This is a genomic window from Acidihalobacter prosperus, assembly GCF_000754095.2.
GTDB lineage: Bacteria > Pseudomonadota > Gammaproteobacteria > DSM-5130 > Acidihalobacteraceae > Acidihalobacter > Acidihalobacter prosperus.
Genome location: NZ_JQSG02000002.1, coordinates 1 through 113,536 on the forward strand (window position 1 = coordinate 1; position 113,536 = coordinate 113,536).

The following is a 113,536-nucleotide window of genomic DNA, read 5'->3' on the forward strand; positions in this document are numbered from 1 at the left end:
CGCCGATTTCTTGGCGCGGGCAGGCTTTTTCTTCGCCGGCGCGGCCGGCACAGACGCCTCACTGTCTGTCGCTTTCGATTCGGCCACCTCGCCGCCTGCGGGCTGCTGATTCATATCCACGTTCTCGACCGACATTCAAATTCCCCTTATTAAACCATCGTGATGCAATAATACTAGAATATATTCTGCGCACCTTCCAACACAAGCATCGAAAAATCTTTTTTTTCGTCTCGATCCGGCGCAGGGTAAGCACCTTGACCCTCAACCCGTACAATCCGCTGCCATGACCGATTCAAAAACCCAGACTGAAGAGATGGCATTGAAACAAGACCATAGTATGGATATCCGCGTCGGCCTACCTCGCAGGCTGCTTTCAATCGTGTACGACTCGTTATTGATGTTTGCTCTGCTTATCGTGGCGAATGCGTTGTTGATCCCGTTTCAACACGGCAAACCCATCGCTCCCGGCAACCATCTTTACCAGCTCTATCTTCTATACGTCATTTATCTCTTCTTCGCCTGGTTCTGGATACATGGCGGACAAACGCTGGGCATGAAGGCATGGGGCATTCGCCTCGTATCGACGGATGGGAAACCTATCGGATGGAAACGCGCCACGGTGCGTTTCGCCGCGGCGTCGTTTTCCTGGATATTGCTCGGGAGTGGTTTTCTGTGGTCCTTGTTCGATCCCGACAAACGCGCATTACACGACATACTGAGTCACACGCGGCTTGTGCGAGTAAGATTCGCGTCAGCGAAGACGTCTGAGCGCAAACAGACTGATGAAAAGGAAAAGCCCGAGCGGCAACATGGCGCTTAACAACGGCGCCAAGCCGAAAACAAGCCCAACCTGGTTACTCAGACGATTGAGAAAATAGAAACCCACACCCACCACGATACCGATGAACAGGCGCTGACCCGCCCCGCCCGAGCGTTGCGAACCAAACACGAAGGGGATGGCCAGCATGAGCATGACCAATGCCGAAAGCGGCGTTGTGAAACGCTGCCAGAACGACAATTCATAGCGAGCGGCATCCAGGTGATTGTGTTTCAGGTAACCGACATATCGGGCAAGCGCCGGCAATGTCATTTCAGCGGGACGAGCATCCAGAAGGTCGAAAAGGCGCGGCGAAATCAGCGCCGGAATCCGCAGCTGAGAGAGCCTGTCGACAACGATCCGCTGCATATCCTCGAATTCGCTGCGTTGCACTTCTTGCAGCAGCCAGGCACCGTCCTTGTAGCTTGCGCTGGCCGCGTGCAAGGCCAGACGCATCTGGCCCACCGGTGAAATCGTGTAGATGCTGACACCTTCCAGGCGACGTCCCGGTAACGCATGGTCGATATGGATATAACGGTCGCCATCGCGCGCCCAGATATTGCTGCCTTCACGCACGACCTGCTGCCCGCTCTCTGCTGAAACCTTCAGGTCCTGCCCAGTGCGGGCGGCATCGGGAGCGACCCACTCTCCGAAAGGCAAGGCCACGACAATCATGAGCAATCCAGCCATCAGCGCGGAGCGAACAACGCCGGCAACCGAGACGCCCAATGCTCGAATGGCGATCAATTCGCTATGTGCCGCGAGGTTGCCGAGGCTTAATAAACTGCCGATGAGGACTGCGGTCGGGAACAGGGTGTACATGCGTTGCGGCTCGGTGTAGAGCGTGAACAACATGGCCTGAGCAAGGCCATAATGGCCACGTCCGACACTGTCGATTTCGGCAAGAAAAGCGAATACCCAATCAAGCAACGTGAGCAGCAGCAGGGCGACCAGACTGCCCCCGATCACCGTGCGCATGAGATAGGCGTTGATCCGCTTCAAGACAGCCGCCTCGATGCAAAAGGCAGCCGCCAGCCTGCCTGGCGCCACCAGAGCAGAGCCGCCAACAAGAGCATCAGCAAATGAGGCCACCACATGCCGATCGAGATCGGCACGATGCCCTTTTCCATCCAGGATTTCGCGATCAGGATCAAATTGGCATAAACAACATAGAGCAGCATTCCGAACACGAGCTGGCCGTACCGCCCCTGACGTGGGCGCACGTGACTCATCGGCACCGCCAGCAGAATCAGAATCAAGGCCGACAACGGAATCGCGAGCCGCCATTCCAACTCGGCCAGGTCGGCGGCACCGCCCTGACGCCACAACGAAAGCGTGGACATGGAGATGCGGCGAGGCGCGCCATTTTCGCTTACCGCCGCCAACGGCATGGCCGCCTGATAGCGTTCGAAGCGCAAGATACGGTAATCGGCCACGCCGGCCTTGCCGTCGTAGCGCGTGCCCTGCTCCAGCTTCAGCACGCGCAGCCCCTTCCCTCGATCGATTTCGAGCATGCCGGTACGCGCGCTGAGCACGATCGGACTGCCCTCGTCCACTGCGTGCACGAAAATATCCTGCAGACGCTTTCCGCGATCGCCGAGACTCGCCACGAAGGCCACGATCCTGCCGCCGTCGAGCGCCATGAAACGCCCGGACTCGACCGCAGCGAAATCCATTCTCTGCTGCCCTTCGCGCTGTATGACGACGCTTTTCTGCGATGCCCAAGGATAGGCGACCAGCATCAGATACAAAGACATCAAGGCCATCGGCAGACCCAGCAGCATCAAGCCGCCATACAATCTTCGCGGACTCACCCCGGCTGCCTGCATCGCCGTCATCTCGCTATCGCGATACAAGCGTCCCAGCGTCAGCATGATTGCGAGAAAGAGCGCGACCGGCAGCAAAAGCATCATGGCCTTGAGGCTTTCGACGGCCACCAGCGAGGCCAGCAGTTCGACAGGCAGAGCACCGCTGGCCGACAGACCAAGCAAACGCACGAAGGTGCTGCCGACAATCACCAGTCCAAGCACGAAACCTACTGCGAGCAGGGACAAGAGGACTTCGATGGCCAGGTATCGTGCGAGAATGCGCATGCGGACACGGGAGGATTTTTAGACCGCGCAAGTTTGCCATAGAATAGCCCGGGTACCGTAACGGCATTCGAATGCCGCCCCGCCAATGGACACGGAGCCCGCCCATGGAATTCTCCCCCGCCACACTCGCCGTACAGGAAACCAAGACTCCCTGCCTCGTACTGGGCATTTTCAAGGGCAGCAGCCGCCCCAGCGGGCTGATCAAACAGATTGACGACGCCACCGGCGGCTGGCTGCAAAAGCAGCTCAAGCGCGGTGATTTCGGCGGCGCCAAGGGGCAGACTCAGTATCTGTACGACCCGCCCGGGCTGCTGGCCGAGCGCCTGCTGCTGGTCGGCTGCGGGGACAGCGCCGAATTTGGCGAGCGCGCCTATCTCGAAGCCTGCCAAACGGCGGCCAAGACGCTCAACGAGGGAGGCGCCAAACAAGCCGTGTCCTGCCTGCCCGCACTCAAGGTCGGCCGCCGCGATCTGGCCTGGAAGATACAGCAAGCCGCCTACAATACGGGGATTGCGCTATACACCTTCGACGAATTCAAAAGCAAGGCGGAAAAAACCAAGGCGCCGCTGCGTCGACTGGATCTGTGGATCGGCGCAGACGAGGATACCGCCCTGGCGGCAGCATCGATACGCGTCGGCGAGGCGCTGATTGCAGGCGTCACCCTGGCCCGAGACCTGGCGAACCGGCCAGGCAATGTCTGCACACCGACCCATCTCGCCAAGCAGGCCAAGGCGCTGAAAAAGCAACATGCCCGCATGAGTCTAGAGGTGCTGGAAGAGGCCGACATGGAAAAACTCGGCATGGGTGCGTTTCTTTCGGTATCCCGCGGCAGCGAGGAACCCGGCAAACTGATCGTGCTGCACTATCAGGGCGGTGAAAAAAATGCGCGCCCCCTGGTGCTTGTCGGAAAAGGCATCACCTTCGACACCGGCGGTATCTCTCTCAAGCCGGGCGCACAGATGGATGAAATGAAGTACGACATGGGCGGCGCCGCCAGCGTGCTGGGCACGCTGGACGCCTGCGCACGGCTGGAGCTGCCACTGAACGTCGTCGGCATCATCGCGGCCGCGGAAAACATGCCCGACGGACGCGCCAGCAAACCTGGCGACATTGTCAAAACCCTGTCCGGGCAAACGGTCGAAATCCTCAACACCGACGCAGAAGGCCGACTCGTCCTCTGCGACGCACTGAGTTATGCCGAACGCTTCGATCCGGACTCGGTCGTGGACATGGCCACCCTGACTGGGGCCTGCATCATCGCCCTCGGCCATCAGGTGAGCGCGGTACTGGGCAATCACCCGCCTCTGATCCAGGAGCTCATCCAGGCTGGACAGACGAGCTTCGACCGTGCCTGGGAGCTGCCCCTGCTCGATGAATACCAGGAACAGCTCAAGAGCAATTTCGCAGACATGGCCAACATCGGCGGACGGGCCGCCGGCACCATCACCGCCGCCAGTTTCCTCTCACGCTTCGCCAAGGCCTATCACTGGGCGCACCTGGACATCGCCGGCACTGCCTGGATCAGCGGCGACAAGAAGGGCGCCACGGGGCGCCCCGTGGGCCTGTTACTGCAGTGGCTGCTCGACCGCGCGGCCGGCGGCCGCTGATCATGGGGCCGCGATGACACGCGTGGATTTCTATCTCCTGCCCACTCACGAAGCCTCCGCCCGCCTGAGATTCGTCTGCAAGCTGGCGGGCAAGGCCGTCGCCAGCGGCAAGCGCCTGCATATCCTCGCGGCCAGCGCCGATGAGTGTCATGCGCTCGACCTAATGCTGTGGACACAAGAGGACACGAGCTTTCTGCCGCATGCATTGACGCATGCGGCGGATGCCGATTACCCGATCACGCTGGGGCACACGTCCGAATCGCTGGCGGATGGTGTCGCGCTGGTCAATCTTTCCGACGCCATGCCGGCACGCTTCACACAGTTCGAACAAGTGGCGGAAATCGTCGACGAGGACCCGGCACGCAAGGCGCGCGCGCGCGCGCATTATCGTCTATACCGGGAGCAAGGCTGCGAGTTGCAGCACCACCCACTGGGACAAGCCACGTGAGGCGACCCGATCCACGCGACATACCCACGCTGGACGATCTCGTCTTCCCCGGCGAAGCCCTCGAGGGCGGCGTTCCGGGCGCCACCGGTGCGGACAGTCCATCCGCGGGAACCGTCAGGGAACGTCTCGAACCGCATTTCCAGCATGGCACCCGCGACGCGGCCCCGCATGACCGCGGCCTCGAACCCTGGGTCCCGCAACGCGGGGAACTCGATCCGGCATCTTTCGACCTTGGCTCGCCGGACGGGCAAGAAGCCGTTCCGGCAACCCGATTGACGCCCACGCCCGAAAGCGACGATCGGCCCCCGGCATCGCCCCTCGATTCCGACGCACCGCTGTTCACGGACCCGCTCACGCCGGCGCTTCTGGAAGACCCCGACATCCCAACCGACGTCACCGGACCCTCTGCCCCGCGACTGGCGCCGATCGTACGACTGGAATCCCTGGCCGCGCTGGCCCGACAGGAACCCACGTTCGGCCCGCGCCCCGCTCCCCCGCACAGGCCCGCGCAGGACGGCGAGGCCCACAACATGGACTGGCCGGATCACGAGGATCCGTGGGCATTGCCTGCACGGCCGTCATCCCAGACGGAAGCCCCGCCGCCGCCGCGAGATGCTCCTGAGGCGTACGTTACGCCTGCGGCGGATGGCGAAGAGTCATCTCCCGCCCACGAACTCGCGCCGACGGATGCCGCGCTCACGGCACTCAGATCGATCGGCATCGCCAGCGATTCCAAAGACGACATTCACCGGCAGGACACGGACACGCCCGAAGCCCGTATCGAAGCCGCGATCGAACGCGCGCTCGCAGCCGAGATACCCACGCTGACACAACGCGTCGTCGAAGCCGTACTCGAGGAATTGCGTCGGCCACGGCACTGATCGGCCCCGCCACGCTCGGCAGCCCGCGCCAGCGCCGTTATAATCCCCCGCTTCGCAACGCCCACCGGACACCGCCTCATGGATAAGAGTTACGACCCGCACGCGATCGAACAACGCTGGTATGCGCACTGGGAGGCGCAGGGTTATTTCGCCCCCCAGGGTGAGGGTCGGCCCTATTGCATCATGATCCCGCCGCCGAACGTCACCGGCACCCTGCACATGGGGCATGCCTTCCAGGACACGCTGATGGATGCGCTGATCCGCTACCACCGGATGCGCGGTGACGACACCTTATGGCAGGCCGGCAGCGATCATGCGGGCATAGCCACGCAGATGGTTGTCGAACGTCAGCTCAACGCCGAGGGCAAAACCCGCCACGATCTAGGCCGCGAGGCCTTCATCGACCGCGTATGGCAGTGGAAGGGCGAATCAGGCGGCAACATCACCCGTCAGCTGCGCCGCATGGGCGCTTCTCTCGACTGGAGCCGCGAGCGCTTCACCATGGACGAAGGTCTGTCGAAGGCCGTTCAGGAGGTGTTCGTCCGACTCTATGACGAAGGCCTGATCTATCGCGGCAAGCGTCTGGTCAACTGGGATCCCGCCCTGCATACCGCGATTTCCGATCTCGAGGTGGTTTCGGAAGAGGAGCAAGGCTATCTCTGGCACTTCCGTTATCCGCTCGCCGAAGGCGACGGCCATCTGGTGGTGGCCACCACCCGTCCGGAAACCATGCTCGGCGACACGGCGGTCGCCGTCCATCCTGCCGACGCGCGCTATCAGGGCATGATCGGCCGCAGCATCCGGCTACCGCTCACCGACCGCCTGATCCCGATCATCGCGGATGAATACGTCGATCCCGAATTCGGCACCGGCTGCGTCAAGATCACCCCGGCCCACGATTTCAACGACTATGCGGTCGGCCAGCGCCACGACCTTCCGCTGATCAACATCTTCACGCCCGATGCCCGCATCAACGGCGAAGCGCCGGAAGCCTTCCAGGGGCTCGACCGCTTCGACGCGCGCAAGCGGGTGGTCGCCGCCATGAAAGCGCTGGGCTTGCTGGAAAAAGTCGACGACCACAAACTGATGGTGCCGCGCGGCGACCGCTCCGGCGAAGTGATCGAGCCGTACCTGACCGACCAATGGTACGTCAAGGCCGCACCGCTTGCGGCGCCGGCGATCCAGGCCGTGGAGGACGGGCGCATCCGCTTCATCCCGGAAAACTGGAGCAAGACCTATTTCGAATGGATGCGCAACATCGAGGACTGGTGCATCTCGCGCCAGCTCTGGTGGGGCCACCGCATCCCCGCCTGGTACGACGATGACGGTAATATCTACGTGGCGCGCTCGGAGGCCGAGGCGCGCAGCAGGCATGGTCTTGCCGACGACGTCGCACTGCGTCAGGACGGCGACGTGCTCGACACCTGGTTCTCTTCCGCACTGTGGCCCTTTTCCACCCTCGGCTGGCCGGACAAGACCCCCGAGCTCGAACGCTACTACCCCACCAGCGTGCTGGTCACCGGCTTCGATATCATCTTTTTCTGGGTCGCGCGCATGGTGATGATGGGCCTGAAGTTCATGGGTGACGTGCCCTTTCACGAGGTCTACGTACACGGCCTGGTACGCGATGCCGAGGGCCGCAAGATGTCCAAGTCCAAAGGCAACGTGCTCGACCCTCTGGATCTGATCGACGGCATCAGCCTCGACGCGTTGCTCGACAAGCGCACCCGCGGACTGATGCAGCCGCGCATGGCCGAACGCATCGACGCCGCCACGCGCAAGGAGTTTCCGGACGGCATCCCGGCCTTCGGCACCGATGCGCTGCGCTTTACCTTCGCCGCGCTCGCGACCACCGGCCGCGATATCCGTTTCGACCTCGGGCGCATCGAGGGCAATCGCAATTTCTGCAACAAGCTCTGGAATGCGGCGCGCTACGTGCTGATGAATACCGAAGACCGCGATACCGGCCTGGGCGACGGTCCCGTCGAGCTGTCGCTCGCCGACCGCTGGGTGACCTCGCGCCTGCAGCGCCTCGAACAGGAAGCCGCGGAGCACATTGGCGCCTACCGCTTCGACCTGCTGGCGCGGGCACTCTACGACTTTACCTGGCATACCTACTGCGACTGGTATCTCGAACTCGCCAAGACCGTGCTCACGGACGAACAGGCGAGCGAGGCACTTCAACGCGGCACCCGCCGCACCCTGGTGCGCGCGCTCGAAGCCGTACTGTGTCTGCTCCACCCCATCATGCCCTATATCACCGAGGAGATATGGCAACAGATCGCGCCGTTGGCCGGCGAACGGGGCGCAACCATCCTGCTTCGCCCTTATCCGGCAGGCGATGCCGCCCAGATCGACGAAGCGGCGGAAAACGAAATGGCCTGGGTGCAGCAGTTCATCCTCGCCATTCGTCGCATCCGCGCGGAAATGGACATCGCGCCAGGCAAGCAGGTGCCGCTGATGGTCCAGGGATACGACGCCGGAGAACGCGAGCGTTATGCGGCGCATCGCGGCTTCATCGACGCGCTCGCGCGACTCTCCGAGGTACGCTGGCTGGGCAATGATGAAACCGCCCCGGAGGCGGCCACGGCCCTGCTCGGCGAAACTCGACTGCTGATCCCACTTGCCGGCCTGATCGACAAGGAAGCCGAACTGAGCCGTCTCGACAAGGAAATCGCCAAGCTCGAAAACGGTCTGTCACAGGCTCGCGGCAAGCTTGCCAACGAGAATTTCGTGGCGCGCGCGCCGGTGTCGGTGGTTGAACAGGAACGCGGTCGCGTACGCGACATGGAAACGGCCATCGCCCAGTTGCGCGAACAGGCCGCGCGCATCCAGGCACTGTGATCATCGACGCACGGCCGGAGGTGGAACGATGAGCAAGCTGCCGGATCAGCATGAACAGATCATCCAGACCCATGCCGCCCTCATCGTCAACGTGGTGCGCGCCGCACAAAACCCGGCGTTGCGACCGCCGCTGGAGGACGTCCTACGGGTCAGCGTCGAGAACGGCTGGGGCGATCTGGTCAGGGTGATCCGCAAGATCCTTGATGGTTCGCGCGATCTCGGCCTGCTTGCCGGTCTCGATGAGGAGGACGGCGTCATTGCGGAAGCCATACTGCGTGGCCTGCAAAATCCCACCACGTTGCCCGATCCCAACGTCAAGCCCGACCCTATACTGGCCGCGCCGGGACTTGCCGCCATGATTCATGCCTGCAGGCGCGGCGACGTGCAAGCCCTTCAGCTGCTCTCCGGCATGGCCGAACAGATGACGCGCGTCGGCGGCGACATGGGGCGCATGGGCGGCATCATCCGTCGCCTGGTCGACGGCGAACGCGATCCGGAGATGCTTTCCAAGGGCATGACCGCCCAGGGCGAATCGCTGTTGTTGGCCGTACTCGACGAGCTTGGCAAGCTCGACGCCCATTGACCCAGCGGAAAATCCGGTCTGCGACGAACTGCCGCTCAGCCGTAACGCGCCAACGTCAGCCCTTCGCTGTCGATGTCCGGCTCACGCCCGGACATGATATCCGCGAGCAGGCGCGCCGAACCGCAGCTCAGGGTCCAACCCAGCGTGCCGTGACCGTTGTTCAGGAACAGATTGCCGTAGCCCGTCGGCCCGACGACCGGCGGACCGTCCGGCGTCATCGGGCGCAGGCCGCACCAATATTCCGCCCGTGAAAGATCCGCCGCATCGGGGAACCAGTCGCGCGCGACACGCTCGATCACGCCGTAACGCGCCTCGGACAGCGACAGATCGTAGCCCGCCAGCTCGGCGATGCCGGCCACGCGCAGCCGATCGCCCAAACGGGTAATGGCGACCTTGCGCGCTTCGTCGATCATGGTCGAGACGGGGGCAGCCTCGGACGTCACGATGGGCGCGGTCAGCGAGTAACCCTTGACCGGGAACACCGGCAGCCGAATACCGAGCGGCGCGAGCAGGCTCGGCGCATAGCTGCCGGCAGCGATGACATAGGCATCCGCGGATAGCGGCCCATGATCCGTGTCCACGCGCTCGATACTGTCGCCGGAGGCGTGTGCCGCCTGCACGCCAACACCGTAGCGGAACTCGACGCCGGCGGCACGGCAATGGCCGGCCAGCGCCTCCGTGAACTTGCGGCAGTCGCCGATCTCGTCGCCGGGAAACGATAGCGCGCCGGCCAGCCGATCGCGCACGCGTGCCAGTCCCGGCTCGACGGTCAGGCACTCGTCGGGCGTCAGCAGGCGTGCAGGGATGCCGGAGTCTTCCAGCAGCGCCAGTTCCCTGTCGAGTCCCTCAAGTTGCGCGGGATATCGGAACAGTTCCAAGGTGCCGCCCGTTCCCTCGTCGTAGCGCAGGCCGAGGGCCTCGCGCAGCTCGACCAGGGCGCCATGACTGTAACGGCCCAGGCGCAGCAGGCGGGATTTATTGAGTGCGTAGCGGTCTGCGGAGCAATTGCGCAACATCTCGGCGACGAAACGCCATTGAGCGGGGTCGCGCCGCCAGCGCATCACCAGAGGTGCATCGGCATCGAACAGCCAGCGCAGGGCCTTGAGCGGCACACCGGGCGCGGCCCATGGCGTCGCATAGCCCCATGACACCATGCCGCCGTTGGCAAAGCTGGTTTCGAGCGCAGGCTCCGCCTGACGCTCCACCACGGTCACCTCATATCCGGCGCGCTGCAGATACCATGCGCTGGTCACGCCGATCACACCGGCGCCCACGATCAGGACTTTCATGCCGCCTCCCTCACGTCATCGAACGACCGCCCGGCGCGGGCATGCGCCGGACGTCAGGGACGGCCTCCACTGCCCGCCCCCCGGAAGGCGCCGGATTCTACCCGAAACGGCCGGTGATGTAGTCCTCGGTTTCCTTGCTGCCCGGATTGGTGAAAATGGTGTTGGTGTCGTTGAATTCCACCAGCTTGCCGAGATACATGAAGGCGGTGTAGTCGGAAACACGCGCCGCCTGCTGCATGTTGTGGGTCACGATGGCGATGGTGTAATCGTTCTTGAGTTCGTAGATCAACTCCTCGATCTTAAGCGTCGAGATCGGGTCCAGGGCCGAGGCGGGCTCGTCGAGCAACAGCACCTCCGGCTTGACCGCGATCGCGCGCGCGATGCAAAGACGCTGCTGCTGACCGCCGGAGAGCTGGGTGCCGTTCTGCTTGAGCTTGTCCTTGACCTCGTCCCAGATCGCCGCCTTGTTGAGCGCCCATTCCACGCGGTCATCCATTTCGGCGCGCGCCAGCCGCTCGTAAAGCTTCACGCCGAAAGCGATGTTGTCGTAGATGGACATCGGAAACGGGGTCGGCTTCTGAAACACCATGCCGACCTTCGCGCGCAGCAGGTTCAGATCCTCGCCGGGACCCAGGATATTGCGTCCGTCGAGCAGGATCTCGCCTTCCGCCCGCTGATCGGGGTAAAGATTGTAGATACGGTTGAAGCTGCGCAGCAGGGTCGATTTGCCGCAACCGGAAGGCCCGATGAAGGCCGTGACCTGACGTTCCGGAATCTGCAGGCTGATATCGTGCAGCGCATGATATTTACCGTAAAAGAAATTGAGATCGTTCACCACCAGTTTGGGGTTCGACACCTCATGCAGGCCTATGTGCCGCGCGTCTTCGCGCGGCCGGGCGGCGCCACCGGTGTCGCTCGCATCGATGGCATGCTGCTGTTTGACGGACGTCTGTTTCATGGGGTCACTCCGTTTTTCAATCAGTATTACGCGGGCGCAGCACGACGCGCGCCGCGATATTCATGACAAGCACCGAGAGCGTGATCAGCAACGCGCCGGCCCAGGCCAAGTGCTGCCAGCGCTCATAGGGACTCATCGCGAAGTTGAATATCACCAGCGGCAACGCGGGCATCGGCTTGTTCATGTCCAGGTTCCAGAACTGATTGCCGAGCGACGTGAACAGCAACGGCGCGGTTTCGCCCACGATTTGAGCCGTCGCGAGTACGATACCGGTTACCAGTCCGCTCATGGCCGAGCGGTAGACGATCCACACGGTCACCCGCCAGCGCGGCGCACCCAGCGCCACGGCGGCCTCGCGCATGGTATCCGGCACCAGACCCAGCATGTTGTCGGTGGTACGCACCACTACGGGGATGACGATCAGGGCGAGCGCCATGGCGCCGGCCCAACCGCTGAACTGCCCCATGTGCACGACCACCGCCTCGTAAACGAATACGCCGAGGACGATGGAGGGTGCGCTCAGCAACACATCGTTGATGAACCGCACCACCGGCGTGACCCAGGAGCGTCGCCCGAACTCGCACAGATAGGTACCTGCTAGCATGCCGATCGGCGCACCGAAGAGCACGCCGAAGACGGTCAGCAGCAAGGTGCCCGTGATCGCATTGGCCAAGCCACCACCCGTACTGCCGGGCCCCGGAGTATTCTCGGTGAACACCCGCCAGTCGAGATGGACCGCGCCTTCAGCAATCAGCGTCCACATCAGCCAACCCATGAAAAACAGGCCAAACAGGGTCGCGGCCACCGACATGCCCTGATTGAAATAATTGACGAAACGACGGCGTGTGTATCGATTCATGGCGGATTCTCAGGCCTTGCGTCCGCCCTGCGTGCGCTCCAGCCGCATCAGCAGCAGACGCGCGAAGGACAAAACGATGACGGTGATCACGAAGAGCAGAAAACCAAGAGCAATCAGCGACGAGGTATACAGCTTGCCGTCGGCCTCGGTGAATTCGTTGGCCAGGGTGGACGAAATGGTGTTGCCCGGCATGAACAGCGACAGATGCAGGTCGTGCGCATTGCCGATCACGAAGGTAACGGCCATGGTCTCGCCCAGCGCGCGACCCAGACCCAGCATGATGCCGCCGATGACGCCGACCTTGGTGTAGGGCAGCACCACTCGCCAGATCACCTCCCAGCGAGTCGAGCCCATCGCATAGGCCGATTCCTTCAAGGTGCGAGGCACGATCTCGAATACGTCGCGCATGATCGCCGCGATGAAGGGGATCACCATGATGGCCAGAATGAAGCCGGCGCTGAACACGCTGATGCCGATCGGCGGCCCCTGAAACATCGGGCCGATCAACGGCAGCACGCCCAGGGTGTCGGTCATCAGGGGCTGGATATGGTCGGTGAAATACGGCGCGAAAACGAACAGGCCCCACATGCCGTAGATGATCGAGGGGATCGCGGCCAGCAGCTCGATCGCGGTGCCCACCGGACGCTTCAACCAGTCCGGCGCCATTTCGGTGATGAACAGGGCGATGCCGAAGCTGATGGGGATGCCGAACAACATGGCGATCAGCGAAGTCACGAGGGTCCCCACCATCGGCGATAGCGCCCCGAATTTCAGCGTGACCGGATTCCACTCGCTGCTGACCAGGAAATGCCAGCCGAAGTGCTCGAAGGCCGGCCAGGCAGACCAGGCCAGCGTCAGCAGGATGGCCGCCAGAACGCCGAGCACGAACAACGCGAAGAATAGCGTCGTCCATTGGAACAGGCGGTCGCCCCATCTCTGGGGATGCGCGTTGGCCACGACGCCCGCCGGTCTCTCATTCTGCACGCTATCGGCCCCTGCGGAGGTTATCGGATACATGATCGGACTCGGAGGGTGAAATTTACAGGCTTAGCAGGCCCGAGACAAAACAAAAGCAGGGAATCGGTTCTGCGAACCGATTCCCTGCCCCCGACCGCGCCGGGCAAGCCCGGCGCGGTCGCATCGGTCTCGCGTTACTCGGCGTCGCTGGACGTCCAGACCGCGGCACCATCGCTACCCTTGATGTCCGCCGCCCAGGTCGCCTCGACCATCTTCACGACCTTCTCGGGCATCGGCACGTAATCCAGCTTCTCCGCCATCGCCTGGCCATGGTGGTAGGACCAGTCGAAGAACTTGAGCACCGCCTTGGTCACCGCCGGCTTCTCGGCCTGCTTGTAGACCAGGATGAAGCTGGCGCCGGTGATCGGCCAGCTCTTGGCGCCGGGCTGGTCGGTCAGCACCATGTAGTAACCAGGCGCATGCCGCCAGTCGGCACCGGCGGCGGCGGCCTGGAAGTTCTCGGCCGTCGGAGAAACGTATTCGCCGTCGCGATTCTTCAGGCGCACGTAGTTCATCTTGTTCTGCAGCGCGTAGGCGTACTCGACGTAACCGATCGAACCATTGATGCGATTGACGTAGTTGGCCACGCCCTGATTGCCCTTGCCGCCCACGCCGGCCGGCCAGTCCACGGACTTGTTGTTGCCGACCTTGTCGGCCCAGGACTTGCTGACCTTGGTCAGGTAGTTGGTGAAGATGAAGGTCGTGCCGGAACCGTCGGAACGATGCACCACGGTGATCGCACGGTGCGGCAATTCGAGACCCGGATTCATGGCCTTGATGCGGGCGTCGTCCCAGTGCTTGATCTTGCCCATGAAGATATCGGCGAGCAGTTCGCCATCGAGGCGCAGGTGGCCCACGTGCAGACCCTTGATATTGACCACCGGCACCACGCCGCCCATGATCATCGGGAACTGCATCAGACCGTGCTTTTCCAGCTCTTCGGCCTTCAGGGGCGCGTCGGAGGCGCCGAAATCGACCGTCTTGGCCTTGATCTGCTTGATGCCGCCGCCGGAACCGATGGCCTGATAGTTGAACTCAACGCCCGTGGCCTTGTGATAGGCATCCGCCCACTGGGAGTACACCGGATAAGGGAAGGTCGCGCCGGCGCCATTGATCTGCTTGACTTCGGCCTGGGCAAGGCCGGCACCCATTAGGGCGACGCCGACGACCAGGCCCTTGCTGAAAGACTTGAGCATGTCTATTACCTCGATTTTGGTTGCGAATGAAGCCAGAATCGGGGTCCCCCCCCTCGCTAACTGGCTACGCGCAGTCTAGGGAGCCTCTATGACAGCATCGTGACACGCGGCTTGATGCGAAACGCAGCCTGAGGCGGACCGCCATGCTAGGATCACGCCGCCTCGTCCACTACCGCGCCGGCTGGCCTGGCGCGACTTCCACACGGTGATTCGACAACACCCATGTCATTGATCAAATTGATCAAAAGAGCCGCCATCCTCGCCTGCGCCAGCCTAATGCTGGCCTCGGGCACCGCCGGCGCCAAACCGGAAAATTTCGATGCCGGCGGGCTGCGCCAGGCTCAGCAGTCGATTTCCGACATCGAAAAGGCACTCAAGCAGGACATCGCCGATGTCACACAACTGCAACAATGGCTGGCCGAGGTCGACGGTGACCGTCAACTGGCGCAAAGCTGCGTCCAGTCGCAGGAGACCAAGGCCAAGGCGCTCAAATCGGAAGTCGATGCACTCGGCCCCCTGATCAAGGGCGAGTCCTGGCAAATCACCTCCAAGCGCTACGCCCTCGAGCGCGAACAGGCCCAGACCGCCCAGAACCTCGCCAACTGCCGCCTGTTGCTGGTCAACAGCAACGCGCTATACAAGACACTGCAAACGCGACGCAGCGAACAGCTCGCCAGCCAGCTGATGATTCGCGGACGCGGCACCTTGTCCCTGATGGCCGCATTCGCCGCCTCGCCGCCGCCTTACGCGGACTGGGTGCACTGGCCCGATCTGCGCGATCATCTCGGCCAGCTCAGCCCGCTCGACAGCGGATTGCTCGCGTTGATGAGTGCGTTCGGCCTGATCGCCGGCCTGCTGGGGCGGCGTCGGCTGCAATCGCGCCTGCGTCCGGTCGACGCTGCGCGCGATCGCGGGCGCGCGATCGCGCTGGCTCTGGTCGTCAGCCTGAATCGCTACCGCCCCGGCCTTGCGATCACCGGCATGTGGTCGCTGTTCTGGCTCATCGCCGGGCAGCAGGACGATCAGTGGCCTCTGCTGGCGGCCCTGAGCTACGTGCTGTTCGTCTATCACCTGGCGCTGGTGCTGATACGCGGCATGCTCGATCCGCCGCCACCGGCCACCCACCATCTGCACTTTGCGCCCGAACTGAGTCATCACTTCGCGCGCATCCTGCGCTGGTTGACGTTCAATGCGCTGATCGGCCTGATCCTGTTCGCCACGCCGTTGACCGGAGCGATGAATGAATCGGTCATACTGCTCGCCCGTTCGCTATGGGGCACGCTGTTCGTCGCCAATCTGATCGCGACCATCTGGCTGATTCGAAGATTGCGCGACAAGTCGGGCATCGGCCCCATCCGTCTTGCCTTTGCGCTGGCACTGGTCGCCGGCCTCGTGGCCGAGTGGGCCGGCTACCGCAATCTCAGCCAGTTCATCGTCGGCGGCGTCGTCTACACCCTCATCGTTCTATTGTTGACCTGGCTGCTGGTCACGCTGGTCAACGACCTGTTCAACAGCCTGGAAGAAGGTCGGCATCCCTGGGAACAACGCCTGCGCAGCCGGCTGGCCTTGCGCGAGGATGGTTTCATTCCCGGCCTTTTCTGGCTACGCATGCTGCTGAACACCGCGGTCTGGGGCATTGCCGCCTTCGCCCTGTTGCGCATCTGGGGCCTGTCCGTCGCCGGCCAGACGTTGCTTCTCCATTATCTGACGCACGGCTTCACGCTCGGCAAGATCAGCATCGTGCCCTCGCGCATCGCCGTCGCGCTGCTGGTACTCGCCCTGTTGCTCTCGCTCGGCTCCTGGGCCCGCTCCGCGCTCGACCAGCGGCTCAGCCATGCGCGCATGGAGCGCGGCGCACGCGAAGCGGCGGTTGCCATCACGGGCTATCTCGCCGCCATCGCCGCAGGTCTCATTGCCCTATCGGTCGCCGGCTTCAATTTCCAGAATCTGGCACTGATCGCCGGCGCGCTGTCGGTGGGCATCGGCTTCGGCCTTCAGAACATCGTCAACAATTTCGTCTCCGGCCTGATCCTGCTGTTCGAACGCCCCATCCGCACCGGCGACTGGATCACCGTGGGTCAGATCGAGGGCCACGTGCGGCGCATCAGCATCCGCTCGACGCAGATACAGACCTTCGACCGCGCCGACGTGGTGGTGCCCAATTCCGACCTGATTTCCGGCCCGGTCACCAACTGGATGCTGCGCGACACCTTCGGCCGCGTGCGCGTACCCGTCGGCGTGGCCTACGGCACCGACACCCAACTGGTCAAGGAAACGCTGCTTGCGCTTGCCCACGAGCACCCGCAGGTCATCTTCGACGACAGTGCCATCCCCAACCCCTATGTACTGTTCATGTCCTTCGGCGACAGCTCGCTCAATTTCGAGCTGCGCGTCTACATTCGCGACGTGAGCAACCGCCTGTCCGTGCTGAGCGACCTCAATTTCGCCATCGACGCAGCCTTCCGCAAGGCCGGGATCGCGATTCCCTTCCCGCAGCGCGATATCCATATCATCCGCACCCCGCAGGACACCGCGGTTGTCGATGCGGACGACAACGTCCGCCCGATGCCGCAGTCGCCCGCAGCTGAACCTCCAGCGCCGCCCACGCCGTCCGGGCAGACGCCGCCGGGATGACTACCGCGACCTCGTCATCGCCGCGCTGCCTGGGCTGGCGCGAATGGGTTGCCCTGCCCCAGCTGGGCATCGACCGCATCAAATGCAAGGTCGACACCGGCGCGCGCACCTCGGCCCTGCATGCCTTTTACAGCGAGCCTTATCATGACGCCGACGGGCGCCCGCGCGTCCGTTTCCGCCTGCACCCAGACCAGGACGACACCGCGCGCGTGGTTGAGTGCGATGCCCCCGTCATCGACGCGCGCGTGGTCAGCGATTCGGGCGGCCATCGCGAGCGACGCCTGGTCATCCAGACTCCGGTGGTGATCGGCGCCTGGGTCATGCCTATTGAACTGACCCTGACCAATCGCGATACCATGCGCTTTCGCATGCTGCTCGGACGCACGGCGATGCATCACCGCTTCCTGGTCGACCCGACGCGCTCCTTCCTGGCGGCCAATCCGTCCATCACCCCGGAATCACTCCCATGAGGATCGCGATCCTATCGCGCAACCGCAGGCTCTACTCCACGCGCCGCCTGATCGAAGCGGCGGAGGCGCGCGAGCACGAAGTCATCGTCCTCGATCCCCTGCGCTGCTATATGAACATCACTTCGCTCAAGCCCTCGATCCATTACAAGGGCGAGCCGATCGAGGATGTGGACGCGGTGATCCCGCGCATCGGCGCCTCGATCACCTTCTACGGCACCGCCGTGCTGCGCCAGTTCGAGATGATGGGCGTGTTCCCGGTCAACGAATCCGTGGCCATCAGCCGCGCGCGCGACAAGCTGCGTTCACTGCAGCTGCTTTCGCGCAAGGGTATCGGTCTGCCGGTGACCGGTTTCGCCCATTCGCCGGACGACATCGACGACCTGCTCGACCTGGTCGGAGGCACGCCGATGGTGCTCAAGCTGATCGAGGGCACCCAGGGCGTCGGCGTGGTGCTGGCCGAAACCCGGCAGGCCGCCGCCAGCGTCATCCAGGCTTTCATGGGACTCAAGACCAACATCCTGGCACAGGAATTCATCAAGGAGGCCGGCGGTGCCGACATCCGCTGCTTCGTGATCGGCGGCAAGGTCATCGCGGCGATGAAACGGCAGGCCAAGGAAGGCGAGTTCCGCTCCAATCTGCATCGCGGCGGCAAGGGTCTGCCCATTCGCCTGACACCGCAGGAACGCGCCACGGCGGTCAGCGCCGCCAAGATCATGGGCCTCAACGTCTGCGGGGTCGACATTCTGCGTTCGAACCATGGCCCGGTGGTGATGGAGGTGAATTCCTCGCCCGGACTCGAAGGCATCGAGAACACCACCGGCAAGGACATCGCCGGCGACATCGTCCGCTTCATCGAACAGAACGCCCGGCCCAATCGGACGCGTACCCGCGGCAAGGGCTAGGCGGCATGCGAGAAGGCTTCGAGATACTGGGCCGCCATATCGCCCCCGGCACGCGTTGCGCGATCGAGCTGCCGTTGCCGCCGCTCTACACCCATACCCCGCTGACCATGCGTCTGCACGTCGTGCATGGACGCCGGCCGGGACCGCGCCTGCTGGTCTGCGCGGCGGTGCACGGCGACGAGATCAACGGCGTCGAGATCATCCGTCGTCTGCTCGCGCACCGGCAGCTCGACCGCCTGCGCGGCACGCTGATCGCCGTTCCGGTAGTCAATGTCTACGGGCTGGTCGCCCAGTCGCGCTATCTGCCGGACCGCCGCGACCTCAACCGCAGTTTTCCCGGCTCCGACCATGGCAGCCTGGCGGCGCGCATCGCCAACGCCTTCCTGAACGAGGTCGTGGCACGATGCAGCCACGGCATCGACCTGCACACCGGTGCGGTCCATCGCACCAACCTGCCGCAGATCCGCGCCAACCTCGACGATACCGAAATCAACCGCCTGGCACGCGCCTTCGGCGTCAGCGTGCTGCTCAACGGCGAACTGCCGGAAGGCTCGTTGCGCCAGGCGGCGGATGCGGTCGGCGTGCCCATTCTGCTCTACGAGGCCGGCGAGGCCCTGCGCTTCGACGACCTAAGCGTGCGCCTCGGCGTCTCCGGCATCCTCAACGTCATGCGCGCGCTCGACATGCTGCCGCCCACACGCAAACCCCGGCGCGGCGACGCACGGCCCTTCGTGGCGCATGGCTCGAGCTGGGTCCGGGCGCCCGCCAGCGGCATTCTGCGCAGCTACGCCGCCCTCGGCGCCTACGTCGATCGCGATGCTTTGCTCGGCATCGTGGCCGACCCCTTCGGCGACAACGAGAGCGAGGTGCGTGCACCGGCGGCCGGCGTGGTCATAGGACGTACGCAGATACCGCTGATCCACGAGGGCGAGGCGCTCTATCATCTCGCGCGCTTCAAGGCCCCGGAGGCGGTCGCCAGCAGCCTGGAAATATTCCAGGGCGAGCCGTCGCTGGGTGCGGACTTTCAGCCGCCCGGGGCCGAGCCCGACGTCTGAATCGTAGCCGCGGCTTCTGGACAGAACGGGCGCGGACGGCGAAGATGCTCCCGTCGCAAGCCCACCGACATCGCATGCCAACGACAAGGAATTCTGATGCAATTCAGCGCCAAACGCCTTTTCGACCGGGTGACCGGCCTCGTCTTCGCGGTCATGCTGCTGTTTCTGACCATCGGCATCATCATGGGTACGGGACACCTCTTCACCCTACTGTTCGAGATGGCCAGAAGCGGTGAAATCGCGCGCGGCTACCTCGACATCATCTCGGAAGTACTGTCGCTGTTCGTACTGATCGAATTGTCGCGCTCGCTGGCCGAATACTTCCGCGTCAACCGCCTGCGCCTGACCTTCATCGTCGACGCCGCGATCGTCTTCGTGCTGCGCGAAATCATGATCGAGCTGTTCGAGCACAAGCTCGTCGTTGACCGCACCTATGCCCTGAGCACGCTGCTGTTCGTGCTCGGCGCGCTACGCATCGGCTCGGTGCTGGTGTACCAGCGCGGCCTGTCGATCGGCAACCGCGATGCGGACGGCGCCTGAGGCGCGTACCGCTTCTGCTAGGATAGTCTGCCGTCGCTGCGCTCAACCCGCCCCAGGAGACCGCCCATGACCACCAAGGACACCGTCACACTCACCGACAACGCCACCGGCAAGCAGATCGAGCTGCCGGTTCTGCGGGGTGAAGACGGCCCGGCCGCGATCGACGTGCGCGACCTCTACCGGGAGCTGGGCTATTTCACCTACGACCCAGGCTTCCTGGCCACGGCCAGCTGCCAGAGCGCGCTGACCTATATCGACGGCAACGAAGGCATCCTGCGCTATCGCGGCTACCCGATCGAACAACTGGCGCAGCACAGCAGCTATATCGAGGTCTGCTATCTGCTGCTCTACGGCGAACTCCCGGTGTCTGCGGAGCTGGAGACCTTTACCCGCCACATCACCCGCCACACCATGCTGCACGAGGCGATGCGCCGTTTCATGAGCGCCTTCCGCCACGACGCCCACCCGATGGCCACCATGGTCGGCGTGGTCGGCGCGCTGTCGGCCTTCTACAGCGATTCCACGGACGTGCACAATGCCCGCCAGCGCGAAATCTCCGCGCACAGGCTGATCGCCAAGATGCCGACCATCGCCGCCTGGAGTTACAAGCACTCCATCGGCGAACCCTTCGTCTACCCCGACAACGAACTGGGTTTCACCGAAAATTTCCTACGCATGATGTTTGCGGTGCCCACGGAAGCCTTCGAACCCGATCCGCGCTTCGTACGCGCGCTCGACCTGATCCTCATCCTGCACGCCGATCACGAGCAGAACGCCTCGACCTCGACCGTGCGCCTGACCGGCAGCTCGGAAGCCAACCCCTTCGCGGCCATCTCGGCGGGCATCGCCTCGCTGTGGGGACCGGCGCACGGCGGCGCCAACGAGGCGGTCATCCGCATGCTCGACGAGATCGTCGCCGAAGGCAGGCCCGTTCAGCACTACGTCGATCGCGCCAAGGACAAGAACGACCGCTTCCGACTCATGGGCTTCGGACACCGCGTCTACAAGAATTACGACCCGCGCGCGCGCATCATCCGCAAGGTCTGCCACGAGCTGCTGATCAGCCTGGAACCCGGCAACCCCAACCAGGCGCTGTTCGACGTGGCCATGGAGCTCGAACGCATCGCCCTGCAGGACGAATACTTCCAGGAACGCAATCTCTACCCGAACGTCGATTTCTATTCGGGCATCATCCTCAGCGCCATGGGCATTCCGCTCAACATGTTCACGGTCATTTTCGCCATGGCCAGGACCGTCGGCTGGGTCGCGCACTGGATGGAAATGATGTCCGACCCCAAGGCCCGGATCGGCCGCCCCCGGCAACTCTATGTCGGCTACGGCGCCCGCGACTACGTCCCCCTGAAGGCACGCCGGGAACGACCGGCTTGACCCGCAAGACCACAAACATTAGATTTTACTAATATTACTAACCGTTCAGGAGCACTCGATCATGTCCATCACGCGTATCGTCATGGCCACCGCCGGCACCTTCATCCTGGTCAGCCTGCTGCTGGCGCATTTCGTCAATCCCAACTGGCTGTGGTTCACCGCCTTCGTCGGCGCCAACCTGCTGCAGTCCGCATTCACCGGCTTCTGCCCGCTGGTAACCATCCTCAAGAAGCTCGGCGTACGGCCCGCAGACGCCTTCTGAGCGAAAACGCGACTCAGCCCCACGGGCGGCACGGCGTTCAGACGAGCGCCGTGCCGTGCTCACGGGTTTCGTGGAAGCTCACCTCGGGCCAGCGTTCCTGCGCCATCTGCAGATTCACCCGCGTCGGCGCGATATAGACCAGATCGCCGGCGTGATCCAGCGCCAGATTGGCTTCCGCCTTCTCGCGGAATTCCCGCATCACGCGCTCGTCGGCGCTGACCCAGCGCGCCGTGGTCACGTTCACCGGCTCGAACAGGCAGTCCACCCCGTACTCGTCGCGCAGACGGTGCGCCACCACGTCGAACTGGAGCACGCCGACCGCGCCCAGGATCAGGTCGTTGTTGCGCAGCGGATGATAGAGCTGCGTCGCCCCCTCCTCGCAGAGCTGGGTCAAACCTTTCTGCAGCGCCTTCATGCGCATGGGATCGCGCAGCTGCGCGCGGCGGAACAGCTCCGGCGCGAAGTTGGGAATCCCGGTGAACTGCAGCGACTCGCCCTGGGTGAAGGTGTCGCCGATGCGGATGGTGCCATGGTTGTGGATGCCGATGATGTCGCCGGCATAGGCATGTTCGACATGCTCGCGGTCGGAAGCCATGAAGGTCAGCGCATCGCTGATCTTGACGTCCTTGCCGAGGCGCACGTGACGTAGTTTCATGCCTTTCTCGAACTGCCCGGAGCACACGCGCATGAAGGCGATGCGATCACGGTGCTGGGGATCCATGTTCGCCTGGATCTTGAACACGAACCCGGTCAGCGCGGGCTCCAACGGATCCACGTCGCGGTTCGCGGTCGGGCGCGGCTGCGGCGGGGGCGCGAACTCGGCGAAGGCGTCCAGCAGCGAGGCCACGCCGAAATTGTTGATCGCGGAACCGAAAAACACTGGCGTCTGCCGGCCGCGCCGGTAGGCCTCCTCGTCGAAGGCATGGCTCGCCCCCTTGACCAGTTCGATCTCCTCGCGCAGTTCGGCTGCCTGATCGCCGAGCACGCGGTCCAGATCCGGGTTATCCAGTCCGTCGATCGACTCGCCGACCTGCGTTCGGCTGCCCTGGCCGGCCGCATAGAGATGGATGCGATCCTTGAGCAGGTGGTAGACGCCCTTGAAGCGTTTGCCCATGCCGATCGGCCAGGTCACTGGCGCGCACTCGATCTTGAGCACGTCCTCGACCTCATCGAGCAACTCGATCGGCTCGCGACCCTCGCGGTCGAGCTTGTTGATGAAGGTAATGATCGGCGTGTCGCGCAGCCGGCAGACCTCCATCAGCTTGATGGTGCGCTCCTCTACGCCCTTGGCGGCATCGATTACCATCAGCGCCGAGTCGACGGCCGTGAGGGTGCGGTAGGTATCCTCGGAGAAATCCTCGTGACCGGGCGTGTCCAACAGATTGATGATCTGTCCCTTGTACGGGAACTGCATCACCGACGAGGTCACCGAAATGCCGCGTTGCTTCTCCAGCTCCATCCAGTCTGAGGTGGCGTGGCGCGCGGCCTTGCGGCCCTTGACCGTACCGGCGAGCTGAATCGCGCCACCGAACAACAGCAGCTTCTCGGTGATGGTGGTCTTGCCCGCATCGGGATGCGAAATGATGGCGAAGGTGCGCCGCCGCGCCACCTCCCGGCTGAAATCGGACATGGGTGTCTACCGCTAAACCTGCGAAAAGCGGGCGATTATAACGCCGCGCGGCGGCCGCGTCGCGGCTGCCGCGCGATCTAAAGATTCCGGGCCATCACCAGCGCATCCTCTCGCCCGCGTGCCGCAGGATAATAGCCCTTGCGCAAACCGACCTCGTTGAAACCTTCGGACAAGTACAGATTCAACGCGGTACGGTTGGAAGGGCGCACCTCAAGAAAGGCCGTTTCGGCGCCCTGCCCCTTTGCCCAGTTCACCAGCGCACGCAGCAAGAAGCGCCCGTAACCGCGCCCCTGAGACTCAGGACGCACCGTGAGATTGAGAATATGGTATTCGCCCACCGCGAGCGAGGTGATGGCGTAACCGGTCAATTCGCCTTGCTGATCCATCGCCCAGCAGGTATAGCCCGCCCGCAGGCAGTCGCGGAAAATGGCCTCGGTCCAGGGGTGCGAATAGGCCCTCCGCTCGATGCCCATCAGCGCATCCAGATCCAGCACCTCCAGCGGGCGCATCCGCGGGACCGCCTCGCGAGGCCGGCTGCTCACCCGTCACCCGCTATCTGCGCGCGCGCGAGGCGCAAATCGTCCCAGGCACGCGCCTTCTGCTCGGGACTGCGCAGCAGATAGGCCGGATGATAGGTCACGATCAGCGGGATCGTACCGGCATAGCGGTGGACACGCCCGCGCAGTTGCCCGACCGGTGTATCGGTTTGCAGCAGGCTTTGCGCCGCGAAGCGTCCCAGCGCCAGTATCAGCCGCGGCTGCACCAGGGCGATCTGGCGGTCGAGATAGGCCCCGCAGGCACTCACCTCCTCGGGTTGCGGATCCCGGTTGCCGGGCGGACGGCACTTGACCACATTGGCGATATACACGGCCTCGCGGCGCAGGCCGATGGCGACGAACATGTTGTCCAGCAATCGTCCGGCACGACCGACGAAGGGTTCGCCGCGGCGGTCTTCCTCGGCCCCCGGCCCCTCGCCGACGACCATCCAGTCCGCCGTTCGCTCGCCGACGCCGAAAACCGTTTGCGTCCGCCCTTCGGCCAACGCACAGCGGCGGCAGGCCGCCACCGCGGCCTCCAGCCGCGGCCAATCCATCTCCGCCACGTCCGCCCTCGCGCCTGCCGTGACATGGCCTGCCGCCACGGGCGCCGGCGCCATATTCGCCAACGCGATCTCCTCGGCCGCGGCATCCGCAGCCACGGGCGAGCACTGACCCGACACTCGCGGCGCGGCGCGCAGTGCCCAAGGCTGTATGCCCATCGCCGAAAGATAATGCGCGTTTCTCGTGCTCACTCCGGCTTCCCGTTGCTTGTTTGGCGGAATGCTAGCGTCCACATCGAATTGTAGCGCCGCACGGCGAACGCGCGGCCGGCTAGACGTCGCCGAGCTGAGGGTGCGCGCGCTGCACCACCGAGGCCAGCTTGTCCAGGGCGTTCAGATAGGCTTTGGCCGAGGCGATCACGATATCGGTATCCGCGCCCTGGCCGTTGACGATGCGTCCGCTGCGCTCCATGCGTACCGTCACCTCGCCTTGCGCATCGGTACCGCTGGTGATGTTGTTCACCGAATAGAGCTGCAGCTGCGCCTTGCTGTCGACGATCGATTCGATGGCGCGGAAGGTGGCGTCCACCGGGCCACTGCCCGCAGCCTCGGCCGAGCGTTCCTCGCCGTATACGCTCAGGGTGACCTTGGCGAGCGGCACCTCGCCGGTCTCGGAACAGACGCGCATCGACACCAGCACATGCTGCCCGGTTTCGGAGGCCACCGTCTCGGACACCAGCGCCTGCAGGTCCTCGTCGAAGATCTCGTGCTTCTTGTCCGCCAGCACCTTGAAGCGGGTGAAGGCGTCGTTGAGTTCCTCCTCGGAGGCGAACTCGATGCCCAGTTCCTTGAGCCGGGTACGCAGCGCGTTGCGTCCGGAATGCTTGCCGAGCACGATGCGGTTGGCGCTCCAGCCCACATCCTCGGCGCGCATGATCTCGTAGGTCTCGCGCGACTTGAGCACGCCGTCCTGGTGGATGCCGGATTCGTGCGCGAAGGCGTTGGCGCCGACGATGGCCTTGTTCGGCTGCACCGGGAAGCCGGTGATGGTCGACACCAGTCGCGAGGCCGGCACGATCTGGGTGGTGTCGATGCCGGTATCGCAGGCGAACATGTCGCGTCGCGTGCGCACCGTCATCACGATCTCTTCCAACGCGGCGTTGCCGGCACGCTCGCCGAGCCCGTTGATGGTGCACTCCACCTGACGCGCGCCGGCCTGCACCGCCGACAGCGAGTTGGCCACGGCAAGACCCAGATCGTTGTGGCAATGCACCGAAAACACGGCCTTGTCGGCATTCGGAATCCGGTTCAGCAGGGCTTCGATCAACGTGCCGAACTGTCCCGGCAGGTTGTAGCCGACCGTATCCGGGATGTTGATCGTGCGCGCACCCGCCTCGATCGCCGCCTCGATGATCCGACAGAGAAAATCGACCTCGGAACGGCCGGCATCCTCGGCGGAAAATTCGACATCGTCGGTGTAGCGACGCGCGTGGTGCACCGCCTTGACGGCCTGCTCGACGACCTGGTCGGGCTCCATGCGCAACTTGTGCGCCATGTGGATGGGCGAGGTCGCGATGAAGGTATGGATGCGGCCCGCCTTGGCCGGTTTGATCGCCTCGCCGGCGCGGTCGATGTCGCGCTCCAGCGCCCGGGCCAGCCCGCAGACCACGCTGTCGGTGACGGCGCGTGCCACCGCGCTCACGCCCTCGAAATCGTCGGGACTGGCGATCGGGAAGCCCGCCTCGATCACGTCGACCCGCATGCGCTCGAGCACCTTGGCGATACGCACCTTCTCGTCGCGCGTCATCGATGCGCCCGGACTCTGCTCGCCGTCGCGCAGGGTGGTATCGAAAATGATCAGACGATCGTTGGACATGGCTGCTCCCGCTAACCCGGCGACCGGGGCCGGATGTTCGTTTAGAGTATGGGTCGGAAAACCGCTTCGCGCCGGCCGACGGGCGCGATCAGACGAACGATCGGTTCGTCGGATGCGGCGCGCCGCCGCTTGCGCGACCCTCTCGCAGGGCGCTGCCACGGCGCGTGACGAGCGTGTTCGGACCATGATAGCCAAGCCCCGATGCACTGCCAAGCCTGGCAGCGGGGCCCCGGCACGGGGTTTCGTTCGTCGGCGCGACACGATACATTGCACCTCACTCCCCATGACAATCGGACCGGATGAGCGTATCCGACGGCGCGAACAGGCCATCCCTGGCCGCGCGCCGACGGCAGGCGCCGAAAGCCCGAGGAACAACACCCATGAGCGATACACCCCGACACCGAAAATCCGCGACGACCAAGCCGCTCTCGCCCGAGCGCCGCGACTTTCTGCGCGCCAGCGGCGTGCTCGGCCTAGGCCTCGCCAGCAGCGGTCTGGCATTGCATCCGGGCAGCGCCCGGGCCGCCGAGCCGCCCAAACGCGGCGGCACCCTGCGCGTCGCGGTCCCGGCCGCCAAGTCCATCGACCCGCTGAAGATCGACAGCGCCGGCGCCATCGCCATCGTACAGCAGGTCGGCGAGTATCTCGTCTGGGCCGAGCCCGACCTCAGCCTGCGTCCGGTGCTCGCCACCGCATGGCACACCCCGGACGGCGGCAAAACCTGGATTTTCGAGCTGCGCCGGGGCGTCAGGTTTCACGATGGCCGCGAGATGACGGCCGACGACGTGGTCGCCACCTTCGAACGGCTGGTCGACCCCAAGCAGGCCTCGGTGGCGCGGGCACAGATCCCGTTCCTCAAGCCCGGCGACACCACGAAGGTCGATCGCCATACGGTCAAGTTCGCGCTTGATCGGCCAGTGGGCGAGTTCCCCTATTACACCCAGATATATAACGCGATCATCCTGCCGCACGACTACGCCGGCGATTTCGCCAAGCATCCGGTCGGCACCGGCCCGTTCCGCATGGTCGACTACAAACCGCAGCAACATGCGCGCTTCGAACGCAATCCGGATTACTGGGATGCCGGCAAACCCTATCTGGATGCCGTGCACCTTGGCCTGTACGGCTCGCCCCAGCCGATGATTCTCGCGCTGCAGGGCGGCGGCGCCGACATGATGCTCGGCATTTCCTCGATCGACGCCAAGCCGCTGCTGGACAAGCCGGACATCCGTATCGCCCGCGCCCATTCTTCCGCCACCCGCCTGCTCGCCATGCGCGTCGACCGCAAACCCTTCGACGACCGCCGCGTGCGCGAGGCGGTGGCACTGTGCCTGAATCGCGAAGCCATGCTCGAGGTGCTGCTCGGCGGCGCGGGCGAACTTGGCAACGATCATCCCGTCGCCCCCATTTTCGGCGATCACATCCGGCTCAAGCAACGCCGTCGGGATATCGCCCACGCCAAGCAGCTGCTGGCGCAGGCAGGCCATCCCACGGGTTTCGACATCGACCTCTACACCGGCGACTATCTGGAACTGCCTCAATACGCCATCCTCGCGCAACAGATGCTGGCGCCCGCCGGCATTCGCGTGAAACTGCACGTGGAGCCGCTCAACACCTATTACGACCACTGGACCGAGGTCGATTTCGGCCTCACCGACTGGACCGGCCGCACCACACCCTCGCAGATACTGTCCGCCGCCTTCGGCGGCCACTCCGAATGGAACGCCGCCCACTGGAAACACCCCGGTTTCGACAAGCTGGTGGCGGAGCTGGAGGCCACGGTCGATCCAAGGCAACGCGACCGTCTCGCCAATCGGGCCGCCGCGATGCTGCATGACGACGTGCCCGCCGCCATCGCCTACTTCATCGACCTGCTGCGGCCGATGCGGCGCAATGTCAGAGGCGTCGAGGCCAATATGTCGCAATATCTCGATCTCACCCGCGCCTGGCTGGCCTGAGACACCCGACAAGCGCATGGCGGTCTACATCGTTCGCCGCTTGCTGCTGCTATGCGTCACGCTGGCCGCGGCCTCGGCGCTGATTTTCGCACTCACCGGCGTGCTGCCCGGCAGCATCGGCCGCATCATGCTCGGCCCCTTCGCCTCCCAGCACGCGGTCGATGTACTCAATCGCCAGCTCGGCGCCAGCCTCCCCTTGTGGGAGCGTTACCTGCACTGGCTGGACGGCCTGGCGCATGGCGACTGGGGACGTTCGCTGGTTTACGACACCCCCGTCCTGCCGCTGGTTCTGGACCGCCTGAAGCACTCACTCGTGCTCGCCGCGGCAGGCCTGGCCCTGCTGCTGCCGAGCGCCATCGCCAGCGGCGTCTATGCCGCCCTGCGCGAAGGGCACGCCTTCGACCGCATCGTGTCCGTGCTCAGCCTGTCCTTCGGTGCGATTCCCGAATTCGTCACCGGCGTGGTGCTGATCGTCGTCTTCGGCATCACCCTGCACTGGCTGCCGATCCAGGCCATGCCGGCAGCCGGTGCCGGCACGCTCGACTGGCTGCGCCATCTGATCATGCCGGCGGTCGCCCTGGCGCTGACACTGTTTTCATATGTCTTCCGCATGGCACGCAGCGGCATGATCGAAGCGCTCGCGGCCGATTACACACGAACCGCGATACTCAAGGGTCTACCCCGCCGCGTGGTGCTGTGGCGGCACGTGCTGCGCAACGCCCTGCTGCCGACGATCACCGTCGTCGGCGCGCAGATCGGCTGGATGGTCGGCGGCCTGGTGGTGGTCGAAACCCTGTTCCGCTATCCCGGCATCGGCAGCCTCACCTACAGCGCCGCCACCAACAAGGACATTCCGTTGCTGGTCGGCTGCAGCCTGATGATCACCCTGGTCTTCGCCCTGTCGAATTTCCTGGCCGATTTGATCCACGCCCTGCTCGACCCCCGTGCACGCCATGCCATCGCCCGCCCCGTCTGACCACAGGCGCCCGCCGCTGACCCTGCTGCTGGGCCTGAGCCTGATCGCCCTCTGGGTCGTCTGCGCGCTGGCCGCACCTTGGATCGCACCCTACTCTCCGACCGCGGTGGATTTCGGCGCCCTGTCGCAGCCGCCTTCCTGGCAGCATTGGTTCGGCACCGACCGCTTTGGCCGCGACATCCTCAGCCGGGTGATCTACGGCGCCGCTCAGGTACTCATGGTCGCTCCCGCCGCCACCCTCCTGGGCCTGCTGCTGGGCACGCTCATCGGCCTGATCACGGCCTATTACGGACGCTGGATCGACGAAGCCATCATGCGCATGCTCGATGCCGTCATGGCGCTGCCGCTGATCGTGCTGGCCATGCTCGCGCTCACCCTACTCGGCCCCTCCAAGCTCAACGTCGTCCTGGTCATCGGACTGGTATTCGCGCCGCTGGTGGCACGCACGGTCAGGGCGCGCGCGATGATCGAGGTTCGTCGGGAATACCTCCTCGCCGCACGCATGCGGGGCGAGGGCACGGCCTATCAGCTGTTACGGGAAATCCTGCCCAATGTCGGCGGGCCGCTCGTCGTGGAGGGTACGATTCGTCTTGGCTACGCCGTGTTCACCTCGGCCACGCTGGGCTTCCTCGGCCTCGGCGCGCAACCGCCCAGTCCCGACTGGGGCCTGATGGTCAGCCAGAACCAGACCCAGCTCACCAGCGCCCCGTGGACCGTGCTGTTCCCCGTTCTCGCCATCGTGCTGGTGGTGATCGGTATCGGCCTGACCGCCGACGGCCTGCGGACCCGGCTCGACGCATGAGCGAAGCGCTGCTGCACATCGAGGATCTCGCAATCAGTTACCGTCGCGGCGGCCATTGGCTGCGCGCGATCCGCGAGCTGAGCCTCGACATCCGCCCCGGCGAGGCCTACGGCCTGGTCGGCGAATCCGGCTGCGGCAAGAGCACCTTGGCCATGAGCGTCATGCGCTACCTGCCCGCCACCGCACACCAGGAACGCGGGCGGATCGTCTTCGCCGGGCAGGACCTCGGCAAGCTCGACGAGCGCGGCCTGCGGCGGCTGCGCGGCGGCCGCATCGGCATGGTCTACCAGCACCCGGGCAGCGCGCTCAATCCCTCGCTGCCGGTCGGCCGCCAGATCGCCGAGCTGTACACGCTGCATGCCGGGCTGGATCATGCCCAGGCCGACACCGCCGCGCTCGACATGCTGGCCAGTGTACGGATCGCCCGCCCGGCAACGGTCGCCCATCTCTATCCCTATCAATTGTCCGGTGGTATGCAACAGCGCATCGTGATCGCCATGGCGCTGGCCACCGATCCGGAATTGCTGATCCTCGACGAGCCCACCACCGCGCTCGACACGACGGTACAGGCGGAGATGCTACGGCTGTTCGAGGAGTTGCGCCGCGACTACCGCGCCGCCCTGCTGTTCATCAGCCACAACCTGGGCGTGGTCCGCCAGCTGTGCGAGCGGGTCGGCGTGATGTATGCCGGCCGATTGGTCGAGGAAGGCGACTCCGCAGCGGTCTTCACCCGACCGCGACACCCCTACACCGGCGCCCTCGTCGCTTGCCTGCCGACGCGAGACAGCCGTCGCGACCGGCGCCCCCTGCAACCGATCCCCGGCAGCGTGCCGGATGCCCACGCGCCGGAAACCGGCTGCCCGTTCGCACCACGTTGCGGGCGGGCGCAAACGGCCTGCACGGAAGCCATGCCGCCTGCCGACAGGCACAACGGACATCTCAGCCGCTGCCTGTTCGCCGACGATGTTCCGCCTCCAGCGACCGGCATCATCGCGCCCTCGCAGGGAACGAGCGACCTGCGGGTGCGTGTGCCGGAACGGCCGCTGATCGAAATTGAAGGGCTGGAAGTCGGCCACGGCGGCACGCCTATCCTGCGCGATCTGAATCTGCACATAGATCCGGGCGAAACCTTCGGCCTGGTCGGTGAGTCAGGTAGCGGCAAGACCACGCTGGCGCACGCGATCGCCGGGTTGACACCGCCGACACGAGGCCGCATTCATCTGGACGGCAGGCGTCTGGCCGCACGCATTGCCCGTCGGCGGCAGGCCCAGCGCCGCGACATCCAGATGGTTTTCCAGTCGCCGGACACCACGCTCAATCCTCGTCGCCGCGTGGGGCACGCCCTGGGTCGCGCCATCCGCAAACTCTCGCGGATCAAGGCTCCGCTGCGCGAGCGACTCGCCCGGCTGTTGCGCGAAGTGGCGCTCGAAACCGAGCATGCCCGCGCGCTGCCGGGCCAGCTTTCCGGCGGCCAGCGCCAGCGCGTGGCCATTGCCCGCGCATTCACCGGCGAGCCGCGGCTGGTGATTTTAGACGAACCCACTTCCGCGCTGGACGTCTCGGTGCAAGCCGCGATACTGCGCCTGCTGGTGGAGTTGCAGGCACGTCATGCCGTGGCCTATCTGTTCATCTCGCACGACTTGGCCGTGGTGCGCTATCTCGCCGACCGGATCGGCGTACTCTACCGGGGAACGCTGGTCGAGATCGGGCCGACCGAGGTGATTTTCGAAGGCCCCAATCACCCCTATACGCAGGCGCTGATGGCAGCCATGCCAACCCTGGACATGCGCGCGGACGGCGCCTCGCAGCCCGGCCCAAGCGACCACGCGGCCGCACCGCCCTCGCAGGACATGCGGGAAGATGCCGGCTGCATCTACGCGGATGAGTGTCCGAAAGTCATGCAGCGGTGCCGGACGGAACCACCCCCGTGGCGTGGCGGACGCGCCGGACAGCGCATCCGCTGCTGGCTTTCCGGGGAAGGCGTATCGGCACCGGGCGGCGACTGATCCGCCTGTACCCTATTCGGGCTGCGCGCGCCGCTGCCGCAGCTTGCGCCAGCGGCGCCAGGCGAAATGCAGCGGGCCGGAAAGCGTGTACAGCACGAACAGCGAATACAGCACGATCGAGGGCCACAGCGCGATCAGCACGAACAAGCTGAGTACCGCGATCACGCTGACGAACGGCACCCGCTTGCGCAGATCGATGTCCTTGAAGCTGTAATAGGAAAATCCCGAAACCATCAGGCCGCCGCTGACGAGCGTGATCACCAGCGCGGGGATCATCAGCGTCCGGCCGTCGACCGAAAACTGCTCCCACATCCACACCGTGCCCATCATCACGGCCGCCGCCGACGGGCTCGGCAATCCCTGGAAGAAGCGTTTGTCCTGGGTACCGACCTGAGTGTTGAAACGCGCCAGACGTAGCGCCGCGGACGCCGTATAGATGAAGGCGGCCAGCCAGCCGGCCTTGGCCCAGAACCAGCCCAGGTCGTGCAGATGCACCAGCGCCCACTGATACATCACCAGGGCCGGCGCAAGCCCGAAGGACACCATGTCGGAAAGGCTGTCGTATTCCGCGCCGAAGGCGCTCTGCGTGTTGGTCATGCGCGCCACGCGGCCATCCAGCCCATCGAGCACCATGGCGATGAATACCGCGATGGCCGCCGCCGTGAAGCGACCGTTCATGGCCGCGACAATGGCGTAGAAACCGCCGAACATCGCGCCGGTGGTCAGCAGGTTGGGCAGCAGATAGACCCCCCGTGGATGTCTCACACCCGCGACCAGCCCACGATTCTCATTGCCCATGCGTTTCCTCATCACTTGTCGCCCCCGGCCGCTCCGCGGCTCACGGGCGCAACAGCTTGCCGATGACCTGCCCCGCTCGCAGCCGTGCGCCGGCTTCGACTTCGACGCGCGAGGCCTCTGGCAGGTACAGCTCGACGATCCTGCCGAAGCCTGCAAAACCGCAACGGCTGCCATGGCCGACCCGTTCGCCCGCATGCGCGCGGCAGCGCAGATAACCCGGCAGGCGAGAACGGTGTACGGCCACGACGATATCATCCAGTTCGTCGGTCTGCACCCAAAGCGCGGCCTGATGCTCTTTCGCCGCTGGCGAACCATGCCAGACCTTGAGCAGCTTGCCCTCGATGGGGGCATACAGCCCGTAGGGGCCGGCCGCATCCTGGACTACGCGGACGCACTGCGACGAACGCTCCCGATAGGGGTCGCGGCAGGATTCGACGGACAGTACGCGCCCGTCCACGGGACTGAGCACGGCCAGCGGCGAGGCGGGCGCACGGCGGGGCAATTCGCGGAAAACGAACGCGAGCACGAAGGTGCCGATCCAGAGTGGTGCCGCGATCAGCACATTCTCGGTCGCCGTCAGCGCCAGGGCCAATGCCAACAGGCCGAAAACCGGCACGCGTCCCTCACGCACGATCGGCATCATCGACGAATCCCTTCTGTTGGGCAGGGGTTGCGGCGCGGAAGCCGGCGGGACGGCTGTGACGCCGTCCCGCTGCGACTTAGTTGCGGGTCTTGTCGACGATCTTGTTCGCCGCGATCCAGGGCATCATGCTGCGCAGACGCTCGCCCACCGCCTCGATGGGGTGCTCCATGCCCAAGCGGCGCTTGGCCTTTAGCGTGGCCGCGCCGGCCTGGTTCTCGAGAATGAACTCGCGCGCGAACTCGCCGCGCTGGATTTCCTGCAGGATGCGGCGCATCTCGGCCTTGGTCTCATCAGTGACGATACGCGGGCCGCGGGTCAGATCGCCATATTCCGCCGTGTTCGAGATCGAATAGCGCATGTTGGCGATGCCACCTTCGTACATCAGGTCGACGATCAGCTTGAGTTCATGCAGGCATTCGAAGTAGGCCATCTCGGGTGCGTAGCCCGCTTCGACCAGGGTCTCGAAGCCGGCCTGCACCAGCGCGCTGGCGCCGCCGCACAGCACGGCCTGCTCGCCGAACAAATCGGTCTCGGTTTCTTCGCGGAAGCTGGTCTCGATCACGCCGGCGCGGCCGCCGCCGATGGCCGAGGCATACGACAGCGCGACGTCGCGCGCCCGGCCGCTGGCATCGTGGCTGATGGCGATCAGGCAGGGGACGCCGCCGCCCTGGGTGTAGGTGGAACGGACCAGGTGACCCGGACCCTTGGGCGCGATCATCACCACGTCGAGGTCGGCGCGCGGCACGATCTGCTCGAAATGGATGTTGAAGCCGTGGGCGAAGGCCAGCGTCGCACCGGACTTGAGGTTCGGCGCGATCTCGTCGCGATACAGCGCGGCCTGGTGCTCGTCGGGCGTCAGGATCATGATCAGATCGGCGGCCTTGACCGCATCGGCGATCGGCTGCACGGTGAGGCCGGCGGCCTCGGCCTTGGCGGCGGAGGACGAACCGGCACGCAGACCGACCACGACCTCGACGCCCGATTCCTTGAGGTTGTTGGCGTGGGCATGACCCTGGGAGCCATAGCCGATGATCGCCACGCGCATGCCCTGGATCAGGGAAAGGTCTGCGTCCTTATCGTAGAAAATGTTCATATCGTCCTCTTGCCTAGTGTCGTTTTCGTTGCATTGGATGTTTTGGGTTCAGGCCCGGAGCACGCGATCGCCGCGGGCGATGCCCATGGCGCCGGAACGCACCACCTCCAGGATATGGCGTTCACCCACCGCCTCCATGAAGGCGTCGAGCTTTTCGCCGGTGCCGGTCAGTTCGATGGTATAGACCTCGGGCGTGACGTCGATGATGCGGCCGCGGAAGATATCGGATAGCCGCTTGATTTCCTCGCGTCCGGCATCGGCCGCGTGCACCTTGATCAGCATCATCTCGCGCTCGATGTAGCGATATTCGTTCAGCTCCATCAGCTTGACCACGTCGATGAGCTTGTTGAGCTGCTTGACGATCTGCTCGACGATCTGCTCATTGCCAGTGGTCACCAGGGTCATGCGCGACAGCGTCGGATCGTTGGTCGGCGCCACGGTCAGGGATTCGATGTTGTAGCCGCGCGCGGAAAACAGCCCGGCCACGCGCGACAGCGCTCCGGCTTCGTTCTCCATGAGAATGGATATGATGTGGCGCATGCGTACTCCCGTCAGACCAGAATCATTTCGTTTTGACCGGCGCCGGCCGGGATCATCGGATAAACGTTCTCGCTATCGTCGGTCACGAAGTCCATGAACACCAGCCGGTCCTTGATGGCCAGGGCTTCCTGCAAGGCGCCCTCCACGTCGCCGGGCCGCTCGATGCGCATGCCGACGTGGCCGTAGGATTCGGCCAGCTTGACGAAATCCGGCAGCGCGTCCATGTAGGACATCGCGTAACGGCCCTGATAGAAGAACTCCTGCCACTGCCGCACCATGCCCATGTAGCGGTTGTTGAGGGTGATGACCTTGATCGGCAAGTGGTACTGCAAACAGGTCGAAAGCTCCTGGATGCACATCTGGATGCTGGCCTCGCCGGTCACGCAGACCACCGTCTCGTCGGGATACGCAAGCTGCGCGCCGATGGCGAACGGCAGGCCGACGCCCATCGTGCCAAGACCTCCGGAGTTGATCCAGCGATTGGGTTTGTCGAACTTGTAGAACTGCGCGGCCCACATCTGATGCTGACCGACGTCGGAGGTCACGTAGGCGTCGCCGCGGGTCAGCTCGTAGAGCTTTTCGAGCACGAACTGGGGCTTGATCAGCTCGCTGCCGCGGTCGTACTTGAGACAGTCCATCGCCCGCCATTCCTCGATCTGCTTCCACCAAGCCTTGAGCGGCGCGGCCTTGGGCTTCTTGCCGCCCGACTTGATCACCTCGATCAGATCCGCGAGCACGTCGCCGACCTGGCCGACGATCGGGATGTCCACGCGCACCGTCTTGGAAATGGAGGCGGGGTCGACGTCGATGTGCACGATCTTCGCGTGCGGACAGAACTTGTCCACGTTGCCGGTCACGCGGTCGTCGAAGCGCGCGCCGATGGCGATCACCACGTCGGCCTGATGCATCGCCATGTTCGCCTCGTAGGTCCCGTGCATGCCGAGCATGCCAAGGCACTGACGATCGGACGCGGGATAGCCGCCGAGCCCCATCAGGGTGTTGGTGATGGGGTAATCGAGCATGCGCGTGAATTCGGTCAGCGCATCGGACGCCTGGCCGAGAATGACGCCGCCGCCGGCATAGATGATCGGCTTTTCGGCCTGCAGGATCAGCTCGGCGGCACGCTTGATCTGCCCCGGATGCCCCTTGACCGTGGGATTGTAGGAGCGCATGCGGATCGACTTCGGGTACTTGAAGCCCGCCTTGGCGGCGGTGATGTCCTTGGGAATGTCCACCACCACCGGACCGGGGCGACCGCTCGCGGCGAGATAGAACGCCTTCTTGATCGTCTCGGCGATGTCCTCGACGCGCTTGATCAGGAAATTGTGCTTGACGATGGGTCGCGTGATGCCCACCGAATCCGTTTCCTGAAACGCGTCGCTACCGATCGCATGGGTGGGTACCTGGCCGGTGAATACGACCAGGGGCACTGAGTCCATGTAGGCATCGGCGATGCCGGTGACCGCATTGGTCGCGCCCGGCCCGGAGGTCACCAGCGCCACGCCCACACGGCCCGTCGACTTGGCATAGCCCTCGGCCGCATGCACCGCTCCCTGCTCGTGGCGGGTGAGGATGTGGCTGATATCCTTCTGTTTGTACAGCGCGTCGTAGATGTGGAGTACCGCACCGCCGGGATAGCCAAAAATCAGATCAACGCCTTCCGCCTTCAGGCAACGCACAAATATTTCGGCACCGGTCAGTTCCACCACGTCTTCTCCGCCTCGCAATGCGCGACGGCGCCACCTCGGGCGCCGTCGGCAGATTCTCGATCACATGGCGCGTATCGCTCGCGCCTCGACTGGAACATTGCATAGTAATATGTCGTCACAAAAAAATCATCGCCCGGCGCCAGAGGATCCTCGCGCATGAGGACGGTTCGCCCCTATAGTCCTGTCGACGAATTGCCGTGGCTGCGCGCGGGGATGCCTGCGGACCCACCCGCCCCTGGCACGAAGGATTGCGGACGCGCCCTGGTCGAGGCCGAAACGATTGCGTTTTACCGGCGCCGGCGCTATTCGACCGCTGCGTTGATGTTACTGGGGCGGCGACCCATCGCTGACGCCGAGCGGGCATGACATGACAACGGCAAATCCCGATCCACGGGACACCCACCACGGAGCAACGAATGAAAACCATCGGCCTCATCGGCGGCATGAGCTGGGAGTCCACCGTGCCCTATTACCGGCACATCAACACCCGGGTGAAACAGCGCCTCGGCGGTCTGCATTCGGCCCGGCTGCTGCTCTACAGCGTCGACTTCCAGGACATCGAGACCCTGCAGCAGGCCGGTCGCTGGGAAGACGCGGCCGATCTACTGAGCGAAGTCGCCCGCATGCTGGAACGGGCCGGCGCCGACTGCGTGGTGCTGTGCACGAACACCATGCACAAGGTCGCCCCCGAGATCGAAGCCGCCGTCGCCGTCCCGCTGCTGCATATCGCCGACGCGACCGCCACCGCGATCCGCAAACAGGGCATCCGGCGCGTCGGGCTGCTCGGCACGCGATTCACCATGGAGGAGGACTTCTACCGTGCCCGGATCGAGGCGCACGGCATCGAAACCCTGGTGCCGGAAACGGCGGACCGCGAAATGATCCACGCGGTGATCTACGAGGAACTCTGCCTCGGCGTGGTCGAGAACACATCTCACCAGCGCTATCGAGAAGCAATCGACCGGCTGGTCGAGCGCGGCGCCGAAGGCATCATCCTCGGCTGTACCGAGATCGCCATGCTGGTCTCGCCCAGCGACGCCACGGTACCGCTCTTCGACACCGCCACCTTGCATGCCGAGGCGGCGGCGGATTTCGCACTCGAAGACGCATAAGCCGGCATACGCTGGCCAACGGACGATCGCAGGGCGTCCGTTCCGGCGGCGGCCCGCCCCGAGGGTAGCCGCCACACACCGGGAGGCCGAGCCGCGGGCCTCCGCCGTCCGCTCTCGATCGCCGAATGCACCGGCGCATCGTCTGGATACGGGCAATCATCGCAAACACTCGACGAAGTGCTGACGCGCATGAGGCTGCGGCGATACGCAGAGGAGGCATCTTCGCTTATCCCTCTCCCGTTTATCAAACCGTTACACAGCGCCGCTAACATGACAGCGCGGCATGCGGTATACGGTCGGAAATTCCCGGCACGCATATCGCAGTCCATCGTGGAAAAGAACAACACAAATAAACGCCAAACAGGAGAGAGCGCATGACCGACGCCCCGGCAACCCCCGAAACCCAAGCGACCGCCAGCACGGCCGGTACCGCGAAAATCATCTACATCCTCTATCTCGTCGGCCTGCTGTTCGGCATCACGGGTCTCGTAGGCGTGGTGATGGCCTACGTCAACCGCGGCGACGCACCTGAATGGCTGGGGGAACATTATCGTTTCCAGATCCGCACCTTCTGGATCGGCGGGCTGTACCTGTTCGTCGGTGGGCTGCTCAGCCTCGTCGTCATCGGCTATTTCATCCTGCTGTTCTGGGCTATCTGGCTGATCGTGCGCTGCGTCAAGGGACTCAAGGCACTCGATCAGCAACAACCGCCCGCCAACGTCGCCAGCTGGTTTTTCTGAGCTGGCCGGTGTGCGCATCGTCGCTGTTGGCGGCGATGCGCACACGAGAATGCGATTCCCGGCAAAATAGACGCGCGGCAGACAGCCGCGTATCGGGAGTCGGACATGCCAGCACGGATTTGGGTCGATGCGGACGCCTGTCCGGGAGTCATCAAGGAAGTCATCTTTCGCGCCGCCACGCGAACCGGCACGCAAGCGACCCTGGTCGCCAATCACGCCATGCGCGTGCCCGCCTCGCCCTTCATTCGCTTCCTGCAGGTCGCTTCCGGGTTCGACGTGGCGGACAACGAGATCGTGCGGCGTGCGGAAGCTGGCGATCTGGTGATCACCAGCGACATCCCGCTGGCGGCCGAAGCGATCGACAAGGGGGCCGAGGCTCTGAGCCCCCGCGGCGAGCTGTACGCCGAGGGCAACATCCGCGACCGGCTCAACATGCGCGATTTCATGGAAACGCTGCGCGCGAGCGGTGTGCAGACCGGCGGACCCTCCGCCCTCAGCCAAAGCGACCGAAAAGCCTTCGCCGACCAGCTCGACCGCTGGCTGACACGACGCGCCGCGACATCCAACGCTCGATAACGCTTCGTCCGGACGCCAACGGCACACTAGGCGGAACGTTCGCCCCCGCCGCCGGTCCACCCCACATCAAGCGCACATCATGGAGACGACACCATGTCCCAGGTTCTGATCGTGACCGGCGGCAGCCGCGGCATCGGTGCCGCTGTGGCCCGCCTCGGTGCCCGGGCGGGCTACGCCGTATGCGTGAACTACCGGCGCGACCGTGCCGCAGCCGAAGCCGTGGTCGCCGACATCGAGGCCACGGGCGGTCGTGCGATCGCGCTCGCGGCCGACATCGCCGTCGAGGACGAGGTAGTGAGTTTGTTCCGGCAGGTCGACGAAGCGTTGGGGCGGGTAACGGCGCTGGTCAACAACGCCGGCATCCTCGAACGCCATGCGCGCGTCGAGGACATGGACGCGGCACGGCTGGCACGCGTGTTCGCGGCCAACGTGACCGGCAGTTTTCTGTGTGCCCGCGAGGCGGTGCGGCGCATGTCCACCCGCCGTGGCGGCCCGGGCGGGGCCATCGTCAATGTCTCCTCGCGCGCCGCACGCCTGGGCAGTCCCGGCGAGTACGTGGACTACGCCGCCTCCAAGGCAGCGGTCGATACGCTGACCATCGGCCTCGCCCGGGAGGTCGCCGACGCCGGCATCCGGGTCAATGCCGTGAGTCCCGGCGTGATCTATACCGACATCCACGCCAGCGGCGGCGAGCCGGGGCGCGTCGACCGGGTCAAGGACGCAGTGCCGATGAAGCGCGGCGGACAGCCCGAGGAAGTCGCGCGCGCGATCCTGTGGCTGCTTTCCGACGAGGCGAGTTACGTGACCGGCGCCAACCTCGACGTCTCAGGCGGCCGCTAGCCGGCACAGCAGGAGAGCTGGGAAACGTCGCGCGAGAAGGTCTGCGCGCAGAGCTTGAGCCCCTCGACCATGGTCAGATAGGGGAACAGGCGCCCGGCCAGATCGTCGACCGTCATGCCGGCGGCCAGCGCCAGCGCGGCGCTCTGGATCATTTCGCCTGCCTCCGCAGCCAGTATCTGCGCGCCGAGCAGGCGGCCGCTACCGCGCTCGGCCACCAGCTTGACGAAACCGCGGGTGTCGAAATTCGCCAGGGCGCGGGGCACGTTGTCCAGACTCAGCGTGCGGCTCTCGGCCTCCAGCCCGTGCGCCTTCGCCTGCCGCTCGCTCAGGCCGACGGTGGCGACCTGCGGGTCGGTGAACACCACCGCCGGCATCGCCGCGAGGTCGAGGCTGGCATCGCCGCCGGTCATGTTGATCGCCGCGCGCGTGCCGGCCGCCGCGGCGACGTACACGTATTGCGGCAACGCGGTGCAGTCGCCGGCGGCATGGATCCAGTCGATCCCCGTGCGCAGATGCGCATCGACCGCGATGCGTCCCTCTGCATCGGTCTCGAGACCGACCGTCTGCAGTCCCAGTTCGGCGGTATTCGCGCGTCGGCCCGTCGCCACCAGCAAGGCCTCGCTTTCGAGCATGCCGTCGGCCAGCGTCAGGCGGAAACGCCCGCCGACATGCGCTACCCGCTGAGGCACGCTGTGCAGGCGCAGGTCGAGACCCTCCGCACGCAGGATCTCCGCGAGCCCCTCGCCCAGCGCGGCATCCTCCCGCGAGAGCAGCGTGCTGCGCGCGAACAGCGTCACCCGACTGCCGAGGCGCGCAAAGGCCTGCGCCAATTCAAGCGCCACCACGGAACCGCCGATCACGGCGAGACGTTGCGGGATCGTCTCTGCGGTCAGCGCCTCTGTCGAGGTCCAGTAGGGCGTTCCGGCGAGGCCCGGAATCGAAGGGATAGCGGCCGAGGCGCCGGTGGCGATCAGCACCCGGTCGGCCAGCAGACGCGTCGAGGTGCCGTCCGCGTGCATAACCTCGACGCGATGCTCGCCGGCGAGACGACCGCTGCCGCGCAACAGCTGCAGCGAGGGATTGGTCGCGAGGATGTCTTCGTACTTGGCCTTGCGCAGCGCATCGACGCGACCCTGCTGCTGCGCGGCTAACGCAGCGCGGTCGACCGCGGGGACGTGCCGCTCCAGCCCGTCGAAGGGGTGGTGTCCAGCCTGATGGGCCATCAGCGCGGCGCGGATCATGATCTTCGACGGCACGCAGCCGATGTTGACGCAGGTACCGCCCAGGGTACCCCGCTCGATCAGCGTCACCTGAGCACCGGCCTCGGCGGCGCGGATGGCGCCGGCAAAGGCCGCAGAACCCGAGCCGATCACCACGACCCGCAGCCCCGGCCCGGGCATCTCGCCCTGCCCGTCCCCATCCAGCGGGTAGGCGTCGTACCCCGCAGCCCGCACCAGCCGGACCCAGTCGTCCGCGCACCCGCCCTCGACGCGGGCGACCCCCTCTTCGTAGGACACCCGCGCGCGTACGCCTTCGAGCTTGTCGAGCGCCCGCCCCACGGCGACGGCACAGTGTTCGCAGGTCATGCCGGTGATGCGTAATGTGGTGCTCATGCCCTTATCCTTCGTGCTTTAGTCGCTTGAGCGCGCCCGCGCGGGCACGCCGGCCCGCCCTGCATCATTTCAGCGGCCGAGAGGGGTAGCCCGCATCCGCCGTCGCGGCCGTCAAGGCCGCCACGCTGGCCTTGTGCGGATCGTAGGTGACGCTCACCGTCTTGCGATCGAGGTCGGGGCGCACCTGGGTCACGCCCGGCACCTTGTCCAGGGCCGCGCGAATGGTGACGGGGCACAGGCCGCAGGTCATATTGGGTACCGACAGGGTGATATGACGCAACGCGTGCGCATCCCCATGCGCCGCCGGCGCGGGCGTCGCCGCCCAGACAGCCGGCGTCATCGCCAGAAAACAGGCAACGATCAAGGTCTTGCTCATGATCCGATCCTCCGTAATCTTCAGTAGCCCAGCAGGTAGGGCGCAATATCCGGCAGCGCCAGCACCACCAGCAGAATGACGCCGACCGACCAAAAGATGAAGCGCTGCCGGCGCCGCACTTCGGGTATCGCGCAGGCTTGCCCGTCGTCGCACGTTTTTTCGTTTCGGTATAGCCGTCGGAAGGCGAGCAACAGAAACATCGCCACCAGGGCAATGAACAGCGGTCGGTAGGGTTCCAGCGCCGTCAGGCTGGCGATCCAGGTGCCGCTGATGCCAAGACCCAGCAGAATCAGCGGACCGAAGCAGCAGGCGGACGCGCCGACGCCCGCCACGATCGCGCCGGCGAGATTCCAGCGCCCGCGATCCTTTTGCGTCATGATGTCGTCTCCCGTGATGGGGGAGCACACGATAACGCCGTACCCAGGTACGGACTCAAGTCGTCCATCCCGGCGGACGCGTTTTGCCAAGTCGTCGTGAAACGGCTACCCTCACGCATAAAACAGCACATCGAACAGGGCAATTATGGCGAGCCTGGACCCCCATTCGCAGCAGCCCGGCAGAGGCGACGTCGGCGCGCCCGAAACGGACGGCAGCTGCGATCTTTTCGACCTCGCCCCGGCCGGACTCGCCGTGATCGTCGATGGCCGACTCGCGCGCGTCAACGCGATCGCGCAGCAGATACTCGAAGCCGACACGCCCGACCAGCTGATCGGGCGTGGACTGATGGATTTCGTGCACCCGATGGATGTCGTGCAGACCGGCAATCGCCTGCGTCGCCTCGAATCCGGCGGCATCCCCAATCCCGCGACCGAGGTCCGGCTGATCAGCCTGCGCGACAATCTGCGCGTGGTGGCGGCCAGCAGCCGCCTGTGCCGCCACGAGGGGCGCCCCGCGCTGCTCGTGGTCGCGCTCGACATGACGCGGCGGCATCTGATGGAAGCGCAACGGCAGGACAACGAGCAGAACCTGCGCCGGCTGTTCGAAAGCATGCAGGACGTGTATTACCGCACCGACGCGCAGGGCATCGTACAGATGGTCGGCCCGGGCGTACGCCGCGTGCTCGGCTACGAACCGCGGGAGATCATCGGACGCGCGGCCGAGGACTACTACCCCAATCCGGACGACCGCGACGCCTTCAAGCAGGCCATCCGCGAATACGGCGAGGTCGCCGACTTCCCCGGCCAGATGGTGCGCAGCGACGGGCAGGTCATCGACATCTCGATCAGCAGCCACGCCCTCTACGACGAGGACGGACAGTTCGCCGGCGTCGAGGGCATCTACCGAGACGTGACCGAGCGCAAGATGCTCGAACGCAAACTGCGCCTGCTCGCGACCACCGACCCGCTGACCGGCATCGCCAATCGACGCGATTTCCTCGAACGCGCCGGCGACCGTCTGCGCCACCACCGTCGCTACGGGCCGGGCCTGACCCTGATCATCCTCGACCTCGACCACTTCAAGGCCGTTAACGACCGTTTCGGCCATGTCGCCGGCGACCGGGTGCTCACGCGTTTCGTCGAGGAAGCTTGCGCGGAACTGCGCGAAACCGATCTTTTCGGCCGTCTCGGCGGCGAGGAATTCTGCCTGATCCTGGAGCAAGCCAACGCCGCGCAGGCCCTGCAGGTGGTCGAACGCATCCAACTGCGCATGCGCCAGACCACTTTCGAGGACGACGGCGAACGCTACCGGGTCACGGTCAGCGCCGGCGCGACCGAAAGCAACGCCGACGACCACCTCATCGAACGGCTGCTAGAACGCGCCGACAAGGCGCTGTATCAGGCCAAACGCGACGGCCGCGACCGCGTCGTCTGGTATCGCGACTGAACTGACCCTAGTTGCGATACGCGGGCCCGGTCACCGGCACGCCGTTGCTCATGTAGCTCAGGAAATAGGCCAGATCGCGGTAGCGCACGCTCTGCGGCTTGAACGGCCGCGCGCGGATCTTCTTGTTGCAGCCGATGAAGCGGCGGTCGAGCGTCCCAAGCCCACCCCATTTGGCGCGGTACACTGGGAAACCCGCGGGCATGCCCAGCGCGGGGCTGATCAGCTGCGCCCGCAGCCGCTGCCCGGAATGCAGCATGTGGCAATCCGCGCAGGAAAGATTGAGCCGCCCGATGGGCGCGTAGAAGAAGGTCTTGCCACGTGCATAGGCGGCCAGCGCGGCCGGCGTATTCGGCGTGGCGACGTGCATCGCCCGCCCCGCCGAGGTGCTCGCCAGGTAGGCGAGGATTTCGGCCAGCGGGCCGCGCTCCCAGGCCAGCGGCTTGAGGCCGTTTTCAAGCCGGCAGCGGTTGACCGCCAAGGCCAGCGTCTCCACCTGTCCGGTCTTCGCGTCGAAGCGCGGATAGTCCTGGCGAATCCCGATGCCGCCATGCGGGAAGCAGTCGGCATAGCGGTGCCCGTTGGGAAACGGCGTGTCGAACAGCCGCTTGCCCGCCGCCACCGCCAGCGCCTGCGGTGGGAACTGCATCACGCTGCGATACTGCGCCAGCGCGTCCGCACTCGCGATTCCCGGTATCCATTCCCCCTGGGCGTAGGCCTTGAGCGGCACGCCCGGGAAACGCGTCTGGAAATAATTCCGGAACGCCGCCAGATCCCGTGCCGGCGAAGGCTGGGCGGCGCTGCTGGCGCTGCCGAATGCCAGCAGCGCCAGCAGCGGCAACCAAAAGCTGCGCGATAGTTTCATCGAGGATCGTCCATCGGTGTGTCGGGATATCGCCCGTCATTTGAGCGAATACAGAAAATCCATTATCTGGTGAATCTGCCTGCGCGTCAGCAGCTGATTGGCGCCGTAGGGCGGCATGATCGTGTTGCTGCCGTAGTTCTGGCGCGCGTCCCATATCTGCGCGAACAGTCGCTGGCGGTCGGGAAACGGCGGCTGCAGCGGCTGCGCGATGTCTCCCGCCATCACCGCGCCCTTGATCTGGTGGCATGCGATGCAGTTGCCGCCCTTGCGGCTGAACGCGAGTTGCCGACCTGCGGCGATATCCGCTGCGGATGCGGGCGCGGGCTGTGCCGCCGGTTGCCGTGCGGCCAACGCGATCACGCCCAGCAACGCAGCCACGGACAGGCCCGCGCACAAGGTCGGAAATCCGCGACAGGGATTCATTTTCATGACGACTCCGGGACGATGGGCGTGTCCGCGAAGGCTTTCGCCGGCCAGCGCCAAATGCACCAATGCGGTGCATCTTACCCCGATTGCCGTCGGCAATCGATAATGCTGAACTGCCGATCGAATTTGATTATCACTCTCCCCCCGCTGGCGCCCCGGCGTCCGATTCCCGATAATGACCGCCCGTCATCCATACCCGAACAACCATCCCCTATGGCGCAATACATCTACACCATGAGCGGCGTCGGCAAGATCGTGCCGCCCAAGAAACAAATCCTCCGCGACATCTCGCTGAATTTCTTCCCCGGCGCCAAGATCGGCGTGCTCGGCTACAACGGCGCCGGCAAGTCCACGCTGCTGCGCATCATGGCCGGCGTCGACACCGACATCGTCGGCGAGGCGCGCCCGCAGCCCGGCATCAACATCGGCTACCTGCCCCAGGAGCCGGCGCTGAACCCGGACAAGGACGTGCGCGGCAACGTCGAGGAAGGCCTCGGCGAAATCAAGGAAGCGCAGGCCAAGCTCGACGCCGTCTATGCCGCCTACGCCGAACCCGACGCCGACTTCGACGCGCTGGCCGCCGAGCAGGCGCGCCTGGAGAACATCATCCAGGCCGCCGACGCGCATAATCTCGACCACAAGCTGGAGGTCGCCGCCGAGGCGCTGCGCCTGCCGCCGTGGGACGCCGACGTCACCAAGCTCTCCGGCGGCGAACGCCGCCGCGTGGCGCTGTGCCGCCTGCTGCTGTCGGCACCCGACATGCTGATCCTCGACGAGCCCACCAACCACCTCGACGCCGAGTCGGTGGCCTGGCTCGAACGCTTCCTGCAGGAATTCCCCGGCACCGTGGTCGCGGTCACCCATGACCGCTACTTCCTCGACAACGTGGCCGGCTGGATACTCGAACTCGACCGCGGCCACGGCATCCCCTGGGAGGGCAACTACTCTTCCTGGCTGGAGCAGAAGGAACGCCGCCTGGCGCAGGAAGAAAAGAGCGAGGGCGCGCGCGTCAAGGCCATGGAGGCCGAGCTGGAATGGGTGCGCGCCAATCCCAAGGGCCGCCAGGCCAAGTCCAAGGCCCGCCTCAAGCGCTTCGAGGAATTGAGCGCCAGCGACTACCAGAAACGCTCGGAGACCAAGGAAATCTACATTCCGCCCGGCCCGCGCCTGGGCGACAAGGTGATCGAGGTCGAGAACCTCAGCAAGTCCTTCGGCGACCGCGTGCTCTACCAAGGGCTGTCGTTCAGCCTGCCGCGAGGCGGCATCGTCGGCGTGATCGGCCCCAACGGCGCGGGCAAGACCACGCTGTTCCGCATGCTCACCGGCGCCGAGCAGCCCGACGAGGGCACCATCACCGTCGGCGAGACCGTGCAGATCGCCTACGTCGACCAGAGCCGCGACGCTCTCGGCGGCGACAAGTCCGTGTGGGAAGAACTCTCAGACGGCCAGGACATCATCACTGTCGGCAACTACGAGGTGAACTCGCGCGCCTATGCCAGCCGCTTCAACTTCAAGGGCACCGACCAGCAGAAGCGGGTCAAGGATCTGTCCGGCGGCGAACGCAACCGCGTGCATCTGGCCAAGCTGCTCAAGAGCGGCGGCAACCTGCTGCTGCTCGACGAACCGACCAACGACCTCGACGTGGAAACCCTGCGTGCGCTGGAAGAGGCCCTGCTCGACTTCCCCGGCAGCGCCGTGGTCATCTCGCATGACCGCTGGTTCCTCGACCGCATCGCCACCCACATCCTCGCCTTCGAGGACGACGGCACCGTGACCTGGTTCGAGGGCAACTACACGGACTACGAAGCCGACCGCCACGCGCGTCTCGGCACCGCCGCCGACCAGCCCCATCGCATGAAGTACCGACGCCTCAGCGCCTGACCGCTCTTGCTCATCCACCCGCCAACAGGCGGGTGGATGAGGGCAAGCGTAATCCGCAGTTTCGGACCACATCGGCAAACCGCATATCGATAAGACGCCGTCGGCCAAGTCCAACAACAATCGTCCTACTTAACAATCAGCTCCGCCGCAGGCGTCTGCCGGAATCTCCTTGTTGGTTCATTTCACAGGGGTATTCCATGCCCCCGTATCATTAAACCTCTCTCCACTCAATTTGAACCCCATCCTTGCGTAAAACTTCACTGCCAAGTCTGAAGGAAGAGTTACAGTAGCTTCGTGGAATTGATGAAGCGTTTCAGCAAGGAGTCGGCAACCGATTCCACGACTCTGAAATTCCTTTCGAACAAAAGGCAGGGAAAGGAAATTGGTTGATTTAAAAGCAACGTGTCCAACGATTACGCCATTCATCACCGCACAAAATTCACGCCTTCCCCTGCCATGCAGCCCGCGAGCTCCTTAGGACTACTAAGCGTATTCCAATGCGTCAACTTCCTCTCGAAATCCAACCGTCATCTGTGAAAATTCGGTTGACGACCGAATGCGATCACTGATCGAGAGCGCATCAGCGATTTCAGTGCGTCTAATTTCCATGCGCATTTGGCATCTTAGATGCTTTCACGAGGCCACCCAAATTCGAATCACACATTTTTCGCATCTGCTTAGGACGGCTTGTTAATCTTCGACTAGAGTTCGATTCTTGCGCGCCATGACAACAGGACCGATAAGCAGCCCAACCCCGTCGAGAATCCCATGCACGATGATACAAGCCCAGAGATTTTGGGTGAGCACGAAGGTCAATGTAATGGCGAATGTAGCCAGGAAGATCGGGATAAGATGTGCCAGTCCCCAAGCCAAGTGCGCTAGCATGAATGCAACAATCGAAAGAATGCACGCCAGCCAAACGCTACCAAGGAGGTACTGGCCTATACCGATAGCGTAACCACGATACAAAATCTCCTCGGTGAAAGCAGCCGTGGTCACAACAAAGAGCCGACGCCAGAGCGGCATCTCAAAAAGGGTTTTTTGAAGCTCCAGTTGCTTCTGAGAAACATCAAAAAATTTGTACTTATCCAAAAAGTGCTGATAAACACCAAAAATGAAAAACAGAACAGCGGAAGCAATGACAGCCATCCCCAACATTTGCCATGTAGGCCATACCAAGCCAATAAGCCTACGCCATGTATCAATGCCTGTAGCAGCGATAACAAGCTCAATCGCAGCCACCACCCATAACGATATACGTGGAGCCAGTGATAATTGATCGATACGCAGCCGCTTAAAGTAGGCCAACGAGAGTGGTGACAAGGTGAGCGCAAAAAAGAGGCCAAGATATAAGAGAAAAAGCATCATAGATAGTCGTATCCTGAGGGCAAATGATCACGCTGAATGAAAGGCAACGTTCGTCCTCGCGCATTGTCAGGAATTTTATTCATTCCCCAAACGAAACCGTGAGCACATCGTTAACCGGACTGAACTCGACAAGGCCAATCTCAGATACGGTGCAAGCAAGTGGCAACCTGAAAGATTGACAGGCATCCAAGGCCAGACCAAGTTGCGTTGCAGACAGCCCCATCGCCAACGTGCAATGCGGCATCCAAGTGGCGGGTACGTAGTGCTGCCAAACGCCATCGGCGACGTTAGAAAACCGCTCGAAAAAACGTTCGTGCAATCCCAGAAGTTTGGAGGTGACTTTCGGAGCGAGTAATAACACGTGTTCGCTGGCGGTGAACCACCCCAACGTCGCCAGTGTCAGCTCGAATGGCTGGAGAGATTGGGCGAAATCGCTCAGCAGCTGCCGAGTCGCCGGCAAGTCAACTGAATCGGCGACAGCGAGGGAAATGTGCGGGCGAGCATTGCCGTTTCGCATCGTGGTTGCGCCGAACCGAACGAAGTCATCCCATACCGAGAGCAGCCGCGACTCGCCGACCCCGTCGAAGAACATCTCAATCGCGTAGCCCATCGGAACAGAACCTGAAGCGCCATCTGCACTCTAGATATTGTGGAGACGTACTTAGTTCCCTCCCAATGTGGCAGTTATGTATTCGCTAGCAGATGGCCCAATCACGAAAGTGGCATAAGTATCACTGTGCGCAGTGGCTTTGGTTGCTCAAAACATATATCCAAGCAGATCGATCGGCCCATCCACCCAGCCTTTTTCCCCAATCTGCTTGACCATGATTTCGTTGGCAATCCTTTCAACCGCTGCGCCGTAGTTCTTGTGGTCGTTGATACGCAACCATAAACAAAGCGCGTCCAAGCCCTGAAAACCGTTGCGCTCGTAAAGTCGAGCGCGGTTTACGATGGCGAAAAGAAAATCGATGCGCGAACGCCTCGCCAGTTCGGACAGCTTGTCAAGCAATTCGGACGCGATCCCCCGATCGCGGAATTGCGGGTCGACACACAAATCCACGATCCCGAAAATGGTACGTGGTTGGTCGTCGACCGCGATTACACGGTGATCCACACCCATATGCGCAATCAGGGAGGTATCGTCGTAAACCAGAAAGCGAAAGTGCGGGAGTTGCTTGTAGTACGACCAGGGCTTCTGATGATCGGGAAAGCAGCGGTTCTTCAGATCGATGATCTTTGCGTGAGCGGCCGGCGAAATCTCGTATTCCTGAATCAGTTCAATTTTCATCGGTGGATTTGAAATCCTCGTTGAGCCAACTTTGTCAGTTGTTAGGTGACACATCACACGGATATCTATCGGTACGCCACGACAAAATACGCACCCACCTCCCTTTCAAGGCTTTCCAGAACTTCCGTCGAGCGCGCCGCTTCAAGGTACTCGTTGCGAAGGGCTTCGATTCGGATCGCATCGTCTGCAGCAATTCCAAACAACGGACTCTTCAAGGCCGATGCCAGCACGTCGTTCAAATGCTCCGCCGAAAGATAATTCGAGGTAGGCTCAACGATCACGTCCGATCTTGAGTAACCCGTTTCCGCCAGCAAAGCGTGGCAACGCTCAGGCGTACCCGTATCGTGCCCGACCGGCGATACATAAATACCCTGCGTCCCAGCGAGGGAGCGCAACAAATGGCCGGTCGCATGGGAATTTCCCGCCCAACAGTTGAACACCAGTCTGCCCCCTGGCCTCAGCAGCGCATGCCAGCGGCGAAGCGCCGCCGAAACATCGGCCATGTACGGCAACGCATTGCAGCAGGTGACGAGGTCGAAACTTGCTGCAGGAAAATCCAAGTCTTCGGCATCGGCCAGACGCAGATCCAGATTGTCCAGGCCGGACTCGGCCAGCGCAGCGGCAGCCTGAGCCAGCATGCCCTCCGAAATATCCACGCCAACGACCTGCCCGCCATCGCCAACGAGGCGTGCCGCGGGTATGGCTACGAAGCCGGTCCCGGTAGCAATGTCGAGGACACGCTCGCCCGGCTGCGGTGCAGCGAGATCGAGAAAGCGCTCGGCCATGCGCGCATGCAGTTCGCTGCGCCCGTATCCGGAGCGCGCATCGAAAAACTCGGCCACGCGCGCCTTATAGGGTACGTGCATCCTGGTACCCGGCATTGTCGCCCTCTTCCACCTGGTTGATTGGGTGTACACGCATAAGGCGCCGCCGAACCATCGCAGCAGGTCGGCGTCTAAGCGCATTGTCTTTCGACCGCCCAACCGGGAATACGTGCGTTTAACCCATCACAAACCATTGGGGCATGCACCCGCGTCCTCGCGTAAAATCCGCATCACCGTTCATTGACCCGTGGCGCGGACAGCGGCTGCCGCGCACTGGAAAAGGATCTGCTCATGTCAAACCCAGAGACAGGAAGACCACCCGTACAAAACAGCGATTTCTGGAACCAGCGCTATGCGGCCCAGGCGTTCGTCTGGACCGCCAACGCGAACCGCTTCGTGGCGGAAGAAGTCGCTGATCTGCCGCCTGGCAGGGCCCTGGATCTCGCTGCCGGCGAGGGCCGCAACGCGGTCTGGCTCGCCGAACAGGGCTGGCAGGCGCACGCGGTCGATTTTTCCGATGTCGCCATGAAAAAGTGCCGCCGTCTGGCGGCAGAGCGCCAGGTTGCCGAACGCGTGACCTGCGAGGTGGCCGATCTGCACGATTATGTGCCCACACCCGACGCCTACGACCTCGTCTTGTTGATCTACCTGCAGATTCCGCAGGCCGAGCTGACCCCGGTCATCGCAAGAGCGGCCGAGGCGGTGGCGCCGGGCGGCACCTTCCTGCTGGTCGCGCATGACTCGGCCAATCTGAAGGACGGCTACGGCGGCCCGCAGAATCCCGATGTACTCTACACCGCGAACGAGGTGCTCGCGGCGCTGGACGACCGGCTGGAAGTCGAGAAGGCCGGCGTGGTCGAGCGCCCAGTGGAAACCGATGCCGGCACCCGCGTCGCCCTCGACTGCCTCGTGCGCGCACGACGCCCCTGCTAATCCGTCGCCGCGTCGTGCCTCGATTCCAGCGGCGCACGACGCGTTAACATGCAAGCCCATCTTCCAAGACCCGAACCCCAATGACCGACATCGACCGCCTGTTCAGCCGCCTGGACGCCTTGCTCGACCGCCTCGAACCCCTGCTGCCCGCCGCCACTCCGGAAACGGACTGGGACGCTGTGGCCTTCCGCTGGCGCCGACCCGGTTACCTGCAGCCGGTACGCCACCCGCAACTGATCGAGCCCGACGCCCTGCTCGGCATCGAGCGCCAGAAGTCCTTGCTGGCGCGCAACACGGCGCAGTTCGTGCGCGGCCTGCCGGCCAACAATGCCCTGCTGTGGGGTTCGCGCGGCACCGGCAAGTCCTCGCTCATCCGCGCCATGCTGGAGCAGTTCGCCGGCGAGGGCCTGCGCCTGATCGAGGTCGAACGGCGCGATCTGGCCGACCTGCCCGAGATCGTCGAGCCGTTGTACGAACGCCCCGAACGCTTCGTGATCTTCTCCGACGATCTTTCCTTCGAGGCCGACGACCCGAGCTACAAGGCGCTCAAGGCAACGCTGGACGGTTCGGTTGCCGCCGCCCCGGACAACGTTCTCATCTACGCGACTTCCAATCGCCGTCACCTGCTGCCCGAATACCAGCGCGACAACCTGGACACGCGCGTGGCCGACGGCGAGATTCACCACGGCGAGGCGGTTGAAGAGAAGATTTCCCTGTCCGAACGCTTCGGCCTGTGGATCGGTTTTCACGCCTTCCGCCAGGAAGACTACCTCGGCATCGTCTACCACACATTGCAACGCATGCAGGTCGCCTTCGACGAGGAAACGGTACGCCCCGAAGCCCTGCGTTTCGCGCTGGAACGCGGCTCGCGCAGCGGCCGAGTAGCCGCCCAATTCGCGCGCGACTGGGCCGGGCGCAACGCGCTTTAGTCGCGCGCGGAGCGCGTCCTGGGCACGCCCCGCCAACTCGCTTGCCCGCTCATCGGGCTGACTGGGCCGGCGCGGGCGGATGCGCTAGGCTTGAACGACCCGTCGCCATCCGGGCATACGCCACATGGCCAAGCCGCATCCCGACAGCGAATTCGTCGCCTATGTACTCGAACTCATGCAGCCGCTGGGGCCGGTTCGGGCCAGGCGCATGTTCGGCGGACACGGGCTGTTTCTGGACGACCGCATGTTCGCCCTGATCGTGCACGGCACGTTGTACCTCAAGACCGACGACCAAAACCGCAAAGCCTTCGAACGACACGGCCTGCCGCCCTTCAGCTACACCGCCCGCAACCGCGTCGTGTCGATCGCCTACCATCAGGCGCCCGAGGACTCGCTGGAGGATGCGGATGCCATGCGCGCCTGGGCGCAGTCTGCCCGCGCGGCCTCGTTGCGCGCCGCCCGATAGGGGATCCCGAGCTGGGCGACAGGAACTTTCGCATCCCGCCCGCGGTCATTGCAGCAGGTTTCGCAGGCGCCAGACCATGCTGTACACCGAACCGCACTCGGGGCCCGCCCCGGTCATCCAGGTCATCCAGGCGGCACATCGTCAGGTCGCGATCGACGCGTACGAGCTTGACGATCCCGCCATGCTCCACGCCATCCGCATCGCAAGCCATCGCGGCGTGACCGTGCAGGTCATCATCGCCCCTCACCCGCACGGCCGGCCGCCGGGCTGGGCGCGCGCGGAGTTTCATCGACTGGCAGCCGCCGGCGCCGAAGTACGCTGGAGTCCTTACCGTTTCAGCCATCGCTATGCGATCGACCATGCGCACATCGTGATCGACGATCAGGGAAAGGGGCCGGGCATCGTCGACTCGGAAAACCTGACGCATCGTGCATTTTTCAGGATTCGAGGCGACCTCTGGCTGAGCCGCGATCCGACCGTGACCCACGCGCTCGCCCAGGTCTTCGACGCGGATTGGCTACGCCGACACGCCGGCGGCGCGCCCCGTCGCGTGCTGCTGGTATCTCCAGGCAAATCGCGGCCGCTGGCCCGCCTGCTGGCACAACCCGGCCCGGTCGACCTGGAGGCGCGCAACTTCGGCTACCTGCCGCGCATCATCCATGCGCTGGAGCGCAAGGGGCGGGACGCGCGCGTGATCCTGCCGGCCTCCATCAGCGCGTACGATCACGACAATCTCAAATCCGTGCTGCGCGCCGGCGTCTCGGTACGCTATCTGCGCCACCTCAACCGCCAGGGCACGCTGATCGCGGGCCGCACGCAGGGCTTCGTCGGCTCGCAGAACCTGTCGTGGAGCGTGCTGCATTCGAGCCGCGACGTGGGCATCGTCCTGCACGGCCGCAGTGTCGCCGCCCTGAGGGCCGCCTTCGACCGCGACTGGCGCCAAGCCAGCCCGGCGGCCTAGCCGACCTCGCCGCGGCGGCCGCTATTGCAGGGGCCGATACGACGGCCGGTCAGCGCTTCGTTGAGATACAGCCTGATCGGACGCGAGGTATGCAGCAAGCCGCGCCCGCCGGCGATCAGCAGATGCGCGCGGCCGCTCAGGCTTTTGCCGCGATAGTGGATGGTGGCCTGCCCGTTCGCCGGCATGGCGCCGCGCGGTGTGCAATGCAAGCGCCAGCGCACCGTGCCGCGCGCATCGCTCAGGCGGCGCCGCCGGCAGTCGCGCTCGCCGACGCCCGGGAAGGGATGCGACGCCGACAGGCAGATATCGCGGTGACGCGGCATGAAGGGCAGTGACGCGCCGGCGATCTGTTGTCGGGTTTCGATGCGCCAGCGCCCGGCTGCGAGCGGCAATGTCTTGGGAGATGCGCCGGCCATCGCGCCACACGGCAAGGCCGCACACAGCGCGAGGGGAAACGGCAGGAGGAATCGGCGTAGGAACACCGAAACGCATGATGGGATCTCAGGCTGCGCGCGCACAGGCGTGTGGGATCAGCTCGCCTCGCTCGACTCATAGTCGCCGCGCGTGAAATTCTCGATCGCCTGCCGGGCCTCTTCGACCTGATCGAGAATGCGGCGGGCATGTTCGAGCATGACGAGACCGGCCTCGGTTGGCGTCACCCCGCGATGATGACGGGTGAACAGCGCCACGCCGAGCTCCCGTTCGAGCTTGCACAATTGCTGAGACAAGGCCGGTTGGGAGATATGCACGCGTTGCGTGGCCCGGCCGACATGTCCGACCTCTGCAATTGCCAGCAAATATCTGAGTTGTCTCAATTCCACAACTGAATGGACACGCGAATGATTCGAAAAGTTGCACATAAATAGCCCAAAAACAGCGGATTATTGATCGTTTTTGCTTATTGTCGCCTTCCGTCGTCGCATTTGGCTGATAATATTCACTCAAATTAATTATGGTTTTTATGCCCACAGACAACGCCACACGGGATCTGACACCTCGCCTCACCCGTGAACTGCCATCACAAGCGGCACGCGGAACACCCATGCATCTGACGCCCGCCCAACGAGCGTGGACTCCTCTGCTAGGATGCCCGTCGCGACCGGCACGACGTGTCGCCATTTCACTAATAACTCCAAACGACAAAGGATTGCCAAATGAAGCAATATCAATCGCTTGCCGCCTTCTCCCTGTTCAGTGTCGCTCTTGTCGTCCCGCACTTGGCCCAGGCGGCGCCGGTCCCCGCCGCCATCGTGCGCAACGACAACATCGGCTCGATCGGCTACGTCAATCTACATCAGGACTACGCGGAAACCGGCACCAATATTGCCGCCAACGGCAACGTGCTCAGCGGCACCCTGGACAAGGAAACCGGCAACCTCAACGGTATCGAATTCGACGCCTCATCTCAGTGGCGTCACATCGGCATCCGCACGCATCTCCTGTATGCCGCCGGCAACACGCAATACGACGGCCACTACCTGTCGAACAACGCACCGGCCACCGGTACCACACAGAACAAGTTCTTCGACGCGAGTTTCGGCATCCACTACGGCTTCGCACTCTCCGCGCTGCCCCGCCTCGCCTTCATGCCGGGTTTCGAGGTCGGCTACGACATCTGGAACCGCGACCTTGGCAGCTACAGCGAGGTTTATCTGAACGGCTACTGGATGGGCAAGCTGGGCCTGCAATACGCCGTGACGCCGCAATTGATCCTCGACGGCGGCTACGGCGCCGGACGGACGGTGTCGCCGCGCGTCGATTCCGGGCTTACCAGCCAGACCTACACACTCGGCGCGGCGGGCATTTCCAGGGCCTGGGTGGGCGTGGACTTCGTGCTCGACAGTCATCTCAAGCTGTATGCTAAATACAGCGCCACTGCGTACCGGTATCTTGCCAGCGCGGCGGATGCCAACGGCTATTACGAACCCGACAGCAAGACGACGCATGACACGGTCAGCGCCGGCATCGGTCTGCGTTTCTAATGCCGCAAGACGGCCCGGTGCACGGCTCAATGCCGCGCCGGGCCGCCCTTGGCGTAACCGGTCAGCTCCAGATAACCGTCGCCGCGCAGTGCGCGCCCGGACTGCGTCCCCGCCACCGCCACCGCCCCCTCCCAGTAACGCACGGCAAACGGCAGCAGCTGGTCGTCCAGGCGCGCACGCACGCGCAGCGCCAGATCCAGCGAAGGCACGCTCAGGCGCCAGGCCACCGGATAGCGCGCGCCGCCCGGCGCGCGCCACCACGCGGTCGGCGTCGCCGCGACGGCATCGGCGGGCAGATGCACCACGCGGCCGTCGGGCGCCACCCAGGTGCCAGCGCTGAAGCGATCCTTGCGCCCGTCGCGGTCGCGCAGACGGTAAAACATCAGGCTCGAGCCATCGTCGAGGCGCAGGCCGAACCAGTCCCAGCCCACCTGATCCGGCGCCAGTGCGCTGGTGCTCCACTCGTGATCCATCCACACGTCGCCGGTCACCGCATAGGCATGACCGCCCAGCCGCAGTTCGCCGCTGGCCGACAGCCGAGGCATCGAGTAATAGAAAGACGCATCGCCCGGCGCCGGCCCCTTGCGGCTGAGACCCGCATCGCCGTTGAGCACCACACCGGGCGAGGATGAGGACTTCAGCGACAGGCTCAGCCCCACATCCCCGCGGTGCGCGCGCAAACGCCACGGAAATCCCTGTCCCTGTGAGGCCACCGACCAGTCGTCGACCCAGACGCGGAAGGGAACGGCTTGGGCGCCGGCCAGCCCCAGCGCGCCGCGCGACAGGCGCTGGTAGGCGTGGAAGCGATGCCCCTCGATATCGCTGACCGCGAAATCGGCCATGTAGACCTGATTGGCGCGCCAGGGCGAATCGCCTGCGGGGCGCTGCGGCGTCAACGCGAAACGGAACACGGTCAGCTCGAAGCCGAAGGGCCGGCCTGCGGCATCGCGCAGATTGCCGGTGTAGTACCACCATTCGGTGCGAAATCGCGGATGCGGGCCGTGATCCGCCGGGAACCGCAGCGGCCGCGGCGCCAGCGCGCGGGCGAATCCCGGCACGGCTGCCCGCGAGCCAAGCAGGGCCTGCAATGACGTGGATGCCGGCTGCTGGGCATGGTCCGCAGGCAGCCGGCAGGCCAACAGCGTCAGTGCGCCGCAGATCAGCCCGGCGTACGCTGCGACCCGCTTCATTCCGCCCTCAGCGCGCGTGCCGGCGCGGCGCGCGCCATGCGCCAGCCCGGGTAAAGCCCGGCCAGCAGCGCGGCCGTCAGCGCCACCGCCACCCCCTGGGCCAGAAACGCCGGATCGATATTCAACGGCAGGGTCCAGCCAAAGGCGCGGCGATTGATCACCGCCGTCAGCACCCACGACAGCCCCACGCCCAGCGGCAGGGCCGCAAGCCCGGCCGCCAAACCCAAAACCGCGGTCTGCGCCGTGACCACGCCGAGCATTTCCAGCGGCGTCATGCCCAGCGCACGCAACACCGCGTGCTCACGCTGGCGTTCGAGCGCCAGCGCCATCAGGCTTGCCAGCACGCCGACAAAGGCCACGCCGAGCAACAGCAGGCGCAGGACGCGCGTGATCGCGAAGGTCTGGTCGAAGATGTGCAGCGACTGGTTCACGATGGCGGCATTGGCGCGCACGCGGGCGCCGCCGGGTATGGCCAGACGGCGCAACGCGGAGAGAACCGCCGGGCGGTCGGCGCCCGGGCGCAGATACACGGCCAGCGAGCTCGTCTCCTGCTCGTGCCACACCTGCGCATACAGCGCGCGGGGCATCAGAATCAGCCCGCGCCCGCCACCGTAGTCGCGGATCACCGCGGCGATCGGGAAGGCACGCGGCCCCGACGGCGTGTCCAGCGTCAGCCGGCCGCCCGGCTGCAGGCCCAGGCGGTAGGCCATCGGCTCGGACACGAAGATCGCGCGTCCGGCTTCAAAAGCCCGCCAGGCATCGGGCAGCGCGGACTTGATCGAGGCGGCCGGATGCGTGCCGGGCGGCGCGCCCAGGGCCAGGATCATGAAACGCCCATCCGGCCCACGCACTAGGACGCGCAGCCCGGTGGTCACGCGCGCCACGCCGGGCAGGCGCGCCACCGCATCCGCCAGCCCCGTCGGCAGGCGCGCCGGCCCGCCGTCGAGGCCGGCGGACACGTAATAGTCGCCGCGCAGCGTCTGGTGCAACCAGTCGACCACCGCGACACGGAAGCTCGATACCATCACGCCCACGCCAATGGCGGCCGCCAGCGCGACCGCCAGCGCCGCGACGGCCAGTCCGGTACGCCCCACCGAGCGGCGCACGCCGGTCAGCGCCAGACGCGTGCGCACGCCGGCCCGCTCGCCCAAGCGGGCGAGCAGCGCGGCGAAGACACGCAGCCATGCGGGCATCCACAGACTGGCGCCCAGCAGTATCGCGAACAGCCCCGCGAAGGCCGAGAGCAGACTGCGCGTGGTCAGCAGCAACAAGGCTGCGCCCGCGCCGGCCAGCAGCAGCCCCGCCGCCAGGCGCCAGGGCTCGCGGCGGCGGCCGCGCGCCTCCTTCGACATCGGCTCGCTGCACCCGCGCGGCGCCAGACCGGTCGCCTCCAGAGCGGGCGGCAAGGCTGCGACCAAGGCCACCACTACCGCCAGCGCCAGCCCGGCAAGCAGCAGCCATGGATCGAGATAGACACGGCTGACCGTCAGCGTGAAATACAGATCGTCGATGGTCCGCGTGACCAGATGCACCAGCCCATGGCCGAGAAGCACTCCCAGCGCAAGCCCCGCCAGGGCACCCATCGCGGCAAGCACGGCGGCCTCGGCCAGCACGCCGCGCAATACCTCGGCGCGGGTCACGCCCTGAGCACGCAGCAGGGCGATCAGCGGCCCGCGCCGAAGCACCGAAAACACCAGCGCGTTGTATACCAGATAGGCGCCGATCAGCATCGCAAGCAGGCTCATCGCGGTCAAGTTGAGGCGAAACGCCCGCGTCATGCGTGCCGCCGCGGCGATAATCTCGTCCGTCGGCTGCAAATGCAGCGCGGGCGGCAGGACGGCGCGCAGACGGGCCAGCTGCGCCGGCGCGAGATGCAGCTCGATGCGGTTCAGCGCATGCGTCTGCCCGAGCAGATGCTGCGCAGTGGCGATGTCGGCCACCACCACGCCCTGCAGAATGGCGGCCTGCCCGCCCCCAAGATACCCCAGCAGCGTCAGCGTCCGCGTGCGCCCGCCGACGCGGGCGGCGAACCGCGCGCCGACCGTCACGTCCAGCCCAGCGGCCGTGGCGCGCGACATCATCACGCCCGTGGGCGCGGTCATCAGCGCCAAACCGCCGCCGGACAACGCCGCGGCCAGCTTCGGCGCGAGCGCGGCCTCGGCCAGCGGCGCGATGCCGAGCAATTGCAGATTGCGGCCGCGCACGCGCAGCGTACCTTCGACGCGCGGCGCCGCGCGCTCGATGCCCAGCGACACGCGCAGCTGCGTGTACCACGCCTGCGGCACCCCCGATGGCCCGCCGACCAGACGGTAGTTGGCGCCGCCGCCGAGCGCCTCGGTGGACAAGCGGAATCCCTTGAGCGCGCTCTCGTTGGCCAGCTGCACGGCAACCACCACCGCGACCCCGAGCGCGATGCTGAGCAGGGCCAGCGCCAGCTGGGCCGGGCTTTTCAGCCAGTAGCGCAGGCCCGCACGGGCGAGCAGTCGGCTCACGCCGGCACCAGCTTTCCATCCGTCAGCCGCAGACGTCTTTGCGCCGCCTCCGCCACGGATTCGCTGTGCGTCACCATCAGCAGGGTGGTGCCGTCGCTGCGCACGGCGTCGAGCAGCAGGCCCAGCACCTCGGCGCCGGTGGCGGCGTCGAGACTGCCGGTCGGCTCGTCGGCCAGGATCAGCGCCGGACGATGGGCCAGCGCGCGGGCGATCGCGACGCGCTGCTGCTCCCCTCCTGAAACCTGTTCGGGATAGGCTCCCGCCCTGTCGTCCAACCCCACCCGCCGCAGCAGATCGAGCGCCAGCTGGCGCGCCTCGCGCGGGCGGGCGCCATTGAGCTCGCGCGGCAGGCGCACGTTTTCGAGCAGGGTCAGATTCGGGATCAGATTGAAGAACTGGTAGATGAAACCAATGTGCCGGCGCCGGAATAGCGTGCGCTCGCGCTCGCCAAGCCGGCTCAGCTCGACGCCGGCGACCCAGACCTGCCCGGCCACGGGCGGCTCGATGCCCGCGATCAGGTTGAGCAGGGTCGACTTGCCACTGCCGCTGGCGCCGAGCAGCGCCACCGATTCGGCACGGTCGAAACGCACGTCGACGCCGTCGAGCACGACATGGCGACGCTCGCCGTCCTGGTACTGATGGCGCAGCCTCTGCAACCGAACCTGGGGCGCGCCTTCAGCCACCCAGCACCGTGACGATCACGCGCCGCCGCTGGCCGTGGCTGCGGTGCTCCCACAGGTACACTCCCTGCCAGGTGCCCAGCGCCAGCCGTCCGGCACGGACCGGCACGGTCAGCTCGCTGCCGGTGAGCACGCTGCGCGCGTGTGCCGGCATGTCGTCGGGGCCTTCGTTGCGATGCACGAACATCGGGTCGCCGTCCGGGATCATCCGCGACATCAAGGTTTCGAGGTCGCGACGCACGTCCGGATCGGCGTTCTCGCAGAGCATCAGCGAGGCGCTGGTATGACAGACGAACACGTGACACAGGCCGGTATCCACCGCGCACGCGGCAAGGCGCTCGGCCAGCATGGCGGTAAGATCGTAGGTTCCCCGGTCTCGGGTATCGACGGTGAACTCGAATTGCTGCGTGGACATGCCGCGACTCCTTCTCTCGCCGCCGGCGGCCATGCCGGGAACGACGCGTATCGTTATCGGGTCACAAGAATGCGAGGGCTGCCAGTTTAACAGGATTGACACCACAGCCCCGTAGCATGCCCGACATGCGTGTGCCTAATGCCGCCTGAAGGCCAATCCATGAATATCCTGATGTTGAGCGATGTTTATTTTCCCCGCGTGAACGGGGTCTCGACGTCGATCGCGACCTTTCGCCGGGAACTCGAGACGCTCGGCCATCAGGTGCATCTGCTTGCGCCGGCTTATCCCACGGCAGGCGCGTCCGAGGCCGGCATCACCCGGATACCCGCACGCTATCTCTTTGCCGACCCGGAAGATCGCATGATGCGCCGCGGCGCACTGCTCGACCTCACCGCGGAGCTGGCCGAACGAGACATCGACATCCTGCATATCCAGACCCCCTTCGTGGCGCATCACGCCGGCGTGCGACTGGCCCGCCGCCTCGGCGTACCCCGGGTCGAAACCTACCACACCTTCTTCGAGGAATACCTTTATCACTACCTGCCGTGGATGCCGCCCGCGCTGACGCGCTTTGCGGCGCGCCGCTTCTCGGCCATGCAGTGCAACGATCTCGACGGCTTGGTCGTGCCCTCCTCGGCGATGGCCGAACGCCTGCGCCTGTACGGTGTGCGCACGCCGACCCGCATCATCCCAACGGGTATCGACCCCGAGCATCTGCAGGGCGGCGACGGCGCGGCATTCCGCCGACGGTTGGGCATCGCGCCCGAGCGCCCGACCCTGGTCCATGTCGGGCGCATCGCCTACGAAAAGAACATCGACTTCCTGCTGCATATGCTGGACCGGGTCCGCAAGGCGCTGCCCGATGTACTGCTGATCATCGCCGGCGAGGGTCCGGCACTGCATCATCTCAAGCGCCTCGGCCGCCAGCTCGGGCTCGACGACCACCTGCGCTTCGTCGGCTACCTCGACCGCGAGCAGGCCTTGCTCGACTGCTATCGGGCGGGTGATGCCTTCGTTTTCGCCTCGCGCACGGAGACCCAGGGGCTGGTGCTGCTGGAAGCCCTCGCACTCGGCGTGCCGGTGGTTTCGACCGCCGTCATGGGTACGCGCGACATCCTCGCCCGCGAGCACGGTGGGGCACTGATCGCCGAAGACGACACGCAGGATTTCGCAGACAAGGTGCTGCACCTGCTGCGCGATGCCGAACTGCGCGCGCGGCTTGCCCGTGAAGCGCCGATCCATGCCGCGCAATGGAATGCCGCGCACCAGGCCCGTCGTCTGGAAACGTTCTACCGCGACATCATCCATCACGACGCCGTCGCCAACGCCTCGCACGCGTCCATCGGCAACGCACCGCACTGAAACGGCCGCCATCGGGTCCGGCGCACGGTGGCACAATAGGCGCAGGTCATCGACAACGCGCCACATGCCCTTCCGCCCAGCCGCCATCCGCCGACACCTGGTCGCCCTGCCTCTGACCATGGGCCTGTCCGCCGCGATACGCGGCACGCTGGCGACCGGAATACCGCTGCTCGGACTGGCCGCGTTGCACCATCCCGTGCCGGCCCTGATCGCCGCGCTCGGCGCATTGCAAACCTCCATCGCCGATGTCGGCGGCCCTTATCGCGATCGCGCCATCACCCTCGGCCTCGCCTGCCTGTTGTTGCCTCTGGCTGCCTTGAGCGGGCAGTGGCTCGCGCACTGGTGGTGGGCCGCCACCCTGGGCGCGGCCATGCTCGCGGTCGGCATCGGCCTGGCCCGGGCATTCGGACAGCTAGGCAGCTCGCTGGGCTTTGCCACCGGCGTGGCTTTCTTGATCGGCATGGTCACGCCTGCCGCCGTCGCACCGCCGGCACTTCTCGGGGGCAGCCTGCTGTTCGGTGCCGGCTGCACCCTCGGCATCGCACTGATCTTCTGGAAACTGCGACCCTACAAACGCGTCGAATACGAGGTGGCCGAATGCTTTTCGGCCACGACGGCGGTGGTCGATGCCGCCGTGCGCGCCCTGCGCCGCGATACGCCGCTGACGGATGGCGGCGCACTCTCGCATGCGCATCATGACTTGCGGCTGCGGGTCGAACAGGCACGCGCCACGCTCGACCAGCTTCGCCGCGACAGCGACGGCCGCAACCTCACGCTGCCGCGTCTGCTGGTGCTGATCCGCTCCGCCGCCCGCATCGGTGCCAACACCCTTGCCGCGGGCGACACCGAGACCGGTCGTCACGCCTGCGCCCTGCACGCGCAGGCAGCCCTTGTCCGTACTCTTGAGCAGCTTGCACGCATCTGCCGCGTCATCGCGCGCGATCTCGCCTTCGGGCGCGGGCAGCTGGATACCCGCCCCTACGAAACCGAACTCGGCCATCTGGCCCGCGCCCTCGAACGGTTGCGCCGCCTGCCGGACTGCCCACCTGCATTGTGGCTCGAATTCGAGCATGCCCTTAGGGCCCTGGACCGCAACCGCGCCCATCTGCGGAACGCCGTCGAGGTGCTCGACCAGCTGTTCGGCGACGAACATGCCGCCGGCAGCCGGCTGCTGCCGCGGCTGTACGCCCGCGAACTGCTGCGCCGCGGCCTCAACAATCTGCGCGCGAACCTCAGCCCGCGCGCAAGCCTTTTTCGCCATGCCCTGCGGCTGTCGCTGGCCGTCGCCTCGGGCACCGCGCTCTACAGCGGATTCGCGCTCCCGCACGGCATCTGGATACCCTTGACCGTGCTGGTCGTGTTGCAACCCGACATCGGCGGCACCCGCGCACGCGCCTTCCAGCGCACGGCGGGCACCGTGGCCGGAGTCGCGCTCGCGGGCCTGCTGGTCACCCAGGTGCGTGATCCCGGCCTGATCAACCTCCTGCTGCTGGGGTTGACCTTCTTCACGCTGTTGTTCCTGCGCCGACGCTATGCGCTGGCCGTGACCCTGCTGACGCCGCTGATCATCCTGCTGCTCGAACGCCTGGCCCCCAGCGGTCTGGCGCTGGTCTTCGAACGCGTGGCCTACACCCTGGCCGGCGCCGTGCTGGCGCTGGCCGCCGGCTACTGGCTGTGGCCGAACTGGCAACGCCGCCACCTGCCGGCGCAACTGGCAACCGCGTTGACCTCGACCGCGCGCTATGCGGCTGCGGCCCTCGATCATTTGCGCAGCGGTACCGGCGTCGACACCGTGACGATCGAATTGCGCCGGGCCGCCGAAACCGACGCCGCCAACGCCGACGCCGCCTACCAACGGATGCTGGCCGAGCCGCGTCGACAGCGGGAAAGCACACGCGCCTATCTCGCCCTGGTGAGTTACAACGAACGCCTGACGCGCCACATCACCGACCTCGACGAATTCCTCGGTACCGGAGAGCACGCGCCGCTGCCGCCATACCTCGAGGACTGGATCGCGGCGGTACAGGACACGCTGGCGCGGGTCGCTCGCACGACGGCGGACGATGCCGCGCCGCTCGGCGATCTTGACGCGCTCGAAGCCTCTAACGCGCGCATGAGTCCGGCCATCGGTCGCTGGGATACGCTCGACCGGCAACATCCCTACCCGGTGCTGCGCCAGGCGTTGCTGGAAAAGATCGCCACCGACGTCTCCGCACTCTATGCGGCGGCGTGGCGTCTGCGCCATGGCGAAGGCCCGGATGCGCATGACAGGCTATAGTCACCCCTCGGGCAACCCCGACATGACCCCATCCCGCCACACGCGAGCATCCAGCACATGACCCTGACCGAGCTTCGCTATGTCGTCGCGCTGGCCCGCGAACGCCATTTCGGGCGCGCGGCCGCCACCTGCTACGTCAGTCAGCCGACGCTGAGCGTGGCCGTCAAGAAACTTGAGGACGAGCTCGGCACCGCACTGTTCGAACGGGGAGGCGCCGAGGTCACGCCCACACTGCTCGGCGAACAGGTGGTCGTCTACGCGCAGGCCATCCTCGAACAGGTCGAAGGCATCCGCAATCTCGCCCGAGGACATGCCGACCCCCTGCAGGGCGTGCTGAGGCTCGGCGCCATCTACACCGTCGGCCCTTATCTGCTGCCCCAGCTCATCCCCAATCTGCACGAAACCGCTCCGCAGATGCCGTTGATGATCGAAGAGGGCTTCACCGCGGACCTGCGCCGGCGACTCAAGCAGAACGACCTCGACGCCATCATTGTTTCCCTGCCCTTCGAGGAGCCCGGCGTGACGGTCCGGCCGCTGTACGAGGAACCCTTCGTCGCGCTGCTGCCTTCGGCACACCCGCTGAGCGGCCAGCCGGCACTGCCGCTGGAGTCGCTCGCGGGTGAGGATTTACTGCTGCTGGGGCCGGGGCATTGTCTGCGCGACCAGATCCTGCAGGCCTGCCCGGCCTGCGCCGCCGCCGAAGGCAGCGCCCAGGGCGCGGACGCGCCGCTTGCGGGCAGCTCGCTGGAAACCTTGCGCCACATGGTGGCCTCGGGCCTCGGCGTTACCATCCTCCCATGTACGGCGGCCGGCGCCGAACGCTATGCCGACCGGCTGATCGCCGTGCGCCGTCTGGCCGAGCCGGTGCCCCATCGCCGCGTGGCGCTGGCCTGGCGCAACGGCTTTCCGCGGCCCGAGGCCATCGAGGTGCTGGCGCGCGCGATCCTCGACGCCCCGATGAGCTGCGTGGAACCCTGCTGAAACAAGCGGCCGGACCGCATCGGTCCGGCCGCATCTTATGCCGCTTGCGCCCCGCGCGCCGCAATCCAGCCGGCTAACGCCTCGGAATCGCCGAGATACGCGCCGTTTACGAATATCTGCGGCACCGTGTCGCGGCCCGTGGCCGCACGCACGCCGCGAACGCCGATGCCCTCGCCTACCCGAATCTCCTCGTACGGCACACCGTACTCGGACAGCAAGCCTTTCGCGCGCAGGCAGTAGGGGCAGCCCGGTCGAGTGAACACCAGGACGTCGTCCGGCTTGCGCGCCGAAGGGTCGAGATAGGCGAGCAGCGTATCGGCATCCGAAACCTCGAAGGGATCGCCCTCGACCGCCGGTTCGACGAACATCTTTTCGATCAAGCCGTCGCGCACCAGCATCGAATACCGCCATGAGCGGCGACCGAAGCCGAGCGAACGCTTGTCGACCATCATGCCCATGGCCTCGGTGAATTCGCCGTTGCCGTCCGGCAAAAAGGTCAGCGCGTGCGCCGCCTGATCCTCGCGCCATTGATTCATGACGAAGGCATCGTTGACCGATATGCATACGATCTCGTCGATGCCGCAGGCGCGGAACACCGGTGCCAGCTCGTCATAGCGCGGCACATGGCTCGACGAGCACGTGGGCGTGAAGGCGCCCGGCAGCGAAAACACCACGACATCGCGGCCGGCGAAGATATCACGGCTGTTCACGTCCACCCATTCGTTGTCGCGTCGCGTCTTGAATACCACCTCGGGGACACGCTGCCCCTCTCGATTCTCGAACATATGACCTCCCTGAATCCGGTTTGGGGTCGGGGCGCATGCCCATGCATAGCCCACGACGACAGGATACGAAAGGCGGATAAATTAACAAAATGGATTGTTTTTATTTTAGTGATAGCGAATTACTATCAATGATCGTCCGACGAGAACAGGTCGAACTGGTCGCCCGCGCGCGCCGGTACTCGGAAGCGGCTGCAGTCCAATGGCGGCAGGCCTCGATCCAGGCCCTCGCGTCGAGCGGCCACGCGAAAACGCTGCGCCACCAGTTCGGCATAGGCCCCCCGCCCCCGCATGCGCACGCCGAAATCGGCGGCATACTCGCGTCCGCCGTGCATTTGTCGCAGCAGGCTGAATACGTGCGCCGCGCGCCCCGGCACGTGCGTCTCCAGCCATTCCGCAAACAGGGGCTTGACCTCGCCCGGCAGTCGCAGCATCACGTAGCCGGCAGCGCTGGCACCCGCCTCGCGGGCCCGCGCCAGCACACGTTCCAGCTCGTGATCGTTGAGCGCAGGGATCACCGGCGCGAACAACACCCCGCAGGGCACACCGGCCTCGCTCAACCGCGCCAGCGTCTCCAGGCGTCTGAGCGGCGTCGCGGCGCGCGGCTCCAGCGCACGCGCCAACGCAGGGTCGAGGGTGGTGATCGACAGAAATACCTGCGCGAGGCCCTCGGCCGCCATCGCCGACAGCAGGTCGAGATCGCGTTCGACGAGTGCGGACTTGGTGACGATCGACACCGGGTGGCGATATGCCCGAAGCACTTCGATGAGTCTGCGCGTCAGTCCGCTACGACGCTCCACCGGCTGGTAGGCATCGGTGTTGATGCCCAGGGCGATCGGCGCGCACGCATAGCGTGGCGCGCGCAGCTCCTCGGCAAGACGCGCCGGCGCATCCGGCTTGTGAAACAAACGGGTTTCGAAATCAAGGCCCGGCGACAGCCCCAGATAAGCGTGCGAAGGTCGCGCAAAGCAGTAGCTGCACCCATGCTCGCAGCCGCGGTAGGGATTGACCGAGCGATCGAAGGCCACGTCGGGAGAATCGTTGTAGGCGATCACGCTACGCGCCGTGTCGATACCCAGGGTGGTACGCAGCGGCGGCGGCACCTCGTCGTCGCCTGGCCAGTCGTCCGCGACCCGCTCGTGGCGATGGGACTCGTATCGACCATCGGGATTGGAAACGGCACCCCGGCCCTTGCGCGGTCCCGCCAGAATGTCGCAGTCTCGACGTTCGCTCATCGACAGCGTCCTGTCTCTCGCATAGGCACCCCGCAAAACCTGAATTGTTCGGCATGTGCGGCGTCTATACAAGCGACCGCCCACCCCGCCACAAGGAGGATCACATGACCCGTGACGCCGGCTATCGGCTCCACACCCTCGCCCTCGGCCCAATGGAAAATTTCATCTATCTGATTCATGACCAGGCCAGCGGCCGCGCCGCCGTGGTCGATCCCGCATGGGATGTGCCAGCCATACGGGCATGTGCCGAGGCCGAAGGCATGCGCATCACGGACATCCTGCTGACCCACAGCCATCACGATCACATCAACGGCGTCGATGAACTGCTGCGTGAACACGACGCCGAGATACACCTGCTCAAGCCGGAAGCCGCATTCTGGGGCCATCCCCTTGCCCGCCCGAACCTGCATCACGGCGGCGACAGCTTCCAACTCGGCGACACCCGTATCGAGGTGCTGCACACCCCCGGACACACGCCCGGCTCGGCCTGCTACCGCCTGGGCGAGGACCTGATCACCGGCGACACCCTGTTCGTGTTCGGCTGCGGACGCTGCGATATGAAGGGAGGCGACCCGGAAGCCATGTTTCACACCCTGCGCCACCTGCGCGAAGCGCTGCCGTCGAACACCCGCATCCGACCTGGCCACGACTATGCAGAGAAATCCACCACCACACTGGAGGAACAGGCACGCTGCAACCCCTTCATGCATTTCACCGACGTGGATCGCTTCGTCCACTACCGCCAACACGAGCACGACCGCATCCGCAGTACGCCTTACCCGCCGGAATGCCGCGATTGATGTCGACATATTGACACACGACAACTATGGTATGGATATCCACGTCAATCGACTGACAAACTTATTGCCGAAACACACAAAAACGCCACAAGCACATGATTTATATGGCAAGAGATCACGAACATCACTTATGGCACAGAATTCGCATAACTAATCGCAAACTCATGCGATCCCGAGACCATGGCGATATTCCGATTCCCAAGAGCACAAGGCCAGGCTGCGCACTCCACGGGAGGCGACACGCCCTCGCCCGGCGTTTTCGATGCCTTGCTACGGCTGCAGGCGACACTGGACATAGAGGAACTTCTGGCCCACTTCACCTCGCTGATCTCCGGCGAGCTGGCCATTGACGGATATAGCTACACGGGGCCGCAGGACTCGGCAATTCGTTGCCAGTCCGGACACACCAACCGGCACGCGCTTGCCTACCAGTTGGTCGTGGATGCGGAACAGCTCGGCGAACTGCTGGTCTACAGGGCCCGTCCTTTCACCGAGCACGAGAGCATGGGCCTCGAAGACATGCTTTGCCTGCTGGTCTACCCGCTGCGCAATGCGCTCCGCTACCAGGAAGCGCTGCGTACGTCGTTCACCGACCCGCTGACGGGGCTGGGCAACCGCTCCAACATGTATCCCCAGATCCAGCGCGAAATCAGCCTGAGCCATCGCGAATCCCGGCAGGCGAGCCTGCTGATGATCGATATCGACCACTTCAAGTGCATCAACGACAGCCACGGCCACCAGAGCGGCGATCAGGTCATCATCTGTATCGCGAACATCATCCGCAGCACCGTGCGCGACTTCGACCTGGTATTCCGCTATGGCGGCGAGGAATTCGCGGTCCTGCTGGTCAACACGGATGCCACGAGGGCAGGCCATGTGGCGGAACGGTTACGCCACAATGTGGATCAGCACAGCTGCCGCATGAGCGACGGGCGCGACATATCGCCTACGATCAGCATCGGTCTGAGCGCGCTGCACGACCACGACACCCCCCAGTCCCTCATCGAGAGGGCCGACCGTGCGCTGTATCGGGCCAAGGCAGACGGACGCAATTGCGTGAGGGAATACGTTTCGTGATGGCCGGACCCACCCGCCCATGATTTTCGGCTAAGATGGCGTGAACGCGTTTCCAGAATGCACACTTATGCGCACAGCCAAGCTCGAGCCTTCGTTGTTCGAAAATCACTACGAAATCATCACCCATCCGCCGCGCATCTCACGCCTGTTGCGGGAGATTCACGAGGATCGCGCGATGGTAACCCTCATACCCGACGAGGGTGAGCAGGCCTTCAGCACGGCCATACTCGAAGATAGCGAAGGCAGTGGCAGCGGCCTTTTCATGCTTGATGAATTTGTACCACGCGAAGGCAACGATAGTATCATGCCGAACACCAGGATCTGGCTGCTCGGGCAGCTCAAGGGCGTCAAGTTCGCCTTCGAATCCGAGATACTCGAATCCGGAAGCGAGAACGGCATCCCCTTCCATCGCGCGCGCCTGCCGAAAGCGATCCGCTACGAACAGCGCCGCACCAGCTATCGGGTGAATGTCGCGCTCGGCATCAAAGCCAGCGTGCGCCTCGGTTCGCCCGAAGCCGTCAACCCTCTGGCCGGGCAACTGCGCGACCTCTCGGTGGGCGGCGTATCCGCGATATTGCCGGCCCTCATCCGACAGGGCATTCAACCCGGCACGGTCGTGCCGCAATGCGAAGTCGAGCTGCCCGGCGAAGGCACTATCGTGGCCGACACCGAGATCCGCCACGTGCGCGCCTCTGCCGACAACAGTAATACCCAGGTGGGACTCGCGTTCCGCAACCTGACTGCGGACGCCCAGCGCCAAGTGCAACGCAGCGTCAGCTATCTTGAACGGGAGCAGTTGCGCAAGCAGTTCGACAATGACTGATCTCGACCGTATACGACGGCACAGGGGAAGCTGCGGACATGGCTGAGGAGAAGCTGGGGCAGGCCGAGTACGATACCTTCCGCAAATTCCTCTCGGACGCCTGCGGCATCGTCCTCGGCGACAACAAGCACTACCTCGTGGTCAGCCGTCTCAACCGCATGGCACGCGAGGCTGGCCTGCCTTCCATCAGCGCGTTGCTGGCACGGCTGCCGCATGACCGCGAGCTTGCCCGGCAAGCCGTCGAGGCCATGACGACGAACGAAACCTCCTGGTTTCGCGATCAGCACCCATACAACAGCCTGCGCGATCAGATTCTGCCGGAACTCGCGCGCAAGGGCAGCCCGATCCGCATCTGGTCGGCCGCCTGCTCCTCGGGGCAGGAACCCTATTCGCTAAGCATGACGGTCGACGAAAGCCTGCGCACGCACCCTGGCCTGCCATTGTCCAACGTCCAGATCATCGCAACGGACGTTTCCAAGCAGATACTCGATGAAGCGAAGGTCGGCAGCTACGACAGCTTCAGCATGATGCGGGGGTTGACGGACGACCAGCGACAACGTTACTTCGTGAACAAGGGCGAACGCTGGGAAATCGCCCCGAAGGTTCGCGCACGTGTCAGTTTCCGCGAATACAACCTGATGCAAAGCTACGCGACGCTGGGGCGATTCGACGTGATTTTCTGCCGCAATGTATTGATCTATTTCTCCGCGACCGCGAAGGAAGACATCCTGAGAAGACTGGGGCAAGCCCTGAACCCTGGCGGATACCTGTTCCTTGGCGCCGCAGAAACCGCGAGCAGTGCAAGCGACCTGCTTGAACTCGTGCGTTTCAGCCCGGGAAGCGCGTACCGGCGTCGCTGAGCGGCGCCGCGCCTCAAGCCTTGGCCAGCGGCTGGCCGCCACCAACCCCGGGATCGCCCTTTCGACCGTATGTCGGCGGCTCGACAGGCTCGCCGCGCAACACCCTGATCAGCCGCAACACTTGCCGCTGGCCGCTCTGATTGAGCGCGCCGTTGCGACGATTGAGGGATTCGCAGCGCCCCGTTTCCGCCACCAGCGCCTGCCAGGCCGTCGCAATGGGCGCGGGCGCATTCGCCATGAAAAGCTTCAGGCTTGGCGGATCGCTGGCGCAACCGATACGGACAAGCAACTCCGCACGTCGGGCGCCGAGCCGTTCCAGCGCCTGGACCAGCCCTGCCTTGGTTTCCACCATTTGCAGCAGTGCATCGGCTTGCAACCCCTGCAGCGCCTCGGCCTCGGCCTCAAGCAACGCGCGCAAGCGCTCCATCTCCGAGACTTCCTCGGAGAGCAGCGACAACAACATGGATTCGTCTTTGTTCACGGCACCGCCATCCGTTCGAGGCTGCCCGAGCCGTCACGCATGGATCAGGAGCGCTGCTTGGCCTGCCCTTCGAAACCCAGCAACTTGTCCGCCACCTGGCCCGGGTTGACATGGTACTGACCGCTTTGGATGGCTTGCCGCAGCTCGGCCACGCGTTGCTTGTCGACAACCGGCTGTTGCGCTAATCCAGCCTGCAGCTGCGCCAGCTGCTGGCCGCCACGCGTCAGACTGACCGAATCGCCGGAAGCGGCGGGGGCTCCCGAGGATTGAGCGGCTCCGGCCGACTCCCTCGGCGCGCCCTGCTGCACCGCCGTACGAGATGACGGGCCAGCCGTCTCTCCCGCACCCTTGGTACCGCCTTGCTGCGGGACGTTCTTGAGATCGATGTTCATGCAATCACCCGTTGCCTTTGCCAACACGCATGGCGTCAAACGCCTCGCGTGCGGCAATCGCCTCTGCCGATGCCAGTCTTATCGACCAAGCCTGACGAAACTTTAGCCCTATTCATCCGCCACGACCAGCATGGAAGCCGCTAGCCATCGATTCTGATGCGCCCGGGACCGCTGACCACGCCCTGCACGATCCGCTGCGATTCGCTGTTCCGCACCTTGACCAGCTGGCCACGCGAACCGGAAGCCAGCGCCACCCCCTGGGATGTCACCTCGATCCCGGCTGCGGCGGAGACGATGGTCACGGTCTGTCCTCGGTGCACCAACAGCGGCTGCGCCAGCATCCCCGGCTGTACCACCTGTCCCGCCGACACGCTGCGCGTCAGCATGCGCCCCACCGCCTGCGACTTGGCGGTCAAGTAGCCATAGGCCAGCCCGCTCAGATCGTGCTCCGCCAAGCCCAGCTCCGAGGCGCTCAGTTGAGCGCCTCTGCTCAACGGCCTTGTCGCCACCACCACCGCAAGTCGCGCCGAAATCCGGACAGGCACGTATAGCGTCCATGGATGTGGTCCGTCACAACGTATGCCGACCACGGCGTTGCCGATCATGCGCCCACCACTGGGCTTGAATGCATTGAGCCCCTGCACGCAGGCCGGCAAGGTCAGCCTGCTATCGATCGGCGAGGCCGATACCTGAATCTTGGCACCCGTCAGTGAAAGCTTAGCCTCAGCCAGCGCATAGGATTTGGCTGCCGCCAGTATGCGCGCATGCGGCTCGACCCTGCTCGCAGCCGAAACGGAAACCGCCAGCAGGGACAGCCCTGCACCCAACAGGAACCCGATAAATCGACAGCTTCCCGACACTCGCAGCCCCCTCCGATCCCCAATACGTCATGATTTTGACGAAATACCGCGCGCCCCTCGGACACCGGCACCGATCTGTATACTGTTTAGCAATATGCGGGCCATCGCCCGACAAGAGAGATTCAACGCCAGGTTGCTCATGAGCTTCTAAACTCCTATGGGTTGCTGCCGACAATATCGGTATAAGGACAACTAGCCGAATCAAGGGGCCGTATGACCGACATCCTCACCGCCGTAGACAAACGCACCCGACTCGCGGGACAGAACCGGCTCGAACTCCTGCTGTTCCGACTGGATCGGCAGCAGATATTCGCCATCAACGTCTTCAAGGTCAGGGAAATCATCCCGCTGCCAAAACTCAAGGGCGTGCCGCAGGCTCACCCTTACGTACTCGGGATCGCCAATATTCGTGGCCGCCCGACCTCGATCATCGAGGTCGCCCGCCCCCTGGGGCGACGCGGCGTGGCCGCGGGCGAGGAAAGCTTCGTCATCGTCACCGAGTTCAACCGCAGCGTTCAGGGTTTCCGTGTCGCCTCGGTGGAGCGCATCATCAACATCAGCTGGGAATCCGTGCTGCCGCCACCCAAGGGCAGCCGCTCGGGTCACTACATGACCGCCGTAACCCAATACGAAGACCAGTTGATCGAAATCCTGGACGTCGAGCGCATCCTGGCCGATGTACAGGGCGTCAACACCGACCTCTCGGATGATATCCGCGAAAAGGAAACGGGCAATGACGACACCGCGCCCTCTGTGCTGGTGGCCGACGATTCGTCGGTCGCCCGGCTTCAGGTACGGAGGACACTCGAGCAGCTCGGCATGCAGGTCACGCTCGCCAACGATGGTCGAGAGGCGCTGGACAAGCTTGAAGCCATCGCAGCGTCCGGCGGCACGGAACGCGGGTTCGACATGATCGTGTCCGATATCGAGATGCCGCGCATGGACGGCTACACCCTGTGCAGCCGCATCCGCGCCGACAAGCGGATGGCGGACATGCCCGTCATCCTGCACACATCCCTGAGCGGATCCTTCAATCAGGCCATGGTGGATCGTGTCGGCGCGACGGCCTTTCTGCCGAAATTCCAGCCCAATGAGTTCGCCGAGACCATCCTCAAGGTACTTCACGAACACACCACGCAGGGGAGATAATCACGGCCGGGGGCATATGGCCCCCGCCTGATCCCACACCCGCCACGAGCGCGCCGCCGATTAGCCAATCCATGCCCAATCCGGACGTATCCATCGAACAGCTCAGCCGCCTGGCGCCTCTCAGCCGGCTCAGCGAAGCCGCCCATCAAAACCTGCTGGCGGCGTCGCGCGTCGACACCCTCGACGCCGGCAAGCGCCTGCCTGCACGCAACCGCGAACGATGGGTCAGCTTCGTGCTCGAAGGCAGCATGCAACTGATCCGCGGCGACGATGTAATCGAGACCATCGACCCCGAAGTGGATGCCGCACGGCTGCAGCAGCCGTTGTTTGCCGATGGCGATGATGTGGACTATGCAACCACTCTCAAATCCACCCGACTGCTGAGCATCGCACGTAAGGCTGTGGAAGAGGCCGTCGCGGCCGAAGGCGACGGCGGCGCCTACGATGTCGGCGAGCAAAGCATTTCCACGGTCGAAAGCGATCTGCTCGAACGCTTCTACAAGGCACTTAGCGATGGGCGCATGCAACTGCCGAGCATGCCCGAAATCGCCATACGCATCCGCGAACTCGCCGCCGATGCGGAGACCAGTCTCAATGACCTTGCCAAGGTCATACAGGTCGACCCGTCGCTCACCGCCCGCCTGTTGCAGGCCGCCAACAGCGCTGCCTACCGTGGCACGCGCGCGGTCGGCTCGGTGCGCGAAGCCATCACTCGACTCGGTCTCAAGCGCACCGCCAGCCTGGCGATCAGCATCACAATGCACAATGTGTTCAAGGCCCGTTCGCCACAGACCGCCCGGCAAATGCAGATGTTGTGGGAAACCAGCGTGGAAGTCTCCGCAACCGCCTACATCGTCGCCCGCCATTCCCGCGTGCTAGACCCCGACCATGCCCTGCTCGCGGGCCTCATGCATCGCGTAGGCGCGGTACCCATCCTGCTGTTTTCGGAAAGCCTGGAAACCAGCGGTGACGAACTCAAGCTCGCCATCGCACGGCTTTCACCGATGGTCGGCGGCGTGCTGCTCAAGGAATGGGGATTCGAGCACGATGTGGTGATCGCCGTCGAAGAAGGCGAGCAATGGATGCGTAACCCCGACCTGCCGACCGACCTGTGCGACATCATCATCGCCGCCCGGCTGTACGCCGATCTGCGCAACGATCGGCCGCTGCCGGCATCCTCGCTGACCGAGATCCCGGCCTTCCGGAAACTGGGGCTCGCGGACCCCGAATCCGATCGCTCGCTGCAGGTACTGGAAGATGCCGCCGAGGAAATTGCCAGCATTCGCGAATTTCTGAGCTGAGGCCCTGACGGACCGGATCGCTCGCCGATGATGCGGGCATGACCGCTCCGCCCCCAAGGCTCGCCCACGCAGGGAGGCAGACAGCCTTGGAATTCGGCATACGCGTCGACAACCAGCAGCTCACCCAAAGCAGCGCCGCACCCCGGGCACAGCTTGCCGCATGGCGCGTGGGGCAGGTGCTGAGCGCGCTCGTGATCGAAGGCACGCCAGCACAGGCCGGCGGCGGGCCGGCACGTTTGCAGGTGGGCAACCTGCAGATCCCGGTCAGATCGCAAACCCCGTTGCAGACCGGCGAATCACTGCGCCTTAACGTTCAGCGCGCCGGCAAGGAAATCATCCTGACACGAGCGCCGACAACAAGCGCTCCCGTCACGGCGCCGACCACCACCGTCGCCCAAACCCTGAGGAATCTCCTGCCTGCTCAGCAGGCACTCGATGTCGCCTTGCGCGGCCTATCGAAGCTGCTGCCGCAATTGCCGACGACCGCCGCCGCGCCTGCACGGGAACTGCTCGGCAGCCTCCCCACGCCGGCACAACTCACCACCGGCAGCGGGCTCAAACAAGCCATCCTCAGCTCCGGAACGTTGCTCGAATCCCGTCTGGCAGCAGGAACGCCGCCAGCGCCCCAGGACATCAAGGCTGCGGCCGCACGTCTGCTCTCGGCCCTGCCCGTCCAAGGCAGTGCGGCCGGCGCACCGCGCCAGCTCGCCGAAGGCCTCATGGGCCGCATCGGACTCAATCAGCTGCAAAGCCAGTCGCCCAGCGGCAATACGGTGTACTGGTCGCTCGAACTACCCGTACGTACCCATGCCGACGGTTTCCATACCGTTCAGCTCGAGGTGGAAACCGAGGAAAAGGGCAGCACCGATGCCGAATCAGGGCCGAACTGGAACGTGCGTCTGCACCTGGATTTGCCGCGTACCGGCCCTTTGGATGCCTATGTCACCAGCCGGCACAATACGCTCTCCGCACATTTTTGGTCGACTGACGCCGCTACCGCGGCGCGCATCGCCAAAGCGCTGCCGGATCTTGCCAGGGCATGGTCGGCCCACGGACTCGCCACCGGCGTGCTGCAAAGCCATCGTGGCGAAGCGCCGCGAAGCGGTCACGGGAAAAGCCCTCTGAACGGCCTGGTGGATACGCGCGCATGACACGCAAGCCGCTGCCACCCACCACGCTGCATCGCCTGGCCGTCGCTCTTCGGTACGATGGCGAAGGCGCACCGAAAATCACCGCTAAAGGACGCGGCGAGATCGGCAAGCGCATCATCGAACTCGCGCAAGCCCACCAAGTGCCGTTACGCCAGGATGCGGAGTTGTGCCAGGTACTCGCGCAAGTACCGCTGGGCGAGGAAATTCCAGAAGCGCTTTATGTTGCGGTCGCCGAAGTACTGGCCTTTGCCTATCGTCTCAGCGGTCAGGATCTGCCGTTGCGGACAGAGACTGCCGAAGAGGATATGACTGGCGATCAGCCCGAATCGGGCGGTTGAGCGCGTCCGGCGCCGGCGGCATGCAGTGCCTGCAGCAGGTCCACCTCTCCACGCGACAGTCCGCACACCGTCATCAACTCGTCCGCGGACATACCTCGCTCGAGCAGCTTGAGCGCCTGCACATGCGCGCCGCCCGTCGCCTGCGCCCGCAGTTCCTGGCTGTCGACACGCTCGCGCAAGCGGCTGTAGAGCGTGTCGAAGCGTTCTTCAAGCTCGGTATCGCGTTGGCGCGTCTCCTGAATCGACTGACGCAGCGAGTCGAGTTCGGACTGAATGATCGCCAATCGCGTTCGCCCGGCCTCGCGCTCGCCGCGAAGCTTGAGCACCTGCCAGGCTGCCCAAATCGCCACGACCGGGAAATAAATCAAATCGAGCGCAACCAGCACGCTCAGCCAATCGATATGCATGCACCACGCTCAGACATATTCATCAATGTGACCCGGTTCCGGCGGCGGACGATTCTCCCTGGCGGGAGGGGACGGTGGCGAATGGCGCGGTTTGCGGCGGCGCTCCGGTGGCGTCGCCGGGCGCCTGCGGGTATCGGCAGGCACCGAGGGATGCAGGGGTTCGATTTCGTCCGCCACGCCATCATACCGCTTACATCGCGGCCAGCTCGGCCCATTCTTCCTCGTTGAGCAGCTTTTCCACATCGACCACGATGATCAACTCCTTGTCACGCGACGCGACGCCCTGGATGTAGCGGGCAGCCTCCTCGTTGCCGACGCTCGGGCTGGGGTCGATCTCGTCCTGGCGGATGCGCACGACCTCGGCCACGCCGTCGACCAGAATGCCCACATCCTGTCCGGCCGCCTCCAGCACGATGATCCGGCTGGACTCGCCCGGCTCGGTAAATTCCAGCCCCAAACGCTGACGCGCATCGATCACCGTCACCACGTTGCCGCGCAGATTGATGATCCCAAGCACATACTCCGGCGCGCCCGGTACCGGCGAAATCTCCCCGACGCGCAGCACTTCCTGCACGCGCATGACGTCAAGGGCATAAACCTCGCCGCTCAGGAAAAAGGTCACGCATTGCAACTCGTCCACCTTGTGGACCTCGTTTTTATCGGTCATCGTCCAATCCTCACCCGTCGTGCGTGTTTTCGCACCCCAATTCGTTATCCTTACCCGCCGCGGACAATATCGAGCGCCAGGGCCTCGATATCCAGCAGGGCGCACATCTGGCTGGTCACGGTACCCGCCAACCAGCGCCTGGCAGTCTTTTCCGTCCGCCAGTGCACCGAATCCGCCTGCAGCGACACCACCGTATCCACTCGGTCGCAGCACAGCCCCCAGCGCCCTTCTTCAACCATCAGAATACGACTATAGGCCTCATCCTCGCTGCCGTCCCGTATGCGCTGCTCCCGCTGCGACAGGCGATCGCGCGGAAACACCAGCTTGGCGGTATCGATAATGCCGGCCTGACGCCCGTCGAAGGGCATCAAACCCATGAACCAAGGCGGCCGCCCCGGAGTTTGCGTGACATGTTCGCCCCAGGGAATGATGCGCGTCAGTTTCACCAGGGGCACGGCGAGCTTGAGTCCGCCGACGAAGAACAGCAGGCATTCGAATCCGCCTTCCGCCCACTCGGGGATCGTACGTGTATCGGCGGCCGGCGTTGCCGGCGCCGCCTGGGCCTCGAAGGCGGGCACCAGCGCCATGCCGGGCTTGACGGCCGGTGCGGTCGGCAGCGGCGTTGCCGGAGACGACGGCAGCTGCACGACCTCCGCCACGGGCGCCGCAACAGCGGCCGGCGCGACTTCCGGCTCTGGCACCTTCAGCAATCCATCCAGGTAGGCGCTCAGGGCCAGCTCCTGATTGAACAGCGCCCCTTTCTGCGTCAATTTATCCACGGCTCGCCTCGCGCAGCGGTGCCGCCTTACCGCCAAGCGGCGTCTGCGCCAACAACCATTCCAACAGCTGCGCGTAGGCCTTGCTGCCCCGCGCCGACGGCTTCATCGTCGTCAACGGCTGACCGGCCCTGCTGGCCTCCCTGAATTGCGTGTCCACTGGGATTACGCCCGGCCAGATCTCATCAGGATGGTCTCCCCGCAGCTGCCGCAAGGTCTCGATCGATGCGCGGGTACGCCGGTCGAACAACGTGGGTACCAGCGTGACGTCCAAAGGACGCGTACGCGAACGCTGCACCATACCGACCGTGCGCAGCATCCTCTCCAGCCCCTTGAGCGCCAGAAATTCCGTCTGCACCGGCACCAGCAGATGCTGGCAGGCCGCCAGGGCATTCACCATCAACACGCCAAGCATCGGCGGGCAATCCATCAGCACCCATGAATAGCGGGACCGCAGCATGGCCAGGGATTCGGCAACGACCAGACCCATGCCCTCGCGACCACCCAACTGCCGATCCAAGGTCGCCATGGCGGTGCTGGCGCAGAGCAGCGACACACCCTCGACCGAGGTGTCGACGGCCAGCTCGGCGGGATTGAGCGCCTGCCCCTGTGCACGGCGCTGAAATAAGGTATACAGGCCGTTTTCCGAGCCCTCCGGGTTGTAACCGAAATAGCTGGTCAACGAGCCGTGCGGATCGAGGTCGAGCAGCAGCACGGGCTCGCCGGCCCTCGCGAGCAAGCCGCCCAGACTGACCGTGGTGGTCGTCTTGCCCACTCCGCCCTTCTGATTGGCCACTGCCACGATATTCATTTCGCATTTTCCTTCACGGCGCCGTTTTGCGCGCCACGGCCAGGTCTTTGGAAGAGCGCGGGAGATCCGGCAGCTCCCGCCTGCTCCAGTGTTTTGCCGGAAGCCAGCACCACCAGATCCACGCGGCGATTCTGACTGCGACCGGCGGCCGTCGCATTGCTTGCAACGGGTCGGTACTGCCCATAGCCCACCGCAGCCATTCGTTGCGGTGCGACGCCGAACTCCGCCATCAGACGCACCACCGACGCTGCGCGGGCGGCCGACAGTTCCCAGTTCGACGGAAACTCGAGGCTGTGTATAGGTATATCGTCCGTAAAACCCTCAACCTGAATACGATTCGGCAACGGCGCCAGCGCCCTCGCCACTTCCTTGATGATACTGGTCGCGGACGACGGCATCTGGATGCTGCCGCTGGAGAACAGGAAATCCGTGTTGATCTTGATGTCGATCCAGAGCCGGTGGATGTTCACCGACACGAGTTTCTGATCAATGAGATTGCCCAGACGCCGTTGGATTTCCTTACCCATGGCCCGTATCGCCGCCTCGGTATTCGCCAGCTGCTCGTCCGGCGCCTGCGCCGAACGCAAGGCGGCCGCCTGGCGTGGCGGCAACACCGGGGCCGGCATCATGGTCTGAGGCAAACCCTTCATTTCCATGGGCGCAGGAAAATTTTGCATCGGCGTGGTGGCCGGCGGTCCGGTGGCAGCCACCTTGCCGACCTGAATCGGATCCAACGAGTGAGGCACATTGTGGAACGCTGCCACCAAGGATTCCGACAGCACGCGGTACTTGCCCACATTCACCGATGAAATCGCGTACATGACCACGAAAAATGCGAACAGCAGCGTGATGAAATCCGCATAGGAAACAAGCCAGCGCTCCAGATTTTCGTGTTCCGCCGCTTTTTTGCGCGATCGCCTGGCCATCGCGCTATCCCTCGGCCATCCCACTCATTGCACATACCCCTGCAGTTTCGCCTCGATGGCTCGCGGATTTTCGCCCTCGGCGATGGCGGCGAGCCCTTCGATGGTCATTTCACGCACCTGGCTTTGTCGATGGATAATGGATTTGAGCTTGTTGGCTATCGGCAGCAAGAACAGATTGGCGGCCCCGACACCGTAGATCGTCGCCACGAAGGCGACGGCGATGCCCGCACCCAGCTTGGACGGGTCCGCGAGATTTTCCATCACGTGGATCAGGCCCATCACCGCACCCAGGATGCCGACCGTGGGCGCATATCCGCCAGCCGCCTCGTAGACCTTGGCCGCATGCATCAATTGCTCCTCCGCCGCATCGAGTTCGACTTCCAGCGCGCTGCGAATGGCCTCGGGCTCGCGTCCGTCGACCAGCATCTGCAGGCCCTTGCGCGCGAATGGCTCCTCCAGTTCATCCGAAACGCCTTCCAGCCCGAGCAGACCTTCGCGGCGCGCGACCTGGCACCATTCCACGATGGATTCGATCTGGCGCTCCGGCTCGATCGACGGTGGCTTGAAAACCCACAATCCCATGCGTACCGCGCGCCAGAAAACCGGCAGCGGACTCTGCAACAACACCGCGCCGAGGGTGCCCCCCACCACGATGATGAAAGCGGTCAACTGCAGGAGGGAGTCGATATGCCCTCCCTCGATAAAATTGCCGCCTATCACGGCACCCAGCGCAATCAGGATGCCCAGCAGGCTCAGTACGTCCATCAATCATCGACTCCATCGGAGCGAGTGCCGTGAGCCACGGCGGAAGCCCCACTCGGCGGCTCCCGCCCCCGCAACGGTACGTCCACGCCGGTACCGGCATGCACATCGCGGTGCGCCGCCTGGCCCTTCCCGGTCGTCAGAATGCGTCGACCAACGCTCTGCCGCATTCGTCCAGGCTCAGCACCCGATCCGTCAGACCGGCCTCGGCCACCGCGGCAGGCATGCCGTAGACGGTCGAACTGGCCTGGTCCTGGGACCATACGGTCGAACCGTTCTGTTTCATCAGCCGTGCACCTTCCCGTCCATCCGCCCCCATCCCCGTCAGAACGATGCCGAGATTACTGCCCGGGTTGGCGCGCTCGGCGGTGGAGAAGGTGACATCCACGCTGGGCCGGTAATGCAGCTCGGGAGGGCTCTGGCTGATACGCACACGCAACGCACCGGGGCTGCCTTCCACGCTCATCTGCAGGCCGCCCGGCGCCAGCAGCGCCACGCCTGGACGCAAGGCCGTCTGATCCTTGGCCTCGCGTACCTCTATCTTGCACAACCCGTTGAGACGTTCGGCGAATGCCGGCGTAAACGCGGCCGGCATATGCTGGATCAACAGCAGTGGCCGGCTGAAATCGGCCGGCAGGGCCGTGAGTACTTTCTGCAGCGCCACGGGGCCGCCGGTCGACGTGCCGATCAGCACCAGCCGGCATTGCGTCAGTTTGCCGATCCGGCCGTGCGGCGCCGGCGTTCGCACCGGCGCACGAACAGGCCGCGCGCCGGCCGTCCCGAGCGGGGGTGGCGCCGGCCGACGTCGCGCCAGCGTCTTGACGCGCTGGCAGAGCACGCGACCCACCTCCGTCCGATCCCGCGCGATTTCCTCGAACTGTTTGGGCAGGAAATCGGCCGCGCCGGCATCCAGCGCGTCCAGCGTCGCCTTCGCGCCTTCGTGCGTCAGCGAGGAAAACATCAGAATCGGCCGCGGATGACTGGCCATGATCTGTCGCGCGGCGGAAATGCCGTCCATCACAGGCATCTCGATATCCATGGTCACGATGTCGGGCTTGTGCTCGGCCACGCTGGCCACCGCCTCTCGGCCATTGGTGGCGACCGCGACCACTTCGATTTCCGGATCGGATTCCAACATGCCACGCACGGCGCGCCGGAAGAAGGCGGAGTCGTCGACCACCAAAACACGTACTTTCATTCTCAATCCTTGCAATCAGAGATGCCGATGCCGGGCATGGGGTTCAGGCCACCATTCCGCGTGAACGCATGAGTCCCGGCAAATCCAATATCAGGGCCAGATGGCCGTCGCCTGTAATCGTCGCGCCGGCGTATCCGGGTACGTTGCGCAGCCCCGGCCCCAGCGGCTTGATGACGACCTCCTCCTGCCCCAGCAATTCGTCGACCACATAACCCACGCGTCGATTGTCGACATAGGCGACCACCACGTGCCCAAGCGGGTCGACGCCAGCGGCGCCCCGCCCGCCCTTGAGTCCCAGCCATTCGCCGAGGCGCACCAGCGGAAGCGCCTTGCCGCGCACCAGCACGACCTCGCGATTGTCGACGATCTTGGTCTGGGTAAGGTCCAGATCCAGAATTTCGCCGATCGAGCTGAGGGGAATGGCGAACGGACGCTGCCGGATCTTGACCATCAAGGTCGGCACGATCGCCAGCGTCAACGGCAGGCGAATGCGAATGAGCGTGCCTCTGCCTAGCACCGAATCGATTTCGATGGCGCCATTGAGTCCGGCAATCCGCGTCTTGACCACATCCATGCCGACCCCGCGCCCGGAAACGTCGGAGACCTGTTCCTTGGTGGAGAACCCGGGCCGGAAAATCAGATCGAAGGATTCAGTGTCGGTCATCCGCTGCGCGAGGGTTTCGTCTATGAGCCCTTTCTCGATCGCCTTGGCACGCAGGACCGACGCATCCATGCCCTTGCCGTCGTCTTCGATCACCAGGAGAATATGGTCGCCCTGCTGCGCGGCCGACAGCACCAGGCGCCCCTTGGGCGGCTTGCCCTGGGCACGGCGGTCTTCCGGCATTTCGATGCCATGGTCGACGGAATTCCGCACCAGGTGGACCAGTGGATCGGCCAACGCCTCCACGAGATTCTTGTCGAGCTCGGTCTCCTCGCCACGCAGTTCGAGATCCACTTCCTTCTTCAGGCTCTTGGCCAGGTCGCGCACCACGCGGGGGAAACGGCCAAACACCTTTTTGATCGGCTGCATGCGCGTGTGCATGACCGCCACCTGGAGATCCGTGGTTACCAGCTCGAGGCTGGAAATCGCACCGGCCACGGTTTCATCCTTGATTTGCGTACCCAGGGTCACCAGGCGGTTGCGCACCAGCACCAGCTCCCCGACCAGATTCATGATGTCGTCCAGTCGCTTGACATCAACACGCACGGTACTTTCCGCCGCAGGCGCCGCGGCTGCCGGTGCCGGGGCGCGGGCGGTTGGCGCGGGTGCGGCACCCTTGGCCGTTTGCCTGGACGCGTCTCCGGTCTCTTCCTTCGGCACCACCGTTGCGGCTGGAGCGGGTTCCGGCTCGGCCGCCACTTCGGGTTTCGCAGGCACCGTATCCTGCGACGCAATCACACCCGCCTTTTGACCCGGAGAAGCCCCTTTGCCATAAAGCTGATCGAGCAAGGCATCGAACTCGGCCTCGCTGATCTCGTCGTTATCGGCGGCCGCGGCGCCGGGTGCCGGGGTCGGCGTAGCGGGCGGCGGTGCACTCACGGCACCGGTATGCTTGCCCTGACCATGCAGTTGATCCAGCAGCGCCTCGAATTCGTCGTCGGAAATTTCGTCGCTGGCCGCTGCGCCGGACGCAGGCTCCGACGGCATCTCGCCCGTCGCATCGAGCATGGCCTCGAAGGCGGCATCCGCATCGTCGCCGGAGGCCGGCGGATCGACATCGGCCGGCGGCTCCGGGGGGGCAGCTTCCACACGCTGCGCGCCGCCGGCCGGCGAAACGCCCGCGACCAGATCCGCAAGACGACGCATGAGTTCGTCTTCGGCCGGCTCCGGCGCGACACCGCCACGCAGGTTGTCGAACATCACGTTCAACGCATCGAGCACGGCGAGGATGACGTCCATGAGGTCGCCGTCCACCGTGCGCTCACCCTGGCGCAATTGATTGAACACGTCCTCGGCGTGATGGCACACGTCAACCAGCGGCGTGAGTGCCAGAAAACCGGCGCCGCCCTTGATCGTATGGAAACCGCGAAAAATCGCGTTGAGCAGATCGGCATCCGCTGGATTCTGCTCAAGCTCGAGCAATTGCCCGCCGAGCCCGTCGAGGATCTCGCCGGCCTCGACCAGGAAATCCTGCAGCAGTTCGTCGTCAGCACCCATGCTCATGTCGTCTCCTGGGCCCTTTGGGGAATATGGTTATCATGCGTGCGGCCCGCGCACGACGTTCAGAAGCCCAGGCTGGAGAGCAGGTCATCGACTTCGTCCTGCCCGCTCACGATACCTGCCTTGTCCACGCCGGGAACGGCGGGGCCGAAACCCTTGCCGCTGGATTCGTCGGCTGGCGTTTCAGCAACCTGCTTGCCCTCCATCTTCAGAAGGCGCTCGCTCGCCACCTTGACGATACCGACCAGACCCTCCTCGACCTCCTGCACCAGTTCGATCACCCTGCGGATCACCTGACCGGTGAGATCCTGGAAGTCCTGAGCCATCATCACATCCGAAAGCTGAGTGGAAACGGCCGAAATTTGTTGTTTGACATCGGCCAGAAAGTCGTCCAGAGACCCGCCCAGCTCACGGAACTCCTCCACGCTCAACTCCCGCCGCTTAAACTTGGACCAGCCCTCGGAAAGGGACTCGGCACGCTGGCTCAGCTCCGTCAGGCGCGGCATGCTGTCTTCGATCGCGTTCAGTGTGCGATGCGCCGCCTGCTCTGTCAGCGTAACGACATAACTGAGCCTTTCTTTAGCGTTGGGGATTTCCTCATGCGTGATTTCGATCACCCGCGAGTCGAGCCGGAAATTGTTCAGTGCCTCGTGCAGATCGCGCGTGAGCCGCCCCAACTCGTTGAAAAGCGTTCGATCCTGTTGCACGCCCAGCGATGACAGCAAATCGCCGACCGGTCCTTCGTCGCCAGCTTCCAGGGCGGACACGAGCAGGCGCGCCAGCACCAGTCGGTCGTCGTTGCCCGGTCCACCCTGCTTGTCGTCCTCGTTCTTATCCACGGCTGCGTCTCTCCCGTATCCGCCTCAACCTTCGATTCGCTCAAAAATCTTGTCGATCTTTTCCTTGAGCGTCTCAGCGGAAAAGGGTTTGACCACATATCCGTTAACGCCGGCCTGCGCCGCCTCGACGATCTGATCGCGGCGTGCCTCGGCCGTCACCATCAGCACCGGCAGCTTGGCCAGCTTCGGATCGGCGCGCACGGCCTTGAGCAGCTCGATGCCTGGCATGATCGGCATGTTCCAGTCCGTCACCAGAAAATCGAATTTCCCCGATTGCAACATCGGCAGCGCCGTGCTGCCATCGTCGGCCTCGGCTGTATTATTGAAACCCAGCTCTCGCAGCAGGTTTTTGATGATGCGCCGCATCGTGGAAAAATCGTCCACGATGAGAATCTGCATGTTCTTATCCACGAAAACACTCCTTGAGATTCAACCTGCCTAACCCCGGCGGCACCATCAGGTCCGCCAGTCGACCATCCTCGCCCGCAACCGCATCAGTGCCTGGCTGTGGATCTGTGACACTCTCGATTCCGACACGCCCAGCACCTCCCCGATTTCGCGCAAGTTCAGTTCCTCGTCATAATACAGCGACAGCACCAGGGCCTCGCGTTCCGGCAACGAGCCGATCGTCCTGGCCAGCGCCTGCCGGAAACGCTCGCCCGAGAGCTGATCGAACGGCCCGGACATTCGCGCATCCCCGGTACGGGCGCCATCGTGCCCGTCCTCATCCTCACCGTCGCCGAAGGCCTCCTCGAAGCTGAAGACCTGATACCCCGTCGCTTCGCGCAGCAGCCGGTGGTATTCCTCCAGCGACACGCCCATCTCGCTGGCGACTTCAGTCGCGCGGGCGGCGCGCCCGAGCCGATTTTCGACCGTTCTGAGCGCAGACGATATTTCACGCGCCTTGCGATGCACGGAGCGCGGCGCCCAATCGTTTCGACGCACCTCGTCGAGCATGGCGCCGCGCACGCGGATACCCGCATAGGTTTCGAAGCTCGCACCCTGCCCGGCATTGTAATGCTTCGCCGCCTCGATCAAACCGACGATTCCCGTCTGCACCAGATCGTCCAGCTGCACGTTCGGCGGCAGGCGGTGAATCAGGTGGTAGGCGATCCGCTTGACCATGGGGGCATGCTCGGCCACCAGGCGGTCGACATCGGCGGCCTCGCGCACAGGGTACATATTCAATCCGCCCACTGCAGGTCGGCAGGCGCCGGCGCATGCACCAGACGCTCCACGAAAAACTCCAGATGCCCACGCGAACCCATCTGCCTGGGTAGATTATCGGCCTTGGCTGCCAGATTCTTGAATGCCCTGCCGGCCGGACCGCCAGGATAGAGCTCGACTACCGCCGCCTGGCGCTGCACCGCCTGCCGCAGCAGCGGGTCTTCGGGCACGGCGCCGAAATAATGCAGGGTCACATCGAGAAAACGGCTGCACACCGCCGCCATCTTGCGGTACAGGGCGCTGCCCTCCTGCTCGTCGCGAACGCGATTGGCCAGCACGTGGAAGCGCTCGATCTGATGTTCGCGGCTGAGCACCTTGATCAGTGCGTAGGCATCGGTCATCGAAGCAGGCTCGTCGCAGACGACCACGATCACGTCCTGAGCCGCGCGCGTGTAACTGACCACGTCCTCCGAAATACCCGCAGGCGTATCGACGATCAGCACGTCCAAGGGCAGGCTCAATTCGCTGAAGGCGCGAATCAGACCGGCATGTTCCGCCTGGGTGAGATCGGCCATGTGCGAAATGCCGGACGCCGCCGGCACCACGTGTATGCCGCGTGGGCCGCTGACCAGAATCTCGTCGAGCGTGCATTCACCGCTCATCACGTGGGAAAGATTGACCCTCGGCTGCAGGCCCAGCATGACGTCCACATTGGCAAGACCGAGATCGGCGTCCATGAGCATGACCTCGCGGCCGCGACCCGCCAGCGCCACTGCGAGATTGACGGATACGTTGGTCTTGCCGACGCCGCCCTTGCCGCTGGCCACCGCCATCACCCGCACCGGCCGCGACTCGCGCACGCGCTTCAAGCCTTCGGCCTGGTCCACCGCCTCACCCGACATAAGCATATCGATCGCTTCCCATGTGTTGTCCCCGCCTGCCGTTCGCCGACGGCTCTCTTTCCCGGCGTTTGACCAAGGCCAGCGCCTGGCTGACGATGCGCTGCACTCTGGCCGGCTCGAGATCTTCGGCCACCCGCTGCCCCGTACCCAGATAACTCAGCGGCAGACCGGCGCGTATCAATGCCGACAGCGACGGACCCAGGGCCTCGGCTTCGTCGAACTTGCTCAGGATCGCGCCGCTGAGCGGCACACGGCCGAAACGGCGCGCCGTCTCGCCGAGCACGTCGCGCGCGGCGTTGGCGGCCAGGACCAGATACAGACGCATCTCGGGGATCGCGGCCAGGGCCTGCAACTCCGCCGCCAGCCGCGCGTCGCGCGGCGCAATGCCGGGCGTGTCCACCAGAATCAGTCTTTTGTCGGTCTGTCCGGCGATGACCTTGGCCAGCGCATCGGCGTCGTCCGCCTGGTACACAGGTACGCCGAGCAGCTGACCCAGGGTGTTCAACTGGGCCTGCGCACCAATTCTATAGCCGTCGGTGCTGACCAGCGCCACCCGCCCTCGGCCATGACGAATGAGATGGCGCGCCGCCAGCTTGGCCAGCGTGGTGGTTTTGCCCACGCCCGTGGGGCCGACGAGCGCGACCACGCCGCCTTCCTGCACAATTTCGTCGTGGCCGACCGCCAGCCGACTTCCGAGTGCCTGGAGCCCCTGACGCCAGGCTTCGCGATCGTCGCTCGCCGCACTCGCCCTTGCGGACAGTTCCCGCGCCAGATCGGGATCGACGCCCATACGTTCGAACTGCCTGACCACCTCCGCGCGCCTGGGATGTTCGCGCGCGAACTCGCGCCAGGTCAGTTGCGAGAGCTGGTTTTCCAGCAACCCGCGCATCGAAGCCAATTCGCGCTGCAGTGCCGCCACGGTCCGAGCATCCGCCCGCCCGTCCGCAAGCCCGGCAGGCGATGCCTGCGCGGGCACCTGTACCGCCGCCTCGGCGTGCGGCCGCTCGACCGGGTCGGCCTCGGACGACGGCTCGCTTTCGGCATGCGGCGCCATATCGGGCGCGGTGATGGGCGCGATCTCGCGCGCCGCGCCATTGACCCATTCGGCATCGAAATCGACGGCCGCGACCAGTTCGATACCGCCCTCGACTCGCCGGCTCGACAGAATGACCGCATCCGCGCCCAATTCGTCGCGTACCAGACGGATCGCCTGACGCATCTCGCTGGCCACAAAGCGCTTGATTTTCATGCCGTCGCTTCCTCGTTGAATCGTCCATCAACGGGCTTCCCGCCCGCATTCGCCCCGCCCCTACCCAAGGGCCGCATCCCTTCGCCGCCGACCGTCGGCTTCAACGGTTGCCACCCAGGGTGGCAATGACGCGCAGGCGCTTGTTCTCCGGTATTTCCGTAAATGCCAGCACGTGCAGTCCGCGAACCGTCGGCCTCAACCATTTGGCCAGCCATGGCCTCAGATCCGGGGACACCACCAGCACCGCGGGCTCTCCCGCCAGTTCCTGCCGATGGGCCGCTTGCGCCACCGCCTGCCGGACCTGTTCGGCCAGACCGGGTTCCAATCCCAATCCGCCGCCCTGCAGTGACTTTTGCAATAATTGTTCCAGTGCAGGATCCAGGGTCATGAGCTTGAGTTCATCCGCGGCCCCGTAGATCTGCTGGACGATCGAACGACCCAGTGCGGCGCGCGCCGCCGCCGTCAAGGCGTCAGGGTCTTGACTCTTGGTGGCCTGCTCCGCCATGGATTCGGCGATCGAGCGCAGATCGCGGATAGGCACTTCCTCGGCCAACAGGTTCTGCAACACCTTGAGCACGATACCGAGCGGCAGCGGCTTGGGCGTCAGGTTCTCGACCAGCTTGGGCGCGCTTTGCGCCAGCTTGTCGAGCAGATGCTGGACTTCCTCGTGGCCGAGCAGTTCCTGCGCGTGCGACTGCAGGATCTGACTCAGGTGAGTCGCGATCACGGTGGCCGGATCGACCACGGTATACCCCAGGGTCTGCGCCTGATCACGATTGCCCGGATCGATCCACACCGCCTCGAGCCCAAAGCTCGGATCGCGCGTGGCAATACCCTCCACCGCGCCGAATACCTGCCCGGGATTGATCGCAAGCTCGCGTTCCGGATACACCTCAGCTTCACCCACGGGCACGCCCATCAGACTGATGCGGTAGGTGTTCGGGCCGAGATCGAGATTGTCGCGGATGTGCACGGGATGGACCAGGAATCCGAGTTCCTGGGAAAGCTTGCGCCGCACGCCCTTGATGCGCGCCATCAGCGCGCCGCCCTGAGCCTTGTCCACCAGCGGAATCAGGCGGTAACCAACCTCCAGGCCGATCATGTCGACCGCCGCCACGTCGTCCCAGGACAGCTCCTGCGCCTGCGGCTCGGCGGCCTCGGCCACGGCCTCGCGCTGCTCGGCCTGCTCCGCTTCCTGACGGCTGCGCGTGATCAGATACGCGCCGGCCACCAGCAGACCGGCAAGACCCAGAAAAACGAGGTTCGGCATGCCGGGCACCAGGCCAAGCAGCCCCAGCACGCCGGCGGTGATGTAAAGCGCGCGCGGATTGGCGAACAGCTGCGACATCACCTGCTCGCCCATGTCCTGGGCCGCCGATACGCGCGTGACGATGATCGCGGTCGCCGTCGACAGCAACAGCGAGGGTATTTGCGCCACCAGGCCGTCGCCGATGGTCAGCAGCACATAGTTGTGCGTTGCCGCCTGCAGGCTCATCCCGTGCTGCACCATGCCGATCACGAGGCCGCCGATGATGTTGACGAACAGAATGATGATGCCGGCGATGGCGTCGCCGCGGACGAATTTGCTGGCACCATCCATCGAGCCGTAGAAATCCGCTTCGCGCACCACTTCCTCGCGGCGGCTGCGCGCATCGTCCTGCGTGATCAGCCCGGCATTGAGATCGGCATCGATGGCCATCTGCTTGCCCGGCATCGCATCCAGGGTGAAACGCGCGCTGACTTCGGATACGCGCCCGGCACCCTTGGTCACCACCACGAAATTGATCACCACCAGGATGGTGAACACCACCAGGCCGACGGCATAGTTGCCGCCCACGACGAAATCGCCGAAGGCCTCGATCACATGGCCGGCGGCGGCCGTGCCGGTATAGCCGTTGAGCAGCACCACTCGCGTCGAAGCGACGTTGAGCGCAAGCCGCAGCAGCGTGGCGACCAGCAGCACCGTGGGGAACACCGCGAAGTCGAGCGGGCGGTTGGCGTAGACCGTCACCAGCACAACCACCATCGACAACGCGATATTGAAGGTGAATAGCACGTCGAGCGCGAAAGGCGGCATCGGCAGCGTGATCATCGCCAGCATGGCGAGCAGCACCACCGGCACGCCCAGGCCGAAACGGCTCAGCCCCCGCAGCGTCCCCAGCGTACCGCTACCGGCGTCGGCCATCAGTCAACCCTCCCGTCGGGCGCGACGGCCAGCTCGGCCGGCACCTCGATTTCAGGCGCCGCCTCGGCGGTGGCCGCGCCGGCCTTGAGCTGGTAGACGTAGGCGAGCAGCTGCGCCACGGCGATATACAGGGCCGCCGGCACCTCATCGTTGAGCCGCGTGTGGAAATAGATGGCGCGCGCGAGACCGGGGGCGGACTGCACCGTGACGCCGTGCTCTGCGGCCACTTCCCGTATCCGCGCGGCAACCTGATCCCGCCCCTTGGCGATCACGCGCGGCGCGCGCATCCGTTCATGGTCGTATCGCAGCGCCACCGCGTAATGCGTCGGGTTGGTCACCACGACGTCGGCCTTGGGCACTTCCTGCATCATCCGGCGCTGCGCGATTTCGCGCTGCAACTGACGCTGACGGCGCTTGACGTCCGGTTGCCCCTCGGTTTCCTTCGACTCGTCACGGATTTCCTGGCGCGTCATGCGCAACTGCTTGGCGTGCTGCCAGATCTGGAACGGCGCGTCGACCGCGGCGATCAGGATCATGCTCGCGGCGAAGGCCAGAAACGACCAGCCGACCATGCGTCCGGTCTCGATCAGTGCCGGGTGCAGCGAATAGCTGCCGAGCGCCAGCAATGGCGGACCCTCGAACCACAGCACGATGCCGGCGACCACCGCCACCACCAGGAATTTCACCAGGGCCTTGGCCAACTCCATCAGGCCGTTGACCGAAAAAACCCTGCCCAGCCCGGTCAGCGGGTCGAGCCGGTCCCAACGGAAACCGATGGCCTTGAAGCTGAAGCTGATGCCGCCCAGCACCACCGAAGCCAGCAGAGCTGCCAGTGCTAGCAGCAGCAGCAGCGGTGCGACCAGGCGCAAGGCCTGCGCCACGGCGCCGGTCAGCGCCGGGTACAGCGCCCCCGGATCCATGATCAGGGAACGGTCGAGCGTCAGGCTGCTGCGCATGGACTCCATCAACCCTTGCGTCAGCATCGGCCCCATCGCCAGCAGCCCTCCCGCAGCCGCGATCAGCACGGCGGCGGTGACCAGCTCGCGCGAGCGCGCGACCTGGCCGCGCTCGCGCGCCTCCTGCAGGCGCTTGGGTGTGGCCTGTTCCGTGCGTTCCTGGAAATCGTCGCGTGCCATCGGCTCAGCCTCCCAGCACGCGCGCAAGCAACATGAAGGTCTGCCCCATCAGATGCGAAAACTGCGGCACCAGCCCCGGCAAGGTGACCAGGATAAGCACGAAGCCGAGCATGATGGTCATCGGAAAACCGACGGCGAAGATGTTGAGCTGCGGCGCGGCGCGGGTGATGACCCCGAATGCGAGATTCACCAGCATCAGCGCCGCCACCGCGGGCAACGCCACCATCAGACCGAGCCCGAACATGTGCGTGCCCCAGGTGGCGACGCGCCAGAAGCCGTCGCGATCGATGCCGATGAGGCCGACGGGCAGCCAGTGGAAGCTGCGCACGAGCATGTCGATCAGCAGCAGGTGGCCGTTGAAGGCCAGAAACAGCAGTGTGCCCAGGATCACGTAGTACTGACTGACCACCGGTACCGTGACGCCGTTCTGCGGGTCGACCAGGGTGGCGAAGCCGAGCCCCATGCTCAGCGCGACGGACTGCCCGGCGATAACCAGCGTGGAGAACAGCATTTGCACGATCAGCCCCATGGCGACGCCGATCAACACCTGATAGGCGGTGACCAGCGCGCCCTCGAGGCTGACCGGATCGATCGCCGGCACCGGCGGGATGAAACCGTGGATCGCCCAGGCGAGCATCAGGGCCAATGCGAGACGCACCCGTACCGGTACCGTGTTGGCGCCGAACATCGGTGCCGCCAGCAACATGGCGCTGATACGGATGAAGGGCCAGATGATGCTGCCCACCCATGCCGCCACTTCGCCTGTCGTCACGGTCATCATCGCGCCTCAGCCGATCAGCCCCGGAATGCTCATGAACAACTGGCGGGTGTAATCGACCAGCAGGGTCAGCATCCAGTGTCCCGCGATCGCCAGCGCGAAGGCCGTGGCGATCAGCTTGGGAATGAAGCTCAGGGTCATCTCCTGGATCTGCGTGGCCGCCTGCAGCATGCCGATGAGCACGCCCACCACCAGCGCCGTGAGCAACAAAGGCGCCGACAACAGCATGGCCACCTTCATCGCCTCCTGGCCCACCGTCAAAATCGTGTCGGAAGTCATCTCTCCCCCCATCAGTGATAGAAGCTCGACGCGAGCGTGCCCATGATCAGCGTCCAGCCGTCGACGAGCACGAACAGCATCAGCTTGAAGGGCAGGGAAATGATCATTGGCGACAACATCACCATGCCCATGGACATCAGCGCGCTGGCGACCACCAGATCGATGATGAGGAATGGGATCAGGATCAGGAAACCGATCTGGAACGCCGTCTTGAGTTCGCTGGTGACGAAGGCCGGCACCAACAGGGAAAAAGGCACATCCGCCGGCTTCTCGAATTTGCCGTGACGGGCGATGCGCGCAAACATCGCCAAATCCGCTTCGCGCGTCTGCCGCAGCATGAAGGTGCGGAAGGGCTGCGCCGCCTTCTCGATCGCCGCCTGCGCCGGCAGTTCCCCTGCCATATACGGCTTGACCGCCTGCTGGTAGGCCGTCGTGAACACCGGCGACATGATGAAAAAGGTCAGGAACAGCGCCAGGCCGACGAGAATCTGGTTCGAGGGCGTCTGGCTGGTGCCGAGTCCCTGTCGCAACAGGGCCAGTACCACGATGATGCGCGTGAACGAGGTCATCATGATCAGCGCCGCCGGCAGGAAGCTCAGCGCCGTCATCACCGCAAGCACCTGGATGCTCACGGAATAGGTTTCCGCACCCTTACCGCCCGGAGTCACCGTCAGCAGCGGCAGCGAGCCCACCGGCGCGGCGTTGACCACGAAGGGCAGCAGCGCAAGCCCCAGCAAGGCAAGCAGGCGCAGTGCGGTCTTCATGTCGCCCTCCGGCCGGCCAGCGCGCTGGCAAGGCGGGCCTTGAAGCCGCCGGCATCGCTCTCGTCGGTCGGCGATGGTGACTGCAGCGGACGGGGCAATACATGCAGGCGGCTGACCCGGCCGGGTGCCACCCCCACCAGCACCTGCTCATCACCCACCTGCAACACGATCGCCCGCTCGCGCGTGCCCAAGGACACCGCCGCCACCACGCGCAACTGCCCCTGAACCGAGCCCTGCAACCGGTTGACGCGCTTGAGCAGCCACAACAGCGCCACGATGGCCGCCACCACCACCGCCAGCCCCAGAAACATCTGCACGAAATAGCCGGCGCCCACGGCAGGTACCGCGGCGCCCGGCACGGCCGTATCGCCGGCACTGGCCGATGCGGGCACGAGACCCGCGGCCAAGAGTATCCAGCGTGTCGCCATCTGCTTCACCGCAGTTTACGCACGCGCTCGGCGGGACTGATCACGTCGGTCAGGCGGATGCCGTATTTCTCGTTCACGACCACCACCTCGCCATGCGCGATCAGCGTGCCGTTGACCAGCACATCAAGCGGCTCTCCCGCCAGGCGGTCGAGCTCGACCACGGACCCCTGATTGAGCCGCAGCAGGTTGCGGATCGGCAGGCGCGTGCGGCCGATCTCCATCGACACACTCACCGGCACATCGAGGATCACGTCAAGATTCATGTCGCCGCCGAGCTCGACATCACGCGCACCCAGTTCGCCGGTCGCATCTTCGAGCTGGCCGAAGGCGGCCTTTTCGTAATCCGTTTCCGGCTGGGCGCCCTTGCCGCCCGCCGCATCCTCGGCCGACTTGTCGCCCTCGCCGCCCGAGGCCTGCGCCTGTTCGGCCAGCGCTTCGGCCCACGGATCGCCGCCGGCTTCGTCCTGCTCCGGCTCGTTGGTGTCTGCACTCATCTGCTTGCCCCCTGAGGCTAGTAGTCGCGTTTCACGTGTTCGGTCACTTGCACCGCGTTGTATCCCTGGTGCGTGCCGAAATGCCCGCGCAACACCGTCAGTCCTTCCGAACGCAGGGTGACGGTCTTGGGCATTTCAAAGGGAATGATGTCGCCGGGCTTCATGCGCAGGATTTCGCGCAGCGATAGCTCGGTCTCAGCCAGCAGACCGACCACCTCCACCGGCGCCTCCGCCACTTCGCTGCGTAGCGCGCGCAGCCAGCGATCATCGACCTCCGAGCGATCGCTCTGGATACCCGCATCGAGCACGTCTCGAATCGGCTCGACCATGGAATACGGCATGGTCACGTGCAGGTCGCCGCCACCGCCCTCGAGTTCGATGTGAAAGGTCGAGACCACCACCACTTCGGTCGGGCTGACGATATTGGCGAATTGCGGATTGACCTCGGAATTGAGGTATTCGAAGAACAGGGGCATGACCGGCGCCCAGGCTTCCTTCATGTCCTTGTAGCTGAGGTCCAGCATCATCTTGACCACCCGCATTTCGGTCGGCGTGAAGTCGCGGCCCTCGATCTTGGCCCGGAAGCGCCCATCGCCGCCGAAGAAGTTATCGACGGAGATGAACACCAGTTGCGGGTCGATCACGAACAAGGCCGTCCCGCGCAGCGGGCGTATGCGCGTCAAATTGAGGCTGGTCGGCACGAACAGGCCGCGCAGATACTCGGAAAACTTGAGGATGCGGATACTCTTGACGCTGATCTCCGGCGCGAATCGCAGCATGTTGAACAAACTGATGCGGAAGTGGCGCGCAAAACGCTCGTTGATCATCTCCAGGGTCGGCATGCGTCCGCGGACGATGCGTTCCTGGCTGGTCAGGTCGTACTCGCGCGCGCCCTCATCCGCTCCTCCGTCCGGAGTGGTGTCGACACCGCCATTGTCGACGCCATGCAGCAGGGCGTCGATTTCCTCCTGGGACAGAACGTCATTCGTGGCCATGGCCGAGTGTCACTGCATCACGAAATTGGTGAAGTAAACCTGCTCGATCAAATGCTTGTCGCCCGAATCCTTAAGCACCGCATTGATGCTCGCGAGTACCTGCTTGCGTAGGGCCTCCTTGCCTTCCGGGGTACTGACCACCGCATATTTCTGTCCGCTCAGCAGGCTGATCAGGCGATTGCGAACCGCTGGCATGTTTTCCTTGACCGCGTCGATCGCCTTCTGGTCGCGTGCCATGACGTCGATCCCCAACTGCAGGAAGCGCACCGGCTGGTCCGGACCCAGATTGACGACCATCGCGGGTTCGATGGACAGATAGATCGCGGGCTTCTTCGGCGCCGGCGCCTCCGCTTGTGCTGTTTCGCCCTTGTGTGCCTTGCTCGAGAAGGCGCCGGTGAAAAACAACGTCGCCCCGATGCCCAAGCCCAGCACCAGCACCACGACAACCGAAACGATCACGATGAGCTTGACCTTGGATCCGCTCTTCGCCGGCTGTGCTTCCTCTGCCATCTTCAAATCTCCTGGTTCGATTAGCCTTGAATGCCGCGCGTGATCATCGGGTTCGCGACGCCTGCGCACAAACACAAGCAAACTCCGAGCCACACCCAATAATAGATTTATTAATCAAATAGATAAAAACGCACCACAGAGCCGGACAACTCCGAGCGCCAAAATACCGGCGGCCTGGCCCGTGCGGCTTGCCTGACGCCGCGCGGGCCGGACTGCCGCTAAATGCGGAACTGACCGATCAGCGACTGCAGCTGGGCCGCAAGACGGGCCAGTTCCTCGCTGGCGCTCGCGGTCTGTTCGGAACCGGCCGATGTCTGCTGGGTCACCTGGCTGATATTGTTGACGTTGCGGTCGATCTCGCTCGCCACCGATGACTGCTCCTCGGCCGCACTCGCGATCAGGGCATTCATGTCGTTGATCCGGGCCACCGAGCGCGTAATCGCATCCAGCGACTGATCCGCCGCCCGTGCCTGCCCGACGCCGGCGTGGGCCCGGTCGCGGCCGCTGTCCATGACCGTGACCGCATTTCGGGCACCCACCTGCAGGCGCTCGATCATGCCACGGATTTCCTCCGTCGAATCCTGCGTGCGCCTGGCCAGCGTGCGCACCTCGTCCGCCACCACCGCGAATCCACGGCCCTGCTCGCCCGCGCGCGCCGCCTCGATCGCCGCGTTCAGCGCCAACAGGTTGGTCTGCTCCGAGATTCCGCTGATCACCTCCAGCACGCGACCGATCTGCTCGCTGTCGCTTTCGAGCGCCTGTATGACCTGCGCCGCCTGCTCGACTTCCGTGGCCAACGCGTCTATCGCCCCGACCGTCTGTCCGACCACCTGACGGCCTTGCCGCGCCTCTCCATCGGCGGCCCGGGCCGCCTGTGCCGCCTCATTGGCATGCCGGGCCACTTCCTGCACCGTCGCCGACATCTGGTTCATCGCCGCCGCCACCTGGTCCGTTTCGCTCTGCTGCCGGCGGACATGCCCGCGCGTCTCGTCGCTGGTCGCCGAGAGCTCCTCCGCCGCCGCCGCCAGCTGCGCCGTCGAGCCCGACACCTGCCGGATAAGCTGCTGGATACGATCCACGAAGCGATTGAAGGCGCGCGCCAGCGCACCCACTTCATCCTCGCGATGTTCGTCGAGTCGCTGCGTCAGATCGCCCTCGCCCGCCGCAATCTCGGCCAGCCGTTCGGTCACCAGCCCCAGCGGGCGCGTTACCGACCGCCCGAGCCAGGCCACGAGCAGGAGGCCGATGACGAGTGCCGCCAGGGCCACCAGCCCGTATTGCAGCATCTGCGCCTGGAAGGCCTGTTCGAGGTCGACCAGATAGAGCCCCGAGCCGATCACCCAGCCCCAGGCGGGCACTGCCGTCACGTAGGCCACCTTGTCCACCGGCTGCGTATGCCCGGGCAACGGCCAGACGTAATGGATGAAACCGCTTCCCTTGCGCTGCACCAGATCGACGATATCGTCGTAGACCGGCTTGCCGTTGGCGTCCTTGAACCCGCTCAGATCGCGGCCGTCCAAGGCGGGCTTGATCGGATGCATCACCATCTGCGGCTGCATGTCGTTGATCCAGAAATAGCCGTATCGGCCATAGCGAAGACTCGCCACCGCCTTCATCGCCTCCTGCTTGGCCTGTGCTTCGCTCATCTCGCCAGACTGCACACGGTTGACGAACCCCTGCACGAGACTGGCCGCCGTCTGAACCTCGCGCTGAACCTGCCCCTCGCGCTCCGCCAGCATGTGGCGATCGGCATCCCAGAGACTCAGCGCCGTGGTCGCGACCAGCAAAAGCATGAAGGCCACGCCCAAGAAATAAAGCCGTCCCTGAATGGTGTTCATCCGCGCCCACAATCCCGGTGAGCCGTACTGCTGATACGCTGACATGATTTCCTCGTGGTTGTGTGATCTTGTCGTAGAGAGGGCGTATGGAACAATCGTCCGCGCCAAAGCGCGCGCAGCCGCCGCCCCATGTGGGGCGGCGGCTGCGCGCGGGTGTCTTCTGGCGGTCGGTTTATAACATGGGGTAGCGTCTCATGCCGCGTGGATCTTGAACTGCGAGACCAGCGACTGCAGACCCGCCGACAGGCGCGCCAGCTCCTCGCTCGCCGTCGCCGTCTGCTGCGCACCCGACAGCGTCTGCTCCGTCACCTGGCTGATGTTGCTGATGTTGCGGTTGATCTCCTCCGCCACCGACGACTGCTCCTCCGCCGCGCTCGCGATCAGCGCGTTCATGTCGTTGATCCGCGCCACCGCCTCCGTGATCGTCTGCAGCGACATGTCCGCCTCCCGAGCCTTCTCCACGCTCTGGCTCGCTCGCTCGCGGCCCGCGTCCATCGCCGAGACCGCCGCCTTCGCGCCACCCTGCAGTTGCTCGATCATGCCTCGGATCTCTTCCGTCGAGTCCTGCGTGCGCTGCGCCAGCGTGCGCACCTCGTCCGCCACCACCGCAAAGCCACGACCCTGCTCGCCCGCGCGCGCCGCCTCGATCGCCGCGTTCAGCGCCAACAGATTGGTCTGCTCCGAGATTCCGCTGATCACCTCCAGCACGCGACCGATCTGCGCGCTGTCGCCCTCCAGCTTGTGCAGCGCCTGCGCCACTCGCTCCACTTCACCCGCCAGCGTGTCGATCGCCTTCACCGCTTCGCCCACCACCTGGCGGCCTTGACGGGCCTCGCCGTCCGCATGCTGCGCCGCCTGCGACGCATCGCTCGCGTTGCGCGCCACTTCCTGCACCGTCGTCGACATCTCGTGCATCGCCGTCGCCACCTGATCCGTCTCCGACTGCTGCCGGCGCACCTGCTCGCTGCTCTCCTCGCTCGTCGCCGACAGCTCCTCCGCCGCCGCCGCCAATTGCGCCGTCGAGCCCGATACCTGCGAGACCACCTGCTGGATCCGCTCCACAAAACGATTGAACGAACGCCCCAGATGATCCAGCTCGTCGCGCCCGTGATCCGGCATCCGACGCGTCAGATCACCCTCGCCCTGCGCTATGTCGTCCATCACACGAATCGCGCCGTTCAGACGCCTCACCATCGTGAATATCGCAAGCCCCGTCAGACCCCCGCCCAGCAACACCGCCAGTATCAGCAAACTCGTGCTCCAGATCGCGGATTGATGGAGTTGGCGCTGAACGTGATGGCGATCCGCCAGCTGAATCCGTTTGACCTCGTCGTCAAGCTGGTGCAGCAGCTTGTAGATATCGTGCCAGGTAGGCTGAGCGTGCTGGCTGAGCAGGTTCTGCGCCTCCGCGCTCTCCTCGCCCTTGAGCAACTTGACCATCTGCTCGCGCTGAGTCTTGTTCTTGCGCCACAGCACGTCGATTTTCTGCAACAGCGCTTCAAGATCGGGACGACCATCCGCCTTCTCGACCGCGATGCGGTATGCCGCATCGAAGCCCTTCAAGCCGTCCGCCACCTCCTTGTCCCAGGGTTCCATGATTGCGTCGCCCTGGATGATGCGGTCGCGGATGGCGATGCCGGATAGCAGGCCGTTGAGCACCATCTGCTCGACACTGCGCTTGAGCGGGACGTCGCGCACGCCGGCCAACCGGATGGAGGCGCTGATGCCTTGCTGAAAGTTCAGCGTCACCGCCACGGCGCCGATCACCAGCAAAATGGCCAGCCCGGCCGATGCCATGAGGCGGCCCTTGAGCGAAACGGGAATAACGGTCATTCAAATGCCCTCGAAATCTGTTCTGTGTTTAGGTGTCGTTCCAGTCGTTATGCATGAGGTCGGCATTCCTGCTCGTTTTGATATGATTTTCTTATCAAATGGGCGTTGGACAAGCGAAACCCGCCCCGCGCTGGGCGCGGGCGGGATTAAATCAGTGGTTGATTATATAGACTGCGGCGCGCGCGCGCAGGCCTGCTCAGACATAGGCGTCGATCAGCCCCCTGTTCAGCGATACCCACCCCTTGGGTGCTGCCGCCATGACTTCGCCATCGCTGTCGGTCTGCCCGAACGGCATCGCACCGCCGTACCCGGCACCCTGGTGGCCGCCATGAGCAAAGCCGCCAGCGGTGCCGTTGCCGTACGGCGACTGGCCGCCGCCAGGCGTCTGCTGCTGAACATTCACGCTGACTTGTTGCCCGTTCTGGCCGAGCAACTCGCGCAGCTGCGGCGTTGCGGCGTCAAGTGCGCTCTTGGTCAGCGCATGATGGGTCTGAAACAGAACCTGGGTCTGATCGCCGTGAATCTGCACGGATATCTGCAGCGGTCCCAACTGCGGCGGATTGATCTGCACGACCGCCGTCTGCTGTCCCTGGCCGACCATCCAGCCGACCTGTCCATTGAGCGCCTGCGCGAAGCCGGGCTGACCAGGCGCAAGCGTGGCGCCCGGCGGTACCGCGCCCGCGACTTGGGTGTTCGCGGCCACCAGCTGCATCGACGGCATGGCGGTTAGGCCACCGCCGCCGGCGACAGTGGCGGGAACACCCTTGATCGCGCTCAGCGCAGCGAACGCCGCAGACGATGTGCCGGCAGCCGCCGGGCCTTCGCCCGCGGTTTTCGCACTCAGCAGAGTGACATCGGTCAGCAGCTGCTGCCAACTGCCGCCGCTAGCCCGCGCATTGCCCGGTCCTTGCGGCCCCATGTCGGCACGGCCATGTGCGGCCACGTCCGAACCCCGGACTGACGCGCTTCCTCCACGTCCGCCGCCCAGGACCGCGTTCATCGCGGCATCGGCGCGCAGGGTATGCGGCAAAACAGGGATCATGGGCGGCAACGGATTGCCTGTCTGCCCCTGCCCGCCGGAAACCGTCGCGCCATCGGCCGAGGACGTCTGCTTACCGGATATCGGCTTGCCCTTGTCGGCCGTGAGCGGGGCGGCATCGGCGCTTTTGGACTGCGTCGGCGCCGACCGCCGGGCGTCGGCAGCCTGATGAGCATGTGATGCGTGGGCGGCATCCTGACCGGAAGGCTTTGCGTGATGGGAAACCCGCTGGGCGGCTGGCGACAAGGGCTGTGCGGGCTGGGCCGGCTGTGCGGACTTCGCGTCGAATGCAGCGGGCGTCTGCCGGGAAAGCTGTTGCAGGGTCTGCGCGAAACCGCTGGCGGAAGGTGCTGCAGACAACGCCGGCGCCGCCGCACCCGCCGGGGCGGATATCGCGGCAGGCGCGCTCGGCTGAGGAGCTGGCTGCGCAGCAACAGCGGAACCAGGGCCGTTCACGCGAAATCCGTGGCAAGTAGACGTTTCATGCCTGGAATCAAGCAAGGAAAATGCCAGAAAAAATCATTCGCCTCCATCACGGCGGCGCGCGCTGGACGAAGCGAACTCATCGGCATCGCGCTGCTCGCGGCGGGCGGCCTCCGTTTGCGCTTCCTGTTGATAACGCAGGACCACCTGGCTCAAGGCCTCCTGCCGAGCGCGCAGCTCAAGCCAGTTCGTCCGCCCGGACTGGAACGCCGATTCCGCCTCCTGGAGCACGCGCTGTTGTGCCTGACCGGCATCCGACAGCCGCTGCAGAAAGAGCCGATAGTCGAGCAGATCGCCCATGTTCATGGTGCCCTCCTGCATCCGTTGGGCGTATTCCTGCTCCCAATCGCGGAGCTCGCTCAACCGCACGCGCGCAGCCTCGACCGCACGCGACAGTTCGGCCAGCTGGATCGCGGCCGCTTCGGCATTGCGCGCCGCCTGTAGCTGTACCGGTTTGAGTCGATCGGCTCGACGTGTGCTCATGACAAGGCCTGGGTGTTGGTGTAATCGCTCAACTGCCGCAAGAGTTCGGCGGCTTCGCCATCGCCTTCGTCAGTGGTCTGGACGGGGGGCGGAGCGGGGAAGAAATCGGCCAGGGCGGCCCGACTACCCGCAAAATCAACGCCCTCGGCCATCGATTGTTGCAGGAAGCGCTCCATATCAGGATAGCGCGCGATCGACTCGTCGACGCCGGGATCGCTGCCGGTCTGGTAGGCGCCCACGCTGATCAGATCGCGGTGAGCGCTATAGGCGGCATAGAGTTGCTTGAAGCGCCGCGCCTGAGCCAGATGATCGGGCGGAATGACCTCATGCATCACGCGCGAAATCGAAGCCTCGACATCGATCGCGGGATAGCGCCCGCGCTCGGCGATCTGACGGGAGAGGATGATATGGCCGTCGAGTATCGCCCTGGCCGCATCGGCGATGGGATCGTTGGGATCGTCGCCTTCCGTCAGCACGGTGTAGAAGGCGGTGATCGAGCCTTCGCTGTCGCGACTGCCGTTGCCCGCGCGCTCGACCAGCTGCGGCAGCTTGGCGAATACCGAGGGGGTGTATCCCTTGGTCGCAGGCGGTTCACCGATCGCCAGCGCGATCTCGCGCTGGGCCTGGGCGAAACGCGTCAACGAATCGATCAACAGCAGCACCTTGAGCCCGCGAGAACGAAAATATTCGGCGATGGCGGTCGCATACCAGGCACCGTGCAGGCGCATCAATGGCGGATCGTCGGCCGGTGAGGCGATCACCACCGCGCGCGCGAGGCCCGCTTCGCCAAGGCTTTGCTGCACGAACTCCTTGACCTCCCGACCACGCTCGCCGATCAGGCCGACCACGGTAACGTCGGCCTCGGTATAGCGCGTCATCATGCCCAGCAGAACACTCTTGCCCACGCCGCTGCCGGCGAACAGGCCCATGCGCTGCCCGCGCCCCACGCTGATCAGGGCATTGATCGCCCGAATGCCGACGTTCAACGGCTCGCGAATCGGCCGACGTGACAGCGGATTGATCGGATGCCCGGTCAGGGCCACGCTGTCCGGGGTATGTACTGGCCCCTTGCCGTCGAGCGGGCGCCCAACCCCGTCGAGTACCCGGCCGAGCAACTCGGGGCCGACGGCGATATTGTGCGAACTGCCCAGCGGGATGACCCGCGCGTTGGGCGTCAAACCGCGGATATCGCCGACCGGCATCAGGAACACCTTCGCGCCCGAAAACCCAACCACCTCGGCCTCGACCCTGCGCCCCTGCGCAGTGGCGATCTCGCAGCGGCCACCGACCGGCATTTCGCAGCCGACCGCTTCCAGCGTCAGCCCGACCATGCGCGTCAAACGCCCTTCCGCGATCAGCGGGGCCGGCGCCTGCGCGCGCAGGCTGGCCTGCGCCAGGCGCTCGCGCCAGCCCGTCTGCAGATTTTCTCGCGGCCTCATGTCGCTTCGCCCTCGCTGCGACTGTCGCCCAGAACACGGGCCGCAATCTGATTCAGACGGTGCTCAACCGTTGCGTCGACACGGCTGACATCGGAGCGCACGCGGCAGCCGCCGCGCGCCAGGGCGGCATCCTCGACCACCCGCCATGCTCGTTCGCCCTCGCCTTCCGGCATGGCCTCGCGGATCAGCCGGGCGTCGTCCGGATGCAACTCAACGCGAACATCGCTCGCATATGACGGCAGTGCCTGCAGCGCCTCGCGCACCACCGCCACGATCTCGCCCGACGAGGTGGCCAGCTCGCGCCGCACGAGCTGGCGCGCGATAGCCACCGCCAGCGGCAACAGTTCGTCGCCGACCCGCTCCCCGGCCTCGTCGAGCGGTCGTGCCAGCGCCTGCATGATTTCGTCGAGCCGCTCCATGCGCACGCGCATTTCCTGCTCGGCCGCCGCCAACCCTTCGGCATGGCCCTGGCGGAAACCTTCCTCGCGCGCGGCAGTCTCGACCTGTTCGAGCTGGTCGGCGGTAAAGGGCTGCAGGTCCGGGATTTCCTCGCCGGCGTTGTCGTTCGGCGATGCCGGCGAGCGGAAATCCATGGCAGGTGCCTGCCAAGGGCTCGCCAGATCGCCCGCTTCGCTGGGAATGAGCTTAGACATACTCGTCGCCGCCCTTGCCGCCCAGCGCGATTTCGCCGGAATCGGCCATGCGCCTGGCCACCGCCAAAATTTCCTTTTGCGCAGCCTCGACCTCGCTCAGGCGCACCGGCCCCTTGGCTTCGAGGTCGTCGCGCAGCATCTCTGCCGCACGCTTGGAAATATTCTTGAATATCTTCTCGCGCAACGGTTCGTCGGCGCCCTTGAGGGCAACCACCAGGGTTTCCGACGCCACCTCGCGCAGCAGGCTCTGGATCGAGCGGTCGTCGAGCTCCGCAAGGTTGTCGAACACGAACATCAGCTCTTCGATCCGCTGCGCGATGTCCGCATCGTTCTCGGCCACGATTTCGATGATCGCGCTCTCAACGCTCGAATCCATGAAATTGAGGATGTTAGCCGCGCTCTTGAGTCCTCCGACCGCGGACGATTTGACGTTGGAGTTGCCGCTGAACTGGCGTTCCAGCACCTCGTCGAGCTCCTTGATCGCCGATGGCTGGACCACATCCAGCGTGGCGATGCGCATGATCACGTCGGCGCGCACCCGATCCTGCAGATGCACCAGCACCTCCGCCGCCTGATCCGGATCGAGGTGACTCAGCACGATCGCGATGATCTGCGGATGTTCCAGCCGCACCACTTCGGCAATGGCCCGCGCATCCATCCACTTGAGCTGGTCGAGGCCCCGCGAGTTGTGACCGGTCAGGATGCGGTCCATGATGCCGCCGGCCTTGTCCTCGCCCAACGCCTGTACCAGCACGTTGCGGATATAGTCGTCGTTGCCGATGCCGAGGGCCGTCTGGTCGCCGACGATATCGATGAAACGACCCAATACGTCGCTGACCACGGAACGCGAAATGCCGCTCAATTCGGCCATCGCGGCACCGATCTTCTGTACCTCGCGCGGCCCCATATGCTTGAGGACTTCGGCCGCCTCCTGCTCGCCGAGGGTCATGAGCAGGATCGCCGCCCGCTGCGCACCGTTGACGGGAGCCGCGCTACTCATCGCCGAGCCAGCCCTTGACGACCTGAGCTACCCGCTTGGGGTCCGACTGAGCCAGAGAACGAGCTGCCGCCAACTGCTGATCATAGGCGCTGCCGCCACCTTCGCCCGACAGAGTCACGCGATCCTCGCCCACGCCCTCCGTATCCCCGCCCACGGCCCCCGCTTCGACCGCGCCAGCGCCAGCCGCCGCCCCGGAGAGTGCCGCAGCGGGGGCGTGACTGAGGCTGCGCAGCACCGGGCGCAGCACGCCGAAAATGAGGAACAACACGGCCAGGCCGCCAGCCGCCTGCTTGAGCAGATTCCAGAACCAGGCCTGCTCCCAGATCGGTGGGCCTGCGGGTGCGACCGCCGCGGCCGGCGATGCGCGGAAAGGCGCGTTGATCACATTGACGGTATCGCCACGGCCGGCGTTGAAGCCCACGGCTTCCTTGACCAGATTGGTGATATTGGCCATTTCCTGCGCCGACAGCGGTTCCTCCGTCACCTTTCCGTCCTTGGCCTTCTTCTCCTGATAATTCACGACCACGGCTACGGACATCCGGTTGATCGCACCCGGCGCCTGCTGGATATGCTGGATCTTGCGATCGATCTCGAAGTTGCGCGTCGCCTGCTTGCGGGTTTCGAGAATCGGACCGAGAGGGCCCGCTTTGGTCGCCTCGGCCTGGCCGGTGGTCGACGTTCCGGCCCCCGCCGGATTGTTGGCCGACTGGTTCGCCGGCACGCCGGCCGGCGGCGGCTGGTTGGTCAAGGCACCCGGCACGCCGCCGCTTGGCGCCCCACGTTTGACCAGATCGTCGGTCTGTTCGCTGCGAATGACCTGGCTTTTGGGATCGTAGGTCTCGCTGGTGGTGTTGATCAGGGAGTAGTTGAGGTTCGTCGTAACCTGCGCCCGCACACCGTTGCTACCGACGATAGGCGCCAGAATTTCACGAATGCGCTTGGCATAGAGACGGTCCAGGCGCTGGGTCAGCGCGTACTGGGCAGCGCTGAGCGCTGAGCCCGCCGCCTCCGGCCCGTTCTGCCCGCTGCGCGTCAGCAGATCCCCATGCTGATTGACGACGGTGACATTCTCGGGCGACAGTCCCGGCACGCTCGACGCCACCAGATGCACCACGCCCGCCACCTGGGCCGAACTCAGATCCCGCCCCGGATACAGATTCAGCAGCACCGACGCGGAGGGCTTCGGGCTGTCCTGAATGAAAACCGACTGTTTCGGCAAGGCCAGATGCACGCGCGCGCTCTGCACGCTGTCGAGCGAAGCGATGGAGCGCTCCAGCTCCTGCTCCAGGGCCTGGTTGTAACGCACGGTTTCCATGAACTGGCTCGCGCCGAACGGCCCCTGGGCCTTATCGAACATGGCAAAACCGCTGGTCGTGCCTTTGGGCAGTCCCTCGGTCGCCAGCTTGATGCGGGCGCGGTAAACATCCGTGGCCGGCACCATGATCGCCCCGCTGGTGGGGCTGACGCGGTAATGGATACCCGCCTTGTCGAGTGCCTCGAGCACCTGCCCGGAATCCTTGGCGGAAAGATTGCCGTACAGCAGGCTGTAGGTCGGTTGCTGAGACCACAACACGATGGCAACGCCCAATGCCACGCTGGCCGCGAGTCCCACCATGAGCCCGACCTGGCGCAGCGCCGGCAACCGGGAAAAGTTGTCGAACTGGGTGCGAATCGCCTCGGGGTTGATCAATGCCATAACGCGTCAGGGCCGATTCAAATCTGCATGTTCATGATTTCCTGGTACGCCGACACCAGCTTGTTGCGTACCTGGGTCATCGCCTCGAAGGAAAGACTGGCCTTCTGCAAGGCAATCATCACCTGCCCGAGATCCGCCTGTGTGTTGCCCTGCTCGAAGCTGGTCGCCAGATTCCCGGCGTGCTTTTGTGCCTCGTTGACCTGATTGATGGAATCGGCCAGCAGTTTGCCGAAATCCACCTGGCCAGGCTGTGCCGCCGCAGGCGGCTTGTTGTTGCCGTCGGCAACCGCAGCCATGGCCCGCATTTGCGCCAGCACCTGATTGATTTCCGTACCGCTCATCACACCACTCCGTCAGCGTTTCGACGCCAGATACCCCTGTGAAGCAAAAATAGCGCCAACTCCCCGTCAACAGGGGATTGCAACGCCTGCATCCCTGAGCTTGGCCAGCTTGTATCTCAGGGTTCGCGGGCTGATGCCAAGGCGGGCCGCCACTTCCTTGCGGTTGCCGTTTACCGCGCGCAAGGTCTCCAGGATCAGTTCACCTTCCCGTCGCCGCAGGTCGGCATCGAGCACGCTGCTTTCGGCCGCGGCGTCCGACATGTCGACCTGAACCTGGATGCCGGTGCCGGTATCCAGGTTCTCGAAATGCAGATCGCATTGATCGATGCACGTACCGTTGCTGAGAATCAGCGCCCGCTGGATAACATTGTCGAGTTCGCGCACGTTGCCCGGCCAGTCGTGCGCGAGCAGACGATGTTCGGCCGCGGCAGTCAGCGTCAATGGGCCGCCGGCATGCCGCTGCAACAGACGGCGGGCGAGCGGCAGGATATCCTTGGGGCGTTCCCGCAGCGGGGGCAGGTGCAGCGGAAAGACGTTCAGGCGGTAAAACAAGTCCTCGCGGAAGCGGCCTGCCGCCACCTCCTCGCGCAGATTGCGGTTCGAGGTCGCCAGCACGCGCACATCGAGAGGTATCAGACGATTGCCGCCCAGCCGCTCGACCTCGCGCTCCTGCAGCACGCGCAGCAGCTTGGATTGCAGCATCAGATCCATTTCCGAAATTTCGTCGAGCAGCAGGGTGCCGCCGTTGGCCTGCTCGAATTTTCCAGCCCGCGCCTCGTGCGCGCCCGTATAGGCTCCCTTTTCATAGCCGAACAACATCGCCTCGAGCATGTTCTCGGGAATCGCTGCACAGTTGATCGCCACGAACGGCCCCTCGGCGCGCGCCGAAAGGCGATGAATTTCCCGAGCGAACACCTCCTTGCCGCTGCCGGAAGGTCCGGTGATCATAACCGTGGCTTCGGCGGCGGCGACCCGCCCTGCCAGTGCCAGCAGTTCCCGGGTACGCGGATCCTCGGCCACCGGCGCGCCCTCGCTGGCGGCCGTGTTCGGCATCAGGCGGCTGACCATCTCGACCAGCACGGAAGCCTCGAAAGGCTTGACCAGATAATCCGCTGCGCCATCGCGCATGGCATCGACCGCACGCTGGATCGTGCCATACGCGGTCATCAGGACGACCGGGATATCCGGCCTGAGCTGACGGATGCGTCTGAGCAGCGCATGGCCGTCCAGGCCGCTCATCTGCACATCGCTGACGACCATGCCCACTGGCTCGTCGGACAGGCGGGCCAGGGCTTCGCGGCCGTCGCCGGCGGCAATCACCCCGAAGCCCGCCAGCAGCAGAGTATCCACGACGGCCTCGCGCAGATTCAGATCGTCCTCGACCACAAGCACTTTGAGGGTGTCGGTCATGCCATCATGCTCCATTGTCGTTGTCAGTCGCGTCGCACGGGACCAGCGGCAAATGCAATGTGAACGCGCCGCCGGGCTGCCCGCTGCGATCGAGCGTCACTTCGCCGCCGTGCGCCTCCAGGATCGCGCGCACGACAGCCAGCCCCAATCCCGTCCCCTGATGATGCGTGGTATAAAAAGGCTCGAAGATGCGATCGGCGATGGCTTGCGGCACGCCGGGGCCGCTGTCGCGCATCGTCATGGCGACATGTTCGCCGCGTGGCTGCCAGATCCTGAGATCCAGATGCACGCCCCGATCAGCCGACTGCATTGCGTTCGAGGCGAGGTTCAGCAGCGCACCCACCAACCCTTCACGCTGCCCCATGCAGCAGCGGTCGGCGAGTCCGGCTTCCCAATCGATCGCCAGGGTACCGCCATGCTCCGCGAGCGGCAGATTCACCATCTCCCTGAACTCATCCACGATGGCGCCCAGCGTCAGCGGTGTCAGATTGTTGGCGCCGCCGCGTGCAAACTGGAGCATGTCGTTCACCATGCGCTCGAGATGCTGCACCTGCGCACGGATCTTTCCGACCACCCGCAGACGCTGTTCCTCCTCGATTCGCCGGGGCTCCAGGTGCGCCAAATACAACAGAACCGATGACAGCGGCGTACGTATCTGGTGCGCCAGACCCGCTACCATTTCCCCCATGGCCGCCAGGCGCCGGTGATGGTCCAGCTGCTCCTGTAGCGTACGGGTGTCGGTCACGTCCTGCAGAAGCAGTATGTCCCCCGGCTCGGAACCCAGCGAGCGCACCGAAACATTCAGGCGTCGGCCGTCGTCCAGTCGCACCTCGCCCGCGCCGGCGGGACCGGATACGAAACGCATGGCCACCTCCGGCCAGCGCTGTCCGATCAGGGGCTCGCCAAGGAACTCGTGTGCTGCGGGATTCGCCTCGCGCACCATGCCGTCCTCGCCCGTGACGATGACCGCACCCGGCAACAGCTCCAACAGTCGCCCCAGACGATTGGCGAGACGCTCCTTCTCGGCCAGTTGCACGAGACGCTCGGAGCGGGCCGCCGCCAACTCGCGGCTGAGCTGCTCCACGCGCTGTTCCAGCCCTCGATACGAAAAGGCAAGGTCTTCCGAGAGGCGGTTGAAGGCATCGAAGGCTTCGGCCAGCAGACGCTCGCGCTCCGATGCCTGAGCCGATGGCTCGCCATCGGTTGCCTGCCCTGAGATTGCTTGGTCCGTCGGGTTCATACCCTGACCTCAGCAGATTTCGTACCAGGTGTGGTTTATTTTATAAAATCAGATATTTACATAACAGCCGCCAGCATGGCCCGTCAACTTTCCGGCACATCTTCCTGTCGCTGGATACCGTATTTGCGCATTTTCTCGACCAAGGTGGTACGACGCATGCGCAGGGATTGCGCCGCGTGTGCCACGACACCGCCGGCATCTTCGAGCGCCTTGCGGATGAAGGACATCTCCAGCTGGCCAAGATATTCCCGCAGATCCACCCCCTCTTCGGGCAGACCGATCGAGGGCATGGCCTCGCCAGCGCCATCGTCCGCCGCCGTCGCGATGTCCACGTCCGCCATCTCAAGTATTTTCACCGGCAAATCCATCACTTCCACGACACCATCCGGCACCAGTATGGACAGCCGTTCGATCAGATTCGACAGCTCGCGCACATTACCCGGCCAATCGTACAGATTCATGGCCTTCAAAGCCCCGGCCGAGAGCCGCACACGCCCCCGGCCGCCGCGCTCGAGGCGGCCGGCGAAGTGCTCGACCAGCAGCGGGATGTCCTCCTTACGCTCGCGCAGCGGCGGCACCTCAAGCGGAAACACGTTCAGGCGATAATACAGATCCTCGCGGAAACGGCCTTCCCTTATCGAAGTCTCCAGATCCCGGTGAGTGGCGGCAATCACGCGCACGTCGGTGTTGATGCTGCGATTGCTGCCCACCCGCTCGAATGTTCGCTCCTGCAGTACGCGCAAAAGCTTAACCTGCATGGGCAAAGGCATGTCGCCGATTTCATCAAGAAACAGCGTGCCGCCCTGAGCCAGCTCGAAACGCCCCTGGCGAGCCGTCAGGGCACCGGTGAAAGCGCCTTTTTCGTGACCGAACAGCTCGCTTTCAAGTAGCTCGGCCGGAATAGCACCGCAGTTCACCGCCACGAACGGGCGCTCCCGCCGCGGCGAGCAGTAATGCACGGCGGAAGCCACCACTTCCTTGCCAGTGCCGGTTTCTCCCTGAATCAACACCGTGGTGTCCGTCTCGGCCACCCGCGCGATCAAGCGCCTGAGACGCTGCATCGAACGCCCCCGGCCGATCAACATCCGGTCCAGGATCGAAGGCATGTCGCCACTTTCGGCCGCCCGCGCGGCGGCGCCCGCGCTTGCGCGCGCGCGCTCAAGCGCCAGGATCGTCTGGCTGGCGTCCAACGGCCACGCCAGGTGTGCGGCCGCATCGTCGCAGGACGCCGGCACCTCGCCCACGATCACCAGCGGAGGCGCGCCCGCATTCTGCTTATGCCAATCCAGGACATCCTTCATTCGATCGGGTTGATCCAGCGTGCATACCATGAGCGCTACCGCTTCCTCTGCGGCTTGCGACGCATCGAAGTCGACCGGCGTGAAGCCAAGAAACTCCACGATGGCATGCAATTGATCCGCGACGCCGCCCGCCACGGCGGCAACCCAGACGACGGGTGCTGCGACATCGTCACCCTTGTGTTGACTGAACATCACGCTCGACATAGCCCCTAGATTCTTATGGATATTTATGATTTGCAGGCCACCTGTCGCCTCTTGACGACAGATCCATGTGAGAAAGATAGCAGGAGAAATGTCAAAAAACCAACACGACGCGAATAAGGTTATTTTTTATTTTAATAATCAAGCGCTTCTTTGGCTTGCGATCAATCGCCTGTGATGTCTGAAGATAAGCTTGCTCAATCCGTCGCGCATGTCCTCGGCCATCCCGCGGAATCGTGCCGCGATCTTGACGCCTCGTCCGCTGTGCTCGACGGATATCACTTCTCCCCAGCAGCGTAGCGGGCGCGGATAGCCGGTCTTCAGGTAGATGTCCATGCGTACGAGATCGCCCCTCGCGGGCGCCGTGGTCGGCTCGACGATCCAGCTAAGTCCCTGCTCGGACAGCGCCACCGGGAATGCCTTGGGCAAGGCCAGCTGATGCCGGAGTAGTTCGCCGACCAGTTCGAGCACAAGACCGATTTTGATATCCAGACGCGCGATGGCCTGCACGACCTCGGGTTCGCCGCCCTTGAATTCCGCAGGATGTTCGTCGAGTACGCCGAACATGGCCAGCAGAGCCACGTTGGTCTCATTGATCTGGGCCTGAACCTCTGCCGAGGGCATGGCCGGAACAGGCTTCCAGGCCAAGGGCAGGGTCGCACGGTATACGATGCCTTCGTCGAGCGGCGCGTTGGATTCGTCCATGTCTCAAGAATAACCCATCGCGCGGGCGGCGCTAGCCGACGGCACTCTGTCCATAGGCACGCGCTGCACGGCGTACCAATGCCTTGTGCTCCAGTGCCTGGAGGGCACGTCCACGGTATCCCTCGATCAGGGCGACGAGATCCGTGTTGATCGCCAGCAGTTCCTGCAGCGCGATCCGGACCGCCTCGACCTCTTCCGGCCCCACCGGATGGCGCATCAGAAACTCCAGGCGCCCGCGCAAACCGGCCTCTTCCTGCAACAGCTTCTGCCAGTCCGGGGACTGACTCGCGCGCGCATTCTCCAGCAGCTGCCGGCCACGTGCGACCAGTGCCATCAGGCCGGCCACCCGCCCCGTATGGGAGACATTGGCGGATGTCTCGACGCCGCCGTTCATGCCGGTGCCCGACCGTCCTTGACGGGGGCTATCGCGTCCCACCCGGATTTGACCTCCGCCAGCAATCCGGCCACCTCGTCGAGCAGCCGGGTGTCGTTGTTAGCGTTGGCTTCGACCAGACGGCGCGACATATAGTCGTAGAGCGCTTCGAGATTGCGCGCCAGTTCGCCGCCCTGTTCGTGGTCTAGATACACCCTGAGTCCATCGATGATCCGGATGCTGTCCACGATCAGCTGGGCCTTGACGCCCGCGTCCCCTCGATTCATTGCGCCTTTGGCGCGCGCGATATTGTCGAGTCCTCCCTGCATCAGGAGGCGAATCAGGGTGTGGGGATTGGCGTCCGCCACCGATCCCTCAAGCCCGACCTGTTGGTAATGCCGCAAAGCCTGGTTCATTTGTTTACCCTATCTGAGGTGAATGCGACAAAAGGCGCCGTTGCAGCTCAAATGCATGGATCCTGCCGTTGCCCCAGGTCACCCCCCTGGCGTCGTGCTGCTGCTGGCGGAGGGTAGGCTACCCAGCTGCGAGGTCAGGTAGCTGCTGGTGTTTTTGAGATTCGCCACCAGCGTATCCATGGCCGTGTACTGCTGCATCAGCGTGGTCTGCTCCTGCTGCATGCGCGTACTGAGATCGCTGAACTGCTTCTGGATATTGGTCAGCTGCTGGTTGATGCTGTTCGTGCGGGCCGTGATGATGCCGTTCGGCCCAACCATGCTGCCCACGGTCGAACCCAACTGCGTGCCGATGGTCTGCAGCGCGGTGACCACACCCGAATAGTCGCTGGTCATGGCCGCGCTGAGCTTGGATGTATCCAGGCTCAGCGTGCCATTGGTATTAGCCGTAATGCCCAGGGCCATCAAATTCTGATACTGCGCAGGCGCCCCGCTGATACGCTGGACCACGCCGTTCTGGAAGAGGTTGACCAGATTGCGCACGGTGGGATCGCCGAGCAATACGCCCGCGGTCTTGGTCTTCGAATCGTAGCTTGCGTACTTGGTGACGTCCTTGGCAAAGCTGTTGTAGGCGTTCACGAACGACTGCACCGCCTGGGTGACGGCTCCCGTGTTCGGGCCGACCGTCACGGCCACGGGCGAGCCGCTGGTGAGGCCCAGCAGATTCAGGGTCACGCCCGTCACCGCATTCGTGACCGTGTTGCTCTGCGAGCTGATGGCGACCCCGTTGAGCGACAGCTGCGCATTCTGCGCGGCGACGGTCTGGCTGAGCGTCGAGGCGCCGTTGGTCCCGCTATAGGTAAAGGCCCCGAGGCTTGACCCGCTGTCGGTAATATTGAGCTGATGATCCGTGCCGGCGCTCGAGGTCAACGAAAGCTGATAGCCGCTGCCGTTGTTGATGATGGTGGCCGAAACGCCGAAATTGGCTTGATTGATCGCGTCCGCCAGCCCCTGGAGCGTATTGTTCGAGCTGTCGATCGTGATGCTGGTCGGGCTGGTCGCGCTGTTGGCGGTGAACGTCGGCGGCGTCGT

The 113,536-nt window shown here is 64.6% G+C and carries 114 protein-coding genes (1 of these 114 cut by a window edge); 39 read left to right on the forward strand and 75 right to left on the reverse strand.

The features are described from left to right. Positions 1–283 precede the first annotated feature (283 nt). Positions 284–820 carry an RDD family protein gene (locus tag THPRO_RS03915; RefSeq protein ID WP_038092152.1) on the forward strand — a complete coding sequence of 179 codons (537 nt, stop codon included), beginning with the start codon at positions 284–286 and terminating at the stop codon, positions 818–820. On the opposite strand, the gene lptG is transcribed toward THPRO_RS03915, so the two are convergent. Both lptG and lptF read right to left on the reverse strand, forming a co-directional pair. Further along, a complete protein-coding gene (gene lptG, locus THPRO_RS03920) occupies positions 752–1,819 on the reverse strand; it encodes an LPS export ABC transporter permease LptG (protein WP_052064565.1) in 1,068 nt (355 codons plus the stop codon). The genes THPRO_RS03915 and lptG overlap by 69 nt on opposite strands. Further along, positions 1,816–2,910, reverse strand: a complete 1,095-nt coding sequence (gene lptF, locus THPRO_RS03925) for an LPS export ABC transporter permease LptF (protein ID WP_052064566.1) — start codon at positions 2,908–2,910, stop codon at positions 1,816–1,818. The genes lptG and lptF overlap by 4 nt, the downstream gene beginning before the upstream one ends. Positions 2,911–3,014: 104 nt before the next feature. On the opposite strand from lptF, the gene THPRO_RS03930 reads away from it, so the two are divergent. The 5 genes from THPRO_RS03930 (at position 3,015) to THPRO_RS03950 (ending at position 9,273) form a co-directional block, all read left to right on the forward strand. Then, positions 3,015–4,517 carry a leucyl aminopeptidase gene (locus tag THPRO_RS03930; RefSeq protein WP_065089256.1) on the forward strand — a complete coding sequence of 501 codons (1,503 nt, stop codon included), beginning with the start codon at positions 3,015–3,017 and terminating at the stop codon, positions 4,515–4,517. A gap of 13 nt (positions 4,518–4,530) precedes the next feature. After that, a complete protein-coding gene (locus tag THPRO_RS03935) occupies positions 4,531–4,965 on the forward strand; it encodes a DNA polymerase III subunit chi (protein WP_038092154.1) in 435 nt (144 codons plus the stop codon). Beyond that, on the forward strand, positions 4,962–5,846 hold the full coding sequence (locus THPRO_RS03940) for a hypothetical protein (protein ID WP_065089257.1): 885 nt from the start codon (positions 4,962–4,964) through the stop codon (positions 5,844–5,846). Before THPRO_RS03935 ends, THPRO_RS03940 begins: the two co-directional genes overlap by 4 nt. 78 nt (positions 5,847–5,924) lie before the next feature. Next, the gene (locus tag THPRO_RS03945) at positions 5,925–8,690 is read left to right on the forward strand and encodes a valine--tRNA ligase (RefSeq protein ID WP_065089258.1); all 2,766 of its coding nucleotides are present in this window, start codon (positions 5,925–5,927) and stop codon (positions 8,688–8,690) included. Positions 8,691–8,718: 28 nt separating this feature from the next. Further along, positions 8,719–9,273: a hypothetical protein gene (locus THPRO_RS03950; RefSeq protein ID WP_065089259.1), complete on the forward strand. Its 555-nt coding sequence runs from the start codon at positions 8,719–8,721 to the stop codon at positions 9,271–9,273. Positions 9,274–9,308: 35 nt separating this feature from the next. Here THPRO_RS03950 and THPRO_RS03955 read toward each other — a convergent pair whose 3' ends face one another. The 5 genes from THPRO_RS03955 to pstS form a co-directional block, all read right to left on the reverse strand. Further along, a complete protein-coding gene (locus tag THPRO_RS03955) occupies positions 9,309–10,562 on the reverse strand; it encodes a D-amino acid dehydrogenase (protein ID WP_038092158.1) in 1,254 nt (417 codons plus the stop codon). A gap of 97 nt (positions 10,563–10,659) precedes the next feature. Next, positions 10,660–11,520, reverse strand: coding sequence for a phosphate ABC transporter ATP-binding protein PstB (gene pstB / locus THPRO_RS03960; protein ID WP_082954423.1), 861 nt, complete (start codon positions 11,518–11,520; stop codon positions 10,660–10,662). A 16-nt stretch (positions 11,521–11,536) separates the two neighbouring features. Further along, positions 11,537–12,379: a phosphate ABC transporter permease PstA gene (pstA, locus tag THPRO_RS03965; protein ID WP_038092161.1), complete on the reverse strand. Its 843-nt coding sequence runs from the start codon at positions 12,377–12,379 to the stop codon at positions 11,537–11,539. A 9-nt stretch (positions 12,380–12,388) separates the two neighbouring features. Continuing rightward, a complete protein-coding gene (gene pstC, locus THPRO_RS03970) occupies positions 12,389–13,363 on the reverse strand; it encodes a phosphate ABC transporter permease subunit PstC (RefSeq protein WP_236717249.1) in 975 nt (324 codons plus the stop codon). Between the two features lie 167 nt (positions 13,364–13,530). Next, positions 13,531–14,592: a phosphate ABC transporter substrate-binding protein PstS gene (gene pstS / locus THPRO_RS03975; RefSeq protein WP_082954425.1), complete on the reverse strand. Its 1,062-nt coding sequence runs from the start codon at positions 14,590–14,592 to the stop codon at positions 13,531–13,533. 222 nt (positions 14,593–14,814) lie between these two features. Between pstS and THPRO_RS03980 the strand changes: the two genes are divergently transcribed. The 7 genes from THPRO_RS03980 to THPRO_RS04010 all read left to right on the forward strand — a co-directional run bounded on the left by THPRO_RS03980 (position 14,815) and on the right by THPRO_RS04010 (position 21,844). Further along, positions 14,815–17,226, forward strand: a complete 2,412-nt coding sequence (locus THPRO_RS03980) for a mechanosensitive ion channel domain-containing protein (RefSeq protein ID WP_052064567.1) — start codon at positions 14,815–14,817, stop codon at positions 17,224–17,226. After that, entirely contained in the window at positions 17,223–17,696 is a 474-nt protein-coding gene (locus tag THPRO_RS03985; protein ID WP_038092163.1) for an ATP-dependent zinc protease family protein, read from the forward strand. The genes THPRO_RS03980 and THPRO_RS03985 overlap by 4 nt, the downstream gene beginning before the upstream one ends. Next, positions 17,693–18,598: a 30S ribosomal protein S6--L-glutamate ligase gene (gene rimK, locus THPRO_RS03990; protein WP_065089260.1), complete on the forward strand. Its 906-nt coding sequence runs from the start codon at positions 17,693–17,695 to the stop codon at positions 18,596–18,598. The genes THPRO_RS03985 and rimK overlap by 4 nt, the downstream gene beginning before the upstream one ends. A gap of 5 nt (positions 18,599–18,603) precedes the next feature. Further along, complete coding sequence (locus THPRO_RS03995; RefSeq protein WP_065089261.1) at positions 18,604–19,653, forward strand: succinylglutamate desuccinylase/aspartoacylase family protein; 1,050 nt, start codon at positions 18,604–18,606, stop codon at positions 19,651–19,653. Between the two features lie 96 nt (positions 19,654–19,749). After that, a complete protein-coding gene (locus THPRO_RS04000) occupies positions 19,750–20,193 on the forward strand; it encodes a phosphate-starvation-inducible PsiE family protein (RefSeq protein ID WP_038092165.1) in 444 nt (147 codons plus the stop codon). 66 nt (positions 20,194–20,259) lie between these two features. After that, positions 20,260–21,582, forward strand: a complete 1,323-nt coding sequence (locus THPRO_RS04005; protein ID WP_038092167.1) for a citrate synthase — start codon at positions 20,260–20,262, stop codon at positions 21,580–21,582. 61 nt (positions 21,583–21,643) lie between these two features. Beyond that, a complete protein-coding gene (locus THPRO_RS04010) occupies positions 21,644–21,844 on the forward strand; it encodes a YgaP family membrane protein (protein WP_038092170.1) in 201 nt (66 codons plus the stop codon). A gap of 37 nt (positions 21,845–21,881) precedes the next feature. On the opposite strand, the gene THPRO_RS04015 is transcribed toward THPRO_RS04010, so the two are convergent. The 4 genes from THPRO_RS04015 to THPRO_RS04030 form a co-directional block, all read right to left on the reverse strand. Then, a complete protein-coding gene (locus THPRO_RS04015) occupies positions 21,882–23,474 on the reverse strand; it encodes a peptide chain release factor 3 (RefSeq protein WP_038092173.1) in 1,593 nt (530 codons plus the stop codon). 77 nt (positions 23,475–23,551) lie between these two features. Beyond that, positions 23,552–23,983, reverse strand: a complete 432-nt coding sequence (rimI, locus tag THPRO_RS04020; protein ID WP_052064581.1) for a ribosomal protein S18-alanine N-acetyltransferase — start codon at positions 23,981–23,983, stop codon at positions 23,552–23,554. A gap of 29 nt (positions 23,984–24,012) precedes the next feature. Then, positions 24,013–24,732 (reverse strand): uracil-DNA glycosylase, encoded by a 720-nt coding sequence (locus THPRO_RS04025; protein ID WP_052064568.1) that lies wholly within the window; start codon positions 24,730–24,732, stop codon positions 24,013–24,015. A gap of 112 nt (positions 24,733–24,844) precedes the next feature. Beyond that, positions 24,845–26,389, reverse strand: a complete 1,545-nt coding sequence (locus THPRO_RS04030; protein WP_065089262.1) for a 2-isopropylmalate synthase — start codon at positions 26,387–26,389, stop codon at positions 24,845–24,847. A gap of 380 nt (positions 26,390–26,769) precedes the next feature. Between THPRO_RS04030 and THPRO_RS04035 the strand changes: the two genes are divergently transcribed. From THPRO_RS04035 to THPRO_RS04050, 4 genes are read left to right on the forward strand one after another with little or no spacing between them, the layout of a single operon-like run. Next, a complete protein-coding gene (locus THPRO_RS04035; protein ID WP_038092183.1) occupies positions 26,770–28,347 on the forward strand; it encodes an ABC transporter substrate-binding protein in 1,578 nt (525 codons plus the stop codon). 16 nt (positions 28,348–28,363) lie between these two features. Further along, positions 28,364–29,323, forward strand: coding sequence for an ABC transporter permease (locus tag THPRO_RS04040; RefSeq protein WP_038092187.1), 960 nt, complete (start codon positions 28,364–28,366; stop codon positions 29,321–29,323). Continuing rightward, positions 29,301–30,125 (forward strand): ABC transporter permease, encoded by an 825-nt coding sequence (locus THPRO_RS04045; protein WP_038092190.1) that lies wholly within the window; start codon positions 29,301–29,303, stop codon positions 30,123–30,125. The genes THPRO_RS04040 and THPRO_RS04045 overlap by 23 nt, the downstream gene beginning before the upstream one ends. Continuing rightward, positions 30,122–32,131: a dipeptide ABC transporter ATP-binding protein gene (locus tag THPRO_RS04050; RefSeq protein WP_052064569.1), complete on the forward strand. Its 2,010-nt coding sequence runs from the start codon at positions 30,122–30,124 to the stop codon at positions 32,129–32,131. The genes THPRO_RS04045 and THPRO_RS04050 overlap by 4 nt, the downstream gene beginning before the upstream one ends. A gap of 12 nt (positions 32,132–32,143) precedes the next feature. Here the strand turns inward: THPRO_RS04050 and pssA are convergent, their stop codons facing one another. From pssA to ilvB, 5 genes are all read right to left on the reverse strand, one after another. Further along, on the reverse strand, positions 32,144–32,929 hold the full coding sequence (gene pssA / locus THPRO_RS04055) for a CDP-diacylglycerol--serine O-phosphatidyltransferase (protein WP_052064570.1): 786 nt from the start codon (positions 32,927–32,929) through the stop codon (positions 32,144–32,146). A gap of 40 nt (positions 32,930–32,969) precedes the next feature. Next, on the reverse strand, positions 32,970–33,572 hold the full coding sequence (locus THPRO_RS04060) for a phosphatidylserine decarboxylase (protein ID WP_038092193.1): 603 nt from the start codon (positions 33,570–33,572) through the stop codon (positions 32,970–32,972). A 76-nt stretch (positions 33,573–33,648) separates the two neighbouring features. Then, entirely contained in the window at positions 33,649–34,665 is a 1,017-nt protein-coding gene (gene ilvC, locus THPRO_RS04065; protein WP_038092197.1) for a ketol-acid reductoisomerase, read from the reverse strand. 48 nt (positions 34,666–34,713) lie between these two features. Continuing rightward, on the reverse strand, positions 34,714–35,205 hold the full coding sequence (gene ilvN, locus THPRO_RS04070; RefSeq protein WP_038092200.1) for an acetolactate synthase small subunit: 492 nt from the start codon (positions 35,203–35,205) through the stop codon (positions 34,714–34,716). A gap of 11 nt (positions 35,206–35,216) precedes the next feature. Then, positions 35,217–36,911: a biosynthetic-type acetolactate synthase large subunit gene (ilvB, locus tag THPRO_RS04075; RefSeq protein WP_065089390.1), complete on the reverse strand. Its 1,695-nt coding sequence runs from the start codon at positions 36,909–36,911 to the stop codon at positions 35,217–35,219. Between the two features lie 419 nt (positions 36,912–37,330). Between ilvB and THPRO_RS04080 the strand changes: the two genes are divergently transcribed. The 4 genes from THPRO_RS04080 to THPRO_RS04095 all read left to right on the forward strand — a co-directional run bounded on the left by THPRO_RS04080 (position 37,331) and on the right by THPRO_RS04095 (position 40,182). Continuing rightward, entirely contained in the window at positions 37,331–38,026 is a 696-nt protein-coding gene (locus THPRO_RS04080) for an aspartate/glutamate racemase family protein (protein WP_038092204.1), read from the forward strand. Positions 38,027–38,400: 374 nt separating this feature from the next. Then, a complete protein-coding gene (locus THPRO_RS04085; RefSeq protein WP_065089263.1) occupies positions 38,401–38,766 on the forward strand; it encodes a DUF4870 family protein in 366 nt (121 codons plus the stop codon). Between the two features lie 105 nt (positions 38,767–38,871). Further along, on the forward strand, positions 38,872–39,342 hold the full coding sequence (locus tag THPRO_RS04090) for a YaiI/YqxD family protein (RefSeq protein ID WP_038092209.1): 471 nt from the start codon (positions 38,872–38,874) through the stop codon (positions 39,340–39,342). Between the two features lie 93 nt (positions 39,343–39,435). After that, the gene (locus THPRO_RS04095) at positions 39,436–40,182 is read left to right on the forward strand and encodes an SDR family oxidoreductase (RefSeq protein ID WP_038092210.1); all 747 of its coding nucleotides are present in this window, start codon (positions 39,436–39,438) and stop codon (positions 40,180–40,182) included. Here THPRO_RS04095 and merA read toward each other — a convergent pair. The 3 genes from merA to THPRO_RS04110 all read right to left on the reverse strand — a co-directional run bounded on the left by merA (position 40,179) and on the right by THPRO_RS04110 (position 42,548). Next, entirely contained in the window at positions 40,179–41,795 is a 1,617-nt protein-coding gene (gene merA, locus THPRO_RS04100; RefSeq protein WP_038092213.1) for a mercury(II) reductase, read from the reverse strand. The two genes, THPRO_RS04095 and merA, sit on opposite strands and share 4 nt — an antisense overlap. 64 nt (positions 41,796–41,859) lie before the next feature. Beyond that, entirely contained in the window at positions 41,860–42,171 is a 312-nt protein-coding gene (locus THPRO_RS04105) for a cation transporter (RefSeq protein WP_038092218.1), read from the reverse strand. A gap of 20 nt (positions 42,172–42,191) precedes the next feature. Beyond that, entirely contained in the window at positions 42,192–42,548 is a 357-nt protein-coding gene (locus THPRO_RS04110; protein ID WP_038092221.1) for a mercuric transporter MerT family protein, read from the reverse strand. Positions 42,549–42,693: 145 nt separating this feature from the next. Between THPRO_RS04110 and THPRO_RS04115 the strand changes: the two genes are divergently transcribed. Then, positions 42,694–43,995, forward strand: a complete 1,302-nt coding sequence (locus tag THPRO_RS04115; RefSeq protein ID WP_065089264.1) for a sensor domain-containing diguanylate cyclase — start codon at positions 42,694–42,696, stop codon at positions 43,993–43,995. 7 nt (positions 43,996–44,002) lie between these two features. On the opposite strand, the gene soxA is transcribed toward THPRO_RS04115, so the two are convergent. Then, complete coding sequence (gene soxA / locus THPRO_RS04120; RefSeq protein ID WP_038092226.1) at positions 44,003–44,857, reverse strand: sulfur oxidation c-type cytochrome SoxA; 855 nt, start codon at positions 44,855–44,857, stop codon at positions 44,003–44,005. A gap of 36 nt (positions 44,858–44,893) precedes the next feature. After that, positions 44,894–45,286, reverse strand: coding sequence for a sulfur oxidation c-type cytochrome SoxX (gene soxX, locus THPRO_RS04125; RefSeq protein ID WP_145930689.1), 393 nt, complete (start codon positions 45,284–45,286; stop codon positions 44,894–44,896). A 210-nt stretch (positions 45,287–45,496) separates the two neighbouring features. On the opposite strand from soxX, the gene ettA reads away from it, so the two are divergent. Further along, positions 45,497–47,164 carry an energy-dependent translational throttle protein EttA gene (ettA, locus tag THPRO_RS04130; protein ID WP_038092230.1) on the forward strand — a complete coding sequence of 556 codons (1,668 nt, stop codon included), beginning with the start codon at positions 45,497–45,499 and terminating at the stop codon, positions 47,162–47,164. Positions 47,165–47,341: 177 nt separating this feature from the next. Here the strand turns inward: ettA and THPRO_RS17470 are convergent, their stop codons facing one another. The 5 genes from THPRO_RS17470 to THPRO_RS04150 form a co-directional block, all read right to left on the reverse strand. After that, a complete protein-coding gene (locus tag THPRO_RS17470; protein WP_407922445.1) occupies positions 47,342–47,626 on the reverse strand; it encodes a GNAT family N-acetyltransferase in 285 nt (94 codons plus the stop codon). Between the two features lie 228 nt (positions 47,627–47,854). Next, the gene (locus THPRO_RS04135) at positions 47,855–48,532 is read right to left on the reverse strand and encodes a CPBP family intramembrane glutamic endopeptidase (RefSeq protein WP_038092232.1); all 678 of its coding nucleotides are present in this window, start codon (positions 48,530–48,532) and stop codon (positions 47,855–47,857) included. 79 nt (positions 48,533–48,611) lie between these two features. Next, positions 48,612–49,142: a 2'-5' RNA ligase family protein gene (locus THPRO_RS04140; protein WP_038092235.1), complete on the reverse strand. Its 531-nt coding sequence runs from the start codon at positions 49,140–49,142 to the stop codon at positions 48,612–48,614. A 147-nt stretch (positions 49,143–49,289) separates the two neighbouring features. Then, complete coding sequence (locus THPRO_RS04145) at positions 49,290–49,820, reverse strand: GNAT family N-acetyltransferase (protein WP_038092237.1); 531 nt, start codon at positions 49,818–49,820, stop codon at positions 49,290–49,292. Between the two features lie 65 nt (positions 49,821–49,885). After that, complete coding sequence (locus THPRO_RS04150) at positions 49,886–50,686, reverse strand: class I SAM-dependent methyltransferase (RefSeq protein WP_052064572.1); 801 nt, start codon at positions 50,684–50,686, stop codon at positions 49,886–49,888. Positions 50,687–50,935: 249 nt separating this feature from the next. On the opposite strand from THPRO_RS04150, the gene THPRO_RS04155 reads away from it, so the two are divergent. From THPRO_RS04155 to THPRO_RS04170, 4 genes are all read left to right on the forward strand, one after another. After that, positions 50,936–51,577, forward strand: coding sequence for a class I SAM-dependent methyltransferase (locus THPRO_RS04155; protein WP_082954492.1), 642 nt, complete (start codon positions 50,936–50,938; stop codon positions 51,575–51,577). An 80-nt stretch (positions 51,578–51,657) separates the two neighbouring features. Then, complete coding sequence (locus tag THPRO_RS04160; protein ID WP_065089265.1) at positions 51,658–52,506, forward strand: ATP-binding protein; 849 nt, start codon at positions 51,658–51,660, stop codon at positions 52,504–52,506. Positions 52,507–52,630: 124 nt separating this feature from the next. After that, entirely contained in the window at positions 52,631–52,972 is a 342-nt protein-coding gene (locus tag THPRO_RS04165) for a TfoX/Sxy family protein (RefSeq protein WP_038092240.1), read from the forward strand. A 76-nt stretch (positions 52,973–53,048) separates the two neighbouring features. Next, positions 53,049–53,933 (forward strand): phospholipase D-like domain-containing protein, encoded by an 885-nt coding sequence (locus tag THPRO_RS04170; RefSeq protein WP_052064573.1) that lies wholly within the window; start codon positions 53,049–53,051, stop codon positions 53,931–53,933. Here THPRO_RS04170 and THPRO_RS04175 read toward each other — a convergent pair. Together THPRO_RS04175 and THPRO_RS04180 are read right to left on the reverse strand one after the other, a co-directional pair. Beyond that, positions 53,930–54,349, reverse strand: a complete 420-nt coding sequence (locus tag THPRO_RS04175) for a DUF3617 domain-containing protein (RefSeq protein ID WP_038092243.1) — start codon at positions 54,347–54,349, stop codon at positions 53,930–53,932. The genes THPRO_RS04170 and THPRO_RS04175 overlap by 4 nt on opposite strands. Positions 54,350–54,463: 114 nt before the next feature. Next, a complete protein-coding gene (locus THPRO_RS04180) occupies positions 54,464–54,793 on the reverse strand; it encodes a LysR family transcriptional regulator (protein ID WP_269085341.1) in 330 nt (109 codons plus the stop codon). Between the two features lie 294 nt (positions 54,794–55,087). Between THPRO_RS04180 and THPRO_RS04185 the strand changes: the two genes are divergently transcribed. Then, entirely contained in the window at positions 55,088–55,915 is an 828-nt protein-coding gene (locus THPRO_RS04185; protein ID WP_038092249.1) for a hypothetical protein, read from the forward strand. 26 nt (positions 55,916–55,941) lie between these two features. Here the strand turns inward: THPRO_RS04185 and THPRO_RS04190 are convergent, their stop codons facing one another. From THPRO_RS04190 to THPRO_RS04205, 4 genes are read right to left on the reverse strand one after another with little or no spacing between them, the layout of a single operon-like run. Beyond that, entirely contained in the window at positions 55,942–57,105 is a 1,164-nt protein-coding gene (locus THPRO_RS04190) for a lipocalin-like domain-containing protein (RefSeq protein WP_038092252.1), read from the reverse strand. Then, positions 57,102–59,597 carry an ABC transporter permease gene (locus tag THPRO_RS04195; protein WP_065089266.1) on the reverse strand — a complete coding sequence of 832 codons (2,496 nt, stop codon included), beginning with the start codon at positions 59,595–59,597 and terminating at the stop codon, positions 57,102–57,104. Before THPRO_RS04195 ends, THPRO_RS04190 begins: the two co-directional genes overlap by 4 nt. Beyond that, a complete protein-coding gene (locus THPRO_RS04200) occupies positions 59,594–60,280 on the reverse strand; it encodes an ABC transporter ATP-binding protein (RefSeq protein WP_082954430.1) in 687 nt (228 codons plus the stop codon). Before THPRO_RS04200 ends, THPRO_RS04195 begins: the two co-directional genes overlap by 4 nt. Then, positions 60,273–60,692, reverse strand: coding sequence for a secondary thiamine-phosphate synthase enzyme YjbQ (locus THPRO_RS04205; protein ID WP_038092355.1), 420 nt, complete (start codon positions 60,690–60,692; stop codon positions 60,273–60,275). The genes THPRO_RS04200 and THPRO_RS04205 overlap by 8 nt, the downstream gene beginning before the upstream one ends. A 159-nt stretch (positions 60,693–60,851) precedes the next feature. On the opposite strand from THPRO_RS04205, the gene THPRO_RS04210 reads away from it, so the two are divergent. From THPRO_RS04210 to THPRO_RS04220, 3 genes are all read left to right on the forward strand, one after another. Further along, on the forward strand, positions 60,852–62,054 hold the full coding sequence (locus THPRO_RS04210; protein WP_082954431.1) for a glycosyltransferase: 1,203 nt from the start codon (positions 60,852–60,854) through the stop codon (positions 62,052–62,054). A 64-nt stretch (positions 62,055–62,118) separates the two neighbouring features. Further along, positions 62,119–64,332, forward strand: a complete 2,214-nt coding sequence (locus THPRO_RS04215; RefSeq protein ID WP_038092257.1) for an FUSC family protein — start codon at positions 62,119–62,121, stop codon at positions 64,330–64,332. Positions 64,333–64,389: 57 nt separating this feature from the next. Beyond that, positions 64,390–65,313 carry a hydrogen peroxide-inducible genes activator gene (locus THPRO_RS04220; RefSeq protein WP_038092260.1) on the forward strand — a complete coding sequence of 308 codons (924 nt, stop codon included), beginning with the start codon at positions 64,390–64,392 and terminating at the stop codon, positions 65,311–65,313. A 35-nt stretch (positions 65,314–65,348) separates the two neighbouring features. On the opposite strand, the gene THPRO_RS04225 is transcribed toward THPRO_RS04220, so the two are convergent. Together THPRO_RS04225 and THPRO_RS04230 are read right to left on the reverse strand one after the other, a co-directional pair. Then, positions 65,349–66,098 (reverse strand): glutathione peroxidase, encoded by a 750-nt coding sequence (locus tag THPRO_RS04225; protein ID WP_038092263.1) that lies wholly within the window; start codon positions 66,096–66,098, stop codon positions 65,349–65,351. Positions 66,099–66,223: 125 nt separating this feature from the next. Then, complete coding sequence (locus THPRO_RS04230; RefSeq protein ID WP_065089269.1) at positions 66,224–67,330, reverse strand: PA0069 family radical SAM protein; 1,107 nt, start codon at positions 67,328–67,330, stop codon at positions 66,224–66,226. 104 nt (positions 67,331–67,434) lie between these two features. On the opposite strand from THPRO_RS04230, the gene THPRO_RS04235 reads away from it, so the two are divergent. From THPRO_RS04235 to THPRO_RS04250, 4 genes are all read left to right on the forward strand, one after another. Further along, positions 67,435–68,130 (forward strand): MBL fold metallo-hydrolase, encoded by a 696-nt coding sequence (locus THPRO_RS04235; RefSeq protein ID WP_065089270.1) that lies wholly within the window; start codon positions 67,435–67,437, stop codon positions 68,128–68,130. A 180-nt stretch (positions 68,131–68,310) separates the two neighbouring features. Beyond that, positions 68,311–69,207, forward strand: coding sequence for a GGDEF domain-containing protein (locus THPRO_RS04240; RefSeq protein ID WP_082954433.1), 897 nt, complete (start codon positions 68,311–68,313; stop codon positions 69,205–69,207). A gap of 67 nt (positions 69,208–69,274) precedes the next feature. Then, on the forward strand, positions 69,275–70,030 hold the full coding sequence (locus tag THPRO_RS04245; protein ID WP_038092268.1) for a flagellar brake protein: 756 nt from the start codon (positions 69,275–69,277) through the stop codon (positions 70,028–70,030). Between the two features lie 38 nt (positions 70,031–70,068). Continuing rightward, positions 70,069–70,890, forward strand: coding sequence for a CheR family methyltransferase (locus THPRO_RS04250; protein WP_038092272.1), 822 nt, complete (start codon positions 70,069–70,071; stop codon positions 70,888–70,890). Between the two features lie 13 nt (positions 70,891–70,903). Here the strand turns inward: THPRO_RS04250 and THPRO_RS04255 are convergent, their stop codons facing one another. The 3 genes from THPRO_RS04255 to flgA all read right to left on the reverse strand — a co-directional run bounded on the left by THPRO_RS04255 (position 70,904) and on the right by flgA (position 72,590). Next, positions 70,904–71,371: a flagella synthesis protein FlgN gene (locus THPRO_RS04255; protein ID WP_038092275.1), complete on the reverse strand. Its 468-nt coding sequence runs from the start codon at positions 71,369–71,371 to the stop codon at positions 70,904–70,906. 44 nt (positions 71,372–71,415) lie between these two features. Continuing rightward, on the reverse strand, positions 71,416–71,763 hold the full coding sequence (gene flgM, locus THPRO_RS04260; RefSeq protein WP_038092278.1) for a flagellar biosynthesis anti-sigma factor FlgM: 348 nt from the start codon (positions 71,761–71,763) through the stop codon (positions 71,416–71,418). A 140-nt stretch (positions 71,764–71,903) separates the two neighbouring features. Beyond that, complete coding sequence (gene flgA, locus THPRO_RS04265) at positions 71,904–72,590, reverse strand: flagellar basal body P-ring formation chaperone FlgA (RefSeq protein WP_052064575.1); 687 nt, start codon at positions 72,588–72,590, stop codon at positions 71,904–71,906. A gap of 246 nt (positions 72,591–72,836) precedes the next feature. On the opposite strand from flgA, the gene THPRO_RS04270 reads away from it, so the two are divergent. The 4 genes from THPRO_RS04270 (at position 72,837) to THPRO_RS04285 (ending at position 76,562) form a co-directional block, all read left to right on the forward strand. Further along, entirely contained in the window at positions 72,837–73,772 is a 936-nt protein-coding gene (locus tag THPRO_RS04270) for a chemotaxis protein CheV (RefSeq protein ID WP_038092281.1), read from the forward strand. A gap of 71 nt (positions 73,773–73,843) precedes the next feature. Next, entirely contained in the window at positions 73,844–75,073 is a 1,230-nt protein-coding gene (locus tag THPRO_RS04275; RefSeq protein ID WP_038092283.1) for an HDOD domain-containing protein, read from the forward strand. Positions 75,074–75,159: 86 nt separating this feature from the next. Further along, positions 75,160–76,224, forward strand: a complete 1,065-nt coding sequence (gene fliK, locus THPRO_RS04280; protein WP_065089272.1) for a flagellar hook-length control protein FliK — start codon at positions 75,160–75,162, stop codon at positions 76,222–76,224. Next, a complete protein-coding gene (locus THPRO_RS04285) occupies positions 76,221–76,562 on the forward strand; it encodes an EscU/YscU/HrcU family type III secretion system export apparatus switch protein (RefSeq protein WP_038092290.1) in 342 nt (113 codons plus the stop codon). Before fliK ends, THPRO_RS04285 begins: the two co-directional genes overlap by 4 nt. Here THPRO_RS04285 and THPRO_RS04290 read toward each other — a convergent pair. From THPRO_RS04290 to fliD, 38 genes are all read right to left on the reverse strand, one after another. Beyond that, a complete protein-coding gene (locus THPRO_RS04290; RefSeq protein ID WP_052064576.1) occupies positions 76,541–76,969 on the reverse strand; it encodes a DUF2802 domain-containing protein in 429 nt (142 codons plus the stop codon). The genes THPRO_RS04285 and THPRO_RS04290 overlap by 22 nt on opposite strands. Before the next feature lie 190 nt (positions 76,970–77,159). After that, positions 77,160–77,636 (reverse strand): chemotaxis protein CheW, encoded by a 477-nt coding sequence (locus THPRO_RS04295; protein WP_038092294.1) that lies wholly within the window; start codon positions 77,634–77,636, stop codon positions 77,160–77,162. Between the two features lie 50 nt (positions 77,637–77,686). Continuing rightward, a complete protein-coding gene (locus THPRO_RS04300; protein ID WP_145930691.1) occupies positions 77,687–78,415 on the reverse strand; it encodes a chemotaxis protein CheW in 729 nt (242 codons plus the stop codon). Continuing rightward, positions 78,408–79,223 carry a ParA family protein gene (locus THPRO_RS04305; RefSeq protein WP_065089273.1) on the reverse strand — a complete coding sequence of 272 codons (816 nt, stop codon included), beginning with the start codon at positions 79,221–79,223 and terminating at the stop codon, positions 78,408–78,410. The genes THPRO_RS04300 and THPRO_RS04305 overlap by 8 nt, the downstream gene beginning before the upstream one ends. Further along, entirely contained in the window at positions 79,220–80,149 is a 930-nt protein-coding gene (gene motD, locus THPRO_RS04310) for a flagellar motor protein MotD (RefSeq protein WP_065089274.1), read from the reverse strand. The genes THPRO_RS04305 and motD overlap by 4 nt, the downstream gene beginning before the upstream one ends. A 24-nt stretch (positions 80,150–80,173) precedes the next feature. Beyond that, positions 80,174–80,914: a flagellar motor protein gene (locus THPRO_RS04315; protein ID WP_038092296.1), complete on the reverse strand. Its 741-nt coding sequence runs from the start codon at positions 80,912–80,914 to the stop codon at positions 80,174–80,176. 136 nt (positions 80,915–81,050) lie between these two features. Further along, the gene (locus THPRO_RS04320) at positions 81,051–82,109 is read right to left on the reverse strand and encodes a protein-glutamate methylesterase/protein-glutamine glutaminase (RefSeq protein ID WP_038092298.1); all 1,059 of its coding nucleotides are present in this window, start codon (positions 82,107–82,109) and stop codon (positions 81,051–81,053) included. 43 nt (positions 82,110–82,152) lie between these two features. Next, positions 82,153–84,273, reverse strand: coding sequence for a chemotaxis protein CheA (locus THPRO_RS04325; protein WP_065089275.1), 2,121 nt, complete (start codon positions 84,271–84,273; stop codon positions 82,153–82,155). 59 nt (positions 84,274–84,332) lie between these two features. Continuing rightward, entirely contained in the window at positions 84,333–85,109 is a 777-nt protein-coding gene (locus THPRO_RS04330; RefSeq protein WP_038092300.1) for a protein phosphatase CheZ, read from the reverse strand. Positions 85,110–85,133: 24 nt separating this feature from the next. Continuing rightward, the gene (locus THPRO_RS04335) at positions 85,134–85,508 is read right to left on the reverse strand and encodes a chemotaxis response regulator CheY (protein ID WP_038092303.1); all 375 of its coding nucleotides are present in this window, start codon (positions 85,506–85,508) and stop codon (positions 85,134–85,136) included. A 57-nt stretch (positions 85,509–85,565) separates the two neighbouring features. Further along, positions 85,566–86,291 (reverse strand): RNA polymerase sigma factor FliA, encoded by a 726-nt coding sequence (locus tag THPRO_RS04340; protein ID WP_065089276.1) that lies wholly within the window; start codon positions 86,289–86,291, stop codon positions 85,566–85,568. Positions 86,292–86,293: 2 nt separating this feature from the next. Beyond that, positions 86,294–87,178: a MinD/ParA family protein gene (locus THPRO_RS04345; RefSeq protein WP_145930716.1), complete on the reverse strand. Its 885-nt coding sequence runs from the start codon at positions 87,176–87,178 to the stop codon at positions 86,294–86,296. Beyond that, a complete protein-coding gene (flhF, locus tag THPRO_RS04350) occupies positions 87,168–88,427 on the reverse strand; it encodes a flagellar biosynthesis protein FlhF (RefSeq protein ID WP_052064578.1) in 1,260 nt (419 codons plus the stop codon). The genes THPRO_RS04345 and flhF overlap by 11 nt, the downstream gene beginning before the upstream one ends. 100 nt (positions 88,428–88,527) lie before the next feature. Next, complete coding sequence (gene flhA, locus THPRO_RS04355; protein ID WP_065089277.1) at positions 88,528–90,612, reverse strand: flagellar biosynthesis protein FlhA; 2,085 nt, start codon at positions 90,610–90,612, stop codon at positions 88,528–88,530. Beyond that, the gene (flhB, locus tag THPRO_RS04360; RefSeq protein ID WP_065089278.1) at positions 90,612–91,748 is read right to left on the reverse strand and encodes a flagellar biosynthesis protein FlhB; all 1,137 of its coding nucleotides are present in this window, start codon (positions 91,746–91,748) and stop codon (positions 90,612–90,614) included. The genes flhA and flhB overlap by 1 nt, the downstream gene beginning before the upstream one ends. Before the next feature lie 4 nt (positions 91,749–91,752). Next, complete coding sequence (fliR, locus tag THPRO_RS04365; protein WP_038092386.1) at positions 91,753–92,526, reverse strand: flagellar biosynthetic protein FliR; 774 nt, start codon at positions 92,524–92,526, stop codon at positions 91,753–91,755. 9 nt (positions 92,527–92,535) lie between these two features. Then, positions 92,536–92,805 (reverse strand): flagellar biosynthesis protein FliQ, encoded by a 270-nt coding sequence (fliQ, locus tag THPRO_RS04370; protein WP_038092309.1) that lies wholly within the window; start codon positions 92,803–92,805, stop codon positions 92,536–92,538. Between the two features lie 11 nt (positions 92,806–92,816). After that, complete coding sequence (gene fliP, locus THPRO_RS04375) at positions 92,817–93,569, reverse strand: flagellar type III secretion system pore protein FliP (protein WP_038092312.1); 753 nt, start codon at positions 93,567–93,569, stop codon at positions 92,817–92,819. After that, a complete protein-coding gene (fliO, locus tag THPRO_RS04380; protein WP_038092388.1) occupies positions 93,566–93,997 on the reverse strand; it encodes a flagellar biosynthetic protein FliO in 432 nt (143 codons plus the stop codon). Before fliO ends, fliP begins: the two co-directional genes overlap by 4 nt. Positions 93,998–94,002: 5 nt before the next feature. After that, positions 94,003–94,491: a flagellar motor switch protein FliN gene (fliN, locus tag THPRO_RS04385; protein WP_145930692.1), complete on the reverse strand. Its 489-nt coding sequence runs from the start codon at positions 94,489–94,491 to the stop codon at positions 94,003–94,005. Between the two features lie 17 nt (positions 94,492–94,508). Beyond that, a complete protein-coding gene (gene fliM, locus THPRO_RS04390; protein ID WP_038092319.1) occupies positions 94,509–95,486 on the reverse strand; it encodes a flagellar motor switch protein FliM in 978 nt (325 codons plus the stop codon). Between the two features lie 9 nt (positions 95,487–95,495). Beyond that, complete coding sequence (locus THPRO_RS04395) at positions 95,496–95,996, reverse strand: flagellar basal body-associated FliL family protein (protein WP_052064580.1); 501 nt, start codon at positions 95,994–95,996, stop codon at positions 95,496–95,498. A gap of 218 nt (positions 95,997–96,214) precedes the next feature. Continuing rightward, positions 96,215–97,879, reverse strand: coding sequence for a methyl-accepting chemotaxis protein (locus THPRO_RS04400; protein ID WP_082954436.1), 1,665 nt, complete (start codon positions 97,877–97,879; stop codon positions 96,215–96,217). A 147-nt stretch (positions 97,880–98,026) separates the two neighbouring features. After that, a complete protein-coding gene (locus THPRO_RS04405; RefSeq protein ID WP_065089279.1) occupies positions 98,027–99,667 on the reverse strand; it encodes a methyl-accepting chemotaxis protein in 1,641 nt (546 codons plus the stop codon). Positions 99,668–99,863: 196 nt separating this feature from the next. Further along, positions 99,864–101,066: a flagellar hook-length control protein FliK gene (locus THPRO_RS04410; RefSeq protein WP_065089280.1), complete on the reverse strand. Its 1,203-nt coding sequence runs from the start codon at positions 101,064–101,066 to the stop codon at positions 99,864–99,866. Positions 101,067–101,225: 159 nt separating this feature from the next. Further along, a complete protein-coding gene (gene fliJ / locus THPRO_RS04415) occupies positions 101,226–101,672 on the reverse strand; it encodes a flagellar export protein FliJ (RefSeq protein ID WP_038089747.1) in 447 nt (148 codons plus the stop codon). Then, positions 101,669–103,111, reverse strand: coding sequence for a flagellar protein export ATPase FliI (gene fliI, locus THPRO_RS04420; protein ID WP_082954437.1), 1,443 nt, complete (start codon positions 103,109–103,111; stop codon positions 101,669–101,671). Before fliI ends, fliJ begins: the two co-directional genes overlap by 4 nt. Further along, positions 103,108–103,764 (reverse strand): FliH/SctL family protein, encoded by a 657-nt coding sequence (locus tag THPRO_RS04425; protein WP_038089742.1) that lies wholly within the window; start codon positions 103,762–103,764, stop codon positions 103,108–103,110. Before THPRO_RS04425 ends, fliI begins: the two co-directional genes overlap by 4 nt. Further along, positions 103,757–104,764, reverse strand: coding sequence for a flagellar motor switch protein FliG (fliG, locus tag THPRO_RS04430; protein ID WP_038089738.1), 1,008 nt, complete (start codon positions 104,762–104,764; stop codon positions 103,757–103,759). The genes THPRO_RS04425 and fliG overlap by 8 nt, the downstream gene beginning before the upstream one ends. Further along, a complete protein-coding gene (gene fliF, locus THPRO_RS04435) occupies positions 104,757–106,460 on the reverse strand; it encodes a flagellar basal-body MS-ring/collar protein FliF (protein ID WP_065089281.1) in 1,704 nt (567 codons plus the stop codon). Before fliF ends, fliG begins: the two co-directional genes overlap by 8 nt. A gap of 17 nt (positions 106,461–106,477) precedes the next feature. Continuing rightward, positions 106,478–106,801 carry a flagellar hook-basal body complex protein FliE gene (gene fliE / locus THPRO_RS04440; protein WP_038089734.1) on the reverse strand — a complete coding sequence of 108 codons (324 nt, stop codon included), beginning with the start codon at positions 106,799–106,801 and terminating at the stop codon, positions 106,478–106,480. A gap of 66 nt (positions 106,802–106,867) precedes the next feature. Beyond that, the gene (locus tag THPRO_RS04445) at positions 106,868–108,211 is read right to left on the reverse strand and encodes a sigma-54-dependent transcriptional regulator (protein WP_065089392.1); all 1,344 of its coding nucleotides are present in this window, start codon (positions 108,209–108,211) and stop codon (positions 106,868–106,870) included. 4 nt (positions 108,212–108,215) lie between these two features. Beyond that, positions 108,216–109,451 carry a sensor histidine kinase gene (locus tag THPRO_RS04450; RefSeq protein WP_065089282.1) on the reverse strand — a complete coding sequence of 412 codons (1,236 nt, stop codon included), beginning with the start codon at positions 109,449–109,451 and terminating at the stop codon, positions 108,216–108,218. An 83-nt stretch (positions 109,452–109,534) separates the two neighbouring features. Further along, positions 109,535–110,956: a sigma-54 dependent transcriptional regulator gene (locus THPRO_RS04455; protein ID WP_082954438.1), complete on the reverse strand. Its 1,422-nt coding sequence runs from the start codon at positions 110,954–110,956 to the stop codon at positions 109,535–109,537. Positions 110,957–111,094: 138 nt separating this feature from the next. Continuing rightward, entirely contained in the window at positions 111,095–111,658 is a 564-nt protein-coding gene (locus THPRO_RS04460; RefSeq protein ID WP_065089283.1) for a PilZ domain-containing protein, read from the reverse strand. Between the two features lie 31 nt (positions 111,659–111,689). After that, positions 111,690–112,052: a hypothetical protein gene (locus THPRO_RS04465; protein ID WP_038089718.1), complete on the reverse strand. Its 363-nt coding sequence runs from the start codon at positions 112,050–112,052 to the stop codon at positions 111,690–111,692. Beyond that, positions 112,049–112,447: a flagellar export chaperone FliS gene (gene fliS / locus THPRO_RS04470; RefSeq protein WP_065089284.1), complete on the reverse strand. Its 399-nt coding sequence runs from the start codon at positions 112,445–112,447 to the stop codon at positions 112,049–112,051. The genes THPRO_RS04465 and fliS overlap by 4 nt, the downstream gene beginning before the upstream one ends. 78 nt (positions 112,448–112,525) lie before the next feature. Then, positions 112,526–113,536 carry the 3' portion of a flagellar filament capping protein FliD gene (fliD, locus tag THPRO_RS04475; RefSeq protein WP_038089715.1) on the reverse strand. It continues 408 nt past the right edge of the window, so only the last 1,011 of its 1,419 coding nucleotides appear in the window; its start codon lies beyond the right edge, outside the window; the stop codon is at positions 112,526–112,528.

Bases quoted from the DNA above. Each gene is read 5' to 3' on its own strand.
- THPRO_RS03915 (WP_038092152.1), top strand. From the start codon at position 284: ATGACCGATTCAAAAACCCAGACTGAAGAGATGGCATTGAAACAAGAC.
- lptF (WP_052064566.1), bottom strand. From the start codon at position 2,910: ATGCGCATTCTCGCACGATACCTGGCCATCGAAGTCCTCTTGTCCCTG.
- THPRO_RS03930 (WP_065089256.1), top strand. From the start codon at position 3,015: ATGGAATTCTCCCCCGCCACACTCGCCGTACAGGAAACCAAGACTCCC.
- THPRO_RS03935 (WP_038092154.1), top strand. From the start codon at position 4,531: ATGACACGCGTGGATTTCTATCTCCTGCCCACTCACGAAGCCTCCGCC.
- THPRO_RS03945 (WP_065089258.1), top strand. From the start codon at position 5,925: ATGGATAAGAGTTACGACCCGCACGCGATCGAACAACGCTGGTATGCG.
- THPRO_RS03950 (WP_065089259.1), top strand. From the start codon at position 8,719: ATGAGCAAGCTGCCGGATCAGCATGAACAGATCATCCAGACCCATGCC.
- THPRO_RS03955 (WP_038092158.1), bottom strand. From the start codon at position 10,562: ATGAAAGTCCTGATCGTGGGCGCCGGTGTGATCGGCGTGACCAGCGCA.
- pstB (WP_082954423.1), bottom strand. From the start codon at position 11,520: ATGAAACAGACGTCCGTCAAACAGCAGCATGCCATCGATGCGAGCGAC.
- pstA (WP_038092161.1), bottom strand. From the start codon at position 12,379: ATGAATCGATACACACGCCGTCGTTTCGTCAATTATTTCAATCAGGGC.
- pstS (WP_082954425.1), bottom strand. From the start codon at position 14,592: ATGCTCAAGTCTTTCAGCAAGGGCCTGGTCGTCGGCGTCGCCCTAATG.
- THPRO_RS03980 (WP_052064567.1), top strand. From the start codon at position 14,815: ATGTCATTGATCAAATTGATCAAAAGAGCCGCCATCCTCGCCTGCGCC.
- THPRO_RS03985 (WP_038092163.1), top strand. From the start codon at position 17,223: ATGACTACCGCGACCTCGTCATCGCCGCGCTGCCTGGGCTGGCGCGAA.
- rimK (WP_065089260.1), top strand. From the start codon at position 17,693: ATGAGGATCGCGATCCTATCGCGCAACCGCAGGCTCTACTCCACGCGC.
- THPRO_RS03995 (WP_065089261.1), top strand. From the start codon at position 18,604: ATGCGAGAAGGCTTCGAGATACTGGGCCGCCATATCGCCCCCGGCACG.
- THPRO_RS04000 (WP_038092165.1), top strand. From the start codon at position 19,750: ATGCAATTCAGCGCCAAACGCCTTTTCGACCGGGTGACCGGCCTCGTC.
- THPRO_RS04005 (WP_038092167.1), top strand. From the start codon at position 20,260: ATGACCACCAAGGACACCGTCACACTCACCGACAACGCCACCGGCAAG.
- THPRO_RS04010 (WP_038092170.1), top strand. From the start codon at position 21,644: ATGTCCATCACGCGTATCGTCATGGCCACCGCCGGCACCTTCATCCTG.
- THPRO_RS04015 (WP_038092173.1), bottom strand. From the start codon at position 23,474: ATGTCCGATTTCAGCCGGGAGGTGGCGCGGCGGCGCACCTTCGCCATC.
- rimI (WP_052064581.1), bottom strand. From the start codon at position 23,983: ATGCGCCCGCTGGAGGTGCTGGATCTGGATGCGCTGATGGGCATCGAG.
- THPRO_RS04025 (WP_052064568.1), bottom strand. From the start codon at position 24,732: ATGGGCATACAGCCTTGGGCACTGCGCGCCGCGCCGCGAGTGTCGGGT.
- THPRO_RS04030 (WP_065089262.1), bottom strand. From the start codon at position 26,389: ATGTCCAACGATCGTCTGATCATTTTCGATACCACCCTGCGCGACGGC.
- THPRO_RS04035 (WP_038092183.1), top strand. From the start codon at position 26,770: ATGAGCGATACACCCCGACACCGAAAATCCGCGACGACCAAGCCGCTC.
- THPRO_RS04040 (WP_038092187.1), top strand. From the start codon at position 28,364: ATGGCGGTCTACATCGTTCGCCGCTTGCTGCTGCTATGCGTCACGCTG.
- THPRO_RS04045 (WP_038092190.1), top strand. From the start codon at position 29,301: ATGCCATCGCCCGCCCCGTCTGACCACAGGCGCCCGCCGCTGACCCTG.
- THPRO_RS04050 (WP_052064569.1), top strand. From the start codon at position 30,122: ATGAGCGAAGCGCTGCTGCACATCGAGGATCTCGCAATCAGTTACCGT.
- pssA (WP_052064570.1), bottom strand. From the start codon at position 32,929: ATGGGCAATGAGAATCGTGGGCTGGTCGCGGGTGTGAGACATCCACGG.
- THPRO_RS04060 (WP_038092193.1), bottom strand. From the start codon at position 33,572: ATGATGCCGATCGTGCGTGAGGGACGCGTGCCGGTTTTCGGCCTGTTG.
- ilvC (WP_038092197.1), bottom strand. From the start codon at position 34,665: ATGAACATTTTCTACGATAAGGACGCAGACCTTTCCCTGATCCAGGGC.
- ilvN (WP_038092200.1), bottom strand. From the start codon at position 35,205: ATGCGCCACATCATATCCATTCTCATGGAGAACGAAGCCGGAGCGCTG.
- THPRO_RS04080 (WP_038092204.1), top strand. From the start codon at position 37,331: ATGAAAACCATCGGCCTCATCGGCGGCATGAGCTGGGAGTCCACCGTG.
- THPRO_RS04085 (WP_065089263.1), top strand. From the start codon at position 38,401: ATGACCGACGCCCCGGCAACCCCCGAAACCCAAGCGACCGCCAGCACG.
- THPRO_RS04090 (WP_038092209.1), top strand. From the start codon at position 38,872: ATGCCAGCACGGATTTGGGTCGATGCGGACGCCTGTCCGGGAGTCATC.
- THPRO_RS04095 (WP_038092210.1), top strand. From the start codon at position 39,436: ATGTCCCAGGTTCTGATCGTGACCGGCGGCAGCCGCGGCATCGGTGCC.
- merA (WP_038092213.1), bottom strand. From the start codon at position 41,795: ATGAGCACCACATTACGCATCACCGGCATGACCTGCGAACACTGTGCC.
- THPRO_RS04105 (WP_038092218.1), bottom strand. From the start codon at position 42,171: ATGAGCAAGACCTTGATCGTTGCCTGTTTTCTGGCGATGACGCCGGCT.
- THPRO_RS04110 (WP_038092221.1), bottom strand. From the start codon at position 42,548: ATGACGCAAAAGGATCGCGGGCGCTGGAATCTCGCCGGCGCGATCGTG.
- THPRO_RS04115 (WP_065089264.1), top strand. From the start codon at position 42,694: ATGGCGAGCCTGGACCCCCATTCGCAGCAGCCCGGCAGAGGCGACGTC.
- soxA (WP_038092226.1), bottom strand. From the start codon at position 44,857: ATGAAACTATCGCGCAGCTTTTGGTTGCCGCTGCTGGCGCTGCTGGCA.
- soxX (WP_145930689.1), bottom strand. From the start codon at position 45,286: ATGAAAATGAATCCCTGTCGCGGATTTCCGACCTTGTGCGCGGGCCTG.
- ettA (WP_038092230.1), top strand. From the start codon at position 45,497: ATGGCGCAATACATCTACACCATGAGCGGCGTCGGCAAGATCGTGCCG.
- THPRO_RS04135 (WP_038092232.1), bottom strand. From the start codon at position 48,532: ATGATGCTTTTTCTCTTATATCTTGGCCTCTTTTTTGCGCTCACCTTG.
- THPRO_RS04140 (WP_038092235.1), bottom strand. From the start codon at position 49,142: ATGGGCTACGCGATTGAGATGTTCTTCGACGGGGTCGGCGAGTCGCGG.
- THPRO_RS04145 (WP_038092237.1), bottom strand. From the start codon at position 49,820: ATGAAAATTGAACTGATTCAGGAATACGAGATTTCGCCGGCCGCTCAC.
- THPRO_RS04150 (WP_052064572.1), bottom strand. From the start codon at position 50,686: ATGCACGTACCCTATAAGGCGCGCGTGGCCGAGTTTTTCGATGCGCGC.
- THPRO_RS04155 (WP_082954492.1), top strand. From the start codon at position 50,936: ATGTCAAACCCAGAGACAGGAAGACCACCCGTACAAAACAGCGATTTC.
- THPRO_RS04160 (WP_065089265.1), top strand. From the start codon at position 51,658: ATGACCGACATCGACCGCCTGTTCAGCCGCCTGGACGCCTTGCTCGAC.
- THPRO_RS04165 (WP_038092240.1), top strand. From the start codon at position 52,631: ATGGCCAAGCCGCATCCCGACAGCGAATTCGTCGCCTATGTACTCGAA.
- THPRO_RS04170 (WP_052064573.1), top strand. From the start codon at position 53,049: ATGCTGTACACCGAACCGCACTCGGGGCCCGCCCCGGTCATCCAGGTC.
- THPRO_RS04175 (WP_038092243.1), bottom strand. From the start codon at position 54,349: ATGGCCGGCGCATCTCCCAAGACATTGCCGCTCGCAGCCGGGCGCTGG.
- THPRO_RS04180 (WP_269085341.1), bottom strand. From the start codon at position 54,793: ATGTGCAACTTTTCGAATCATTCGCGTGTCCATTCAGTTGTGGAATTG.
- THPRO_RS04185 (WP_038092249.1), top strand. From the start codon at position 55,088: ATGAAGCAATATCAATCGCTTGCCGCCTTCTCCCTGTTCAGTGTCGCT.
- THPRO_RS04190 (WP_038092252.1), bottom strand. From the start codon at position 57,105: ATGAAGCGGGTCGCAGCGTACGCCGGGCTGATCTGCGGCGCACTGACG.
- THPRO_RS04205 (WP_038092355.1), bottom strand. From the start codon at position 60,692: ATGTCCACGCAGCAATTCGAGTTCACCGTCGATACCCGAGACCGGGGA.
- THPRO_RS04210 (WP_082954431.1), top strand. From the start codon at position 60,852: ATGAATATCCTGATGTTGAGCGATGTTTATTTTCCCCGCGTGAACGGG.
- THPRO_RS04215 (WP_038092257.1), top strand. From the start codon at position 62,119: ATGCCCTTCCGCCCAGCCGCCATCCGCCGACACCTGGTCGCCCTGCCT.
- THPRO_RS04220 (WP_038092260.1), top strand. From the start codon at position 64,390: ATGACCCTGACCGAGCTTCGCTATGTCGTCGCGCTGGCCCGCGAACGC.
- THPRO_RS04225 (WP_038092263.1), bottom strand. From the start codon at position 66,098: ATGTTCGAGAATCGAGAGGGGCAGCGTGTCCCCGAGGTGGTATTCAAG.
- THPRO_RS04230 (WP_065089269.1), bottom strand. From the start codon at position 67,330: ATGAGCGAACGTCGAGACTGCGACATTCTGGCGGGACCGCGCAAGGGC.
- THPRO_RS04235 (WP_065089270.1), top strand. From the start codon at position 67,435: ATGACCCGTGACGCCGGCTATCGGCTCCACACCCTCGCCCTCGGCCCA.
- THPRO_RS04240 (WP_082954433.1), top strand. From the start codon at position 68,311: ATGGCGATATTCCGATTCCCAAGAGCACAAGGCCAGGCTGCGCACTCC.
- THPRO_RS04245 (WP_038092268.1), top strand. From the start codon at position 69,275: ATGCGCACAGCCAAGCTCGAGCCTTCGTTGTTCGAAAATCACTACGAA.
- THPRO_RS04250 (WP_038092272.1), top strand. From the start codon at position 70,069: ATGGCTGAGGAGAAGCTGGGGCAGGCCGAGTACGATACCTTCCGCAAA.
- flgM (WP_038092278.1), bottom strand. From the start codon at position 71,763: ATGAACATCGATCTCAAGAACGTCCCGCAGCAAGGCGGTACCAAGGGT.
- THPRO_RS04270 (WP_038092281.1), top strand. From the start codon at position 72,837: ATGACCGACATCCTCACCGCCGTAGACAAACGCACCCGACTCGCGGGA.
- THPRO_RS04275 (WP_038092283.1), top strand. From the start codon at position 73,844: ATGCCCAATCCGGACGTATCCATCGAACAGCTCAGCCGCCTGGCGCCT.
- THPRO_RS04285 (WP_038092290.1), top strand. From the start codon at position 76,221: ATGACACGCAAGCCGCTGCCACCCACCACGCTGCATCGCCTGGCCGTC.
- THPRO_RS04290 (WP_052064576.1), bottom strand. From the start codon at position 76,969: ATGCATATCGATTGGCTGAGCGTGCTGGTTGCGCTCGATTTGATTTAT.
- THPRO_RS04295 (WP_038092294.1), bottom strand. From the start codon at position 77,636: ATGACCGATAAAAACGAGGTCCACAAGGTGGACGAGTTGCAATGCGTG.
- THPRO_RS04305 (WP_065089273.1), bottom strand. From the start codon at position 79,223: ATGAATATCGTGGCAGTGGCCAATCAGAAGGGCGGAGTGGGCAAGACG.
- motD (WP_065089274.1), bottom strand. From the start codon at position 80,149: ATGGCCAGGCGATCGCGCAAAAAAGCGGCGGAACACGAAAATCTGGAG.
- THPRO_RS04315 (WP_038092296.1), bottom strand. From the start codon at position 80,914: ATGGACGTACTGAGCCTGCTGGGCATCCTGATTGCGCTGGGTGCCGTG.
- THPRO_RS04320 (WP_038092298.1), bottom strand. From the start codon at position 82,109: ATGAAAGTACGTGTTTTGGTGGTCGACGACTCCGCCTTCTTCCGGCGC.
- THPRO_RS04325 (WP_065089275.1), bottom strand. From the start codon at position 84,273: ATGAGCATGGGTGCTGACGACGAACTGCTGCAGGATTTCCTGGTCGAG.
- THPRO_RS04335 (WP_038092303.1), bottom strand. From the start codon at position 85,508: ATGCAGATTCTCATCGTGGACGATTTTTCCACGATGCGGCGCATCATC.
- THPRO_RS04340 (WP_065089276.1), bottom strand. From the start codon at position 86,291: ATGTACCCTGTGCGCGAGGCCGCCGATGTCGACCGCCTGGTGGCCGAG.
- THPRO_RS04345 (WP_145930716.1), bottom strand. From the start codon at position 87,178: ATGTCGGGTGAGGCGGTGGACCAGGCCGAAGGCTTGAAGCGCGTGCGC.
- flhF (WP_052064578.1), bottom strand. From the start codon at position 88,427: ATGAAAATCAAGCGCTTTGTGGCCAGCGAGATGCGTCAGGCGATCCGT.
- flhA (WP_065089277.1), bottom strand. From the start codon at position 90,612: ATGGCCGACGCCGGTAGCGGTACGCTGGGGACGCTGCGGGGGCTGAGC.
- flhB (WP_065089278.1), bottom strand. From the start codon at position 91,748: ATGGCACGCGACGATTTCCAGGAACGCACGGAACAGGCCACACCCAAG.
- fliR (WP_038092386.1), bottom strand. From the start codon at position 92,526: ATGACCGTGACGACAGGCGAAGTGGCGGCATGGGTGGGCAGCATCATC.
- fliQ (WP_038092309.1), bottom strand. From the start codon at position 92,805: ATGACTTCCGACACGATTTTGACGGTGGGCCAGGAGGCGATGAAGGTG.
- fliP (WP_038092312.1), bottom strand. From the start codon at position 93,569: ATGAAGACCGCACTGCGCCTGCTTGCCTTGCTGGGGCTTGCGCTGCTG.
- fliO (WP_038092388.1), bottom strand. From the start codon at position 93,997: ATGGCGACACGCTGGATACTCTTGGCCGCGGGTCTCGTGCCCGCATCG.
- fliN (WP_145930692.1), bottom strand. From the start codon at position 94,491: ATGAGTGCAGACACCAACGAGCCGGAGCAGGACGAAGCCGGCGGCGAT.
- fliM (WP_038092319.1), bottom strand. From the start codon at position 95,486: ATGGCCACGAATGACGTTCTGTCCCAGGAGGAAATCGACGCCCTGCTG.
- THPRO_RS04395 (WP_052064580.1), bottom strand. From the start codon at position 95,996: ATGGCAGAGGAAGCACAGCCGGCGAAGAGCGGATCCAAGGTCAAGCTC.
- THPRO_RS04400 (WP_082954436.1), bottom strand. From the start codon at position 97,879: ATGTCAGCGTATCAGCAGTACGGCTCACCGGGATTGTGGGCGCGGATG.
- THPRO_RS04405 (WP_065089279.1), bottom strand. From the start codon at position 99,667: ATGACCGTTATTCCCGTTTCGCTCAAGGGCCGCCTCATGGCATCGGCC.
- fliJ (WP_038089747.1), bottom strand. From the start codon at position 101,672: ATGAGCACACGTCGAGCCGATCGACTCAAACCGGTACAGCTACAGGCG.
- fliI (WP_082954437.1), bottom strand. From the start codon at position 103,111: ATGAGGCCGCGAGAAAATCTGCAGACGGGCTGGCGCGAGCGCCTGGCG.
- THPRO_RS04425 (WP_038089742.1), bottom strand. From the start codon at position 103,764: ATGTCTAAGCTCATTCCCAGCGAAGCGGGCGATCTGGCGAGCCCTTGG.
- fliG (WP_038089738.1), bottom strand. From the start codon at position 104,764: ATGAGTAGCGCGGCTCCCGTCAACGGTGCGCAGCGGGCGGCGATCCTG.
- fliF (WP_065089281.1), bottom strand. From the start codon at position 106,460: ATGGCATTGATCAACCCCGAGGCGATTCGCACCCAGTTCGACAACTTT.
- fliE (WP_038089734.1), bottom strand. From the start codon at position 106,801: ATGAGCGGTACGGAAATCAATCAGGTGCTGGCGCAAATGCGGGCCATG.
- THPRO_RS04445 (WP_065089392.1), bottom strand. From the start codon at position 108,211: ATGACCGACACCCTCAAAGTGCTTGTGGTCGAGGACGATCTGAATCTG.
- THPRO_RS04450 (WP_065089282.1), bottom strand. From the start codon at position 109,451: ATGAACCCGACGGACCAAGCAATCTCAGGGCAGGCAACCGATGGCGAG.
- THPRO_RS04455 (WP_082954438.1), bottom strand. From the start codon at position 110,956: ATGTCGAGCGTGATGTTCAGTCAACACAAGGGTGACGATGTCGCAGCA.
- THPRO_RS04460 (WP_065089283.1), bottom strand. From the start codon at position 111,658: ATGGACGAATCCAACGCGCCGCTCGACGAAGGCATCGTATACCGTGCG.
- THPRO_RS04465 (WP_038089718.1), bottom strand. From the start codon at position 112,052: ATGAACGGCGGCGTCGAGACATCCGCCAATGTCTCCCATACGGGGCGG.
- fliS (WP_065089284.1), bottom strand. From the start codon at position 112,447: ATGAACCAGGCTTTGCGGCATTACCAACAGGTCGGGCTTGAGGGATCG.